General features: G+C 73.1%; 91 protein-coding genes and 3 pseudogenes (1 of these 94 running past the window's edge). 45 read left to right on the forward strand and 49 right to left on the reverse strand.

Going from position 1 to position 107,745, the window contains the following annotated elements; genetic code table 11:
- On the reverse strand, positions 1-569 hold the beginning of the coding sequence (locus ACIQVL_RS38510; protein ID WP_403477679.1) for an MFS transporter. The gene continues 760 nt to the left of window position 1, outside the view; the window shows 569 of its 1,329 coding nt (coding positions 1-569); it begins with the start codon at positions 567-569; its stop codon lies off the left edge, out of view.
- Positions 570-723: 154 nt separating this feature from the next.
- Positions 724-1,731: a hypothetical protein gene (locus ACIQVL_RS38515; RefSeq protein ID WP_403477680.1), complete on the reverse strand. Its 1,008-nt coding sequence runs from the start codon at positions 1,729-1,731 to the stop codon at positions 724-726.
- Between the two features lie 133 nt (positions 1,732-1,864).
- Between ACIQVL_RS38515 and ACIQVL_RS38520 the strand changes: the two genes are divergently transcribed.
- Positions 1,865-2,302 carry a DUF4442 domain-containing protein gene (locus ACIQVL_RS38520; protein ID WP_089105668.1) on the forward strand — a complete coding sequence of 146 codons (438 nt, stop codon included), beginning with the start codon at positions 1,865-1,867 and terminating at the stop codon, positions 2,300-2,302.
- 93 nt (positions 2,303-2,395) lie between these two features.
- Here the strand turns inward: ACIQVL_RS38520 and galU are convergent, their stop codons facing one another.
- Positions 2,396-3,346 (reverse strand): UTP--glucose-1-phosphate uridylyltransferase GalU, encoded by a 951-nt coding sequence (gene galU / locus ACIQVL_RS38525; RefSeq protein ID WP_403431472.1) that lies wholly within the window; start codon positions 3,344-3,346, stop codon positions 2,396-2,398.
- A gap of 415 nt (positions 3,347-3,761) precedes the next feature.
- Here galU and ACIQVL_RS38530 point away from each other — a divergent pair, with 415 nt between their 5' ends.
- On the forward strand, positions 3,762-5,645 hold the full coding sequence (locus ACIQVL_RS38530; RefSeq protein ID WP_403477681.1) for an RICIN domain-containing protein: 1,884 nt from the start codon (positions 3,762-3,764) through the stop codon (positions 5,643-5,645).
- 188 nt (positions 5,646-5,833) lie between these two features.
- On the forward strand, positions 5,834-6,478 hold the full coding sequence (locus ACIQVL_RS38535; RefSeq protein ID WP_403477682.1) for a DUF1707 domain-containing protein: 645 nt from the start codon (positions 5,834-5,836) through the stop codon (positions 6,476-6,478).
- Here the strand turns inward: ACIQVL_RS38535 and ACIQVL_RS38540 are convergent.
- From ACIQVL_RS38540 to ACIQVL_RS38560, 5 genes are all read right to left on the reverse strand, one after another.
- Complete coding sequence (locus tag ACIQVL_RS38540; RefSeq protein WP_403431477.1) at positions 6,473-7,414, reverse strand: hypothetical protein; 942 nt, start codon at positions 7,412-7,414, stop codon at positions 6,473-6,475. The genes ACIQVL_RS38535 and ACIQVL_RS38540 overlap by 6 nt on opposite strands.
- 153 nt (positions 7,415-7,567) lie before the next feature.
- Positions 7,568-8,356 (reverse strand): enoyl-CoA hydratase/isomerase family protein, encoded by a 789-nt coding sequence (locus ACIQVL_RS38545; RefSeq protein WP_403477683.1) that lies wholly within the window; start codon positions 8,354-8,356, stop codon positions 7,568-7,570.
- A 33-nt stretch (positions 8,357-8,389) separates the two neighbouring features.
- Complete coding sequence (locus tag ACIQVL_RS38550) at positions 8,390-9,283, reverse strand: alpha/beta hydrolase (protein WP_403431482.1); 894 nt, start codon at positions 9,281-9,283, stop codon at positions 8,390-8,392.
- Positions 9,284-9,343: 60 nt separating this feature from the next.
- On the reverse strand, positions 9,344-10,528 hold the full coding sequence (locus tag ACIQVL_RS38555; RefSeq protein ID WP_403431485.1) for an alpha/beta fold hydrolase: 1,185 nt from the start codon (positions 10,526-10,528) through the stop codon (positions 9,344-9,346).
- An 11-nt stretch (positions 10,529-10,539) separates the two neighbouring features.
- Complete coding sequence (locus ACIQVL_RS38560) at positions 10,540-11,265, reverse strand: flavin reductase family protein (RefSeq protein ID WP_403431487.1); 726 nt, start codon at positions 11,263-11,265, stop codon at positions 10,540-10,542.
- Positions 11,266-11,582: 317 nt separating this feature from the next.
- Here ACIQVL_RS38560 and ACIQVL_RS38565 point away from each other — a divergent pair, with 317 nt between their 5' ends.
- The 9 genes from ACIQVL_RS38565 to ACIQVL_RS38605 all read left to right on the forward strand — a co-directional run bounded on the left by ACIQVL_RS38565 (position 11,583) and on the right by ACIQVL_RS38605 (position 31,313).
- A complete protein-coding gene (locus ACIQVL_RS38565; protein ID WP_403431490.1) occupies positions 11,583-12,431 on the forward strand; it encodes an MBL fold metallo-hydrolase in 849 nt (282 codons plus the stop codon).
- A gap of 59 nt (positions 12,432-12,490) precedes the next feature.
- On the forward strand, positions 12,491-13,096 hold the full coding sequence (locus ACIQVL_RS38570) for a CGNR zinc finger domain-containing protein (RefSeq protein ID WP_403477684.1): 606 nt from the start codon (positions 12,491-12,493) through the stop codon (positions 13,094-13,096).
- 400 nt (positions 13,097-13,496) lie between these two features.
- On the forward strand, positions 13,497-15,977 hold the full coding sequence (locus tag ACIQVL_RS38575; protein WP_403477685.1) for a beta-glucosidase: 2,481 nt from the start codon (positions 13,497-13,499) through the stop codon (positions 15,975-15,977).
- Between the two features lie 528 nt (positions 15,978-16,505).
- Complete coding sequence (locus ACIQVL_RS38580; RefSeq protein WP_403477686.1) at positions 16,506-23,375, forward strand: SDR family NAD(P)-dependent oxidoreductase; 6,870 nt, start codon at positions 16,506-16,508, stop codon at positions 23,373-23,375.
- 1 nt (position 23,376) lies between these two features.
- A complete protein-coding gene (locus ACIQVL_RS38585; RefSeq protein ID WP_403477687.1) occupies positions 23,377-27,954 on the forward strand; it encodes a beta-ketoacyl synthase N-terminal-like domain-containing protein in 4,578 nt (1,525 codons plus the stop codon).
- On the forward strand, positions 27,951-28,268 hold the full coding sequence (locus ACIQVL_RS38590) for an acyl carrier protein (RefSeq protein WP_093505746.1): 318 nt from the start codon (positions 27,951-27,953) through the stop codon (positions 28,266-28,268). Before ACIQVL_RS38585 ends, ACIQVL_RS38590 begins: the two co-directional genes overlap by 4 nt.
- A gap of 3 nt (positions 28,269-28,271) precedes the next feature.
- Entirely contained in the window at positions 28,272-29,087 is an 816-nt protein-coding gene (locus tag ACIQVL_RS38595) for an alpha/beta fold hydrolase (RefSeq protein ID WP_403431500.1), read from the forward strand.
- The gene (locus ACIQVL_RS38600) at positions 29,084-30,274 is read left to right on the forward strand and encodes a glycosyltransferase (RefSeq protein ID WP_403477688.1); all 1,191 of its coding nucleotides are present in this window, start codon (positions 29,084-29,086) and stop codon (positions 30,272-30,274) included. Before ACIQVL_RS38595 ends, ACIQVL_RS38600 begins: the two co-directional genes overlap by 4 nt.
- Entirely contained in the window at positions 30,258-31,313 is a 1,056-nt protein-coding gene (locus tag ACIQVL_RS38605) for a class I SAM-dependent methyltransferase (RefSeq protein ID WP_403431505.1), read from the forward strand. The genes ACIQVL_RS38600 and ACIQVL_RS38605 overlap by 17 nt, the downstream gene beginning before the upstream one ends.
- Before the next feature lie 10 nt (positions 31,314-31,323).
- Here the strand turns inward: ACIQVL_RS38605 and ACIQVL_RS38610 are convergent, their stop codons facing one another.
- Positions 31,324-32,316, reverse strand: coding sequence for a YbhN family protein (locus ACIQVL_RS38610; RefSeq protein ID WP_403431507.1), 993 nt, complete (start codon positions 32,314-32,316; stop codon positions 31,324-31,326).
- A 199-nt stretch (positions 32,317-32,515) separates the two neighbouring features.
- Here ACIQVL_RS38610 and ACIQVL_RS38615 point away from each other — a divergent pair, with 199 nt between their 5' ends.
- Positions 32,516-33,160, forward strand: coding sequence for a DedA family protein (locus ACIQVL_RS38615; RefSeq protein WP_403431510.1), 645 nt, complete (start codon positions 32,516-32,518; stop codon positions 33,158-33,160).
- Between the two features lie 64 nt (positions 33,161-33,224).
- Here ACIQVL_RS38615 and ACIQVL_RS38620 read toward each other — a convergent pair whose 3' ends face one another.
- Entirely contained in the window at positions 33,225-33,752 is a 528-nt protein-coding gene (locus ACIQVL_RS38620; protein ID WP_403431512.1) for a gamma carbonic anhydrase family protein, read from the reverse strand.
- A 109-nt stretch (positions 33,753-33,861) separates the two neighbouring features.
- Between ACIQVL_RS38620 and ACIQVL_RS38625 the strand changes: the two genes are divergently transcribed.
- Complete coding sequence (locus ACIQVL_RS38625) at positions 33,862-34,626, forward strand: acyltransferase (protein ID WP_403431514.1); 765 nt, start codon at positions 33,862-33,864, stop codon at positions 34,624-34,626.
- 30 nt (positions 34,627-34,656) lie between these two features.
- On the opposite strand, the gene ACIQVL_RS38630 is transcribed toward ACIQVL_RS38625, so the two are convergent.
- Entirely contained in the window at positions 34,657-35,514 is an 858-nt protein-coding gene (locus ACIQVL_RS38630) for an EamA family transporter (RefSeq protein ID WP_403477689.1), read from the reverse strand.
- Between the two features lie 127 nt (positions 35,515-35,641).
- On the opposite strand from ACIQVL_RS38630, the gene ACIQVL_RS38635 reads away from it, so the two are divergent.
- Positions 35,642-36,214, forward strand: coding sequence for a cupin domain-containing protein (locus tag ACIQVL_RS38635; RefSeq protein ID WP_391378108.1), 573 nt, complete (start codon positions 35,642-35,644; stop codon positions 36,212-36,214).
- Between the two features lie 31 nt (positions 36,215-36,245).
- A complete protein-coding gene (locus tag ACIQVL_RS38640) occupies positions 36,246-36,800 on the forward strand; it encodes a YbaK/EbsC family protein (RefSeq protein WP_403431520.1) in 555 nt (184 codons plus the stop codon).
- Between the two features lie 24 nt (positions 36,801-36,824).
- Here ACIQVL_RS38640 and ACIQVL_RS38645 read toward each other — a convergent pair whose 3' ends face one another.
- The gene (locus tag ACIQVL_RS38645; RefSeq protein WP_403431523.1) at positions 36,825-37,964 is read right to left on the reverse strand and encodes a cation diffusion facilitator family transporter; all 1,140 of its coding nucleotides are present in this window, start codon (positions 37,962-37,964) and stop codon (positions 36,825-36,827) included.
- A 63-nt stretch (positions 37,965-38,027) separates the two neighbouring features.
- Here ACIQVL_RS38645 and ACIQVL_RS38650 point away from each other — a divergent pair, with 63 nt between their 5' ends.
- Positions 38,028-38,441, forward strand: coding sequence for an ArsR/SmtB family transcription factor (locus tag ACIQVL_RS38650; RefSeq protein WP_403477690.1), 414 nt, complete (start codon positions 38,028-38,030; stop codon positions 38,439-38,441).
- Here ACIQVL_RS38650 and ACIQVL_RS38655 read toward each other — a convergent pair.
- Positions 38,422-38,832, reverse strand: coding sequence for a MarR family transcriptional regulator (locus ACIQVL_RS38655; RefSeq protein ID WP_403431525.1), 411 nt, complete (start codon positions 38,830-38,832; stop codon positions 38,422-38,424). The genes ACIQVL_RS38650 and ACIQVL_RS38655 overlap by 20 nt on opposite strands.
- A gap of 72 nt (positions 38,833-38,904) precedes the next feature.
- Between ACIQVL_RS38655 and ACIQVL_RS38660 the strand changes: the two genes are divergently transcribed.
- Complete coding sequence (locus tag ACIQVL_RS38660) at positions 38,905-40,287, forward strand: DHA2 family efflux MFS transporter permease subunit (RefSeq protein ID WP_403477691.1); 1,383 nt, start codon at positions 38,905-38,907, stop codon at positions 40,285-40,287.
- A 3-nt stretch (positions 40,288-40,290) separates the two neighbouring features.
- Here the strand turns inward: ACIQVL_RS38660 and ACIQVL_RS38665 are convergent, their stop codons facing one another.
- From ACIQVL_RS38665 to ACIQVL_RS38675, 3 genes are all read right to left on the reverse strand, one after another.
- Positions 40,291-41,514 carry a 4-hydroxybenzoate 3-monooxygenase gene (locus ACIQVL_RS38665; RefSeq protein WP_403477692.1) on the reverse strand — a complete coding sequence of 408 codons (1,224 nt, stop codon included), beginning with the start codon at positions 41,512-41,514 and terminating at the stop codon, positions 40,291-40,293.
- A 75-nt stretch (positions 41,515-41,589) separates the two neighbouring features.
- Positions 41,590-43,227 carry an APC family permease gene (locus ACIQVL_RS38670; RefSeq protein WP_403431530.1) on the reverse strand — a complete coding sequence of 546 codons (1,638 nt, stop codon included), beginning with the start codon at positions 43,225-43,227 and terminating at the stop codon, positions 41,590-41,592.
- A 230-nt stretch (positions 43,228-43,457) separates the two neighbouring features.
- Positions 43,458-43,871, reverse strand: coding sequence for a CoA-binding protein (locus ACIQVL_RS38675; RefSeq protein ID WP_403431531.1), 414 nt, complete (start codon positions 43,869-43,871; stop codon positions 43,458-43,460).
- A gap of 205 nt (positions 43,872-44,076) precedes the next feature.
- Between ACIQVL_RS38675 and ACIQVL_RS38680 the strand changes: the two genes are divergently transcribed.
- On the forward strand, positions 44,077-44,814 hold the full coding sequence (locus ACIQVL_RS38680; protein ID WP_403431534.1) for a hypothetical protein: 738 nt from the start codon (positions 44,077-44,079) through the stop codon (positions 44,812-44,814).
- Complete coding sequence (locus ACIQVL_RS38685) at positions 44,811-45,353, forward strand: SixA phosphatase family protein (RefSeq protein ID WP_403477693.1); 543 nt, start codon at positions 44,811-44,813, stop codon at positions 45,351-45,353. The genes ACIQVL_RS38680 and ACIQVL_RS38685 overlap by 4 nt, the downstream gene beginning before the upstream one ends.
- A gap of 79 nt (positions 45,354-45,432) precedes the next feature.
- Here ACIQVL_RS38685 and ACIQVL_RS38690 read toward each other — a convergent pair whose 3' ends face one another.
- Both ACIQVL_RS38690 and ACIQVL_RS38695 read right to left on the reverse strand, forming a co-directional pair.
- Entirely contained in the window at positions 45,433-46,287 is an 855-nt protein-coding gene (locus tag ACIQVL_RS38690; protein ID WP_403477694.1) for an alpha/beta fold hydrolase, read from the reverse strand.
- Between the two features lie 80 nt (positions 46,288-46,367).
- Positions 46,368-47,084 carry an alpha/beta fold hydrolase gene (locus ACIQVL_RS38695; RefSeq protein ID WP_403477695.1) on the reverse strand — a complete coding sequence of 239 codons (717 nt, stop codon included), beginning with the start codon at positions 47,082-47,084 and terminating at the stop codon, positions 46,368-46,370.
- Between the two features lie 276 nt (positions 47,085-47,360).
- Between ACIQVL_RS38695 and ACIQVL_RS38700 the strand changes: the two genes are divergently transcribed.
- The 6 genes from ACIQVL_RS38700 to ACIQVL_RS38725 all read left to right on the forward strand — a co-directional run bounded on the left by ACIQVL_RS38700 (position 47,361) and on the right by ACIQVL_RS38725 (position 52,292).
- A complete protein-coding gene (locus tag ACIQVL_RS38700; protein WP_403477696.1) occupies positions 47,361-47,987 on the forward strand; it encodes a CGNR zinc finger domain-containing protein in 627 nt (208 codons plus the stop codon).
- A 125-nt stretch (positions 47,988-48,112) separates the two neighbouring features.
- Positions 48,113-48,739 (forward strand): YigZ family protein, encoded by a 627-nt coding sequence (locus ACIQVL_RS38705; protein WP_403431548.1) that lies wholly within the window; start codon positions 48,113-48,115, stop codon positions 48,737-48,739.
- A 121-nt stretch (positions 48,740-48,860) separates the two neighbouring features.
- Entirely contained in the window at positions 48,861-50,048 is a 1,188-nt protein-coding gene (locus ACIQVL_RS38710) for a cytochrome P450 (RefSeq protein WP_403477697.1), read from the forward strand.
- A gap of 134 nt (positions 50,049-50,182) precedes the next feature.
- Complete coding sequence (locus ACIQVL_RS38715) at positions 50,183-50,635, forward strand: hypothetical protein (protein WP_403477698.1); 453 nt, start codon at positions 50,183-50,185, stop codon at positions 50,633-50,635.
- Positions 50,632-51,066, forward strand: a complete 435-nt coding sequence (locus ACIQVL_RS38720) for a hypothetical protein (RefSeq protein WP_403477699.1) — start codon at positions 50,632-50,634, stop codon at positions 51,064-51,066. The genes ACIQVL_RS38715 and ACIQVL_RS38720 overlap by 4 nt, the downstream gene beginning before the upstream one ends.
- The gene (locus tag ACIQVL_RS38725) at positions 51,063-52,292 is read left to right on the forward strand and encodes a cytochrome P450 (protein ID WP_403431558.1); all 1,230 of its coding nucleotides are present in this window, start codon (positions 51,063-51,065) and stop codon (positions 52,290-52,292) included. The genes ACIQVL_RS38720 and ACIQVL_RS38725 overlap by 4 nt, the downstream gene beginning before the upstream one ends.
- A gap of 54 nt (positions 52,293-52,346) precedes the next feature.
- Here ACIQVL_RS38725 and ACIQVL_RS38730 read toward each other — a convergent pair whose 3' ends face one another.
- Together ACIQVL_RS38730 and ACIQVL_RS38735 are read right to left on the reverse strand one after the other, a co-directional pair.
- Positions 52,347-54,203 (reverse strand): glycosyl hydrolase family 28-related protein, encoded by a 1,857-nt coding sequence (locus ACIQVL_RS38730; protein WP_403477700.1) that lies wholly within the window; start codon positions 54,201-54,203, stop codon positions 52,347-52,349.
- Positions 54,204-54,307: 104 nt separating this feature from the next.
- Positions 54,308-54,469 carry a hypothetical protein gene (locus ACIQVL_RS38735; protein ID WP_403431563.1) on the reverse strand — a complete coding sequence of 54 codons (162 nt, stop codon included), beginning with the start codon at positions 54,467-54,469 and terminating at the stop codon, positions 54,308-54,310.
- 359 nt (positions 54,470-54,828) lie between these two features.
- Between ACIQVL_RS38735 and ACIQVL_RS38740 the strand changes: the two genes are divergently transcribed.
- From ACIQVL_RS38740 to ACIQVL_RS38775, 8 genes and pseudogenes are all read left to right on the forward strand, one after another.
- Entirely contained in the window at positions 54,829-55,947 is a 1,119-nt protein-coding gene (locus ACIQVL_RS38740; RefSeq protein WP_403477701.1) for a Gfo/Idh/MocA family protein, read from the forward strand.
- Entirely contained in the window at positions 55,944-56,870 is a 927-nt protein-coding gene (locus tag ACIQVL_RS38745; RefSeq protein WP_403477702.1) for a PmoA family protein, read from the forward strand. Before ACIQVL_RS38740 ends, ACIQVL_RS38745 begins: the two co-directional genes overlap by 4 nt.
- Positions 56,864-57,625, forward strand: a complete 762-nt coding sequence (locus tag ACIQVL_RS38750; RefSeq protein ID WP_403431570.1) for a cupin — start codon at positions 56,864-56,866, stop codon at positions 57,623-57,625. The genes ACIQVL_RS38745 and ACIQVL_RS38750 overlap by 7 nt, the downstream gene beginning before the upstream one ends.
- Before the next feature lie 66 nt (positions 57,626-57,691).
- Positions 57,692-58,975: an ABC transporter substrate-binding protein gene (locus tag ACIQVL_RS38755; RefSeq protein WP_403477703.1), complete on the forward strand. Its 1,284-nt coding sequence runs from the start codon at positions 57,692-57,694 to the stop codon at positions 58,973-58,975.
- Positions 58,972-59,364, forward strand: a pseudogene (locus tag ACIQVL_RS38760) (carbohydrate ABC transporter permease); the annotation flags it as partial. The gene ACIQVL_RS38755 and the pseudogene ACIQVL_RS38760, both read left to right, overlap by 4 nt.
- A gap of 13 nt (positions 59,365-59,377) precedes the next feature.
- Complete coding sequence (locus ACIQVL_RS38765; RefSeq protein ID WP_403477733.1) at positions 59,378-59,734, forward strand: hypothetical protein; 357 nt, start codon at positions 59,378-59,380, stop codon at positions 59,732-59,734.
- 160 nt (positions 59,735-59,894) lie between these two features.
- Positions 59,895-61,058: an exonuclease SbcCD subunit D gene (locus ACIQVL_RS38770; RefSeq protein WP_403431583.1), complete on the forward strand. Its 1,164-nt coding sequence runs from the start codon at positions 59,895-59,897 to the stop codon at positions 61,056-61,058.
- Positions 61,059-61,098: 40 nt separating this feature from the next.
- The gene (locus ACIQVL_RS38775; RefSeq protein ID WP_403477704.1) at positions 61,099-64,089 is read left to right on the forward strand and encodes an AAA family ATPase; all 2,991 of its coding nucleotides are present in this window, start codon (positions 61,099-61,101) and stop codon (positions 64,087-64,089) included.
- Between the two features lie 173 nt (positions 64,090-64,262).
- Here ACIQVL_RS38775 and ACIQVL_RS38780 read toward each other — a convergent pair whose 3' ends face one another.
- On the reverse strand, positions 64,263-64,709 hold the full coding sequence (locus ACIQVL_RS38780; RefSeq protein WP_403431589.1) for an Lrp/AsnC family transcriptional regulator: 447 nt from the start codon (positions 64,707-64,709) through the stop codon (positions 64,263-64,265).
- Between the two features lie 136 nt (positions 64,710-64,845).
- Between ACIQVL_RS38780 and ACIQVL_RS38785 the strand changes: the two genes are divergently transcribed.
- Positions 64,846-65,319 (forward strand): rhodanese-like domain-containing protein, encoded by a 474-nt coding sequence (locus ACIQVL_RS38785; RefSeq protein WP_403431591.1) that lies wholly within the window; start codon positions 64,846-64,848, stop codon positions 65,317-65,319.
- Positions 65,320-65,366: 47 nt separating this feature from the next.
- A complete protein-coding gene (locus ACIQVL_RS38790) occupies positions 65,367-65,882 on the forward strand; it encodes an immunity 21 family protein (protein WP_403477705.1) in 516 nt (171 codons plus the stop codon).
- Positions 65,883-65,889: 7 nt separating this feature from the next.
- Here ACIQVL_RS38790 and ACIQVL_RS38795 read toward each other — a convergent pair whose 3' ends face one another.
- The 6 genes from ACIQVL_RS38795 to ACIQVL_RS38820 all read right to left on the reverse strand — a co-directional run bounded on the left by ACIQVL_RS38795 (position 65,890) and on the right by ACIQVL_RS38820 (position 72,229).
- On the reverse strand, positions 65,890-67,119 hold the full coding sequence (locus ACIQVL_RS38795; RefSeq protein ID WP_403431596.1) for a cytochrome P450: 1,230 nt from the start codon (positions 67,117-67,119) through the stop codon (positions 65,890-65,892).
- Positions 67,120-67,153: 34 nt separating this feature from the next.
- Positions 67,154-68,548, reverse strand: a complete 1,395-nt coding sequence (locus ACIQVL_RS38800) for an NAD(P)/FAD-dependent oxidoreductase (protein ID WP_403477706.1) — start codon at positions 68,546-68,548, stop codon at positions 67,154-67,156.
- Complete coding sequence (locus ACIQVL_RS38805; protein ID WP_351499285.1) at positions 68,535-68,762, reverse strand: ferredoxin; 228 nt, start codon at positions 68,760-68,762, stop codon at positions 68,535-68,537. The genes ACIQVL_RS38800 and ACIQVL_RS38805 overlap by 14 nt, the downstream gene beginning before the upstream one ends.
- 147 nt (positions 68,763-68,909) lie before the next feature.
- The gene (locus ACIQVL_RS38810) at positions 68,910-69,581 is read right to left on the reverse strand and encodes a hypothetical protein (RefSeq protein WP_403431601.1); all 672 of its coding nucleotides are present in this window, start codon (positions 69,579-69,581) and stop codon (positions 68,910-68,912) included.
- Between the two features lie 434 nt (positions 69,582-70,015).
- Positions 70,016-71,704 (reverse strand): DUF885 domain-containing protein, encoded by a 1,689-nt coding sequence (locus tag ACIQVL_RS38815; RefSeq protein WP_403477707.1) that lies wholly within the window; start codon positions 71,702-71,704, stop codon positions 70,016-70,018.
- 51 nt (positions 71,705-71,755) lie between these two features.
- Positions 71,756-72,229 carry an Lrp/AsnC family transcriptional regulator gene (locus tag ACIQVL_RS38820; protein ID WP_403477708.1) on the reverse strand — a complete coding sequence of 158 codons (474 nt, stop codon included), beginning with the start codon at positions 72,227-72,229 and terminating at the stop codon, positions 71,756-71,758.
- Between the two features lie 59 nt (positions 72,230-72,288).
- Between ACIQVL_RS38820 and ACIQVL_RS38825 the strand changes: the two genes are divergently transcribed.
- Complete coding sequence (locus ACIQVL_RS38825; protein WP_403431609.1) at positions 72,289-73,464, forward strand: trans-sulfuration enzyme family protein; 1,176 nt, start codon at positions 72,289-72,291, stop codon at positions 73,462-73,464.
- 73 nt (positions 73,465-73,537) lie between these two features.
- Here the strand turns inward: ACIQVL_RS38825 and ACIQVL_RS38830 are convergent, their stop codons facing one another.
- The 5 genes from ACIQVL_RS38830 to ACIQVL_RS38850 form a co-directional block, all read right to left on the reverse strand.
- Positions 73,538-74,944 (reverse strand): GNAT family N-acetyltransferase, encoded by a 1,407-nt coding sequence (locus ACIQVL_RS38830; protein WP_403431610.1) that lies wholly within the window; start codon positions 74,942-74,944, stop codon positions 73,538-73,540.
- Positions 74,945-75,124: 180 nt separating this feature from the next.
- Entirely contained in the window at positions 75,125-77,806 is a 2,682-nt protein-coding gene (locus ACIQVL_RS38835; RefSeq protein WP_403477709.1) for a DUF6493 family protein, read from the reverse strand.
- Positions 77,806-79,284 (reverse strand): SWIM zinc finger family protein, encoded by a 1,479-nt coding sequence (locus ACIQVL_RS38840; RefSeq protein WP_403477710.1) that lies wholly within the window; start codon positions 79,282-79,284, stop codon positions 77,806-77,808. The genes ACIQVL_RS38835 and ACIQVL_RS38840 overlap by 1 nt, the downstream gene beginning before the upstream one ends.
- 152 nt (positions 79,285-79,436) lie before the next feature.
- Positions 79,437-81,017 (reverse strand): alkaline phosphatase D family protein, encoded by a 1,581-nt coding sequence (locus ACIQVL_RS38845; protein WP_403477711.1) that lies wholly within the window; start codon positions 81,015-81,017, stop codon positions 79,437-79,439.
- A 559-nt stretch (positions 81,018-81,576) separates the two neighbouring features.
- Positions 81,577-82,407, reverse strand: a complete 831-nt coding sequence (locus ACIQVL_RS38850; RefSeq protein ID WP_403477712.1) for an alpha/beta fold hydrolase — start codon at positions 82,405-82,407, stop codon at positions 81,577-81,579.
- Positions 82,408-82,899: 492 nt separating this feature from the next.
- Here ACIQVL_RS38850 and ACIQVL_RS38855 point away from each other — a divergent pair, with 492 nt between their 5' ends.
- Positions 82,900-83,661 (forward strand): GntR family transcriptional regulator, encoded by a 762-nt coding sequence (locus tag ACIQVL_RS38855; RefSeq protein WP_403431620.1) that lies wholly within the window; start codon positions 82,900-82,902, stop codon positions 83,659-83,661.
- Between the two features lie 95 nt (positions 83,662-83,756).
- Here ACIQVL_RS38855 and ACIQVL_RS38860 read toward each other — a convergent pair whose 3' ends face one another.
- Together ACIQVL_RS38860 and ACIQVL_RS38865 are read right to left on the reverse strand one after the other, a co-directional pair.
- Positions 83,757-84,914 carry an ROK family transcriptional regulator gene (locus tag ACIQVL_RS38860; RefSeq protein WP_403477713.1) on the reverse strand — a complete coding sequence of 386 codons (1,158 nt, stop codon included), beginning with the start codon at positions 84,912-84,914 and terminating at the stop codon, positions 83,757-83,759.
- Between the two features lie 109 nt (positions 84,915-85,023).
- Positions 85,024-85,113: pseudogene (locus tag ACIQVL_RS38865) on the reverse strand (DNA-binding response regulator); the annotation flags it as partial.
- A gap of 124 nt (positions 85,114-85,237) precedes the next feature.
- On the opposite strand from ACIQVL_RS38865, the gene ACIQVL_RS38870 reads away from it, so the two are divergent.
- Entirely contained in the window at positions 85,238-85,753 is a 516-nt protein-coding gene (locus ACIQVL_RS38870; RefSeq protein ID WP_403477714.1) for a hypothetical protein, read from the forward strand.
- Here the strand turns inward: ACIQVL_RS38870 and mug are convergent.
- The 10 genes from mug to ACIQVL_RS38920 all read right to left on the reverse strand — a co-directional run bounded on the left by mug (position 85,683) and on the right by ACIQVL_RS38920 (position 96,279).
- On the reverse strand, positions 85,683-86,120 hold the full coding sequence (mug, locus tag ACIQVL_RS38875) for a G/U mismatch-specific DNA glycosylase (protein WP_403477730.1): 438 nt from the start codon (positions 86,118-86,120) through the stop codon (positions 85,683-85,685). The genes ACIQVL_RS38870 and mug overlap by 71 nt on opposite strands.
- 116 nt (positions 86,121-86,236) lie before the next feature.
- Positions 86,237-87,682, reverse strand: a complete 1,446-nt coding sequence (gene purB / locus ACIQVL_RS38880; RefSeq protein ID WP_403477715.1) for an adenylosuccinate lyase — start codon at positions 87,680-87,682, stop codon at positions 86,237-86,239.
- A 73-nt stretch (positions 87,683-87,755) separates the two neighbouring features.
- Positions 87,756-88,100, reverse strand: a complete 345-nt coding sequence (locus tag ACIQVL_RS38885) for a DUF4326 domain-containing protein (RefSeq protein WP_403432426.1) — start codon at positions 88,098-88,100, stop codon at positions 87,756-87,758.
- A gap of 10 nt (positions 88,101-88,110) precedes the next feature.
- Positions 88,111-88,893 (reverse strand): SGNH/GDSL hydrolase family protein, encoded by a 783-nt coding sequence (locus tag ACIQVL_RS38890; protein WP_403477716.1) that lies wholly within the window; start codon positions 88,891-88,893, stop codon positions 88,111-88,113.
- A gap of 124 nt (positions 88,894-89,017) precedes the next feature.
- Positions 89,018-90,031, reverse strand: coding sequence for a hemolysin family protein (locus ACIQVL_RS38895; RefSeq protein WP_403477717.1), 1,014 nt, complete (start codon positions 90,029-90,031; stop codon positions 89,018-89,020).
- On the reverse strand, positions 90,028-91,365 hold the full coding sequence (locus ACIQVL_RS38900) for a hemolysin family protein (RefSeq protein ID WP_403477718.1): 1,338 nt from the start codon (positions 91,363-91,365) through the stop codon (positions 90,028-90,030). Before ACIQVL_RS38900 ends, ACIQVL_RS38895 begins: the two co-directional genes overlap by 4 nt.
- Before the next feature lie 154 nt (positions 91,366-91,519).
- Complete coding sequence (locus ACIQVL_RS38905) at positions 91,520-91,954, reverse strand: GNAT family N-acetyltransferase (protein WP_403477719.1); 435 nt, start codon at positions 91,952-91,954, stop codon at positions 91,520-91,522.
- 44 nt (positions 91,955-91,998) lie between these two features.
- On the reverse strand, positions 91,999-92,862 hold the full coding sequence (locus tag ACIQVL_RS38910; protein WP_403477720.1) for an LLM class F420-dependent oxidoreductase: 864 nt from the start codon (positions 92,860-92,862) through the stop codon (positions 91,999-92,001).
- Positions 92,863-92,891: 29 nt separating this feature from the next.
- Positions 92,892-95,459, reverse strand: coding sequence for an ABC transporter permease (locus ACIQVL_RS38915; protein WP_403477721.1), 2,568 nt, complete (start codon positions 95,457-95,459; stop codon positions 92,892-92,894).
- A 4-nt stretch (positions 95,460-95,463) separates the two neighbouring features.
- Entirely contained in the window at positions 95,464-96,279 is an 816-nt protein-coding gene (locus ACIQVL_RS38920) for an ABC transporter ATP-binding protein (protein ID WP_403477722.1), read from the reverse strand.
- 152 nt (positions 96,280-96,431) lie between these two features.
- On the opposite strand from ACIQVL_RS38920, the gene ACIQVL_RS38925 reads away from it, so the two are divergent.
- Complete coding sequence (locus tag ACIQVL_RS38925) at positions 96,432-96,683, forward strand: toxin-antitoxin system HicB family antitoxin (RefSeq protein ID WP_403432445.1); 252 nt, start codon at positions 96,432-96,434, stop codon at positions 96,681-96,683.
- A 4-nt stretch (positions 96,684-96,687) separates the two neighbouring features.
- Positions 96,688-97,062: a fic family toxin-antitoxin system, toxin component gene (locus ACIQVL_RS38930; RefSeq protein WP_403432447.1), complete on the forward strand. Its 375-nt coding sequence runs from the start codon at positions 96,688-96,690 to the stop codon at positions 97,060-97,062.
- 21 nt (positions 97,063-97,083) lie between these two features.
- Here the strand turns inward: ACIQVL_RS38930 and ACIQVL_RS38935 are convergent, their stop codons facing one another.
- Together ACIQVL_RS38935 and ACIQVL_RS38940 are read right to left on the reverse strand one after the other, a co-directional pair.
- Entirely contained in the window at positions 97,084-97,767 is a 684-nt protein-coding gene (locus ACIQVL_RS38935) for a class I SAM-dependent methyltransferase (protein ID WP_403477723.1), read from the reverse strand.
- 79 nt (positions 97,768-97,846) lie between these two features.
- Positions 97,847-98,533: a triacylglycerol lipase gene (locus ACIQVL_RS38940; protein ID WP_362585591.1), complete on the reverse strand. Its 687-nt coding sequence runs from the start codon at positions 98,531-98,533 to the stop codon at positions 97,847-97,849.
- 116 nt (positions 98,534-98,649) lie between these two features.
- Here ACIQVL_RS38940 and ACIQVL_RS38945 point away from each other — a divergent pair, with 116 nt between their 5' ends.
- On the forward strand, positions 98,650-100,827 hold the full coding sequence (locus ACIQVL_RS38945; protein WP_403477724.1) for a LuxR C-terminal-related transcriptional regulator: 2,178 nt from the start codon (positions 98,650-98,652) through the stop codon (positions 100,825-100,827).
- A 146-nt stretch (positions 100,828-100,973) separates the two neighbouring features.
- Here ACIQVL_RS38945 and bioD read toward each other — a convergent pair whose 3' ends face one another.
- From bioD to bioB, 3 genes are read right to left on the reverse strand one after another with little or no spacing between them, the layout of a single operon-like run.
- On the reverse strand, positions 100,974-101,690 hold the full coding sequence (gene bioD / locus ACIQVL_RS38950) for a dethiobiotin synthase (RefSeq protein WP_403477731.1): 717 nt from the start codon (positions 101,688-101,690) through the stop codon (positions 100,974-100,976).
- Between the two features lie 2 nt (positions 101,691-101,692).
- Positions 101,693-102,979, reverse strand: coding sequence for an adenosylmethionine--8-amino-7-oxononanoate transaminase (locus ACIQVL_RS38955; RefSeq protein WP_403477725.1), 1,287 nt, complete (start codon positions 102,977-102,979; stop codon positions 101,693-101,695).
- Complete coding sequence (gene bioB, locus ACIQVL_RS38960) at positions 102,972-104,183, reverse strand: biotin synthase BioB (protein WP_403432456.1); 1,212 nt, start codon at positions 104,181-104,183, stop codon at positions 102,972-102,974. The genes ACIQVL_RS38955 and bioB overlap by 8 nt, the downstream gene beginning before the upstream one ends.
- Before the next feature lie 674 nt (positions 104,184-104,857).
- Here bioB and ACIQVL_RS38965 point away from each other — a divergent pair.
- From ACIQVL_RS38965 to ACIQVL_RS38975, 3 genes and pseudogenes are all read left to right on the forward strand, one after another.
- Entirely contained in the window at positions 104,858-105,814 is a 957-nt protein-coding gene (locus ACIQVL_RS38965) for a HEAT repeat domain-containing protein (RefSeq protein WP_403477726.1), read from the forward strand.
- Positions 105,815-105,935: 121 nt separating this feature from the next.
- Positions 105,936-107,414: an NF041680 family putative transposase gene (locus ACIQVL_RS38970; protein WP_403477732.1), complete on the forward strand. Its 1,479-nt coding sequence runs from the start codon at positions 105,936-105,938 to the stop codon at positions 107,412-107,414.
- 57 nt (positions 107,415-107,471) lie between these two features.
- Positions 107,472-107,561 (forward strand): annotated as a pseudogene (locus ACIQVL_RS38975) (IS5/IS1182 family transposase); the annotation flags it as partial.
- Positions 107,562-107,745: the final 184 nt, after the last annotated feature.

A 107,745-nucleotide genomic window follows, 5' to 3' on the forward strand; every position in this document is an offset into this window, starting at 1 on the left:
AGGACCCAGCCGGGGCCCACCGCCGCCACCAGCACGCCGCCCAGGGCCGCGCCCCCGAGGGCGGCGCTCTGCATCGCCATCCGGAACACGGCGAACGCGCGGCCCGCCTGTTCGCCGCTCACCGAGGAGAGCAGCATGCCCTCCGCCGCCGGGCTGAAGAACGCCTGGCCGGTGCCGCCCAGCGCGGTGAGCAGCATCATCTGCCACAGGCGGGGGTCGCCGGTGAGCACGAGGACGGCGAAGACGCCCTGGGAGAGGAAGTTGAGGGCGTTCGCCGCGACCATCACGCGGTGGCGGGGGAACCGGTCCGCCACGGCACCGCCGACGAGCAGGAAGAGCACCAGCGGGAAGGTACGGGCGGCGGCCACCAGTCCGACGTCCCCGGCGTCGCCGCCCGCGTCCAGCACCGCGAACGCGGCGGCGATCAGTGAGCCGTTGGCGCCCAGGCTCGTCACGATCGTCGCCGCGGTCAGCAGGCTGTAGTTGCGGCCCGCCCACGCGGGTCTGCGCAGGCGGGAAGCGGTGCCGGGGGCACCCGGGGGGCCGGGGGAGTCGGAGGGTGAGGTCACCGCCCGACTATCCCCGCCGGGAGCCCGCCTTGCCAATCCGATTCCCGGGCGTCCGCCGGTTCCCGGGCGTCCGCCGGTTCGTGGGCGTCCGCCGGTTCGTGGGCGTTCGCTCGCCCCCGTATCCGGCCGCCCCGCATCCGGCCCCCGGCCGCGGTCAGCTCCCGGTCGGGGTGCCGTGCAGCCGGACCGTGCTGAGGATCTTCATGATCGTCGCCGTCGGGACCTCGCCGTCGACTCCCTGGGCGCCGTAGAAGTCCCACGACACCAGGTCGCCGGCCGAGTTCTCGAAGCCGAAGGTGATCGCCCTGCCGTCGCTCGCGCACTTGCCCTTCTGCGGGCTGTTCGTCGAACGCGCCCAGGCGTAGGCGCCCTTGAGGCCCGACGCGGTGGTGTAGGCGGTGGCCTTCTTGTCGTAGGTGATGCTCTTCTTGTCCGGGTACGTGTAGCCGCCGTACACCCACCAGGGGACCTCCGTGACGGCCGCGTCCCCCGGGGTCTTCGCGCCGCTCTCACCCTTGGTGCCCACCGCCGCCAGGGACGTGTCCTCGGTCCTGCCGTCCTTGTCGTCGTCGCTGGTGCACCACTTCGACTTGTACTGGGCGGGCGCCGACATCGTGATGATCGGCTTGCCGTCCTTGTCCTCGAAGCCGACGGACGTCCCCGGGGTGAGGACCTCCCAGTCGGCCGGTACGTCGAAGGCCGTGCCCCACTTGGGGTTCACGACGGTCTTCCAGCCCGCGACCGTCGGCTTCTCGGTCTCGTCGCCGCCGCGCGGGTCGTCGTCCGCGGGCGTGGAGGCGGAGGCCGAGGCCGTGACGGTGGGCGAATGGCTCGCCCGCTGGTTCCCGCCGGTGTCCGCCTTGTTGTCCTTCTTGCCGCCGAGGACCAGGAAGCCGGTCACCCCGGCCGCCACCACGACGGCCGCCGCAGCGATGATCGCGACCAGCTTCGTGCGGTCGCCGCCGCCCCCGCCCTGCGGTGGCCGCGGAGCGCCGGCGGGGCCGGGCGGGCTCCACTGCGGCTGCTGCCCGTACCCGCCCTGCGGCGGATACTGCTGGTAGCCGGGCTGCTGATACGGATTCGGCTGCTGGTAACCCGGTTGCTGATACGGGTTGCTCTGCGGGTACTGCTCGCCCCCTGGCGGCTGCTGTTCTGGCCACATGGCTCGTAACCCTAGTGCTGCCCGGCCCGGTCCAGGGCGGGGGTCGTGGCCCTGCCATGACGACGGTCACGGGGACCGCTCTGGTCAGACCCTGCTACTCGCTAGTAACATGTTCGTCATGAGCACTGACCAGATGTCGATCGGCGAGATGCTCGCCGCCACGGTTCCGATGGTGCGGACCCTCAACCTGGAGTACCTGGAGACCACTCCGGAGCGGGCCGTGCTGTCCCTGCCGGACCAGGGCGACTTCCACAACCACATCGGCGGCCCGCACGCGGGCGCGATGTTCACCCTCGCCGAGTCCGCGAGCGGCGCGATCGTGCTGGCCGCCTTCGGCGACCAGCTCTCCCGGGCCGTGCCGCTCGCCGTCAGTGCCGAGATCGCCTACAAGAAGGTCGCGCTCGGCCCGGTCAAGGCCACCGCGACCCTGGGCCGCCCGATCGCGGACGTCGTCGCCGAACTCGACGAGGGCAAGCGCCCAGAGTTCCCGGTCGCCGTCGCCATCACGCGCGAGGACGGCGCGGTCACCGGTGAGATGACCGTCGTCTGGACGCTGCGTCCCAACGGCTGACCGGCCGGCCCGGCGCCGCTGCCGGACGTCGCTGTCGTATACCGGACGGGGTGCGGGTCGCCGGACCCGCGCCCCGTCCGGCGTCGGGGCCGCTCAGGCGGCGCGGCTCTCCTCGCGCCCGGCCCCCGTCTCCGCCAGGCCCGCCACGAACTCCTTGAGCCAGGCCGTGAACTCCGGTCCCAGGTCCGGGCGTTCGCAGGCGAGCCGGACCACCGTGCGCAGGTAGTCGGCCTTGTCGCCGGTGTCGTAGCGCAGTCCGTCGAAGACCACCCCGTGGACCGTGCCGGCCGCCGCCAGGTCCTGCAGCGCGTCCGTCAGCTGGATCTCGCCGCCGCGGCCGGGTGCGGTCCGTTCCAGGACGTCGAACACCTCGGGGTCGAGGACGTAGCGGCCGATGACCGCATAGTTGCTGGGCGCGCTCTCCCGGGACGGCTTCTCCACCAGGCCGGTCACCCGGACCACGCCGTCCTCGCCGGTCGGCTCGACGGCGGCGCAGCCGTACAGGTGCACCTGTGACGGGTCGACCTCCATCAGCGCGACGACACTGCCCTGGCGGCGGTCGCGGACGTCCAGCATCCGGCTGAGCAGGGTCTCGCGGGCGTCGATCAGGTCGTCGCCGAGGAGCACCGCGAAGGGCTGGTCGCCCACGTGGTGCCTGGCGCACAGCACCGCGTGGCCGAGGCCGAGCGGGTCGCCCTGGCGGATGTGGTGGATGTCGGCGAGCCGCGCGGGATCGCGTACGGCGTCCAGGCGCACGGTGTCGCCCTTGGCGGCCAGCGCCTGCTCCAGCTCGAAGGCGTTGTCGAAGTGGTCCTCGATGGCCCGCTTGTGCCGGCCGGTGACCATGAGGATGTCGTCGAGCCCGGCGTTCGCGGCCTCCTCGACGACGTACTGGATGGCCGGCTTGTCGACGACCGGCAGCATCTCCTTCGGTGTCGCCTTGGTGGCGGGCAGGAACCGGGTCCCGAGCCCGGCGGCCGGGACGACGGCCTTGCGGACCGGCCGGGGGGACGAGAGCGCGGGGGAGGAGTGGGGGGCGATCATGCGGCACATGCTGGCCCACCGTGATGAGAGAGAGCCGGGAGAAACGTGGGAGGCGGCTGTGGAACCCGGCGTTCCGCCCCGGGGGACCCCGGTCGTCCGGGAGTTGAAGATTTCGTGTGCCATCGGGTCCCGGGCGCACACAAGTTGAACCTGTGCGGCCGCCGAATGCGGGCCAGATGTGGATACCGACGGTAACTTATCTGAATTCCCGGTTCTTTGAACTTCGGTCACCTCAACTTCTTGTTTCCTGTGAGACCTGTGTGCAAAGGTGAGCCACCCCGCGGGAGGGGTCCACAGAACGGTACGGCCGACAGGCCGCCCGTTATGGATCCCAAAAGGTACGCACCAATCAGCACTGCATTCCGTCAGGGCGCCATTTCGCATGCCGTCCTGCGGCTCGGAAGGAAATGGTTCAGTGCAATCGCCCTACCCCCCACGCCCGCCTTACTCGCCTCGCCCTGGTTCGACCCCGGCGGAGTCCGACCGCAACCTCATCGCCCAGCTCACCGGCGCCCCCGCGGCCCGGCACCATGCCGTCGCCCTGCTGCTGGCCCGGCACTGGCGTGCCACCTGCGACTACGCCGTCGTCTGCCTCGCCGCCGCCACCCCCACCGCCCAGCTCGTCGCCAGCGCCGCCTTCGAGCGGGTCCTCGGCCGGCTGGCCGGTGGCGCGGTGGGCGGCGCCCTGCGTCCGCAGCTCCTCGTGGCGGTCCGGGAGACCGTCCGTGCGTGGGCCGCCGACGAGGCCGTAGCGGTGGTCGCACCGGAACTGCGCAAGACCACCGGCGGCCGCGGACTCGGCGCCGCAAGACCTGGCACCCCGGAAAGACGGCAACTCGCCGAACGGGCTTTCCAGGCTCTTCCGGGGGCCTCGCAATGCCTCCTCTGGCACACCGAGGTCGAAGCCGAACCCATAAACATACCGGCTGGTCTGCTGGGTGTCGACACCGCTACCGCGACGGCCGCCCTCGGCCAGGCCCGCGAACAATTCAGGACCGGATTGGTGCGCGCCCACCGGGAACTCGCGCCCTCCAAGGAATGCCGCTTCTACAACCGGCTCCTCGATGTCCCCATACGCCGGGGCGGCGCTCTGCTCCCCGATGTGCAACGGCATCTCACCGAGTGCCGGTACTGCCGGCACGCCGCCGAACAACTCAGCCATTTCGACGGCGGCCTCGAGGTGCTGCTCGCCGAGACCGTGCTCGGCTGGGGCGCCCGCCGCTATCTCGACTCGCGGTCCGGACCCGGCGTCGTCGAGGCCTGGCCGGCCGGAGCCGGAGCCGGGGTCGAAGCCGAAGCCGCGGGCCCGGCCGCGGTGCCCGGCGGACGGCACCGCACCGCGGCCGAGAGCGGACGGCGCAAGGCCCTGCTGGCCGGTGCCGGCCTGGTCTCCCTGGCCCTGCTCGCCACCGTGCTGGTGGCCAAGGGCTGGTCCGACGACAACGGTGTCCCCCGCCCCGGCACCACCACCTGGGGAGCCCCCGGCGTCGGCACCACCGGATCCGGCACCGCCGTGACCCCGCCGTCCGCGGGCTCCCCGTCCCCGGCCTCGGTGGGCGAGCCCGTCGAGATCGCCCACGGCAGGCTGCGCAGCCTCGACGCCGGGCGCTGCGTCGACGTGCGCGGGGGCCAGGTGCGCACCGGGGCGGAACTGCTGCTCGGCCCGTGTTCGGACGCCGGGTCCCAGCAGTGGTCCTACCAGGACGACGGCATGCTGCGCAGCGCGCTCGACCCCACCCTCTGCCTCGCCGCCGACCCCGGGGCGCGCAGCATCGTGGTCTCCGGCTGCCTGGTGCACGCGGGGGAGGTGTCGTACGACCTGACGGTGCGCGGCGAACTCCTGCTCCGCTGGGACAAGGACCTCGCGCTGGCCGCGGACGGCACGCGGGTGGTCGTGGCCGGGCGGAACGGATCGGTGCGCCAGCGTTGGGAGTTGGAGTCCGGGAGCGGCGGTACGGCGGTGACGCCCGAGGCGCCGCGTGCCACGCCCCCCGCGCCGCCGGGGCCCCGGAAGGCCGGGCCGACGGGGATCCCCACGCCGCCGCCGGTTCCGCAGGAGCAGTCCGGTGAACCGGGGCAACCGTACGGCACGCGGGTCGCGCAGGCCGGGGACCGGCAGCCGCCCGTCGCCGTCACGCCGACCGGGCCGCGGGAGCCCGTCGGCTCGCGATCGTCCTCGGTCGGCGACGCGGTCGGCGACGTCCTGGACTCCGTGCCTGCGACCGTGACGGACGTGCTGGACTCTGTTCCGGACTCCGTTCCTGACGTCGTGAGCGGAGTCGGCGGCCTGCTCGGCTGATACCGGCCGGGCACGGCGTCCGGGCTGGTCGCGGCGGTGAGCGGTTCGTGGCGGATGCGCGCCCTGAGCCGCTCCGGCTCCGCCCGGCGCGGCCGGGCCGGGACCGGTGTCGCGATATGGCGTTAGTCTGCTGTCCGCGCCGTTGCCCGCGTCGCGCGGACACCTTTCGACAGGACCAGGACGGAACCATGCCGGGAGAGATCTCGCCCACCGGGAACCAGTCCGGCCCCGGCGTGCCGCCCGGTCTGCGGGCCTCGCACGCCGACCGGGACCGGGTGGTGGACGTGCTGCGTATCGCGGCCGGGGACGGCCTGCTGACCGCGGACGAGTTGGACGCGCGTCTGGAAGCCGCCCTGTCGGCGCGGACTCTCAGCGAACTGGCCACGCTCACCGCCGACTTGCCGCCCGTCTCGGCCGCGGTCGGGGCGCTCGGGGCGGAGGTCAAGGACCTGGTGCGGATCGAACAGGTCCACAGCGGCGCGGTCGAGCGCGCCGGGCGCTGGGTGGTACCGCGAAGGCTGGAACTCGCCGTGACGTACTGCGAGGTGACGCTCGACTTCACGGATGCCGTGATCACGCACGACACCCTGCGGATCGACGTGGCCATGACGGGGAAGACGCTGACGCTGGTCACGAGGCCGGGCGTCGTGGTCGACACCGACGGCCTGCAACTGGTGCACACCAAGGCCAAGTACCGTCAGCCGCCTGCGAGTCCGGGAACGCCGGTCACTCTCCGCGTGGAACTGGTCGGCCAGAAGGCCCACGGCCGTGTGGTGGTGCGGCCCGCGCGACGGACCTTCGCGCAGTGGCTGCTGCGCAGGTCCGGGTCATGACCTCGTTTCTCCGGCCGGGCTCTGCTTGGCGGTGCGGAAGGCCAGCAGGACGGCGGAAGCCGCGGCCCACAGGACGAGTGTCGCCAGTGGGGCGAGGACGTGGGAGCCGCGGAAGTAGCTGAGGTCGGCGATGGCGCGGACGGCGGCGCCGGGGGGCAGCGCCTCCGACAGGGCGCGGGCCCCGCCGGGCATCAGGTTGGTGCCGATGGTGGCGCCGCTGGTGGAGTTGCCGACGGTCAGCAGCAACAGGGTGGCGAGGGGGATACCGAGCGGGCCGACGTAGGTGGCCAGCATCTTCGTGGTGAAGGCCGCGGCGGCGGCCAGCAGGGCCAGGACGAAGGCGAGGGGAAGATACGGGGCGGGGACGGCTCCGAGAACGGGGCCGGCGATGGCGGCCGCGACCAGTCCGGACGCCGCCGCGAACGCGGCCATCAGGGCGAAGCGGTGCCGCAGCCGGAGCAGGCCGCTCAGCCCGACGACGTTCTGGGCGAGGGCGAAGCCGGAGAGGGTCACCCCGAAGGAGACGTAGAACCCGGCCAGCCCCCGGGCGTCGTACCGGGCGAGCGGCACGAGGTCGGAGACGCCGAGGTGCCGGTCGGCGCCGTGCGCGTAGGCCGTGGCGAGTTTGGTGACCGCGGTGGTCGTCGACAGGCCGTTCGCGCTCGCGACGTCGAGTTCGAGGCCCTTGCCGTGCGGGCCGGTGCCGAGCGCGGCCACGACGTCACGGTGGCGCAGCGCGTCGCGTGCCTCGGCGGCCGAGTGGGCGCGGCGTACGTCGAGTGAGTCGCCCAGGGCCTGCTGGACCTTGTCCGCCAGCTTCGGACCCGTGACCGCCACGGGGATCCGGTGCGGCTGGGGATCGCGCATGAGGCCGATGTAGCAGCTGACGAACGCCGAGACGATGACGAGGCCGATCAGGAAAGGCTGCAGCCACACCCGGACGGAACGGCGACGCCTGTGCTGGGCGGGGTGGGGCGGGTGGGACTGAGGCGGGTGGGACCTGGGACGCACTCGGGGTTTCTCCCTGACATGTGGTGGATCGACGGCAGCGGGACCGTGTGTGGCGGCCGGGACGGGGGACCGGGACGGTCAGTGGCCCTGGAAGTCGACGGCGGGCCGGGGCTGCTTCGCCTTGAAGGCCCGGACGGCGGAGGCGAGGCCCTTGGTGACGTCGTCGGTTTCGAACAGCGGCATGGCGATGTCGAACATCGCCTCGTCCGCGGCGGCGACCCCGCCGACGGCCCAGGCGCGCAGCAGGGCCTTGTGCGCGGCGTAGGCGCGGGTGGGTCCCTTGGCCGCCCGGCGGGCGAAGGCGGTCGCCTCGGCCGACAGGGCGTCGTCGGCGACGACCCGGTTGACGACACCGGCGTCGGCCATGACCCTGGCGGGCACCTGCTCGGAGGTGATCGCCCATTCCGCCGCGCGTGCCCGGCCCGCGCGCTCGGCGACGCGGTAGATGCCGCCGAGCAGGGTGACGATGCCCAGGGTCTGCTCGGGGTGGCCGAAGCGCGCGGTCTCGCCGGCGAAGATCACGTCGGCGCGCAGGGCGAGTTCGAGACCGCCGCCGAAGCACAGCCCCTGGACGGCGGCGATCACCGGCATCGGGAGCCGTTCGAGCTGGTTGAAGACCTGCATGTAGCGCTCGAAGAGGGCCCGTAGTTCACGTACGTCCGCATCCGGCCAGTCGACGATGTCGCCGCCGAAGCTGAAGTCCGGGCCCTCGGCACGCAGCAGGACCGCGCGGGCGTCGCTGTGGCCGATCGCCTCCAGCGCTTCGGCGAGTTCGGTGGCCAGCTGCGGGTCGATGCGGTTCTGCGGCGGATTGGTCAGGACCAGGGTGGCGAGGCCGTCGTCGATGGCGCAGGTCAGGTGGGGCATGGTTCGTCCTTTGCGTCTAGTCGTAGGTGTCAGTCAGGAGAGGTGCCGGCGGAACCAGCCGAGCGCGGCGGCGCTCGACCGGTCGAACCCGGTGGTGTAGGGGTCGAAGTGGCCGCCCGGGATGAGCCGCAGTTCCTTGGGCTCCAGCGCCTGCTCGAAGGCCGCGAGCCCGGTGTCGGTGAGGGTCACGGTGTCGTGCTCGGCGACCACCATCAGCAGAGGTGTGGGGGAGACCCGGCTGATCCAGGCCCCCGGCTCGTACATGCGGGCCAGCCGGTTGGAGCGGACCGTGACCTCGTTGCGCCACACGCCCTCGGGCTTCGGCTGGAGGTAGAAGTCGACGGCGTCCCGGGTCCGGTAGGACGCGGGAACCGCGGGGTCGTCGCTCACGACGGCCTGCCTGCGGGGGGCCTCGCCGCGCGCCTGGGCGCGCTCGTCCTCGTCGAAGGCCGCCTCCAGCCCCGCGACCGCCTCCGGTGCGACGCGGCGCCGGCCCTGCTCGAAGCCGCTGATGGTCGGGACCTGCGCGACCACCGCGCGCAGCCGGCGGTCGGTGGCGCCCAGCACGATCGCGTGGCCGCCGGCGTAGCTGGTGCCCCACAGGCCGATCCGGTCGGCGGCGACCTCGGTCCGGCTCTCCAGGTAGGAGACGGCGCGGCGCCAGTCGGCGATCTGCCGCCAGGGGTCGATGTCCTGCCGGGGAAGGCCGTCGCTGGCGCCGAAGCCGCGGTGGTCGTGCAGCAGGACGACGAACCCCGCCTCGGCGAAGGCCCGTGCGAAGGGTTCCAGGCCGTGGTCCCTGACCCCGGCGTAGCCGTGGGCCATGGTGATCGCCGGGTGCGTGCCGGGGCCGTCCGGCAGGAAGAGCCAGCCGCGCAGCGTGACCCCGCCGTCGGCCTGGAACGCGACGTCCTCGCGTTGGGTCATCGGACAACCTCCTTGGTCGACCAGGGCCGATCCCTGGCCGGAGTGATGGAAAGCGGGCGCTCAGCCCTGGTGGAAGTACTCGGCGTCGAGCAGACCCGCGAGCCTGCGCCCCAGCTCGGCGGAGAACCGGTGGACGGCGCCGAGTGGCCGGTGGTGGATGGCGGCCCGGACGATCCGACCGGCCGTGTCCTTCGTCAGGACCGTCACGCCGTCGATCGGCATGCCGCCGAACGCGGTGGCCCGCCACTCCAGGTAGGAGCGTTCTCCGCTCTCGGTCTCCTGGGTGAAGACGAGGGAGTCGTAGATCGCGCTCGCCGCGGCCATCACGTTCTTGACCAGGTCCCGGCCCTCGACGGGGCGGGTGAGCGTGCTCGCCTCCAGCGTCACGTCTGCTGCGAACGCCTCGCTGAACGCGTCGGCGGACTTCTCCGCGAAGGCACCGGTCCAGCCCGCCGCCTGCACGGCGGGCAGCACGCCGGCCAGGAAGCGGTCGAGGCGGCCCGCGACGTCGCCCGGCTGCTCCAGGTGGGCCCAGTGCCCGGCCCGGCCGATCACGGCCGTCTCGGGCGCGGCGAACCGCGGCGTGACCCCCTGGGCGACCAGCTCGGCGGTGGCGAAACCGTCGTCCGCGCCGCGCACGACGAGCACCGGGCCCGGGTACCGGCTGGGCCGCGCGCCCGCTGGGTGACCGTCGTTCCAGCAGTCGGCGGTGTCCCGCACGGTCTCCGAGCGGATCCGGGTACCGCTCACCACCAGCCGGTCGAGGTCCGCCTCCGCCAGCGCGGTCGACAGCCGCGTCCGAACCGCGCGCTGCGCGTCGCCGTCCCCGCCGAGGGACCGGAAGGAGTCCATCACCTCGTCGGGCTGCCGGGTGCCGGCCAGCGGGACCGGGGTGACCAGGACCAGGCCGAGGGCTCGGTCGGGCCGCTCCGCGGCCACCAGCTCGGCCACGGCCGATCCCATGCTCTGGCCGACGATCACGAAGGGCTTGCCCAGCGCGTCGGCCACCGCACCGACCTCGCGGGCGAACCGGTCGTAGGTGAAGGGCCCGGTCGCCTGCGTGCGGTCCCCGCTCCCGGCCAGGTCGAGGGTGACGCATTCGACGCCAGGGGTGGTGAGTTCGCCGATCAGTCCGTCCCAGACGTACTGGTCGTCCAGGAAGCCGTGGACGAAGACCAGGGCGAGGTTCCCGTCACCCTGTCGCCGGAACCGTACGTCGCTCGTTCCGATCCGGTCTGTTCGCATGGTCGCCGCGCTCACTTTCCGGGGGCGGTCGTGGCTCCGGAGGGAGACCACTCCTTGGTGTCGATCGGGGACCAGCCGGTGGGCCGCCCGTCCAGGCGCTGCATCCGCCGGCCGTGCCTCGCCGCCAGCAGTTCCTTGTCCAGCGGGGTGGTGAAGACGTTCTCGACCAGCGTGTACTCGGCGGCCAGGCGTCCCACGGCCGGCAGGGCGGAGGTGTCGATCCGGCCCCGGTCCAGGTAGAGGTCGTCGCGGATGTGGAAGCGCACGACGCGGCCCCACACCACGTGGTCGACCTTGTCGTCCCCGACGGGGATGATCCGGTCGACGACGCACTCGAAGGAGATCGGCGCATCCTCGACCCGGGGGGCGCGGACCACCTCGGACGGCAACTTGCCCAGGCCGAGTACCTCGAACTCGTCCACGTCCGCCTCGAACCCGAACGCCGAACCGTGCATGGCGTCCGCCTGCGGCAGCGTCACCAGGTTGGTGACGAACTCGCCGGTGTCGCGGATGTTGATGAAGGTGTCCTTCATTGTGACGCCGTCCGCCTGCGGCTGCAGCGTGATCGAGACCATGGGCGGCTTCCTGCCCACAGCGGTGAAGAAGGAGATGGGCGCGAGGTTGGCCACACCCTCGGTCGACACCGTGCTGACCCACGCGACCGGCCGCGGAATGATGCTCCCGATCAGCAGTTTGTACGCGTGGGCGGCGTCGAGTTCCGCAGCGTCAATGATCATCTTCTGGCCTCCGTCGGATTGCGGCGCGACCGCGCCGGAGAGAAGCGACTCGTGGGGCGGTGTCGAACACCCGCCAACCGACATAACGCTCACAAGACAGAAGTGTATGCCTTTTGCATGTGTCGTCTTGATGTGATGCCGGCCTCGGCCGTTGTCGCAGTCACTGTCGTTGTCGCTGTCGCATCCGGACGAGCGTCTAAGGATGGGTGCCCGCTATGGATGGCATAGGCGTACATATTTTGACTATGTCGATTTCCCGGGTTAGTTTCAGTTGGAGAAGTACGACGTCGCCGCCCCTGAGCCTGAAGGAAGCGATCATGCCCGGACCACGACTGAGCTGGAGTGTCCACGTAGCGCCGTCGATCCCCACCGAGATCGCCGATCTGCCGCCCGACGTCCCCCGGCGCATGTGGTCGCCCATCACGGCCACGCTGATCACGGGTGAGCGCGACGCGGTGCTGGTCGACGCGCTGATGACCGCCGGGCAGGCGGACCGGCTGGCCGACTGGGTCGCCGCGAGCGGCAAGAACCTCACCACGGTCTTCGTGACCCACGGGCACGGAGACCACTGGTTCGGAGTGGGCACCCTTCTCGAACGCTTCCCGGGGGCGCGCGCGGTGGCGACACCGGCGGTGGTGGAGCGGATGAAGGAGCAGATGGCGCCGGAGTTCGTCGCGTCGTTCTGGGACAAGCGCTTCCCGGGGCAGATCCCGGACCGGCTCGTGGCCGCGGAGCCGCTGGCCGGCGACCGGCTGCAGCTGGAGGGCCATGACCTCGTCGTGGTGGGTCTCGGACACACGGACACCGACGACACCACCTGTCTGTACGTGCCGTCGATCGGCCTGGTCGTGGCAGGTGACGCCGTCTACAACGACGTGCACCTCTACCTAGCCGAATCACCGGCCGAGGGCCGCCGGGCCTGGCTGCACGCGCTCGACACCATCGCCGCGCTGGAGCCGGAGGCGGTGGTCGCGGGTCACAAGAACCCCGACCGTCCCGACGGCCCGGGGGCGATCGCCGAGACCCGGGGCTACATCCTCGACTTCGAGGCGGTGGCAGAGCGCACCACGAGCACGCTCGACCTCTACCGCGGCATGCTGGAACGGCATCCAGGCCGGGTCAACCGAGGTGCGCTGTGGGGCTCGGCGAGGTCCGCCAAGGGATGAGCAGCCGCCCGAGTATGTAAATGTTTCCATAGCTGCCGTTCACCGAAAGAGATCCGCCGATGTCCTGGACCGCCACCGCCCGATACGGCCTGGAGCCCGCCCCGGGCGGGCTGGCCTTCGTGCAGGACCTGCTGAACACGCTCTCCGCCGGCAAGCCGCGCAGGCCCGACCTGCTCCAGACCGCCGAGGACGCCCGTGCCTGGCTCGACCAGGCGTTGCGGAGCTGGAACGGCGTCACCCACCGGACCGCACCCGGCATGGAACTGACGGCCGAGGACGTGGAAGGCCTCCGCGGCTTCCGCCATGACCTGGCCCAGAGCCTGCACGGCCGGCACGGAGCCCCGGCGACCGAGCCCGGCCCGGCGGCTACGGTGCTGACCCTGCCCACGGCGCTGCGGCTCGACGAGCACGGGGTCGTCCACGCCGAGCCCCGCGGCACCGGCTGGCGGCAGGTGGCCTCTCTCGCCCTGACCGAGGTCTACCAGGCACAGTGCACCGACTCGCTGCGCCGCCTGAAGTCCTGCCGCAACACCCGCTGTATGACCGCCTTCTACGACCGCTCCCGCAACAACAGCGGCGTCTGGCACGACGTCCACGTCTGCGGCAACGCGGCCAACCTGCGCAACTACCGGGCGCGCAAGCGGGCGGACGCGGACCAGGCCTGACGGCAGGCTGCGACCGGCCCGGTGGACAGCCGATCCGTCTGGGCGGCCGACCGACCCGCCGTCCCGGTCGTGGTCCCGGTTCCAGTCGCGGTCCAGTCCCGGTCCGGGTCCCAGTCGCGGTCCCCGTCCCGGTCCCGGTCCTACTCCCCGTCCCGGACCCGGACCCGGTCGGTCAGCGCCCCGTCTTCGGTTCTTGTCGGCGCCGGACCCTTTTCTTGTTCAGATCATTGACACGAGTCACCACCGGATTCTACGTTTCCGACGCGCCGGTGGTACGGCTGACGGCTCGTCAAGGTCCTGTGGCGGTTGATGCGTTCACAGGCCGAACGCGCTCCGGGCTCGCCGTCGGCGTGTTCGCGGTCCACACCGTCGTGCCCGCACACCGAAGGAGTGACGGCTCATGTCCGAAACCTTCTCCCGACGATCCGCCCTGCGCCTCACGGCCGGTGCCGTGGCCGTCGCCGCCGCGGCCACCGGCGGACTCGTTCCGCTCACGCCCGCCGCGGCGGCGGACAGACCCGCGGCCGGGGCCGGCCCCCGCGTCGAGGGGCTGCTCGCCAGACTCACGCTCGACGAGAAGATCTCCCTGCTGCACGGGGCCGACGACCCCGACTCGCTCGGCCAGGCCGGCTACGTGCCCGGCGTCCCCCGCCTGGGCATCCCGCCCCTCAGGCTCGCCGACGGCCCGGCCGGTGTCCGTATCACCGAACACGCCACCGCGCTGCCCGCGCCCGTGCTGCTCGCCTCCGCCTTCGATCCCGAACTGGCCCGCCGCTACGGCCGGGTGATCGGCCATGAGGGCCGCGCCCTCGGCCAGGACGTGTTGCTCTCCCCGATGGTCAACCTCATCCGCACGCCCTACGCGGGCCGCAACTTCGAGACGTTCAGCGAGGACCCGCTGCTCGCCTCCGACCTGGTCGCCGCCGAGATCCGCGGCATCCAGGGCGAGGGGCTGATCGCGACCGTCAAGCACTTCGCCCTCAACAACCAGGAGCAGGACCGCAGCACGGTCGACGTGCACGCCGGCGAACAGACCATGCACGAACTCGAACTGCGCGGCTTCGAGGCGGCGGTGGACGCCGGCGCCGGCGCGGTCATGGGTTCCTACAACCGGGTCAACGGCACCTTCGCCTGCGAGAACAAGACCCTGCTCACCGACATCCTCCGCGATCAGTGGGGCTTCGCGGGCTGGGTGATGACCGACTGGTTCGCCGCCCACAGCACCGTCGCCGCGATCACCGCCGGACTCGACATGGAGATGCCCGACGGCACGTACTTCGGGACGGCCCTCAAGTCGGCGGTGCAGAACGGCAGCGTGCCCGAGCGCTACGTCGACCGGGCGGTACGGCGGATCCTCGCGGTGATGGACCGCTTCGGCCTCCTCGACGGCAGCGCCCCGCCCCGCCCCGGCCGTGACGCAGCGGCGGGCGCGGCCGTGGCCCTGGAGGTCGCCAAGGCCGGCGCCACCCTGCTGCGCAACGAGCACGGCACCCTGCCTCTGGACGGCGGTAGTGTCGCGGTGATCGGCCCCACCGGATCGCTGCCCTTCGTCAGCGGCGGCGGCAGCGCCCATGTCGTCCCCGACCACGCCGACAGCCCCCTCGACGTCATCAGGGCCCGGACCCGCGGCCGGGTCACCCACGCCCTAGGCGAGGACCTGTTCGGCAAGGCCCTGCCGGCCGACGCCCTCAGCCCCGGCTTCACCAGCGAGGGACAGCAGGTGGGCGCCGGGACGTCATGGGCGTACGACGGCACGCTCACCGTCGCCGAGGACGACGAGTGGACCTTCGTGCTCCACTTCTCCTCCGCGGCCACCGCCCGCCCCAAGGTCCTTCTCGACGGCGAGGAGCTCTTCCCGCTCGCCGCCGGATACGGCGAGTACTTCTCCGGCGGCCTGGTCGCCGCGGCCCCCGACGGCCTGGGCGTGCGCCGCAGGACACTCCGACTCGGCCGCGGCGCCCACACGTTGAAGATAGCCGCGGACGGCGGTGACTCGGGTCTGCTGTTCCGGCTGCGCCGCATCACCGGCGCGACCCGCGCCCAGGACGTCGCCGAGGCGGTCGGCGCGGCCCGGGCGGCTCGCCATGTCGTGCTCTTCGCCTACGAGGACGCCACCGAGGGACTCGACCGCACCACCGTCGCCCTGCCCGGCAACCAGGAACAGCTGATCCGCGCGGTGACGGCGGCCAACCCGCGCACCACCGTCGTCCTCAACACCTCGTCGTGCACGTCGATGCCGTGGCTGGCGGGGGCCGGAGCCGTGCTCCAGATGTACTACCCCGGCCAGGAGGGCGCGGCCGCCACCACCGCCGTCCTCTTCGGCGACACCGACCCGGGCGGGCGTCTCACCCAGTCCTTCCCGGCCGACGACGACCACCACCCGGTCGCCGGCGACCCGCGCCGCTACCCCGGCGTCGACGGCGTGGAGGAGTACTCGGAGGGCATCCACGCCGGCTACCGCTGGTACGACGCCCAGGGTGTGCGGCCCCTGTTCCCCTTCGGGCACGGGCTGTCGTACACCTCTTTCGCCTACTCCGATCCGCAGACCCGGTGGACGCGCGGCGGACTGGAGGTCACCTTCACCGTGCGCAACACCGGGCGCCGCGCCGGGATCGCGGTGCCGCAGGTGTACGTCGGGCCCTCCCCGGACCTCCGACTCGACCAGGCGGTAAGGGTGCTGGGCGGCTACCGGCGCCTGGAGCTGCGGGCCGGGGAGCGGCGGCGGGTGACCGTGCGGGTCGCCGGGCGCACCCTGTCGTCATGGGATGCCCGGCACCATCGCTGGACGCTCGGCACCGGGCGGCGGACCGTCTGGGTCGGCGCCTCGGCGGCCGACCTGAGGCTGCGCACCGGCGTGCGGGTCGGCGGCGGCCACCGCTGAATTCCTGTCAATGAACGGCCGGAGAGCAAAGGCTTTCCGGCCGTTTACTTCAAGGGTTTACAAGAATTTTCCCCGGCGTGTGTTTCATTTGAAGCGATGTGGTTGACGACAGATTTTTGTCAGGATTGGGTGAGGGGTTGCGCGGCGGCGTTCGCTGCGGGTTTCCGGTGTGCCACGATCGAGCCAGCGGGCCGAAGTCATCCCGAATTTACAGAGCTCGGCGCGGTCGCACGGCGCGTTGCGCCGTGGTGAGTGCCGGGTGAATGGCCGGTGTGCTTTGACGGGCTTGTGGCGGTGTGCCGTCAGTGATCCGGGCCCCGGGCGGTCGCCGATCCGCAGTGGATTGCTCGGATTTTCGGCTCTTGCGGTGAATTCCTCCCGCTGGCCGAATCAATGCTACCGGACGTGACGGGCCCCCTCCGTTATTGACCCGCGAGTAATGAACTCGCTAGTTTCCGGTGGCCTCACCACGAGCTTTCCGCCGCACACATCCCCCACCGTGCTGTCCTCCCGATTATTCGGAGCGTCATGACGTCCCCTGTGCGTGCCGTCGACCTGATCATGTGCATCACCCCTTTCGGAGAACCCGATGCCCGGCTCGCCACGGCGGTCTGTGCCGCCGGCGGACTCGGCGTCCTCGACCTGGGCCGCGGCGACCGAAGAGCCCGGGAGGCGCTGGCCCTCCTGAGACGGGCGGCACCGGGACCGTACGGCGTGCGGGTCGCCGCCGGCTGTGGCCTGGCCCCGGGCGAACTCGCCCCGGGTGAACCCGGCCCGGCGCCCGACACCGTGGTCCGGGCCGCCGACGCACCCTGGAGCATCGCCGAACTCGCCCCGCACACACGCGTGCTGGCCGAGGTGACCGACCTGACGGAAGCGCGTGCGGCGGTCGCGGCCGGAGCGCACGGGCTGATCGCCCGGGGCGCCGAGAGCGGCGGCCGGGTCGGCGGGCTGAGCACCTTCGTCCTCCTGCAACAGCTGCTCGCCGCAGCCGAGTTGGACGTGCCGGTGTGGGCCGCCGGCGGCATCGGGCCGCGCACGGCGGCGGCCGCGGTGGCCGGCGGCGCGGCCGGGGTGGTCCTCGACAGCCAACTGGCCCTCCTCGCCGAGTCCCGCCTCCCCGAGGCGACGGCGGCCGCACTGCGCTCCCTGGACGGCTCCGAGACGGCCGTGGTGGCCGGTCACCGGGTCCTGCACCGCCGCGGCCCGGACGCCCTGCGCCCGCCCGCCGACGACCCGGGCGCGGTCGCCGCGCTGCTCGGCGCCGAGGACCTGCGCACGCAGCTGCTCCCGGTGGGCCAGGACGGCTTCCTCGCCGCACGGTTCGCCGAGCGCTGGGGCGATGTACGCCGCACCGTAAGGGAGTTGACGGCGGCGATCGGCGTGGACACCGCCGCGGCCGGGGCGCTGCGTCCCGGCACCTCCGCCATGAGCCGTGCCCTCGGTACCCGGCTGCCCGTCGCGCAGGGCCCGATGACCCGGGTGAGCGACCGGGCCGCCTTCGCCGCCGCCGTCGGCGACGACGGGGCGCTGCCCTTCCTGGCGCTCGCCCTCGCCGACGGGGCCCGCACCCGCGAGATGCTGACCGAGGCGAAGGCCGCACTCGACGGACGGCCCTGGGGTGTCGGCGTCCTGGGCTTCGCACCCGAGGAACTCCGGAACGCCCAGCTCGAAGCGGTACGGGAACTGCGGCCCAGCCACGCCATCGTCGCGGGCGGCCGGCCCGCCCAGGCGGAGGCGCTGGAGCGGGCCGGGATCAGCACCTTCCTGCACGTCCCCTCGCCGGGGCTGCTACGGCAGTTCCTGGAGGCCGGGGCGCGGAAGTTCGTGTTCGAGGGCTCCGAGTGCGGCGGCCACGTCGGACCGCGCGCGAGCTTCCCGCTCTGGGAGGCCCAGCTCGCCGTCCTGGAGGAGTTCCCCGACGCCGACGGCCTGGAGGTCTTCTTCGCGGGCGGCATCCACGACGAACGCTCGGCGGCGATGGTCGCCGCGCTCGCCGCGCCGCTCACCGCCCGGGGCGCGGCCGTCGGCCTGCTCATGGGCACCGCCTACCTCTTCACCGAGGAGGCCGTGGACCGGGGCGCGATCCAGCCGCTGTTCCAGCGCCAGGTCATGGCGGCCGCCTCGACCGCCCTCCTGGAGACCGCGCCCGGCCACGCCACCCGCTGTGTGCCCAGTCCCTTCACCTTCAACTACCGCGAACGCGAGTCGGAGTTGCGGGACAGCGGGGTGTCCGACCGGCAGGTGTGGGAGGAGCTGGAGCGGCTCAACGTCGGCCGGCTGCGCATCGCAAGCAAGGGCGTCGACCGCCCGGCCGGCGGCGAGCTGACGCCCGTGGACGAAGAACGCCAGTTCTCCGACGGGATGTTCATGGCCGGCGAGGTCGCCGTGCTGCGCTCGGCGACCACCACCGTGTCCGCCCTGCACCACGCCGTGACCGACGGAGCCGCCGACTTCCTGGCCCGGCGGACGGCGGCGGTGGCGGGCCCGGACCGGGCTCCCGCCCCCGCCCCGCTCGACATCGCGATCGTCGGCATGGCCTGCATGTTCCCCGAGGCCCCCGACCTCGCCACCTTCTGGGCGAACGTGGTCGCAGGACACGACGCGGTGACCGAGGTACCGGTGGACCGCTGGGACCCGGCCGTGCACCACGCCGACGGCTCGACCACCTCGAAATGGGGCGGATTCCTGCCGCCCATCCCCTTCGACCCGCTGGGCTACGGCATCCCGCCGGCCTCCCTCGGCCACATCGAACCCGTCCAGCTGCTCGCCCTGGAAGCCGCCCGGCGTGCCCTGGACGACGCCGGATACGGCGCCCGGGGACGGGAGTTCGACCGGTCGCGCACCTCCGTCGTCTTCGGCGCCGAGGCCGGCAGCGACCTCTCCAACGCGGCCACCCTGCGCGCCGTACTGCCCTCCTACTACGGCAAGGTCCCCGACGGCCTCGACGACCAGCTGCCCCGGCTCACCGAGGACTCCTTCCCGGGCATGCTCTCCAACGTCATCTCGGGACGGATCGCCAACCGCCTCGACCTGGGCGGTGCCAACTACACCGTGGACGCGGCCTGCGCCTCCTCGCTGGCCGCCGTCGACGTCGCCTGCAAGGAACTCACCGCAGGCACCAGCGACGTCGTCCTCTGCGGCGGCGCCGACCTGCACAACGGCATCAACGACTACGTCCTCTTCTCCTCGGTGCACGCCCTGTCCCCGACCGGCCGCTCCCGCGCCTTCGACGGCTCCGCCGACGGCATCGCACTCGGTGAGGGCGTGGCCTGCGTCGTCCTGAAACGACTGGCCGACGCCGAGCGCGACGGCGACCGGATCTACGGCGTGGTCAAGGGGCTCGGTTCGTCCAGCGACGGCCGCTCCCTGGGCCTGACCGCGCCCCGCCCCGAGGGCCAGCGGGCCGCGCTGCTCCGCGCCTACCGCAACGCCGGGATCTCCCCGGCGCAGGTCGGCCTGGTGGAGGCGCACGGCACCGGGACCGTCGTCGGCGACCGCACCGAACTCACCATCCTCAGCGAGGTGTTCGCACAGGCGGGCGCGGCCAACGGCGGTTGCGGCCTCGGGTCGGTCAAGTCCCAGATCGGGCACACCAAGTGCGCCGCCGGGCTCGCCGGGCTGATCAAGACCACCCTCGCCCTGCACACCGGTGTCAAGCCGCCCACCCTGCACCTCGACCGCCCCAACCCGGCCTGGAAGGAGGCGGACAGCCCGTTCGCCTTCCACACCGAGGCCCGGCCGTGGGCGACTCCGCCCGCCGAACGGGTCGCCGGGGTCAGCGCGTTCGGGTTCGGCGGCACCAACTTCCACGTGGTGCTGGGCGCGTACGACAGCGCGGTGGCGCCCGAACAGGGGCTGGACGCATGGCCCGCCGAGCTGTTCGTGTTCCGGGGGCGCGACGACAAGGCCGCCCACCGGGGCGTCGAGGAGATCCTGCGCACCGCGTCGACCGGCTCCTGGCGGCTGCGCGACCTGGCGCTCGCCGCGGCCCGCCGCGCGGACGCCTCCCACGAGCCGGTACGGGCCGCGGTGGTCGCTACCGACGTCGCCGGGCTGGCCGCACAGCTGCGCCGGGTCCTCGCGGGGGAGCACGACCCGGGCGCCGGGATCCACCTGACCGACGGGCTCCGGGACGGGGACGCCAAGGTCGCTTTCCTCTTCCCCGGCCAGGGCAGCCAGCGTCCCGGCATGCTCGCCGACGTCCTCATCGCCTTCCCCGAGCTGCAGCACTACCTGCAACTCGGCCGCGCCCATGCCGACACCCTCTACCCGCCGGCCGCCTTCGACGAGGACACCCGCGAGCGCCGCCGGGCCGCCCTCACCGACACCCGGGCCGCCCAACCCGCCCTCGGTATCGCCGGCCTCGCCGCCCACGCCTTCCTGACGGCGGCCGGCGTCCGCCCCGACATGGCCGCCGGACACAGCTACGGCGAACTCGTCGCCCTCAGCGCGGCCGGCGCCCTCACCCCCGAGACCCTGCTGCGGCTGAGCACCGAACGCGCGGCCGCGATCCTGGCAGCCGCGGGCGACGAACCCGGCACCATGGCCGCGGTGTCCGGCGCGGCGGACGACGTCGAGCGCGCGCTGCGGACCGCCGACGCCCCGGCCTCCGTGGTCGTCGCCAACCACAACTCGCCCCGGCAGAGCGTCATCTCCGGCCCGACCGACGAAGTCGCCGCGGCTGTACGGCTGTTGCGCGAGGCCGGTCTCGGGGCCAAGCGGATCCCGGTGGCCTGCGCCTTCCACAGCCCGGTCGTGGCTGGTGCGGGCGACCGGTTCGCGGCGGTCCTCGCGGACACGGCCGTACGACCGCCCGAGTTCCCGGTGTGGTCCAACCGCACCGCGGCCCCCTACCGGCCCGACGCCGACGCGGTACGTGCCGAACTCGCCGCCCAGATCGGCTCACCCGTCGCCTTCGCCGCCCAGATCGAGGCGATGTACGAGGTGGGGGCCCGCGTCTTCGTGGAGGCCGGGCCCGGGACCGTGCTCACCCGGCTCGTCGGGCAGATCCTCGGCGACCGCCCGCACACCACGGTCGCCTGCGAGCCCCGGGCGGGCAGCGGACTGCGCGGCTGGCTCGACGCGCTCGCCCAGCTGGCCGTGGCCGGCGCACACGTACGCACCGCCCGGCTGCTGCACGGCCGGGACGCCGTGGACGCGGTCCGGACCCCGGCCCCGAAACGGCCCGGCTGGACGGTCGACGGACAGCTCGTGCGCACCGCCGCCGGAGACCTCCTGCCCAATGCCCTCGCACCGGCCCGACGAGTCGTGGAGACGACGACTGTGACGACGAACCAGCCGCACGGCGCCCCCGCCGACCGCGACGCGCTGATCTCCGAGTTCCTGCGCACCAGCCGGGAGATGGTCGCCGCCCAGCGTGACGTGCTCCTCACCTACTTCGGGGCGACCCAGGTGCAGGTGCCGGCCGCACCGGTGCTCCAGCAGCTCCCGTCGGCCGAAGTGGCCGTACCGCAACCACAGTTGACGGAGTCCGCGCCCGCGCCCACCCCGTCGCCCGAGCCCGCGGCGACGGCCGACGTCGAGCGGGTCGTCCTGGAGATCATCAGCGAGCGCACCGGCTACCCCGTGGACATGATCGAGCCCGACCTCGATCTGGAAGCCGACCTGAGCATCGACTCGATCAAGCGGGCCGAGATCGCGGGGGAGCTGGCGAAGCGACTCGGTGTCGCGGGCGGCGCGGAGACCCTGGACGACGCCGAGCTGGAGGAGCTGGCCAAGGCGCGTACGGCCGCGGCCGTCACCGGGTGGCTGCGGGCACGGGTCGGCACCGGTGCGGAGGGGACGGCGACGGACCCGGCCGCCACGGACCCCACGGTCGCCGCGCCCGAACCACCGGCTGCTGCCGGGCCCGAGCCGGGGGTGCCGGCGTCGCCGAGCCACCCCGCCGCGGCCGACGAGGTTCCGGCGGGCGAGGCGCCGAAGCGGTTCGAGATGCGGCCCGTGGCCCTGGCCGAGCCGGATGCCGTGGCCGACCCGGCCGCCGTGCTGTCCGGCAGGCGGTTCCTCGTCCTCGGGGACGGCGGCGCGCAGGTCGCGGCCCGGCTCGCCGGGCACGGCGCCGAGGCCGTGACCGTGCACGCGGACCACCTGCTCGGGGAGGCCGACGGAGCCGTGGACGGCGTGCTGTACCTGGGCGCGCTGCCCGGCACCGACACCCCCGTGCTGCCCGACGCCTACCCGGTACTGCGGGCGGCCCTGGCCCGGAGCCCGCGCTGGCTGCTGGCCGCCCGCCCCGCCGACGGCCCCGACGCGGCACGCTCGGCCGGGCTGCACGGGCTGTTCCGCACCGTGGCCCGGGAGTACCCGGACACCGTCGCCCGGGTCGTGACCCTCGTCGACACCGCACCGGAGGCGGTCGCCGACGCCCTGCTCACCGAAGTACTCGCACCGGAGCCCGCTCCCGTCGTACTGCGCACGGCCACCGGCCGGCAGAGCCTCGAACTGGTCGAGGCGGCGCCCGGCACGCTCGGCAGCACCGGGGCCGGACCGGCCGGGGCGGGGGCCGCCGAGGCCGCCGCCCTCGGCCTCGACCGGGACTCGGTGGTGCTGCTGGTCGGCGGCGCCCGGGGCATCACCGCGAAGTTCGCGGCCACCCTCGCCGACGCCTGCCGCTGCCGGATCGAACTGCTCGGCCGGACCCCCGCGCCGAACGGTCCCGAGGCCCCGGACACCGCCGCCGCCCGCACCCCCGCCGAACTCCGCGCCGCGCTCGCCGCCCGCGGCGGCCTGAAGCCCGCCGAGATCAACCGCGAGGCCGAACTGATCCTGGCCCAGCGGGAGATCACCGCCACCCTGGACGAACTCGGCGCGCTCGGCAGCGAGGCCCGCTACCGCGCCGTCGACTTCCGCGACCGCGACGCCGCACTCCAGGCCGTCAAGGAGATCCACGCCGACCACGGCCGCCTCGACGGGGTCGTCTTCGCGGCCGGGGTGATCGAGGACCGCCTGATCGCCGAGAAGACCCCGGAGTCCTTCCAGCGGGTCTACGGCACCAAGACGACCGGCGCGGCCACCCTGCTCGCCGCCCTCGAGGAACTGCCCAGCGGCCCCGGTTTCGCCGTCCTGTTCGGCAGCATCTCGGCCGTCCTCGGCAACCGCGGCCAGGCCGACTACGCCGCCGCCAACGACGCCCTGGAGAGCCTCGGCGCCGGCTGGGCGGAACGCACCGGGAACCGCGCGCTGACCGTGCACTGGGGGCCCTGGGCGCCCGTCGGCGGCCACACCGGCATGGTCAGCCCGGAGCTGGGCCGCGAGTACGCGCGCCGCGGCATCGGGCTGATCGACCCCGACGAGGGCACCGCCGCCCTGCTGCGGGAGCTCGCCTGGGGCGCGGAGTCCGTACGGGCCGTCGTCTACACCGCCTCGGGCTGGTGACATGACCGACGACCGCCGGACACCGGTCGCGATCGTGGGCATGGCGGTGCTGCTCCCCGGCGCCGCCGGCCTCGACGCCTACTGGACCAACCTGCGCGACGGCGTGGACGCGATCGGCGAGGTCCCCGAAGGACGCTGGGACGCGGACTACTACCGGCCCGGCTCGGCGGCCGGGCCCGCCGTCCCCGACGAGGTCTACTGCCGGCGCGGCGGCTTCGTGGACGGGCTGGCCGAGGTGGAGGTCACCCGGTACGGGATCATGCCGAACTCCGTCCACGGCACCGAACCCGACCAGCTGATCGCCCTGGACGTGGCCGCCGCGGCCATCGCCGACGCGGGCGGCACGGACCGGCTGCCCGACCGGCACCGGATCGGAGTGGTGCTGGGCCGGGGCGGCTATCTCACCCCCGGCCTCGTCCGGCTCGACCAGCGGGTCCGCACGGCCGGACAACTCGTCCGCACCCTCGGCGAGTTGGTGCCCGACCTCACCCCCGGCCAACTGGCGCGGGTGCGCGAGGCGTTCACCGACCGGCTCGGCCCCGCCAGCCCCGAGTCCGCGATCGGCCTGGTGCCCAACCTCGCCGCCTCCCGGATCGCCAACCGCCTCGACCTGCGCGGCCCCGCCTACACCGTGGACGCGGCCTGCGCCTCCTCCCTGGTCGCCGTCGACCAGGCCGTCACCGAACTCACCGCCGGGCGCTGCGACGTGATGCTCGCCGGGGGAGTGCACCACTGCCACGACATCACCCTGTGGAGTGTCTTCTCCCAGCTGCGCGCACTCTCCCCGAGCCAGCGCATCCGCCCCTTCCACCGCGACGCCGACGGCATCCTCATCGGCGAGGGCACCGGGGTCGTCGTCCTCAAGCGCCTCGCCGACGCCGAGCTCGACGGCGACCGCGTCTACGCCGTGATCCGCGGCACCGGCGTGGCCAGCGACGGCCGTACCGCCGGACTGGTCAACCCCGACCCCGGCGGCCAGACCCACGCCGTACGCCAGGCCTGGCGGGCCGCCGGGCTCGACCCCGCCGCACCGCACTCGGTCGGCCTTCTGGAGGCGCACGGCACCGCCACCCCGGCCGGTGACGCGGCCGAACTGACCACACTGGCGGAGGTGTTCGGGCCGTGCGCCGAAGGCGAGCGGGCCGTGCTGGGCTCGGTGAAGTCGATGATCGGCCACACCATGCCGGCCGCCGGAGTCGCCGGGCTGGTCAAGGCCGCCCTCGCCCTCCACCACGCCACCCTGCTGCCCACCCTGCACTGCGACGACCCGCACCCCGCCCTCGCCGCCACCCGCTTCCGCACGCTGGACCGGGCCCGGCCCTGGGAGACCGCCCCCGGACAGCCGGTCCGCAGAGCCGCGGTGAACGCCTTCGGGTTCGGCGGGATCAACGCGCACGTGGTGCTGGAGGAGGCCCCCGGCCGCCGCGCGACCACTGCCGGCCACCGCGGCGCAGCGGCGCCCGCACCCCGCCTCGCCGCAGGCATCGACGTCACCGAACCCGAGCGCGTCCTCCTGCTCGCCGCCGACACCCCCGAGCAACTGGCCGCGCTCCTCACCGCCGACGACTCCGCCGTGCTCGCCGCCGGTCTGGCCCCCGAGGGGACCCACCCGGAGGCCGGCCCGGTCCGCCTGGGCATCGTCGATCCCACCGCCAGACGGCTCGCCCTCGCCCGGCGCGCGGTCGGCAAGGGCCGTGCCTGGCAGGGCCGCAACGACGTCTGGTTCCGGCCCGCCCCGCTGTTGCGCACCGGCAAGCTGGCCTTCGTCTTCCCGGGCCTGGAAGGCGAGTTCACTCCCCGCGTCGACGACATCGCCGCGCATTTCGGCCTCCCCACCGTCACCGCCCCCGCCACGCACGCCGTGCGGGTCGGGGACGTAGGCCGTCATGGGTTCGGTGTCGTCGGCGTGGGGCGGCTGCTGGACTCGGCGCTGCGCCGGATGGGCGTGGTGCCGGACGTGGTCGCCGGGCACAGCGTCGGCGAGTGGACGGCGATGGTGGCCGCCGGGCTCTACTCGGGGGACCAGGTCGACGCGTTCATGGCCGGATTCGACCCCGACGCGGTCACTGTCCCCGGCCTCGCCTTCGCCGCCGTCGGTGCCCCCGCCGACCGGGTGCTCGCCGCACTCCACGCGGACCGGACGGACGCCGGGATCGTCCTCTCCCACGACAACGCGCCGAACCAGTCGATGGTCTGCGGCCCGGACCGGGCCGTGGCGGACTTCGTCCGCGCCTTCCGCGCCGACGGCGTGCTGTGCCAGGTGCTGCCGTTCCGGTCCGGCTTCCACACCCCGATGCTGGCGCCGTACCTGACCCCCATCAGGGAGGCCGCCGAGCGCTTCCGGCTGCACCGGCCGACCGTCCCGGTCTGGTCCGGCACCACCGCGGCCCCCTTCCCGGCGGCCGAGGCGGAGGTGCGCGAACTCTTCGTCCGGCACCTGCTGGAGCCGGTCCGGTTCCGGCAGCTGGTCGGGGCCCTGTACACCGCCGGGCACCGGGTCTTCGTCCAGACCGGCCCAGGGCAGCTGGCCTCCCTGATCGCCGACACCCTCGGCGACCGCGACCACCTCGCCGTCGCCGCCAACTCCCCGCACCGCTCCGGCCTGGCCCAACTCCGGCGCGTGGCGACCGCGTTGTGGACCGCGGGTGCCGCCGTCGCACCGGCGGTGCCCGGGAAGGGCAGCACGCCCGCACCGGCATCGCGGCGGCCGCCCGTCCGGCTCGACCTGGGCGGCGCGCTGGTCTCCCTGGACGGCCCGGAACTGGCCGAGCTGCGCACGGCCCTGGGCGGCAGGCGGGCGCCCGCCGGGCCCTCCCCGCTGGACGGTCTCGCCGTCCGAGTCCCGGCCGCCGCCGAACTCGACGCGCTGCTGCGGGAGACGGCGGACACGGCGGCGGCCGTCCTCACCGCGATCAGCGCCTCGCCGGCCACCACGGTCCCGCGCACCACGGCACCCCGTTCCACGCCACGCGTCCCCGCCCCCGCCACTCGGCCCCCCGCCACACCGACCCCCACCCCCCGCACCAGCACCGTCAAGGTGTCCCCCGAGGCGATGCCGTACCTCCTCGACCACTGCTTCTTCCCGCAACGCCCCGGCTGGCCGGACACCGAGGACCGCTGGCCGGTGGTCCCGGCCACCACGATCGTGCAGCACATGATGGACGCGGCCGAGGACGCCACCGGACTGCGGGCGGTCGCCGTGCACGGAGCCCGCTTCGACCGCTGGCTCACCGCCACACCCGCCGTCGACGTCCCGGTCACCGTCACCCCGGAGGGGCCCGGCCGTGTCGCGGTGACCTTCGGCCCCACCGCCCGCGCGGTCGTCGAAGTGGCCCCGGGCCACGCCCCGCCGCCCACCGGACCGGCCGAACCCCCGGCCCTCGAACGCACCCCCGAGCACACCGCCGCCGAACTGTACGCCGAGCGCTGGATGTTCCACGGCCCGGCCTTCCAGGGCGTCACCGAGCTCACCGCGATCGGCGACCGGCACGTCCGCGGCGTGATCACCACGCCCACCGCCCCGGGCGCCCTGCTGGACAACGTCGGTCAGATCCTCGGCTACTGGATCATGTCCACCCGCACCGAGCGGAGCGTCGTCTTCCCGGTGCAGATGCGGGAGATGCGCTTCCACGGCCCGCACCCCGCCCCCGGCACCGAGGTCGGCTGCCTGGTGCGGATCACCGCGCTCACCGACACCGTCCTGGAGGCGGACGTGGAACTCACCGTCGGCGACCGGGTCTGGGCCCGGATCGGCGGCTGGCAGGACCGCCGCTTCGACAACGACCCGCACACCCGGCCCGTCGAGCGCTTCCCGGACCGCAACACCCTCTCCGAGGCCCGGCCGGGCGGCTGGACCCTGCTCCACGAACGCTGGCCGGACCTCGCCTCCCGCGAGCTGATCATGCGCAACTCCCTGGGCGGAGCGGAGCGTTCGCAGTACGCCGAGCACCCGCCGCGCGGCCGCAGGCAGTGGCTGCTGGGCCGCATCGCCGCCAAGGACGCGGTACGCCAGTGGCTCTGGCAGCACGGCGAGGGCCCGGTCTTCCCGGCCGAACTCCGCATCCGCAACGACGAGTTGGGCCGCCCGTACGTGGTCGGCGTGCACGGCCGCACGCTGCCCGCGCTGGACGTCTCGCTCGCCCACCGGGCCGAGGCGGCGGTGGCGATCGTACGCCCGCACACCCCCGGACCCGGTCCGGGCATCGACCTCGAAGAAGTCACCGATCGGGACCCGGCGGCCATGGAGGTCGCGCTCGGCGCGGACGAACTCCGGCTGCTGCACGCACTTTCCGCCGCCGACGCCGACGGTTCGCCGTCGCTGTGGTTCACCCGCTTCTGGGCCGCCAAGGAGGCCGTCGCCAAGGCCGAGGGCACCGGATTCGACGGCAGACCACGGGACTTCACCGTCCTGGAGGCGGCCCCCGACGGCAGCCGGCTGCTGGTCTCGGGCCGGCTGGAACGCGCCTACCCGGTGCACTGCGCGCCGGTCCGCAATCCCCCCGCACTGCCGGACCGCGACTACGTCGTGGCCTGGACCACCGGACCGGCAGCCGCAGACCCCGAGGAGGACCCGCGATGAATCCCACCGAGCCCGAGATCCGCGCCGACGAGGAGGCGGTGCTCGCCGACCTCGCGGGGATGCTCCGCACCCTCCTGGAGGAGTACGGCGACGACGACGCCGAGATCGGCATGAGCACCACCTTCAACCGCGACCTGGAGCTGGAGAGCATCGACCTGGTCACCCTCGCCGGGCTCCTGGAGGAGCGGTACGGCAAGCGGGTCAACTTCGCCGAGTTCCTCGCCGGGATGGAGTTCGACGAGATCATCGAACTGACCGTCGGCCGGCTCGTCGAGTACGTGGTGTGGAGCCTGAAGGCCACGGAGGCGGGCTGAGCCATGGCGATCGTCGACACCGGAGACGTCCGGCTGCACGTACAGAGAATGGGTCCCGGGGAGGACCGTACCCCGGTCGCCACCGTGGTCCTCGTCCACGGGCTGCTCACCGACAGCCTGGCCAGCTACTACTTCACCGTGGCCCCCGCCTTCGCCGTCTCCGGCCTGGACGTGGTCATGTACGACCTGCGCGGCCACGGCCGCAGCGGCCGCCCGTCCGGCGGCTACACCCTCGACCACAACATCGACGACCTGGAGGCCCTGCTCGACCACCTGTCGATCAGCGGCCCGGTCCACCTCGTCGGCAACTCCTACGGCGGCACCATCGCCTTCGGCTACGCGGCCCGCCACCCCGAGCGCGCGGCCAGCCTGACCCTCATCGAGTCCGAACCGGCGACCGCCGCCTGGGCCGCCAAACTCGGCGGCATCCTGCACCGGGTCGTCACCGAACTCGCCCACAACGAGCCGGACGCGATCGCCTGGATCACCGCCAACCGCAGCCACAACACCGCCCGCCTGGCCAGGGGCGCGGCCCGGCTCGCCCGCGAGACCAGCCTCGGCCGGGACATCCCCGCCAGCCGGGTCCTGACGGAGGACCAGATCCGCGCCGTACGCTGCCCGGTCCTCGGGGTGTACGGCGGCGACTCCGACCTGGTCGAGGTGGTCCCGCTGAAGGAGGCGCTGCTCGCGGACTACCGGTCGGTGGTGCTGCCCGGACACGAGCACTCCGTGCTGGTCGAGGCGGCCGGCACGGTCGGCGGACACATCCTGGAGCTGATCCACTCGGTCAGCGGCGGCGTACGGGCCGGGGTCCGGTGAGCGCCTTCCTGTTCGCCGTACCGCCCCTGGTCGGTCACATCAACCCGGCCGTCGGCGTCGCGGCCGAACTCGCCGCGCGCGGGCACCGGGTGGCCTGGGTCTGCGCGGACCCCGGGCTGGTGCAGCGGCTGGCGGGACCGCAGGCCCGGGTCTGCCCGTGCGCGGGGACCGCGGAGGGGGAGCGGCCCGCCGACCTGCGGGGCGCGGAGGCGCTGAAGTTCCTCTGGGAGTGGTTCCTGGTACCGCTGGCGGACGCGATGGCGCCCGGCGTGCGTGCGGCCGTCGACGCGTTCCGCCCCGATGTGGTGGTCGCCGACCAGCAGGCCTTCGCCGGGGCCCTGGTGGCCGAGCGGCTCGGGCTGCCGTGGGCGACGTCCGCGACCACCTCGGCCGAGTTCGGGGGCGCCTACGACGGCATCCCCAAGGTCGCGGAGTGGCTCCGGGACCGGCTCGCGGAGCTGCGCGGCCGGATCGGCGACCCGGCGGGCACCGCCGACCCGCGCTTCTCGCCGCATCTCACCCTCGCCTTCACCACGCCCGAACTGGCGGGCCCCACCGACCGGCCGGCGGTCCGCTACGTGGGCCCGTCGATCTCCGAGCGGCCGGTCGCCGACGGCTTCCCCTGGGACTGGCTCGACCCGAGCCGGGAGCGGGTCCTGGTCTCCCTCGGCACCGCCAACGCGGACGTGGGCGGGCGGTTCCTGGCCGAGTGCGTGGCCGCGGTGCGCGATCGGGCCGACCGGGTCCAGGCGCTGGTCGCAGACCCCGGCGGCACCCTGCCCCCCGCGGCCGACGACAAGGACATCCTGATCCTGCCCTCGCTGCCCCAGCTCCCGCTCCTGGAGCGGGTCGACGCGGTCGTCTGCCACGCCGGGCACAACACCGTGTGCGAGGCCCTGTGGCACGGCGTCCCGCTGGTCGTCGCGCCCATCCGCGACGACCAGCCGGTGATCGCCGGGCAGGTCGTCGACGCCGGCGCGGGCCTGCGGGTCCGGTTCGGCCGGGTCACCGCCCCGCGCCTCGGCGAGGCCCTCGACACCGTCCTGTACGAGCCCGGCCCGCGCACCGCGGCGGCCCGCATCCGCACCGCGTTCCGCGCGGCGGGCGGAGCACCGGCCGCCGCGACCCACCTGGAACGCCTCGCCGCCGACCCGCACGCAAGGAGACCCGATGAGCAAGCAGAGTGACATCGAGGCGCTGCGCTCCGCCTACCAGCGGGACCTCGCCGAGGGCACCGACCGCTTCTTCGAACCCCGGCGCACCACCTGCCCCTGGTGCGCCTCCGACCGGCTGACCACCCGGCTGCGCACCACCGACCTGCTCCAGCACAAGCCCGGCGCCTTCGTCCTCGACCGCTGCACGGAGTGCGGCCACACCTTCCAGAACCCGCGCCTGAACGAGACGGGCCTGGAGTTCTACTACCGCGACTTCTACGACGGCCTCGGCGAGCAGAAGATGAGCGGCACCTTCGGCGGCCGCACCACGATGTACCAGGGCCGCGCCCGGTCCATGGTCCCGCACGACCCGACCCCGAAGAACTGGCTCGACGTCGGCACCGGCCACGGCCACTTCTGCGAGGCAGCCCGCGAGGTGCTGCCCGGCACCGCCTTCGACGGCCTCGACTTCACCGACGGCGTCGAACTCGCCGCCCGCGAGGGCCGCGTGGAGCACGCCTACCGCGGCGCCTTCCCCGACCTGGCCCCCGAACTCACCGCCCGCTACGACGTGGTGAGCATGTTCCACTACCTGGAGCACAGCACCGACCCCGACCGCGAACTGCGCGCCGCCCACGAGGCGGTACGCCCCGGCGGCCACCTCCTCATCGAGGTCCCCGACCCCGAGAGCCGCTACGCCCGCCTGCTCGGCCGCTGGTGGCTGCCCTGGCTCCAGCCGCAGCACCTGCACTTCGTCCCGGTCGCCAACCTGCGCGCCCGCCTCACCGACCTGGGCTTCACGGTCGTCGCCGAGGAGCACGCCGAGGCGCACGACCCCGTCGACCTGCTGGCCGCCGTCTGGCTCGCCCTGGACCACACCGCCCCGCCCGAGGACGCCCCCTGGCTGCCCACCCCGCCCGGCGCGCTGCAGAAGACGCTCCGCGCGGCCCTGCTCATCGCGGGCATCCCGGCCCTGATCGCCGGCACCCTCCTGGACCGCTTCGCCGTACGGCCGCTCTCCCGCCGCCTCCGCGTCTCCAACGCCTACCGCATCGTGGCCCGCCGCGACTGACGCCCCCGCCTCACAGCACCTTCGCGCGGATCATCGCCGACAGCACCAGGGCGCCCGGCAGCAGCGGAATCCAGTCCGTCAGGACGCGGTAGCCGATCACGGTCGCGGTGGCCACCGCCACCGGGGAGCCGAACGCGACCAGCGTGATCACCAGCGCCGCGTCCACCGCGACCCCGCCGGGCACCGGTACGGCACCTCCCGCCGTGCCCGCCGCCAGGTACGCGAAGATCACGGTGCCCCAGGACAGCCCGAGCCCGAGCGCCTCCCCGGTGCAGGCCAGCACGCACCCCTGCACCAGCGGCATCGCGGTGGCCCCGCCCCACAGGGCCAGCACCCGGGCCGGCCGCGCGTGCACCGTCCGGGCGTCGGTGAACGCGGTCCGCACCATGCCGGTGATCGGGCGCCGCAGCGGTCGTACGACGGCCGTCGCCACGCCCATCAGGGTGAGCACCGCGGCGACCGGGATCAGCACCACCCCGTCCGGCACCAGTTCACCGAGCCGCCGCCACGCGGACGAGGACAGCAGGAACCCGATCAGCACGACCGTCTTCGCACCCGACTTCGCCACCGAGTACAGCGCGATCGAGGCGGTGGCCCGCTCCAGGGGGACGCCCCGGGTGCGCAGGAAACGCACGGTGACGGCGTGTGCGCCGAGACCGGCGGGCAGTGCGTGGTTGGCGGCACCGGCGGCGAACTGCGAGGCCAGCAGCAGCCCCGGCGGCAGCCGGTCGGGCACCGCGCCCTGCCGCATGCAGGCGGCCACCACCCAGGTCAGGCAGGTGAAACCGCCCGCGGCCAGCAGCCACGCCGGTTCGGCGCGGGCGAGCCGGGTGACGCCCTCGTACAGCAGGGACTGGTTGGTCAGCCCCCAGATCGCCGCGATGAGCAGCGGGGACAGGCACAGGGCGAGCCGGAGCGGCCGGCCCGCCATCGAGGAGGGCGCCGGCAGCGGACGCACGGGCGCGTCGGGGCAGGGCGGGGACAGTGACGACAGTGAGGACACGGGGACGTTGTCCTTCCACGGCGGGCCTGCGGTGGGGAGCCGCAGGCGAGCAGACGCCGGGGAGCCTTCCCGTCCCGTATGACACCCGGATGTCCGAAAACCGAAGGCAGGAGGGCGGGCCGGTGCCGCGGGCGCGGTGGGACCCGGCCGACCCGGTAGCCTTCCTGGGGAAGGAGCACGCGACAGGGAGGATCCGGCGGTGCACGTCCAGGAATGGCTCGACTCGGTGCCTGCGGTCGCCGTCTACGCAGTGGTGGCGCTGGTCATCGGGCTGGAGAGCCTGGGCATCCCGCTGCCGGGCGAGATCGTCCTGGTCTCCGCCGCGCTGCTCTCCTCCCAGCACTCGGGCATCAACCCGTTCGTCCTGGGCGCCTGCGCCACCGCGGGCGCGGTGATCGGCGACTCCATCGGCTACGCGATCGGCCGCAAGGGCGGCCGTCCGCTGCTGGCCTGGCTGGGCAGGAAGTTCCCGAGACACTTCAGCGAGGGCCATGTCGCCACCGCCGAGCGCTCCTTCGAGAAGTGGGGCATGTGGGCGGTCTTCTTCGGCCGCTTCATCGCCCTCCTCCGCATCTTCGCGGGCCCGCTGGCCGGTGTCCTCCACATGCCGTACTGGAAGTTCCTGACCGCCAACCTCCTCGGCGGCATCTGCTGGGCGGGCGGTACGACGGCGGTCGTCTACTACGTCGGCCTCGTCGCGGAGGACTGGCTGAAGCGGTTCTCGTACTTCGGCCTGGCAGCGGCAGTCCTCTTCGGCCTGGCGTCGATGCTGATCGTCCGCCGCAAGGCGAAGAAGCTCCAGGTGACAGAGAAGGAAGCCGAACCTGTGGGCGCCGGGGAGTAAACCCACCTGAGGGGCGCGGGGAACTGCGCGATCAGCCCCCACCGCGCCGCACCCGCCCCACGACCTACTCATGCACCCCGCGATGCGCCACAGCCAACTCCGCATAAAAGGTCCCGTTCAGAGCCACCCCCTCCCGCTCCTCCTGGCTGAGCTCGCGCCGCACCTTCGCCGGCACCCCCGCCACCAGTGACCCCGGCGGCACCACCATCCCCTGCGGCACCAACGCCTGCGCCGCCACCAACGACCCGGCCCCGATCACGGCCCCGTTCAGCACGGTCGCCCCCATGCCGATCAGGCAGTCGTCCTCCACTGTCGCCCCGTGCACCACCGCGTTGTGCCCGATGGACACCCGCTCCCCGACGCTCACCGGAAACCCGGGGTCCGCGTGCAAGGTCACGTTGTCCTGGACGTTCGCCTGCGCCCCCACGGTGATCTTCTCGACGTCCCCCCGCACCACCGCCCCGTACCAGACACTCGCTCCGGCCCCCAGCGTCACGTCCCCGATCACCGAGGCGGTCGGCGCCACGAACACGTCGGCCCCGACCTTCGGCTCGCGCCCCCCGATCCCCACGATCAGCGCCCGCTGCGTCATCACCGTCTCCCGTCGTCGTCGATTCCCCGGCAACCTACGCCACCGCCTGGGGCGAAGATCACAGCAGCCCACCCTCTTCAAGTCGCAGCCCGCTGAGTAGCGTGACTGCGTGCCGAAGCCCAAGAACACGTTCTCGTCCTGGCGCCGCCACCTCGCCCAACGCGCAGTGCACGCGGCCTGGGCCTGGGCGCAGCGCACGGGATCCGTCACCGCCGAGCACCCCGGCCGCTTCCGGTTCGGCGCCCTCGGCGAGGCCACCCGGCTCGCCTTCCCGCTCGGCACGGTCTTCGGCGAGCCGTGGATCCACCTCGGCTCGCACTGCATCGTCGGCGAACAGGTCACCCTCACCGCGGGCCTGATGCCCGACCTCGACCTCGGCCCGGACCCGATCCTGCGCATCGGCGACGGCGTGGTCCTCGGCCGCGGCAGTCACGTCATCGCGGACACCACGGTCACCATCGGCAGCGACTGCTACTTCGGCCCGTACGTCTACGTCACCTCCACCAACCACTCCTACGACGACCCGCACGAGCCCATCGGCCGGCAGTGGCCGCGCATGGAGCCCGTGGAGATCGGTCCGGGCTGCTGGATCGGCACGGGCGCGGTGATCCTGCCGGGCGCGCGTATCGGCCGGAACGTGGTGGTGGCCGCCGGTGCGGTGGTGCGGGGCGCGGTGCCCGACCACGCCGTGGTGGCCGGTGCTCCCGCCCGGGTGGTACGCCGCTGGACGCCCGAGACCGGCTGGCAGCCGCCGCTGCGCACACCCCCGCCGGTGCCGATCCCGGCGGGCACCACGCCGGATCAGCTGCGTGCGCTGGCGGAGCTGACCGAGGAGGACGTGGCGCGGCTCGCCGAACTGGAGCCCGAGAGCTGAGCGGCGCCCGGCCGGACCGTCGGCCGCCGTTCAGCCGGTGGCCAGCAGCAGGGTCCCCACCAGCGCCAGCCCGGCGCCCGCGGCCTGGATCGCGCGCAGCCGTTCGCTGAGGAAGCCGCGGGCGGCGAGCGCGGTGACCACCGGGTAGAGCGAGGCGAGCACCGCGGCGACGGTGACCGGGCCGTGCTGGGCGGCCACCGAGTACGTGCCGTTGGCCGCGACGTCGGCGAGCCCGACGAAGCCCAGCGCCGGGAGCGCGGACCAGACGAAGCCGCCCTCCGGCAGTGCGGGCGTGCCCCGCCGCACGGACAGCCACAGGGCGGCGCCGCCCGTCGCGACGCTGGTCAGCCGCTGCACGAAGAGGGCCAGGAAGAGACCGGTGGCCGTGGTGGACGCCTCCGTGATCAGCGCGAACACCGTGCCGAAGCCGCCGGCGGCGACCAGGGTGAGCAGGATCGCCCGGCGCTGCACGGCCGCGCCGCGCAACTGCGGGCCGCCGGCCAGCACGACCCCGGTGACGGCGACCCCGATGCCCGCCACCTGGAGCAGCCCCGGCCGCTCGCCGAGGAACAGCCCGACCCCGACCGGGACGGCGACGCTCAGCGTGGCCAGCGGGGAGACCACCCCCATCGGACCGAGGGCGAGGGCCTTGTAGAAGGAGAGCAGCGCGACCGGCCCGGCCAGGCCGGCCGCGACCGCGAACCAGAGCCGGGGCCCGGCCTCGCTCCAGCCGCCCGTGGCGACCACGACCGCACCCAGTACGACCGCTGCCAGGCCCTGCGACACGACGACCACCGTGAGCGCCGGCGCGCGTCGCGTGAGCAGCCCGCCGCCGAAGTCGGCCAGCCCCCACAGGAGACTGGTGGTCAGGGCGAAGAATGCTGTCACGGCCCGCCTCGCAGTACAGTTCGGTGAACGATCAGGTACACCCCATCGTAGTTCAGTAAGATGAACTTCGTCATTCAAAATATTGGACCACCATGCATTCCGCAATGCTTTCCACCATGGACGGAACGTGTCGGACCTCGACCTGCTGACCCAGTCCCTGGCCCGCAACGTCAAGCACTGGCGCGCGGTGCGCGGCTTCACCCTGGACGTGCTCGCGACCAGGGCCGGGGTCAGCCGCGGCATGCTGATCCAGATCGAGCAGGCCCGCACCAACCCGAGCATCGGCACGGTCGTCAAGATCGGTGACGCGCTCGGCATCAGCATCACCACGCTGCTCGACTACGAACAGGGCCCGAAGGTCCAGATCATCCCCGCCGACAAGGCGGTACGGCTGTGGCACACCGACGCCGGCAGCTACAACCGGCTCCTCGCCGGCACCGAGGCGCCCGGCCCGCTGGAGATGTGGGACTGGCATCTGATGCCGGGCGAGAGCAGCCCGTCGGAACCCCACCCCACCGGCACGGTGGAGATCGTCCACGTCACGGCCGGCGAACTCACCCTCACCGTCGACGGCACCGAGTACCGCGTACCGACCGGCGCCAGCGCCTCCTTCGAGGCCAACACGGCCCACGTGTACGGCAACACCGGGGACGTGCCGATGGAGATGGTCATGACGGTCTCCGTGCCGCCCGTGCCCTGAGCCCGGCGGGCCGGGCTGTTAGCGTGCGGACATGCGCGCACCCATCGGCGACTTCGACACCGCCGTCCCCGCCCCCGACTGCCTCGACGAGCTGACCGCGCCGGTCGCCGACGCCCTGCGCGCGTGGACCGGCGCCGTGCCCGCCGACCGGATCGTCTACGTCGAGACCGACCCGCAGTGGGCGGACACCGCGGTCTTCGTCGAGCACTACGGGCACGACCTGCTGGACAAGTCGGCCAACTGCGTGGTGGTGGCGGGCAAACGCGGCGGCGAGACCACCCTGGCCGCCTGTCTGGTGCTGTCCACCACCAAGGTGGACGTCAACGGCGTGGTGCGCCGCCGACTCGGTGCCCGCAAGGCCTCGTTCGCCTCGGCGGACACCGCGACCGGGGCGACCGGCATGGAGTACGGCGGCATCACCCCGATCGGACTCCCGCGCGACTGGCCGCTGCTGGTGGACCCGGCCGTGGTGGACCTGCCCTACGTCCTGGTCGGCAGCGGCCGACGGCGCGGCAAACTCCTGGTCCCCGGCAAGGCGTTCACCGAACTGCCGGGCGCGGAGGTGCTGGCGGAGCTGGGCGTCTAGGGGACGGCGGGTGCGCGCGGCCGGCTAGGAGAGCGGGTGCGCGTGGTGGGCCAGCGCCAGGTGCGGGTCCGCCTGGCCCGGCGCCGGTGCCGGATCCGCGTGCACCAGGGCCGCCGTCAGCCTCGGCACGGCGTGCAGCAGCGCGTGTTCCGCCGCGACGGCGATCGCGTGCGCCTGCCGTACCGTCGCCTCGCCGTCGACCACGACCGCCACCTCGGCGCGCAGCCGGTGCCCGATCCACCGCAGCCGCAGCTCACCCACCGCCCGCACGCCCGGCACCTCGCGCAGCGCCCGCTCGGCCCGGTCCGTCAACTCCGGGTCCACCGCGTCCATCACCCGCCGGAACACCTCGCGCGCCGCGTCCCGCAGCACCAGCGCGATCGCCGCGGTGATCGCCAACCCCACCAGCGGATCGGCGAGTTGCCAGCCCAGGGCGGCGCCGCCGGCCCCCAGCAGCACGGCCAGCGAGGTGAACCCGTCGGTCCGCGCGTGCAGCCCGTCGGCCACCAGCGCGGCCGACCCGATCTCCCGGCCCACCCGGATCCGGTACCGGGCCACCCACTCGTTCCCGGCGAACCCGACGAGCGCGGCCACCGCGACGGCCGCCAGGTGCGTGACCGGACGCGGATCCAGCAGCCGCTCGACGGCCGTCCACGCGGCGAAGAGGGCCGACGCGGTGATCGTCAGCACGATCGCGATCCCCGCGAGGTCCTCGGCCCGCCCGTAGCCGTAGGTGAACCGGCGGTTCGCGGCGCGGCGCCCGAGCACGAAGGCGATGCCCAGCGGTACGGCGGTCAGCGCGTCCGCCGCGTTGTGCACCGTGTCCCCGAGCAGGGCGACGGAGCCGGACAGGACCACCACGACGGCCTGCACGAGCGCCGTCGCGCCGAGCACGGCCAGCGAGACCCAGAGCGCGCGCATGCCGCGCGCCGAGGACTCCAGCGCGGGATCGAGCTTGTCGGCCGTCTCGTGGGAGTGCGGCGTCAGAAGGTGGGTGAGGCGGTGGCGGAGGCCGCCGGCGGGGGAGTGGGAGTGCCCGTGCCGGTGGTCGTGCTCACGGCCGTGGTCATGAGCGTGGGCGGGCTCGCCGTGCCGGTCGTGGGCGTGCTCGTGGGGGTGACGGTCGTCCGCGTGTGCGTGCTCGTGATGGTGCCGGTCGCTCATGCGGCTCCCCTCTCCGGTGCGCGGGACGTGGACACGGGAGGCCCACGACTCCATTATGTGCGTATGAGCGCACGCTTGCACCTGTCACCTGCGCAGCATGCGCATCCGCGCACCCCGGGCGAGGAACAGTTCGCGCTCGCCGCCGAACTCCTCGCCCTGCTCGGCGACCGCACACGGCTCACCTTGCTGCACGCCCTGACGGCCGGCGAGGCCGACGTCACCACGCTCACCGAGGCGTGCGGCGCCGCCCGGCCCGCCGTCAGCCAGCATCTGGCCCGGCTGCGGCTCGCGGGTCTGGTGGGCACGCGCAAGGAGGGGCGGCGGGTGGTGTACTCGCTGCGCCACGGTCATCTGCGGACGCTGGTCGAGGAGGCACTGAAGGTGGCGGACCATCGGCTGACCGAGACCGAGACCGAGACCGAGACCGAGACCGAGACCGAGACCGAGACGGCTGCCGCTACCGCAGAAGACGGTTGAGCTTGTCCAGTAGTGCGAGTACCGCCTCCGGATCGCTGGTCGCGGCCGCCAGCGCCGGGCCGAGGGGTGCTTCCTGCACCGCCTTCATGCGGGCGGAAGGCTCGGCGGCCGGGCTCAGCAGCGTACGCCGGCCGTCGCGCGGGTCGGGTTCCGCCAGGACCGCCCCTGCGCTGCGCAGTCGGGCCGCGCAGTTGGAGACCTGACTCTGGGCCAGGCCGGTGCGCCCCGCGATCTCGGTGACCGTGGTCCGGGGGTGGTCCCGCAGGTCGGCGGCGACGATCAGTACCGTGCCGACGCTGGTGGGGTGTTCGCCGATGCCGTCCGTGGGGACGGCGGACTCGGCGAGCTTCTGGAGGCGGTGGCCCAGCAGGTAGAGGTCGGTGACGTTCACGCCGCCACATTACATCCGCTGGAGATGCATCTCATCTTGATGCATCTCCATCTGATGGATATGGTTCTGCGTATGCTGAAGACGACGAAGCTCCGCGGCAACCCCTGGGCTGTGCTGGTCACTCTGTCCCTCGGGTTCTTCATGACCCTGCTCGACATGACGATCGTCAACGTCGCCCTACCGGACGTGATGAGCGATCTGCACACCGGTCTCGACCAGGTGATGTGGACCGTCAGCGGCTACACGCTCGTGCTCGCCGCCCTGCTGGTGACGGCCGCCCGACTCGGTGACATGCGGGGGCAGCGGACGCTGTTCGCGGCCGGGGTCGCGGTGTTCACGGCGGCCAGCGCGGTGTGCGGGCTGGCCGACGGGGTCGAGGTCCTCGTCGCCGCCCGGCTGGTGCAGGGGCTGGGGGCGGCGCTGCTCACCCCGCAGACCATGGCGCTGGTCATGGCCGTGTTCCCGGCCGGACGGCGCGGCACCGCGCTCGGCGTATGGGGCTCGGTCGCCGGGGTGGCCACGCTGTCCGGGCCGACGCTGGGCGGGCTGCTGGTCAGCGCGGTCGGCTGGCGCTGGGTCTTCTTCGTCAACGTACCGATCGGCCTGCTGGTCCTCGCCCTCACCTTCCTCCTCGTCCCCGACCTGCGCACCGGCCGCGCCCACCGGGTCGACCTGCCCGGCGTCCTGCTCTCCACCACGGCGCTGACCTGCGTGACCTTCGCCCTGATGGAAGGCGACCGGTACGCCTGGAACGCCGGGATCCGCGCGCTCGGTGCCGCCGGGCTCGCCCTCGCCGCCCTGTTCCTGCGCCAGCAGGCGCGCCGTCAGGAGACCGAACCGCTGGTGCCCTTCCGGCTCTTCGCCGACCGCGGCTTCACCGTGATGACCGCGCTGGTCGGCGCGATCGGTGCCGCCCTGATCACCGCCGTGCTGCCGCTCGGCCTCTACTTCCAGCAGCAGCTCGGCTTCAGCGCGCTGCACGCCGGGCTCGCCCTGGCGCCCTCCCCGCTGGTCTCCCTCCTCGTCTCCCCGTTCGCCGGACGCCTCAGCGACCGGATCGGCGGGCGCCGGGTGCTGCTCGCCGGACTGGGGTCCTTCTGCGCGGGGCTGCTTGCGGTGATCCTGCTCGCACAGGGCTCGGCCACCGCAGCGGTCTTCACCGTGCCGCTGATGTTCATGGGGCTCGGCACCGGCTGCATGATCGCCCCGCTCTCCACCGAGGCGATGCGGCACGTGCCCGCGCCGTTGGCGGGAGCGGCCTCCGGAGTCAACAACACGGTCCGGCAGCTGGGTTCGGTCCTGGGCTCGGCCGCCGCCACCGCCCTGATGACCGCGGGGGCCACGCCCCTGGCCGGCATCCACCTGGCCATGGCCCTCGCGGTCGTCCTGCTCGCCCTCGCCGGTACGGCGCTGTGCACGGTCCGCACCGGGAACCCGGCGGCCGTTCCCGCGTAGTGCTCAGAACGCGGCGGCCGCACCGAGGTACTGCTCCGCGAAGGCGGTGGCCGCCGCGCGCGAGGTGAACAGCCTGCGCAGCCTGGCCAGGCTGGTGCCCGCGAGGAACGGGTCGCCGGAGGCGGTGCCGTGGTAGATGCCGGACAGGAACTGGGAGAACTCCTGGTAGTCCCAGACCCGGCGCAGGCAGGCGTGGGAGTAGCCCTCCAGGCCGGTGTCGTCGCCCTTGGTGACGTGCGCGGCGAGCGCGTCGCCCAGCAGGAAGGCGTCGTGCAGGGCGAGGTTCATGCCCTTGGCGGCGATCGGCGCGGTCAGGTGCCCGGCGTCACCGGCCAGGAAGAGGCGGCCGAACACCAGCGGTTCGACCACGTAGTCGTGCATGTCCAGCAGGCGTTTCTCGATCAGCCGCCCCTCGTTGAGCGGTGGCGCCCCGGCGGCGTCGAGCCGCTCGCGCAGCTCGTCCCAGACCCGGTCGTGCGACCAGCTCTCCGGGTCGTCGCCCGGCGGGCACTGCAGGTAGTAGCGGGTGACCTCGGGGCTGCGCGCCATGTGCCCGGCGAAACCGTTCGGATGGACGCCGAACAGCACGCAGTCCGAGGACGGCGGCGCCTCGGCGAGCAGCGCCAGCCACGCTATGCCGTAGTCCTGCCGGGCGACCCGCACCCGCCCCTGCGGTATCGCGTCCCGGGTCACCCCGCGCGCCCCGTCGCAGCCCGCGACGAACTCGCAGCGCAGGACGTGCCGTTCACCGGTCGCGGGGTCGAGGTACGACACGGCGGGCCGGTCCGTCTCCAGGTCGTGCAGTGCGACGTCCCGCACCCCGAACCTGATGTCGCCGCCGCGCACGTCGGCGTACTCCCGCACCAGGTCCGTCACGAGCAACGGCTGCGGATAGACGTAGTGGTGATGATCCGTCAGTTCGCTGTAGTCGAACCGGAACCGGTCGCCGCCGAACCGGAACTCGCACTCGCTGTGCACCTGCGCACCGGCGGCCAGGCCGTCGCCCAGGCCGCGTTGCCGGAGCCCGCGCACCGCCCACTCCTCGATGACCCCGGCCCGTGGCCGGGTCTCGATGAACTGTCTGCTCTCGTTCTCCAGGACCACGCAGTCGACGCCGGCGGCCCGCAGGATGTTCCCGACGGTCAGCCCGGCGGGCCCGGCGCCCACGACGACGACCGTACGACGTTCCTCGGAGGGGGAGTTGCGGTGGGGGGAGGGGTGAGTCACCCCCGCATTATGACGGTGTCCCGTCAGCCACGGCAGTGCCGCCGCGGCTGACGGGACGCGGGTGAGGAGGCGGGGTCAGTGCGCCGGGGCGTCCGTGACCACGACCTCGTCGATGCTGCGCTCGATGTCCTCGGCCGTGGAGGCGGTCGCCTTGGCCCAGTAGTAGATGCCGATCGAGAAGGCGGCGATGACCAGGATGTCCCACCACAGCGCGATGTTGTTCTGGCCGCCGAAGCTGCCCTGCCAGGAGATCAGGCCCATGCCGATCAGATAGGCGGGCAGCCACTGCGCGGCCCGGAAGTCCAGCCGGGGCGCGTCCGGCAGGTTCCTGCTGTGGGCGTAGAAGGCATAGCCGCCGAGCAGCAGGTAGCCGAGGATGATCGCGAGGCCGAGCCGCCACAGGATGTCCCAGCCGGACCAGTAGATGATCAGGTTGGCGACCACGAACGACAGCGGGGAGACCAGCTTGCCGAAGGGCAGCCGGTACGGGCGCTCGTGCCGCGGCAGCTTGTCGGTGAAGACGCCGTACGCCAGCGGGGCACCGGCGTACATCAGCACGCTCGCCGAGGTGATGAAGCCCACCAGCTGCTGCCAGCTCGGGAACGGCAGGAAGCAGATCACGCCGGTCACGAAGGACATGACGAGACCGAACCACGGCACGCCGCGGGAGTCGGTCCGGGTGAAGATCTTCGGCGCGTAGCCGTTCTTCGCCAGACCGAAGGAGACGCGGGAGGTGGCGGTGGTGTAGATCAGGCCGGTGCCACCGGGGGAGATGATCGCGTCCAGGTAGAGGACCCAGGCCAGCCAGCCGAGGCCCACCAGGGTGGCGAGACCGGCCCACGGGCCGCTGATGCCCTCGTACGCCAGGTGCCCCCAGCCACGTGCGAAGGTGCTGTGCGGCAGCGCGGCGATGAACACGACCTGGAGCAGGACGTAGATGACGGCGCCGATCGCGACCGAGCCGAGCGTGGCACGCGGCAGGTCCTTCTTCGGGTTGCGGCTCTCGCCGGCCAGCTGGATGGCCTGCTCGAAGCCGAGCAGTGCGAAGATGATGCCGCTGGTGCTGATCGCGGTCAGCACGCCCTTGGCGCCGAAGGGCGCGAAGCCCTCCGAGTGGAAGTTGGCCGGGTGGAAGTTGCCGATCGCGATGATGAAGATCGCGGCCAGCGGCACGGCGATCTTCCACCAGGTCGCGGCGCTGTTGGTGTGCGCGAGCACCCGGACGCCGAAGAAGTTGACGCCGACGAACAGGGCCATGAGCACGATGGCCACCAGCAGGCCGCTCGTGGTCAGGGTGCCGTCGGCGTGCTCCAGGTGCTGGGCCCACTTCCAGTGACCGGCGTAACCGATCATGGCCTCGACCTCGATCGGGGCCACGGTCGCCGCCTGGAGCCAGGAGAACCAGCCGAAGGACATGCCGGCCAGGCCGCCGAACGCGTAGTGCGGGTAGCGGGCCGTACCGCCCGCCACCGGGAACATGCCGCCGAGCTCGGCGTGCACCAGTGCCAGCAGCACGATCGCGATCGCGCCGATCACCCACGAGATGATCGCCGCGGGGCCGGCCACGCCGACCGCCTTCTCGGCGCCGTACAGCCATCCGGAGCCGATGATCGAGCCCACAGAGGCCCACATCAGGCCGATCAGGCCGACGTCCCGCCTCAGACCGCCCGAAGGTGTGATGTCCTCCGTCGCGGCTTTCTCGACACTCACCATGTCAAGTGGCCTCTCAGTTTCTGAACGCAGATTTAACGAGCAAGAGGGCACAAGTTAAGGGTGCACGTCGCAATCGGAGAAGAGTGTTGCCAAAGATTTGACCCTCGATCTTTCCTGTCTTGGCCAAAGCTTTTGCACAGGTCAGTGAGGGTCACAGAATGTCCGTATTCAGTTCTGTTAAGTGAGAAGAAGGTAAGACAGGCCAAGCTCAGATTTTCCTCAAATCCGGCTCAGTTCTGGCCCAGGAGGGGTATTTCGATGGCCGGGCAGCGGTCCATGACCATGTCCAGACCCGCGGCCCGCACCCGCTCGTACGCCGCCTCGTCGACCACCCCGAGCTGGAACCAGACCGCCTTCGCGCCCTTCGTCAGCGCCTCGTCCGCGACGGCACCGGCCAGCTCGCTGTTGACGAAGACGTCGACGACGTCGACCTCGAAGGGGATCTCCGCGAGGGACGCGTAGCCCCGCTCGCCGTGGACCGTCTCCGCCTTGGGGTGGACCGGCACGATCCGCTTGCCGAACCGCTGCAGCACCTGCGCCACCCCGTACGCCGCCCGTCCCCGATTGGACGACAGGCCGACCACCGCCCAGGTGTCACCCGTCCCGGTCAGAATCCTGCGGATCGTCGCTTCGTCGCCGTACACCGTCGGCCTCCTCTGCTCGGGGAACATTCGCCGTGGGCAACAGTGGCCGCCGGACCCTGATTCCCCAACCCCGGCCGGGTCCGCGCAGTACCGTCGGGGCAGCCCGCGCGGCAGGGGGTGTCGCATGTCCCGCATGTCCCGCCACGGTGACCTGAATCGTCGCAAGGTGCCTGCGTGCGGCCCGCCGCACGCCTACGCTCAGCCCGTGCTGCGCATCCTCGACGCCAAGTCCGGTCAGACCGTCCCCGCCGTCTCCGCCCGCCGTGCCCTGACCCGGGTGGAGGTACACGCCTCCGGGTACGACCTGACGGCGCTGCGGGTCCTGCTCACCACCGACCTCCTGCTGCGCGCACTGGAACTCGGCGGCACCCCGGTCCTGCCGCTGCTCACCGCCGACCACCACCAGGCCGAGCTGCACGCCGCCGCCACCACCCTCGGCATCCGCCCCTTCGAGGACGGCCGCGACCTCGCCGGGGGACTGGGCGAGGCACAGGTCGTCCACGTGACGGCCGCGGACGGCACCCTGCCCGCCACCGGGGCCGGCGTGACCGTCGCCGTCGCCCCCGCCGGCGGCCCCGACGCCGGTGTCCTCGGCACGCTCGACGACCCCGCCGCGCTGCGGCTCGCCCTCCTCGACGCCCCCCGGGGCACGGCCGTCCACCTCGGCGCCGGCGCCCTCGACGCGGCCGGACGCCGGCTCGGCAGGCTGCGCCGGTCGGTGGCGCACTGGGCGCGCAGCCCCTCGCGGCCGGTGCCCGAGAAGGTACGGGGACGGCTGCGGGACGCCTGGGAGGACGACCTCGACGTGCCCGGGGTGCTCGGCGTGCTGCGCTGGATGGAGAACCAGCCCGAGATCCCGGACGGCGCCCGCTTCGAGACCTGCGCCTACGCCGACCGGCTGCTCGCCCTCGACCTCACCCGCGACCTCGGACGGACGGCGTGATCACCCGGGCGGGTGCGGGCCCGCTGCGCCGCCTGGTCGTGCTGCGGCACGCCAAGTCCGCCTGGCCCGAGGGCGTCCCGGACCGGCTGCGCCCGCTCGCGGACCGCGGCCGCCGCGACGCCCCCGCCGCCGGGCGAGCTCTCGCCGAGTCCGACTGCCTGCCCGACCTCGCGGTGTGCTCCACCGCGGTACGCGCCCGGCAGACCTGGGAGCTGGCCGCCGGCCAGTGGGGCACACCGCCACCGGTCCGCTACGACGGGCGGGTGTACGCGGCCGACGTACCCGACCTGCTGGCGGTCGTGCACGAGGTGCCGGCCGAGGTGGAGACGCTGCTGCTGGTCGGCCACAACCCCGGCCTGGAGGAACTCGTCCTCGACCTCGCGGGCGACGGCCTCGACGACACCCTGGAGCAGGTCCGCAAGAAGTTCCCGACGTCCGCCATCGCCGTCCTGGCCTGGCACGGCACGACGTGGGCGGCCCTCGCCCCGGGGACGGCCCTGCTGACGGAGGTGACGGTGGCCCGGGGGAAGGGGGAGTGACAGCCGCCTGTCGCTGTGCGGGGTTCCGGCGCGGGGGGCGGAGTCCGTGTCCGGGGAGTCACTCGCCAGGGCCGCCCGGTCAGTTCGAGAGGAATCCGCGCATGGCGTCGGCGATCTCACCGGCGTGTGTCTCCAGCGCGAAGTGGCCGGTGTCCAGCAGCCGGACGTCGGCGCCGGGGATGTCGCGTCGGAACGCTTCCGCTCCGGCCGGCAGGAAGAACGGGTCGTTGCGGCCCCAGACGGCCAGCAGGGGCGGCCGGTGGCTTCGGAAGTACTCCTGGAACGCGGGGTAGAGGTCGACGTTGCTCGCGTAGTCGAGGAAGAGGTCCAGCTGGATCTCGTGCGCGCCCGGACGGGCCAGGTAGTGGTTGTCGAGCGTGTGGCCGTCGGGTGAGACCGAGGACGGGTCGGCGACTCCGTGGGTGTACTGCCACACCGTGGTCTCGGGCTGGACCATGGTCCGCAGAGCGTCGCGATGGGCCTGCGTGGGTTCCTTCCAGTACGCGCGGATGGGGTTCCAGCCGTCGCTGAGTCCCTCCTCGTAGGCGTTTCCGTTCTGCGTGACGATGGCGGTGACGCGTTCCGGCTGCCGTAGGGCCAGCCGGAACCCGGTCGGGGCGCCGTAGTCGAACACGTAGAGCGCGTACCGCTCGAAGCCCACCGCGTCGGTGAAGCCCTCGATGACGTCGGCGAGGGCTTCGAAGGTGTAGGCGAAGCTGTCACGGTCCGGCATGTCGGACTGTCCGAAGCCGGGCAGGTCGGGTGCGATCACGTGGAATCGGTCGGCCAGGTGCGGGATCAGGTCCCGGAACATGTGACCGGCGCTGGGGAAGCCGTGCAGCAGGAGCAGCTTCGGGGCGTCCGAGGGTCCTGATTCCCGGTAGAAGACCTTCAGACCGTGCACGTCGGCGGTGCGGTACTTCGTGGGAGCCATGGTGTGTCTCTCCTGCGGGTCGGTTCGGGGCGGGCAGCCGCCTGGTGGTCGTCACCTCGCACCCGCCCCCGGATTGCCGGTCAGCTCGTGCGGGCCGGGTGTGCGGTCGTCACCACGTCACGCACGGCGTCGAGGACGATGTCCACGACATCCTGGGGCGCGGTGACCTGCGGTGTGTGGTCGACGGGGCGGATGCGGACGTGGGCGCCCATCCGTTCGGCCGTGAAGCGCTGCGTCTCCGGGGCGATCATGCGGTCGTCCTCGGCGACCAGGAACCAGCTCGGGCGGTCCCTCCACAGCGGCCGCCCGATCGGGGCCCCGATGCCGGGGGTGCCGATCGGGCGCTGCGCGGCGGCCAGGACCGCCTGGTCCTCGGCCGAGGCGTGCTGCGCGAAGGCGTCGGTGAAGTCCCTGTCGGACAGCCAGACCATCCCGTGCGGGTCGGGCGCGAGCTCCGGTGTCAGCGGGTGCGGCCGCCCGCGGTGGAAGACGTCGCCTGCGGACTCTCCCTCGTCGGGCGCGAGTGCCGCCACGTAGACCAGGGCGGCGGCCTTCGGGTGGCGGGTCGCCGTGATGACCGTGCCCGCATAGGCGTGACCGACCAGGACGACCGGGCCGTCGAGCCGCTCCAGGACGCGGTCGAGCGCCGTGACGTCGTCGGTCAGGGAGGTCAGGGGCAGGGGCGCTGCGACGACCCGGATGCCGTCGGCCTTCAGCGGGCCGATCACCTTCCTCCAGCTCGATCCGTCGGCCCAGGCGCCGTGCACCAGCACGACGTCGATGTGGTTCGTGGACATGTTCCGTTCCTTTGCTCTCGCTGTCCCGGTGTTCGCTGCCGCCCCCGGACGATCCGCTGCGCCGGGCTTCGCCGACGGTGGGCGGAGCTCTCCTGCCGGCCGCGGGCCGGTCGCCCGGGAGATGTCCGGCTCCCGCGCCGTCTAACTTCTACGATGAGGCTATACGCGTTAGAAAGCTAACGGCAACTCATCAACTTCATGCGTTAGGTAAAGGGTGTCTTCTGCATGACATGCACCGAGGACGGAGGATGAGCTCTAATGGATAAAATGGGCTCCATGACGACACCGCCCAGGCTTGAGGACATGCAGCGCGCCGGCTTTCCGATGGGAGGCGAACCCTCGGTCGCGCTGGACCTCGCGGACACCCTGATGCTCGCCGTCCAACCGCAGGTCGACCTGATCGGCACGCCGGCGGCCGTCGCGACCTGGTGGAGGTTGCAGGCGCCTCGGCTGCCCGAGGGGCCCGTCCCCGGCCCGGAGGCCACCCGGGCGCTGCGGGCCGCGATCCGCGACGTGTTCGATGCCCACCTGGCCGGCCGGCCGCCTCAGGGCACCTCCGTCGAGGACATCAACGCGGCCGCCGCGGCCGTGCCCACGAGTCCGCGCATCGTCAGGGGGGAGTCCGGTATCACCGCACAGACCCGCTGGCACACCGAGCAGGGCGGCAATGCGGCCCTCGCCGCCGTGGCCCGCGGGACCATCGAGCTGCTGGCCTCGCCCGAGCTGCTGGCCGCTGTGCGCCGGTGCGCGAACCCGTCCTGCTCGATGCTGTTTCTCGCCGCCACCAAGCGGCGGACGTGGTGCGCGGCCAACGTGTGCGGCAACCGGGTGAGGGCCGCCCGCCACTACGAGCGCACGCGCGGGCAGCACCCGCGAGAGGACCTGCCCCTGGGTACCGGGTGATCCGGGCGTCGGTGGCGTGCGGCCGGCCGGTCCGTCCGTGTCGCCGCGGGTGCGCCGGCCACCGGCGCCCGGCCACGGGCAGGCACCCCGGCGAGCGGCCCCCGGCGTCCGCATAGGCTGGGCGGATGCAGGACGAGTACCGCACAGTCGCCCGCGCGGGCACCCACGAGACCGAGATCAACCGCTCCCGCTTCCTGTGCGCCCTCGCCCCGGCGGCCACCGAGCAGGAGGCCCAGGACTTCGTCGCGGCGGTCCGCAGGGAGCACGCCGACGCCACCCACAACTGCTGGGCCTACGTCATCGGCGCCGACGCCGCGACCCAGCGGGCGAGCGACGACGGCGAACCGGGCGGTACCGCGGGCGTCCCCATGCTCCAGATGCTGCTGCGCCGCGACATGCGGTACGTCGTCGCCGTCGTCACCCGCTACTACGGCGGCGTCAAGCTCGGCGCCGGCGGCCTCATCCGCGCCTACGGCGGTGCGGTCGGCGAGGCCCTCGACACCCTCGGCACCCGCACCCGGCGCCGCTTCCGGCTGGCCACGGTGACCGTCGACCACCTGCGCGCCGGCAAGGTCCAGAACGACCTGCGCGCCACCGGCCGCGAGGTCCGCGACGTCCGCTACGGCGAGGCCGTCACCATCGAGATCGGCCTGCCGGACGCCGACGTGGACACCTTCCGCGCCTGGCTCGCCGACGCGACGGCGGGCACGGCCACCCTCGAACTGGGCGGGGAGGCGTACGGGGACGCGTGACGGCCGGGGACACCTGTTCGGGGACCTGACCGGCGGCCGGGCGCCCCGCCCACAATGACTCGCGTATGTGCGAAGGCGCTCGGGCCGGGTGAGCCCTTGCCACCACGAGTGAGGCCACGCGATGGCATTGCAGGTCGCCGAAGGGGACGAGACCCCCGACGGCAATCCCCACGACACCCCCTACGGCGTGGCACGGCCGTTCGTCGACGTCGGCGCCCCCTCGTTCCGTTTCGACGACCACCGATTGCGCACGGCCCGCACGCAGGGCCTGCTCCCGGACAGCATCTACGGCCCCGTGGTCTGCGACCACGCCACGGTCGGGCGGCTGCTGCGGAAGCCGACCCTGGTGCACGACCCCTGGCGGCAGCTCCGCTGCTCCGGGGTCACGGACCACGCGATCGGCTCCTGGTTCGCCTCACTGCTCATCTTCTCCCGGGCCGACGACCACGACGCGCTGCGGCAGCGCATGCGTCCCCTCCTGCGCGGCCCGGCCTTCGACCCGTCGTTCGCCGCCGCCGAGGCCCTCGCCGCGACCGCCGGCGTCGACGGCGCGTGCGAGTTCGTGGCCGACGTCGCCGACGCGATCGTGGACGCGCAGGCGGCGCGCCTGCTCGACGTCGACCGAGGGACGTACCGCGAGATCGCGCAACCGGTACGGGATCTGGCGCTCATCCACCGGCTGATGCCGCTTCAGACGCTCGCGCGGGCGCGGGCGGCGGTCGAGCACGTGCAGGACTTCCTCGGCCGGCTGGCCCGCCGGGAGGGCGTCACGGCGGCCGAGCGCCCGGACTGGACGCGCTCCAGGATGTCGCTCCTCATCGGTTTCGAGCCGTACCGCCTGACACTCGGTCAGCTGGTCGCGGTGCTGGCGGACCACCCGCGGACCTGGTCGGCGGCGGCCGAGGACGAGACGACCGCCCGGTCCGCCGTGCGGGAGCTGCTGCGGTGGATGCCGACGGCGCCGATCCAGATCCGGTTCACCGAACAGCCGTTGACACTGGCCGACCGCACCCTGGAACCCGGCCGTCCGGTGCTGCTGTGCGCGGTGCAGGCCAACCGCGACGGGGAACCCGACGGCGACGCCTACCAGCCGCTGCGGATGCCCACCCGGCCGCACCTCAGCTTCGGCGCCGGACTTCACTACTGCATAGGCGCCACGGTCTCCGAACACCAGCTGAGCGCCGTGCTGCGCGCGCTGGCGACACGGTTCGGCGCGCCGGAACCGGCGGGCGAGGTCCGGTGGGGCCCACCGTCCGGAGTACAGGGCCCGGTCGAGGTCCCGGTCCGGCTGACCCGGCGCCCGACGTGACGTACGACCACGTGTCGCACACACCGCACCCCACGGAGAGACGGGCCATGCCGATCGCGTTGGTGTCCCACTGCCTTCTCAACCAGAACGCGAAAGTCAGTGACGGAGCGATCTGTCCCGGGGTGGTCTCGCCCGTGATCGACCTGCTTCGGCGGCGGAACCACCGCATCGTGCAGATGCCCTGCCCGGAATTCACCTTCGCGGGTCCGGACCGCTGGTGGCAGTCGAAGGAGCAGTACGACACCCCCACCTACCGCGAGCACTGCCGCGAGCTCGCGCGGGCGGTCGTGGACGAGATCAGCGGGGACCCGTCGGCCGCCGGTACCGAGGTCGTCGTGATCGGAATCGACGGCAGTCCCTCCAGCGGGGTCGGCCTGGTCACGAGCGCCCCCCGATGGCGCGGCGAGCCGGGTCGGTCCGACGCGTGGACGGTGGTCCCGGGGCGCGGCGTGTGGATCGAGGAGCTGGAGGCCGAGTTCCGCGCCCGCGGACTGCGGCCGCCGCGTCTGGTGGGCGTCGGAATGGACCTGCCCGGCGCGACACCGGATTCGCTGCGGCTCGACCTGGAGAGCGGGTTGGCGGGATGAGCGCGTCGCCCGGGATCGCGCACGGCGCCGCAGCGGACCGTCGCGGCGGCCGGGTCGCGGTGGTGGCGGCGGGCCTGGTCGGCACACCGGACGTGCTGGACGTACTCGCCGACGCCGGCTACGGGGTGATCTCGCTTCCCGCCACGTCCCACCGCACACTTGTGCGGTGCGTGGTCATCGACGCGCACCAGTACGCCGCACGCGGCTACACCGTGCGGAAGGTGGGCGTACGCGGGGCCACCGACGACGGCCTGTGCCGCGCCGAGTGGCACTCGCTCGCGAGCGCGCTCCGGCTCCCCGGCCTCACCGTTCCCGAGTTCCTGGTGAGCGTCCGTCCCGGGCCCGAGGCGCTGGCGGACCTGAGGACGTTTCTGAACTCCCGGCATGTACCCGAGAACGATGCGAACGCAGCTGACAGGAGTGCGCCATGACCGACAGCCCGCCCGCCGTCCCGATCGAGGACCCGCGGTTCTACGTCGACGATCCGTGGCCGGTCTTCGCCCGGATGCAGGAGAACGCGCCCTTCCACTACTACGAACCTCTCGACACCTTCGTGGTGACCCGGCACGCCGACATCCGGGCCGTCGCCGGCCTGCCGGAGATCTTCGTCAGCTCCAAGGGCCTGTTCCTCAACGACGTCAAGTACCAGGCGCAGGCCGGCGACGAGCTGGTCACCGACAGCTTCTTCCCCAAGGGCGGCGAGCAGGTCGGCACCACGGACCTGCCGCGCCACACGGAGCTGCGCCGCGTGATGGCACCGGCGTTCTCGGCGGAGGCGATGCGGCGGGTGCGGGAACCGCTGAGCCGGGACGTCCGGGAACTCGTGGCCGGGATCGCCCCGGACACGGTGGTCGACTGGGTGTCCTGTGCCAACCGGGTGCCGATCGTGGCGGCGATCCGGATGATCGGGCTGCCCCACACCGAGTTCGAGCGCGTCCGGTTCTGGAGCGACGAACTGGAGAAACTCGCCGGCGACCTGACCTTCGAGGAACTCGGGGCCGCGGCCGCCGAGTTCCAGAGCCTGCAGCGGTTCGTCGTGGAGAACCTGGAGGCAAAGCGCCGCGATCCCGGCGACGGTGACCTCCTCACGGTCCTCCTGGCGGCGGAACTCGACGGCAGGGGCGTCTCCGAGGCCAACGTCGTCATGTTCGCCATGACCATGCTCGCGGCGGGCAACGACACGACCCGGTCCCTGCTCTCCGGACTGGTCCGGCAGCTGGCCCTCCACCCCGACCAGTGGGACCTGCTCCGCCGCGACCGCTCGCTGATCCCCTCGGCCGTCGAGGAGACACTGCGCTACGTCACCCCGGCCCGGGCGATGCTGCGCACCGCGACGGAGGACGTCGAGCTCGACGGCCGGCCGATCCGCGCCGGACAGCACGTCTACCTGATGTACATGGCGGCCAACCGGGACGAGTCCGTGTTCCCCGACGCCCACCGCTACGACATCACCCGGAGCGAGAGCTCCAGGCACCTGGCGTTCGGCGCCGGGATCCACCACTGCATGGGCGCCCGCCTCGTCCGCGCCCAGGCGCCGATCGTGCTCGACGCACTGCTCGACCGGTTCGCCGGCGTGGAGCTCGCCGGCGAGCCGACACCGGTCATGAACCACATCCGCAACGGCTGGACAAGCATGCCCGTGGTGTTCCGCGGCTGAGTGGCTGAGCGGCCGACGGGGACAACTGCCGTCGGCCGCCGAGGAGGTCCCCGATCAGTCCGCGACCACGGAGGTGTTCAGCCCCTTGTCGAAGTGGTTGTGCGCGATGCGGATGCCCGAACTGCCGTGGAAGACGAACAGCGGTGAGGTGTACGGCGGCCGGTCCGGGCCGGCCAGGCGCCGGACCGTGTTGCCGGTGAAGGCGAAGCCGCCGACGCTCTTGGCGTCGACGACGGTGACGTCACCGATGTCGAACGTGTTCCGTTCGACCTTGATGTGGTGGTGCACCGGGTGCGCCGGGTCGACGACCTGGTTGGTCGGCTCCACGAAGATGACCGGGCCGGCGGGCCGGGTGAAGGTGTTCCCGCGGATCGTGAGGTCGGCGACGGGACCCGACTCGTACCACTGGTAGGCGTCGGCGGACACGTAGATGCTGGCCATGGACATCCCGTCGAACCGGTTGCCGGTGATGAGGACCGGTTTGCGGGTGGTGACCAGGACGCCGCGGGTCGGGACGTTGCGGAACACGCTGTGGGCGATGACGACCGACGGGGTGGCCGTGATGTTCTCGACGACCGTGCCGTTGATCTCGGTCCCGTCGGGGACCGGCCGGTCGAGGGTGACGGTCATCGTGGTGAGGGACTTGTCGTGGTCCGTGCCGCTCGGCCCGTCGACCGCGGTGACCACCGCGTGCGCGTCCGTCAGCGGCGTCATCGTGCGCTTGTCGGTGAACTCGACCTCGTCACCCGGGGCGAACTGCGGGAAGCCGGCGGTCTGCGGGTGTTCGTAGGCGAGGGTGACGGTGGCCGGGCCGGGTTTCCCGACGACCTCCAGATAGGTGCCGTGGATGTTGATCGGGTCGTCCTGCGGGCCGTCGAAGACACTTCTCGTGATCGAGACCTTCCCCTTGACGCCGGACATCTGCACGAAGTCGGCGAAGGAGGCCGTGGAGCGGCCGGATGCCGGGTCGGGCGCGAAGTTCACCCTGTCGATCGAGATGTTCTCGCTGAACTGCCCGACCACGCCGAAGGACTGCAGGTAGTACGCGTTCATCGAGCGCAGGGTCACGTTCTTCGACTGCCAGATGAACGCGCCCGGTTCCGTCCGCTCGATGTTGCGCATCTGGTAGACGAGTCCGGCGTCCGCCGGCCGGGCCGCGGTGGTGTAGTCGATCCGAATCCGCCGGTGGCCGAGGTCGGTGACCGAGGAGACGTCGTTGAACAGCGGGTTGTCCCCGCGCCAGGTCCGCTGCGCCGCGGGGTCGTGGATCTGGGTGTACTGGAGTCCGTCGGCACCGGACCAGTAGGGCTGCCCGGTGGCCGGGCTGGTCTCGCCGAGCCAGGTGACGTGCGTGCCGTTCACCCGGTAGGGGCTGCCGGCGGGTATCGACAGGACGCGGTAGGCGTGCCCGTCGGTGACACCGGTGGCGGTGACCGTCGCGTCGACGACCTCGGGGGCCGCGTAGTCGAAGGAGAAGTTCGTGAAGGTCACGTCCGTGGAGCGGATCGACGCGAACGCCGTCTGCAGTCCGTGGTAGACCAGTTCGGCCCCGCCGCCGTCGACGGTGACGTCGTGCATGTCCTCGACGAGCAGCCCGATCTTCTTGTCCCGGTAACGCTGGTCGGCGCCCACGGTGTTGGACACGTAGAGCTCACGCGTCTCGGCCCGTTCGGGATAGAGCTGGTAGGTGCCTTTCGAGAACACGATCCTGACCGGCCGGTCGAGGCTCTTGGCGTGCCGCAGCGCCGCGGTGACGGCCGGCGTCGAGTCCGTCCGGCCCGTGGGGTCGGCTCCGTAGTCGTCCACGTCGACCACCACCGGCCCCGCTTTCGGCACCGCGACGGCGGGCGGACCGGCGGCACCTCCGAGCAGCGCCGCGAGTGCCACTCCAAGAAACACGAACCGAGCCATGGACAGGTCCCTCCGGGTAATCCGCGCGTGTGCAGTGGTGTGTCAATCCGTGCTGTGCCGTCACGTAGGAACCGAGGACGGCGGCGCCTTCGCAACGGCGCCCGTCATCCGCACCACTCCGTCCGCGAGGGCGCGGTGCCGGCGCGGACGACGAGTTCGGGGCCGAAGAGGAGCTCGCCGACGGGGACGTCGCGGCCGGCCCCGGGGGCGACCGCCTCCCGCGTCACCCGGGCCCGGCCCGCGACCTCGGTGATACCGACCTTCATACGGCTCCCTCCGTCGCCCGCGGGGCCGGCCGCCGATCGTGCGCGGTCGTGCGTGCCGGATCGCGGCTCGGCTGGAAGCTAACAAGTGCCGTGTACGACTTACAAGATGGCATTGAAAACTTTCAGTCGGACAGATCAGATCAAGTGGCATGTGGATTGCATGATTTCCAAGCTTCCTGCGCATGCCGATTGAACAGGCCTCCCGGCCCCTGCTACCTTGCGGCCGCCCGGCCGCCCGCCCGCTTCTCTCGGCCATCGCTGCACGGGGGGTTGTCCTGACATTCCCCGGGATCTAGGGTCCCTCCGAGAGCAAGCGCTTTCTCCGCGTCTTGGTCCCCGGCACTCCCATGGAGGACCGCATGCCCCCACACCCGACCCGCCGCCGTGTCGCCGTGATCGGCACCGGCTCGATCGTCAGCGGCAGCCATCTGCCCGCCCTCACCGCACACGCCGACCGCGCCGAACTGGTCGCCGCGGTCGACGTCGACCAGGCCCGCCTCGACGCCTTCCGGGAACTCGCCGGCGGCGACGTCGTCGGCTACACCTCCGTCGACGAGATGCTCGACGCCGTACGCCCCGACCTCGTCCTCGTCGGCACACCCCCCTCCCTGCACCGCGAGCAGACGGTGGCCGCCCTGAAGGCGGGCGCCTGGGTGCTCTGCGAGAAGCCGCTGTGCCTGTCCCTCGCCGAGTACGACGAGATCGCCGCCGCCGAGGAGGCCTCCGGCGGCTACGCCTCCGTGGTCTTCCAGCACCGCTACGGCTCCGGCGCCGTGCACGCCCGCCGGCTGATCGCCGGCGGCGAGCTGGGCGCCCCGCTGGTCGCGCACTGCCAGACCACCTGGCACCGGGACGCCGCCTACTACGTCGTGCCGTGGCGTGGCACCTGGGCGAGCGAGGGCGGCGGCCCGACCATGGGCCACGGCATCCACCAGTACGACCTGCTGCTGCACCTGCTCGGCCCGTGGACGGAGATCCGGGCCATGGCGGCCCGCCTGGTCCACGACACCGAGAGCGAGGACGTGTCCACCGCCCTCGTCCGCTTCGCGAACGGCGCACTCGCCACCGTCGTCAACAGCGTGCTCTCCCCGCAGGAGGTGAGCCGCATCCGCGTCGACTGCGCGGACGCCACCGTCGAACTCACCCACCTGTACGGGCACCGCAACGAGGACTGGGTCTACGCCCCGGCCCCGCACGTCCCCGCCGCCCGCGCCGACGCCTGGCGCACCCCGGAGGCGGACGTGCCCAGCTCGCACACCGCGCAGCTCGGCGCCCTCCTCGACGCCTACGACGCGGGCCTACGGCCGCCGGGCAGCGGGCCCGACGCCCGCGCCACCCTCGAGTTCGCCGCCGCGCTCTACAAGTCGGCGTTCACGGGCCGCCCCGTGCACGCGGGCGAGATCGGCCCCGGCGACCCCTACTACGCAGCCATGCACGGCGACCACCCCCACTGGGCCCCCACCGAGGAGCGCGCATGAGCATCCGCGTCAGCCACGTCCACGGCGAGCACATCGCGGTCGCGGCACCGGACGGCACCGAGATCCTGCGGTACGTCTACCGCCCCGACCCCGCGGCGTACGAGGCGCGCAAGCCGTACGCCCACCCGGTGCGCACCCTCGCGGGCCGCACCGTCACCGGCTACCGGCCGAGCGACCACCGCTGGCACAAGGGCCTGCAGATGACGGCCAGCCACCTGTCCGGGCAGAACTTCTGGGGCGGCAACACCTATGTCCACGGGCAGGGTTACCAGGTGCTGCCCGACCGGGTCGGCTCGATGCGGCACGACGGCTTCACCGAGTTCGCCGTCGCGGACGACCGGCTCTCCTTCACCGAGGAGCTGACCTGGGTGGAGAACGGCGGCGCGGAGTGGGCGCGGGAGGTGCGCGGGCTCACCGTCCACTCCGTCGACCAGGCGGCCGGCGCCTGGGCGCTCGACTGGACCATCCACCTCACCAACGTCCGCGACGAACCGCTGACCTTCGGTTCCCCCACCACCGAAGGCCGCGAGATGGCCGGATACACCGGACTCCAGTGGCGCGGCCCCCGTGACTTCACCGGCGGCACCGCGTTCGGCCCGGACTCCGTCTCCGGCGCCGAGAAGCTGATGGGCACCCAGGGTCCGTGGCTCGCCTGCACCACCGAGCACGACGAGGTGGACGGCCACTCCACGATCGTCTTCGCCCACGCACCGGAGAACCTCGACGCGCGGACGGCGATCCACGAGTCGCACTGGTTCGTGCGCGCGGAACCGATCCCCACGGCCGCGTTCTCCTGGGCGTTCTTCGAGGAGTTCGACCTGCCGCCGGGGGAGTCCTTCGCCTACCGGTACCGGATCGTCTTCGCCGACGGTGCCTGGGACGCCGACCGGGTCGCCGCACACCTGGCGGGCCTGCCGTGGTGAGCGGACCGGAGCCGGCGCTCCCGCACCCGCTGCCCGGCGCCGTCGGCCTGTCCCACCTCAGCGCCTACGAGTGGGAGGCCGCCGACGGGGTCTGCGGCGGCAGCCCGCACCTCCACCTGGTGTGCACGGAGGCGTACGTCGTCACCGGCGGCCGGGGCGCCGTGCAGACGCTCGGCCCGCACGGCTACCGGGACATCCCGCTGGAACCCGGGTCCGTGGCCTGGTTCACCCCGGGCACCGTGCACCGCATGGTGCAGGGCGGCGGTCTGCGCATCACCGTGCTGATGCAGAACAGCGGACTGCCGGAGGCCGGGGACGCCGTCTTCACCTTCCCGGCCGAGGTGCTCGCCGATCCCGAACGGTACGCGGCCGCCGCGGTGTTGCCACCGGGCACCGGAGCCGAGGCGGAGCGGGCCGCCCGCAGGCGCCGGGACCTCGCCGTCGAGGGCTACCTCGCGCTGCGGGAGACACTGGTCGCCGGGGACGCCGGCCCGTATGCGGAGTTCCAGCGGGCCGCCGCCCGGCTGGTGCGCGACCGGGTGCCGCGCTGGCGCGAGCTGTGGCGGGCCGGCGCGCTCGCCACCGCCGAGCGCACGGGCGCCCAGCTGGACGCGCTGCAGGCCGGCGAGGCGTCGTACCTCGGCGAGGCGGCCGCGTACGACACCGCGCCCACCCGGCTCGGGGGGTTCGGGATGTGCGGCCGCCGCGACGAGTACGAGCTGCCGGGGACGACGCTCCCGTACGGCGGCGAATAACCGACGCCCAGGGGGGATCGAGGGGGGCCGTCAGGAAGTCCGAGGAAGGGATGAGGTGACCTCGGCATGCCCGGACACAAGGCAACGGGATTCTGCGCTTCGGCCCTCGCACTGGCGCTCTGCGCGGTGCTGGCCGGCTGCGCAGGAACCGGGGAATCGGCAGGCGGCGGCAAGGTGGTGCTGCGCTACACGTGGTGGGGGAACCCCGACCGCGCGGCACGCACCGACCAGGCCCTCGCACTCTTCGAGAAACGACACCCGGGCATCCGGGTGCAGACGTCGTTCTCCGACTACAACGCCTACAAACAGAAGCTCGCCGTCCAGGCCACGGGCGGCGACGCACCCGACGTGATGCAGCTCGACTACCGGCAGATCGACCAGTACGCCTCCGGTGGCGTCCTGCTCGACCTGGCCCGGCAGAAGGCCGTGCTGCACACCTCGGAGATCGACTCGGGCCTGCTCGCCACCGGCCGCGTGGACAACACCCAGTACGCGATTCCGCAGGGCCGCGGCACCGAGACCGTCGTGTACGACGTCAAGGCCTGGAAGGACTCCGGGGTCCCGCTCCCGAAGCAGGGCTGGACCTGGGACGACTGGGCCGACGACATGCGCGCCCTGGCGAAGGCGACCGGCAGGCCCGGCGGCACCGACCCGGGCTGGAGCGAGGACGTCTTCGAGGTCTGGCTGCGCGGTCAGGGCAAGTCCCTGTACACGACGGACCGCCGACTCGGCTTCACCGCCGACGACCTGGCCGGGTACTGGACCTTCACCAAGGGACTGCAACGGGAGGGCGCCGTCTCCCCGGCCGAGCAGAACACCCAGCTGGACGGCTCGGTCGAGAACACCCCGCTCGGCCGCGGGAAGGCGGTCGCCGACACCAACTGGGACGCGCCGACCAGCGGTTACCTCGCGCTCGTCCCGACCGGCATCGCCCTCGCGCCGATGCCGTCCGGCGCGGACGGCACCCCCGGCCAGTACTACAAGCCCTCGATGTTCCTCGGAATCGGCGCCCACACGGCCCACGCCGAGGCAGCGGCCGAACTCGTCGACTTCCTGATCAACGACGAGGACGCCGCCAGGATCCTCGGCGCCACCCGGGGCATCCCGGTCAACGAGACCATCCGCAGGCGGACCGCCCCGCTGCTCAAGGACTTCGACAGGACCATCGCGGACTACCAGGCGTCCGTCGAAGGCACGCTCAACGACCCGCCGCAGGCCCCGCCGCCCGGCGACAACGCCCTCCAGACCACCTTCCAACGCGACTACGACCAGGTCTCCTTCGACCGGATGTCGCCCGGGAAGGCGGCGCAGGACTACATCACCGAGGCGAAGGCGGAGCTGAGGTCATGACCACCACCGCGATCCCGACGCAGGCGAAGCCGGCCACCGGCACGGCTGCCGGGCGCCGTCCCCGGCGCGAACGCCAGGGCGCCGCCTGGGTGTTCCTCTCCCCGTGGCTGCTCGGCGCGAGCGTCCTCACGCTCCTGCCGATGGCCGTCTCCCTCTACCTGTCGTTCACCGACTACAACCTCTTCGACCCGCCGCACTGGGTCGGCCTGCGCAACTACACCCAGATGTTCACGGAGGACCCCCGCTACTGGCGTTCGGTCCTCACCACCCTCACGTACGTCGTGATATCCGTCCCTCTGCAACTGGCGCTCGCGCTCGGCGTCGCCCTCGCCCTGAAGCCCGTCAAGCGCGGCAAGGGCTTCTACCGGTCGGCGTTCTACGCGCCTGCGCCCCGCCGACCTGGTGGCGGGCCTCGTTGCCCTCGCCGGCGCGCTGCTGTGCGCCGCGGACCTGGCGCTGGCCAGGGCCGGGCTGCCGGGAGCGGTGCCGTTCGCGGCGGTGGCCGCGGCGATCGGCGCGGGCGCCCTGGTCGTGGGCCTCAGGGCCTGCGCCCGTCCCGAGTCCCGCACCGACTGGCGGGCCGCCGTGCGCGCCGCCGCCCTGGACGCCGTACGGGACCCGGGCGGCAGCGCCCTGGTCCTCCTCGCGGTGGTGGCGGCGGCCCTGTGCGCCTGGATGCTGGTACCGCTCGCCTTCCTCGCCCCGGGCCCGCTGGCCCTGGCGCTCACGGCCGTCGGGCTACGGCGGGCGGGGCGCTGACTGCCTGCCGGTGCCGCCCGGCGATCAGGGAATGTGAGGTCTGTGGTGGATCAGGGGGTGATATGCGTTAGCGTGGCTGGCGTTGCCGGGGAGTCCCCGTGCTGGTTCATACGGGTCATACAGGTGTAATAGGGGTAAGGGTGCGGTTCGGGGTGGTTGCGTGAGAATCCTGCACACTTCCGACTGGCATCTGGGCCGGGCGTTCCACCGCGTCAACATGCTGGGCGCCCAGTCGGAGTTCATCGGCCACCTCGTGGCGACCGTGCGTGAGCACGCCGTCGACGCCGTGGTGGTGGCGGGCGACGTCTACGACCGCGCGGTGCCGCCGCTCGCCGCGGTCGAGCTCTTCGACGACGCCCTGCACCGGCTCGCCGGCCTCGGCGTGCCCACGGTGATGATCTCCGGCAACCACGACTCCGCCCGCCGCCTCGGCGTCGGCGCCGGCCTCATCGACCGGGCCGGCATCCACCTGCGCACCGAGCCGTCGGCCTGCGGCACCCCGGTGCTGCTCGCCGACGCCTCCGGGGACGTCGCGTTCTACGGCCTGCCGTATCTCGAACCCGCCCTGGTGAAGGACGAGTTCGCGGTCGAGCGGGCCGGGCACGAGGCGGTGCTGGCCGCCGCCATGGACCGGGTCCGCGCCGACCTGGCGGCCCGCCCGACCGGCACCCGCTCCGTCGTCCTCGCGCATGCCTTCGTCACCGGCGGCGAGTCCAGCGACAGCGAACGGGACATCACGGTCGGCGGCGTCGCCGCCGTCCCGGCCGGTGTCTTCGACGGCGTCGACTACGTGGCCCTCGGCCACCTGCACGGCTGCCAGACCCTCACCGGCCGCGTCCGCTACTCAGGCTCCCCGCTGGCGTACTCCTTCTCCGAGGCCGGCCACCGCAAGAGCATGTGGCTCGTCGACCTCGCCGCCGACGGCACGGTCACCGCCGAGCGCCTCGACTGCCCGGTGCCACGCCCGCTGGCCCGCATCCGCGGCACCCTGGACGACCTCCTCGCCGACTCCGCCCTCGCCGCCCACGAGGACGCCTGGGTCGAGGCCACCCTCACCGACCCGGTCCGCCCCGCCGACCCCATGGCCCGCCTCGCCGACCGCTTCCCGCACACCCTCAGCCTGGTCTTCGACCCCGACCGCGCCCCGGACGACCCCGACGTCTCCTACGCCCGCCGCCTGGCCGGCCGCACCGACCGGCAGATCGCCGAGGACTTCGTCGCCCACGTGCGCGGCGCCGGCCCCGACGAACGCGAACTGGCCGTCCTGGGCGAGGCGTTCGACGCCGTGCGCGCGGACGGCACGGTACGCGAGGTGGCCCGGTGACAGCACACCCGCACCCGAGCCCCCGCACGGAGGCGGCCGCATGAGGCTTCACCGGCTCGACATCACCGCGTTCGGACCCTTCGGCGGCTCCCAGAGCGTCGACTTCGACGCGCTCTCCGCCGCCGGGCTCTTCCTCCTGCACGGCCCGACCGGCGCCGGAAAGACCTCCGTCCTGGACGCCGTCTGCTACGCCCTCTACGGCACCGTCCCCGGCGCCCGGCAGACCGGCCAGGGCCTCACCCTGCGCAGCGACCACGCCGACCCCGCCACCCGCACCGAGATCCGCCTCGAACTCACCGTCGCCGGACGCCGTTTGGAGATCACCCGGCAGCCGCCCTGGGAGCGTCCCAAGAAGCGTGGTGCGGGCACCACTGTGGACAAGGCCCAGACCTGGCTGCGCGAGTACGACGCGACCGCCCGCGTCTGGAAGGACCTCAGCCGCTCCCACCAGGAGATCGGCGAGGAGATCACCCAGCTGCTCGGCATGAGCCGGGAACAGTTCTGCCAGGTCGTGCTGCTGCCCCAGGGCGACTTCGCCCGCTTCCTGCGTGCCGACGCCGGTGCGCGCGGCCAGCTGCTCGGCCGGCTCTTCGACACCCAGCGCTTCGCCGACGTCGAGAAGCGCCTCGCCGAGCGCCGGAGGACGACCGAGGCCCGGGTCCGGGACGGCGACTCCGCGCTGCTCGCCGACGCGCACCGCATGCAGCAGGAAGCCGGCGACGCGATGGAGCTGCCGGAGCTGGCCCCGGGCGAGCCAGGGCTGGCCTCCGCCGTCCTCGCCGCCGCGGCAGTGGCCCGCAGCACCGCGCGAGAGCGCCTCACCGTCGCCCACTGCCGGCTCGGCGCCGCGGAGTCCGCCCAGTTCGCCGCCGACCGCGCGCTGGTCGAGGCACGCGAACTGGCCGGGCTGCAGGCCCGGTTCGAAGAGGCCCGGCAGCGTGCCGTACGGCTGGAGGAGCGGGCCGGCGACCACCAGGCGGCGCAGGCGCGGATGGAGCGGGCCCGCAAGGCGGAGGCGGTGGCGCCCGCGCTGGAGCTGCGGGGGGCTGCCGAGGAGGAGCACCGCAGAGCGATCGGCGCCGAGGTGCGCGCGCGGGCGCTGCTGCCGGAGACCCTCGCGGAAGCCGGTGCGGCCGGGCTCGCCGGCGCCGCCCGCCGGGCCGCCGGGGAGCTGGGCGGGCTGGAGTCCGCGCGCCGGGCCGAGCGGCGGCTCGCCGAGGTCGCCGACGAACGGGGCCGGCTCGACCGGCAGGAGCGGGACGACGAGGACACGCTGCGCGAGGCCGCGGGCTGGCTGGCCGGCTGGGACGCCAGGCGCGCGGAGCTCCAGTCCCGTGTCGACGCCGCCCAGGAGGCCGCGACCCGCGCCGAGCAGCTCGCCGTACAGCGCGACCCCGCCCGGCGGCGCCTGGCGGCGGCGCGGCTCCGGGACGAGCTGGGCCGGGACACCGACGAGGCCCAGCGCGCCGCACTCGCCTCCGCGCAGGGTGCTGTCGACGCGCGGACGCACTGGCTGGACCTCAAGGAGCAGCGGCTGAACGGCATCGCAGCCGAGCTGGCCGCGGAGCTGACCGAGGGAGAGCCGTGCGCGGTCTGCGGGGCCACCGAACACCCGGCGCCGGCCGAGAAGTTCGCGGGCCACGTCGACCGCGAGGCCGAGGAACGCGCGCTCGCCGCCCTGCAGCACGCCGACGACCGGCGTGCCCGCGACGAGCGGCGGCTCGGCACCGCGCGCGAGGCCCTGGCCGCCGCCACCGCCGAGGCGGGCGACATCCCGACCGGGCAACTTGCGTCCCAGGCGGACGAGTTGGAGCAGCAGTACGCCCAGGCCCGGCGGGTGGGCTCCGGCCTGCACGCGGCGCACGAGGAACTGCGGCTGGCCGAGCAGGAGCGCGAGCGCCGGCTCGCCGGGCGGCAGCAGGCCGAGGTCCGGGCCGCCGCACGGCTCACCCGCCGCGAGGGTCTCGATGCGGAACTCGCCGCCCTCGAAGAGGAGTTGACCCAGGCCCGGGGGAGCGCCGCCAGCGTCTCCGCACGCGCCGCACAGCTGGAGCGGCAGGTGCAGCTGCTCACCGACGCCGCCGACACCGCGCGCGCCGCCGAGGACACCGCCCGGCACCTGAAGGACACCGACGCCCGGCTCGCCGACGCCGCCTACCGCGCCGGTTTCGACACCCCGCAGGCCGCGGCGGCCGCCGTCCTCGACGACACCGCCCACCGCGAACTCCAACGGCGCCTGGACCAGTGGCAGTCCGAGGAGGCCGCAGTGCGTGCCGTCCTCGCGGAGGCCGACACCGCGGCCGCCGCCCGGCGGCCGCCCGCCGACCTCGACACGGCGGAGCGCACCGCCGCCCTGGCCGCCCGGCGGCTGCGCGAGGCCGCCTCCGCCCGCGACCGGGCCGCCCGCAGCTGCTCCGAACTCGACGGGCTCTCCGCCCGCGCCACCGAGGGGGTACGCCGACTCGCCCCGCTGCGCGAGGAGTACGACCGGGTCGCCCGCCTGGCCGGCCTCACCGCCGGCACCTCCGCCGACAACGAACGCAGGATGCGCCTGGAGTCGTACGTCCTCGCCGCCCGCCTGGAACAGGTCGCCGCCGCCGCGACCGTACGCCTGCAGCGCATGTCGTCCGGCCGCTACACCCTGGTCCACTCCGACGACCGCACCGGACGCGGCCGCAGCGGCCTCGGACTGCACGTCGTCGACGCCTGGACCGGACGCGAACGCGACACCGCCACCCTCTCCGGAGGCGAGACCTTCTTCGCCTCCCTCGCGCTCGCCCTCGGCCTCGCGGACGTCGTCACCGACGAGGCGGGCGGCGTCCGCCTCGACACCCTCTTCATCGACGAGGGCTTCGGCAGCCTCGACGACCAGACCCTGGACGAGGTCCTCGACGTCCTCGACTCCCTCCGCGAACGCGACCGCAGCGTCGGCATCGTCAGCCACGTCGCCGACCTGCGCCGCCGCATCCACGCCCAACTGGAGGTCTCGAAGGGGAGAACGGGCTCGACCCTTCGACAGCGCGGCGTCTGAGAAGCGCCCGCTGGTCGCGCGGTTCGTCAACCGCGGGCCGGTGGGGGCTGGTCGCGCAGTTCCCCGCGCCCCTTGCGGGGCCCGGAAGAAGGGCCCGGCGAAGCGCCCCAAGGGGGCGCGGGGAACTGCGCGACCAGCCACGACGGCGCCGCGGTCGGCAGACTGGGGAGCACTCAGCCCCCCACAGCCCGCCGCGGAAGCGGCGAGGAGTAGACGACGCTCGTCGTCACCGAGCCCAGCGTGCCGATCCGGCCGGAGACCTCCTCCAGGTGCCGCATCGAACGGGCGGTGACCTTGAGGACGAAGCAGTCGTCGCCCGTGACGTGGTGCGCCTCCAGGATCTCGGGGGTGGCGGCGACCAGGTCGTGGAAGGGCTTGTAGTTGCCGTTCGGGTAGCGCAGCCGGACGAAGGCGAGGATCGGCAGGCCGAGCCGCTCCGGGTCGACCACCGCCGCGTACCCCTGGATCACGCCCGCCTCCTCCAGCCGGCGCACCCGCTCGGTCACCGCGCTCGGGGACATCGCGACGGCCCGCGCCAGCTCGGCGAAGCTGGCCCGGCCCTCCCGCTGGAGGACGTCGAGGATGCGCAGGTCGGTGGCGTCCGGGGAAAACTCGGTCATGGGGGATGGATAACAGGGAATCCCCGGCCGGACAAGAGCGGGGCCGGGGATCACACCTTCAGGGTGCCCCGTCGCCCTCGTAGATTCGTGGCCACGGAGATCCGCCGCACCGACGGCGGCCGGCGAAAGGCCTCACATGACCGTCACCACCGACAACCCCGTCCTGCGCGTCGCCCCCGCCGCGCCGGCCGCGGCCGCCGCCCACTTCCGGGCGAGCCTCGCCCTCCACGCCGACGTCTCCGACGTGGCCGCCGCCCTCGCCGCCGGCGGTGACCCCGGCTTCGCCGTCCTGGACTCCCGTTCCACCGAGTCCTGGGACCAAGGGCACATCCCGGGCGCGGTCCACCTGCCGACCGCGCTCATCCCCGGGCAGGCGCCCCGGCTCCTCGACCGGGCCGTGCCCGTGGTGACGTACTGCTGGGGTCCCGGCTGCAACGGCGCCACTCGGGCCGCCCTCGCCCTGGCCGAACTCGGCTACCGGGTCAAGGAGATGCTCGGTGGATTCGAGTACTGGGTGCGTGAGGGCTTCGAGTTCGAGACCTGGCAGGGCCGCGAGCGCCGCGCCCCGGACCCGCTGACCGCACCGGTCGCGGGCGACTGCGGTTGCTGATTCCCGGCGGCGAACCTGTGCCGTCGCTGTCCGTGTAGGTTCACCCCATGACTCGATATGCGGATCCAGGCGCGGTGGAGTGGGTGGAGTCGGGCGGCGGCCCGCTGGTGGCGGTCCCGGAGACGGTCCTGCCGTTCTGGGCCGGTGCCGACAGCGAGGAACTGGCCACCGACTACGACCGGGCCTGCGAGGTCGACGGCTACGTCGGACTGCTCCCGGTCGGGGACAGCACCGCCCTGGTGCTCGGCGACGAACCCGCCTCGACGTCCTTCCTGCCGGACCACGGCACCTTCGTACGGTGGTCTGCCGCCAACTCGGAGGAGGAACTCCTGGCACAGGTGCCCGCCGCCCTCGACGGTGCCGCGTGGGAGAACGAGATCCGCTGGCAGGTCCCCGGTCCCGTCGTCCTGTTCGACTCCGCCTGGCCCGGCGGCGAGGCCGAGGGCGGGGACCATCTGCGGGTCCCGCTGGAGCCCGGCACCTACGCGGTGCGCGCCGCCTACACCAGGCCCGGCCCGGAAACCTGGCCGGGTCTGGTGCAGTTGCGCCGCCTCCCCGCCTGACGAACCATCACTTGATGCCGTCGACGGCGATGTCGAGGTGCCGCGGGCCGCGCAGCACCGCGTTCGGCCGGTAGGGCGGCGGGTCCTCGACGAGGCGCGGGTTGTCGAGCCGGCGGGCCAGCTGGGCCAGCGCGATCTGCGCTTCCAGGCGGGCCAGCGGGGCGCCGAAGCAGCTGTGGATGCCGCTGCCGAAGCCGAGGTGCTGGATGTCCTGGCGGTCCGGGTCGAACCGGTCGGGGTCCGTGAAACGGTGCGGGTCCCGGTTGCCCGCGGCAAGCACCAGCCAGATCCGCGACCCCTTGGGGATGGTCACCCCGTGCACCTCCAGGTCGGCGATGCAGGTGCGCTGCGGCAGCAACTGCACCGGCGGTTCGTAGCGCAGCAGTTCCTCCACGATCCGCACCGACAGCCCCGGGTCGTCGCGCAGCCGCTCCAGGTACTGCGGGTGGCGCAGCAGCGTCAGCATGCCGTTGGTGATGAGGTTGACCGTCGTCTCGTGGCCGGCGATCAGCAGCAGCACCGAGGTGCTGAGCACCTCCATCGTCGTCATGGCGCCGTCCGGGCCGTGACTGTGCACCAGGTCGGACAGCATGTCCTCGCGCGGCTCCCTGGCGCGCTGCTCCACCAGCCCGTTCAGGTACATGCCGAGCTGCAGCCGGGCCTCCTGCGCGGTCTTCGCGGAGTCGTCGGCCGTGCGGCTGTCGGGGTCGAGACCGGCCACGATCGGGTCGACCCAGGCCCGGAACCGCGGCTCGTCCTCCCGCGGCACGCCGAGCAGCCGGCAGATGACGGTGACCGGGAACGGGTAGGCGACCTGGTCGACCAGGTCGATCTCCCGGGCGTCCCCGAGGCCGTCGATCAGCTCGGTGACGATCTCCTCCAGCCGGCCCTGCATGCCGTCGATCCGGTGCGGCTGGTGCGGCGGCCCGAAGGAGCTGTTGGCGATCCGGCGCAACCGGTCGTGCTCCGGCGGGTCGAGCCGGATGAAGCTCGGTGGCAACCCCGTCGCCTCCGGGCCGGACAGCTCGTCGTCGCTGCCCACGATCACGTTGGACGCGTCGGAGCTGATCCGCGGATCGTGGAGCAGGGCTTCGATGTCGTGGTAGGTGCTGATGACGTAGGGGCCGTCCTCCTCCTCGTGCAGCACCGGGGTCTTGCGGAGCTCCTCGTACAGCGGGTACGGGTTGGCGCGGTTCGCGAAGTCGGTGATCCGGTGCAACATCGAGGTCTGCGTCATGACAGTTCCTTGGAGCGTCGGGGCCGGGCCGCGGTCAGTGGCGGGCGGGGTGGAAGACCAGCTGCGTGTCGGTCGGCGAGTAGCCGCTGAGGGTCACCATGGGGCCGTGCGTGGGCAGGGCCGGGTCCGGGAAGTCGGCGTCCACCGGTGCCCGTCCCTCGGGGCGGCGGTCCACGGTCGGGAACTCCACCGGGAACGGCCCGGCCTTCTCGATCTGCCGCTGGTAGAACTCCAGCCACCGCGTGTTGTCGAAGCTCACCGCGGCGATCGTCCGGCCCTTGTAGCCGTACACCCCGACGAACCGGCGCTCGGCCAGCGAACCCTGGGTGATCATGATCTGCTCGCCCATCGGCGGCACCCCGACCGACTTGATGTTCACCCCGAACTGCGACGACCAGAACGCCGGCACCCACAGATGCGGCCGCCGCTCGGCGCTCGGGCTGATCATGTTGTGCGCGGCGATCTCGGCCTGGGCGACCGCGTTGCCCCAGTGTTCGAGCGACAGGAACTGGTAGCCGAACAGCGCGTGCGGGGACCGGGCGACGTCACCGGCGACGAAGACGTCGTCGGTGACGATGCCGCGGAAGTCGAAGGCACGGCAGCCCGCGTCGCACGCGATGCCCCGGGGGCCCGCGCCGAGACCGGAACCGGCCAGCCAGTCGGTGTTGCGGGTCGCGCCGAGCGACACGATCACCAGGTCCGCCTCGACGATCGACTCGTCGGACAGGTGGACCGCCCGCACCCGCCCGGCCGGGTCGCCCTCCAGCGCGGTGACCTGGACGCCGGTGCGCAGGTCCACCCCGTTCTCGCGGTGCATCTCGGCCGCCACCGCGCCGATCACCCCGCCGAGGGCGCCCACCAGCGGCGCGCCCGCGCGTTCCGCGACGGTGACCGCGATGCCCTGCTCCCGGCAGGCCGAGGCGATCTCCGACCCGGTGAACCCGGCGCCGATCACGAACACCCGGCGCGGCCCGGCCTTCAGCCGCCGCAGCAGCGCCGCCGCGTCGTCCCGGGTGCGCAGCGTGAACACGCCCTCCAGACGGGCCTCGTCCTCCTTGGGCCAGGGCCGGGCCCGCACCCCGGTCGCGATCAGCAGGCGGTCGTACTCGACCTCGTCGCCGTCGGCCAGCCGGACCCGCTTGGCCTCCACGTCGAGGCCCGTCGCCGCCACGCCCAGCCGCCACTTGGCGTCGATCTCCCGGCGGTGCGGCAGCGCCGTGTGGTTCGGGACCGCCCTGCCGAGCAGCACCGCCTTGGACAGCGGCGGCCGGTCGTAGGGCTCGTACGGCTCGTCGCCGATCATGGTGAGTTCACCGGTGAACCCCTCGGCACGCAGCGTCTCGGCACCGCGCAGCCCGGCCAGCGAGGCCCCCACGACCACGATCCGGCCCTCGCGCCGCAGCCAGTCGAGATAGTCAGTGGGCGGCATCGGAGGCCCCTCCCGCGAATCCGTCCAGGCCGTCGGCGGTGATCGCCTGCACCGGGCAGGCGGCGACGGCGCGCGCCACCCGCTCGCGGTGCTCCTGCTCGGCCTGCGGGTTGTAGACGAGGGATTCCTCGCCGTGCATGGCGAAGACGTCCGGAGCGAGGAACGCGCACTGCGCGTATCCCTGACATCTGTTGAGGTCGACGACAAGGCGCATCATGGCTCCGCCCTTCCGGTGGCCAGGTCCGGTGCGTACCGCGGTCCGCCGTTCTGGTGCCGGACGGCGGAGAACTCCCCGCACGCCAGCATGGGAGCCCGCTCCCGCCGTCGCCCGCCGGGGCCCGCCGATCGGGTGAGCGAGCCGTCAGACCGCCGGGGCCGCGGCGGAGCGGCGGAAGCTCGCCACGACGATGTACACGCTGAGCAGCAGCGACCACGCCGGGAACACCAGCTCGGCCCAGGGCACCGCGGACGACACGAACAGCAGGACGACGGTGGTGAGGAAGCCGACCAGCGTGAGCCAACGCGGCAGGATGCGCAGGCGGTGCCCGATCACCGAGGCGGAGCACGTGAAGACGGCGGCCATCCGCATCGCGTACCCGGTCATCAGCGTGTACGCGAGGTGCTGGCCGAAGTCCCAGGTGGGCCGGGACGGGGAGGTGCCCGCGGGATGAGCGGTGTAGAGCACGGACGAGGCCACCGCGGCGGCGGCGAACATCATGGCCGTGAAGACCAGGCCGCTGCCGAGGAACACGGTGGCCATGAACCGGTCCTCGGCGTCGCCGACGTGCGAGCGGACGGCGCCGACGAACCACAGGAAGAAGATGCCGGCGAACGGCACCAGCAGGAGGGCCGTGTGGACGGCGTTGCGCTTGGCGGGATCCGGCTGCTGGACGGTGACCGTGTCGGCGCCCTGCGGAATGGCCAGCCGGATCAGCACCATGGCGGCCGCGAGCAGCAGCGCGAAGACGATCCCGGCCGCTCCCGCGGCGCGTGGGGTCTGCAACGGCTCCCTCGGGTGCGTGGAGGTCTGCATCCGCGGCTCGCTTCCTGTTTCCGGTGACCCCCCGGCACCAGCAAGCCCGCCGGCTCCGGCCGCCGCCACCGGAAGACCCCCGAACGGCAGACCCCCGAACGGCAGACCCCCGAACGGCAGACCCCCGAACGGCAGCCCGCGCCGGCCCGGCCGCGGCCGCCGTCGGCCGCCCACTGCCGGTGGGCGCCTACTGCCGTCGGCCGCCCACTGCCGTCGGCCGCCCACTGCCGGTGGGCGCCTACTGCCGGTGGGCGCCTACTGCCGGTGGGCGCCTACTGCCGGTGGGCGCCTACTGCCGTCGGCCGCCCACTGCCGTCGGGCGCCCACCGGCAGTGGCCGCGCCCACCGGCTGTGGGCGCCCACCGGCAGTGGGCCCCCACCGGCAGTGGGCGCCCGTCCGCTGCCGTCGCCCGGTCAGGCGCGGGCCCGTGCCGTCACAGCTGCGACAGCTCGTCCACCAGGTCGTCCAGGCCCAGCGAGCCCTGCGAGAGGGCCGCCATGTGCCAGGACTTCAGGTCGAAGCCGGCGCCCTGCCGCTCCCGGGCCTGCTCCCGGCCCAGCAGCCAGGCCCGCTCGCCCAGCTTGTAGCCGATGGCCTGCCCCGGCATGGACAGGTAGCGGGTCAGCTCGCTCTCCACGAAGTCCGCGGGCCGGCTGCTGTGCGCGCCGAAGAACTCCTGCGCCAGCGCGGGCGTCCAGCGCTCCCCGGGGTGGAAGGGGGAGTCGTCCGGGATCGTCAGCTCCAGGTGCATGCCGATGTCGATGATGACCCGCGCGGCCCGCATCATCTGCGCGTCCAGGTAGCCGAGGCGGCGCTCCGGGTCGGTGAGGAAGCCCAGCTCGTCCATCAGCCGCTCCGCGTACAGCGCCCAGCCCTCGGCGTTGGCGCTGACCATGCCCACGCTGGCCTGGTAGCGGGAGAGGTCCTCGGCGACGTGCTTCCACTGCGCCAGCTGGAGGTGGTGGCCGGGCACGCCCTCGTGGTACCAGGTCGACACCAGGTCGTAGACCGGGAACCGGGTCTGGCCCATGGTCGGCAGCCAGGTGATGCCCGGGCGGGTGAAGTCGTCCGACGGCGGTGTGTAGTACGGCGCCGCCGCGCTGCCGGGCGGAGCGATCCGGGACTCCACCCGGCGCACCCGCTCGGCCAGGTCGAAGTGGGTGCCGTCCAGCTTCTCGATGGCCTCGTCCATCACCGACTGCAGCCAGCCGCGCACCTCGTCGACGCCCTCGATGTGGGTGCCCTGCTCGTCCAGGTGCGCCAGCGCCACCCACGGCGTGGCCGCGCCGGGCAGGACCTTCTCGGCCTCGGCCTTCATCTCGCCGAGCAGCCGGTGGTACTCGGACCAGCCGTACGCGTACGCCTCGTCCAGATCGAGGTCGGTGCCGTTGAAGTAGCGCACCCAGCGGGCGTACCGTTCCCGGCCCACCACGTCCGGTGCGCCCTCGACCGCCGGCGCGTACACGTCCCGCATCCAGTCGCGCAGCGCCAGCACGGCCCCGGTGGCGGCGCGGGCCGCGTCGTCCAGCTCGGTGCGCAGCGCCTCCGGCCCGGACGCCGCGAACTGCTCGAACCAGCCCTTGCCGTCGCCCGTGTCGGCCCACTCCCCGAGCTGCCCGACGAAGGTCGCGGTGGCGCGCGGACCGCCGTACAGCTTCCGGTCCAGGCCGAGTTCGAGGGACTGCCGGTAGCCCTCCAGCGCGGCCGGCACCGCACGCAGCCGCTCGGCGACCGCCGACCAGTCCTCCTCGGTGGCGGTGGGCGTCACCGTGAACACCTGGCGCACCGCGTGCGCGGCCGAGCTCAGGTTGCTGACCGAACGCAGGCTCTCGTCGGCCTCGTGCACGGCGAGCGAGGCGCTGAGCCGCTCGCGCAGCAGGCGCGCGCAGCGACGCTCGATGTCACTGTCGGCACCGGGCTGCCGTTCGGCCTCGTCGAGCTTGGCGAGCGTGTCGCGCTGGAGCAGGGCGAGCGCCTCCGCGCCGGCCGGCGAGTTGTCGGGCAGCCGGCCCGAACTGTCCTTGTCGCCGAGGAAGGTACCGGTGATCGGGTCGAGGGCGATGAGTTCGTCGACGAAGGCGTCGGCGACCTGACGGGGCAGCGGGTTGCTGGTCTGTGACATGCGGTCCATCCTCGTACGACGGACCGCCGCCCGTCACGGGGATTGGACCGACTACACCGGCGGAAGCAGCGGCCCGCACTCCCATTTCTGGAAGATCAGCCGGGTCTCGACCCGGGCCACTTCCCGGTGTGCCGTGAACTCGTCCAGGACCAGCCGCTGCAGGTCCGTCATGTCCGCCACGGCCACATGCACCAGATAGTCGTCGGGACCGGTCAGATGGAACACCGTCCGCGACTCCGGCAGCGCCCGGATCCGCTCCACGAACGGTCCCACCAACTCCCGCCGGTGCGGCCTGACCTGCACCGACAGCAGCGCTTCCAGACCGCGCCCGAGCTTGGCCGGATCGAGTTCGAGGCGGTGCCCGAGGATCACCCCGGAGCGGCGCAGCCGGGTCACCCGGTCCAGACAGGTCGACGGCGCCACGCCCACCTGGGCGGCGAGATCGCGGTAGGTGGTCCGGGCGTCGTTCTGCAGCAGCCGCAGCAGATGCAGATCGACCGGATCCAGTACGACAGAATCGGCCATGGCCCGAACGTAACACGGGGTTCACCGCAGACACCCCGTCGGTTGTTCACCCTGCCGTCATGGACACAGCGAGCACCTACGACGCCCCGGCGCCCCACCGCCCCGTCTCCCGCGCACCCCGCGCCCTGGCCACCGAGGCCGTGCACGCCGGCCGCGACGACCTCGCCCGCCAGGGCCTGCACGCCCCGCCGATCGACCTGTCCACCACCTACCCGTCGTACGACAGCCGGGCCGAGGCGGCCCGCATCGACGCCTTCGCCGCCGACGGCGCGGACCCGGCGGGACCGCCGGTCTACGGACGCCTCGGCAACCCGACGGTGGCCCGCTTCGAGACCGCCCTGGCCCGCCTGGAGGGCACCGGGGCCGCGGTCGCCTTCGCCAGCGGCATGGCCGCCCTCACCGCCGTCCTCCTCGCCCGCGCGGCCGCCGGCCTGCGCCATGTCGTCGCCGTACGGCCCCTGTACGGCTGTAGCGACCACCTGCTCACCGCCGGACTCCTCGGCACCGAGGTCACCTGGACCGACCCGGCCGGGATCGCCGACGCGCTGCGCCCCGACACCGGGCTCGTGGTGGTCGAGTCCCCGGCCAACCCGACCCTCGCCGAACTCGACCTGCGGGCCGTCGCCCACGCCTGCGGCACGGTGCCGCTGCTTGCCGACAACACCTTCGCCACCCCCGTGCTGCAACGCCCCGCCGAACTCGGCGCCCGGCTGGTGCTGCACAGCGCCACCAAGTACCTCGGCGGCCACGGCGACGTACTCGGCGGAGTGGTCGCCTGTGACGAGGAGTTCGCCGGGCAGCTACGGAAGATACGGTTCGCCACCGGCGGCGTCCTGCACCCGCTCGCCGGCTACCTGCTGCTGCGCGGCCTCGCCACCCTCCCGGTCCGGGTCCGCGCCGCCTCCGCCACCGCCGCCGAACTGGCCCACCGCCTCACCGCCGACCCGCGCGTCGCCCGCGTCCACTACCCGCGGCTGGGCGGCGCGATGATCGCCTTCGAGGTCTACGACGACCCGCACGAGGTCATCTCCCGGGTACGCCTGATCACCCCCGCCGTCAGCCTCGGCAGCGTCGACACCCTCATCCAGCACCCGGCCTCCATCAGCCACCGCGTCGTCGACGAGGGCGACCGCCGCGACGCCGGCGTGAGCGACAGACTGCTGCGCCTGTCCGTGGGCCTGGAGGACGCGGACGACCTGTGGGCGGACCTGGACCGGGCACTGGGGTCGCTGTAGCGCCCCGCAAGGGGCGCGGGGAACTGCGTGACCAGCCCCCCACGCGCCCGCACCCGCCGAACGACCCTGAGCTCTACGGCGCTTCGGCGTTGTTCCCCGACTCACCCGCACCGGAAAGCCACCCCGCGGCCGTCACGGCACTCTGCGTCTCCGCCGCAAGCCGCGCCGTGATCACCAGCGTCCCCTCCTCGATCTGATAGTCCAACGGCAACCCCAGCGCCCGCATCGCCGCCACCATCCCCGTGTTGGACGCCTGCGTCACCGCGTACACGCTCTCGCAGCCCGCCTCGACGGCCATCCTCACCAGCCGCCCCAGCAGTTCGCCGCCGATACCGCGCCGCTGCCAGTCGTCCTCGACGAGCAGCGCCACCTCCGTCTCGTCCCCGTCCCAGAGCAGATGACCGAGGCCGACGATCCGGCCCGACGCGGTCTGTACGGCCAGCGTCCGGCCGAAGCGGGGGCTGAGCAGGTGGTTCAGGTACCGGTCCGCGTCCCCGACCGGACCGTGGTAGCGGAGCGCAAGGGTCCGGTTCGAGCAGCGCTCGTGCATCGCCCGCGCCGCCTCCAGGTCGCCGGTGTCGGCCCGGCGTACCGTGATCTCGCTGCCCGCGGGCAGCGAGATCACGTCCTGGCCGCGCGGGATGCGCGGCCCGAGCCGGGCGTCCAGCTCCACCAGCGCCCGCGCCCGCGCGAACTCGGTCGGCGTGAACGGGAGATACGGCCGTTCCACGGTGATCACTCCCCCCTCCGGCGCACGCAGCCGCATCACGGTGTCCTCCAGCGCCCCTTCGACGGGAACCGCCTCGGGGCTCCGGGCCCCGCCGACCGGGTGGGCGGGGAGCGAGCGGATCGTGCACCTCCCCAACAACTGCCGGAGGGCCAGCGGAAGTTCCGCCGCGTCCAGGGCGGTTCGGGTGGCCAGGCCCAGGACCCGGGTCGGCGCGTCCACCAGATCGTGGGCGTCGGCCCGCTCGATCCAGGTGTCCGTGCCGCCGGCCAGCGCGACCGCCCGGGTGATCTCGCCGGCGCTCAGTTCACCCGCGGCCCGCAGCAGGAACTCGTCCACTGTGCCGTCGCCCAGCGGATGCGTCTGCAGGCTCAGGATGTCCACCCGGTGCCCGGCGAGTGCGCCGCACAGCGCCGCCAGCGAACCGGGCTCGTCCCGCACCGTCGTCCGCAGCCGCCACAGCGTGCTCGCCCGGTCGCCGGTTCCCGAGGCGTTCGCGCCGGGGCCGGCCTGCCGCGTCTCGGGAACGGCAGGCCGGGCGCCGGTATCGCTGTCCGTCACCGGCGGTGCGTGGCCTGGGCGCCTCGCCCACCAGACGTGGAAGCCCGCCGTCGCCGCCAGCACCAGCGCCGAGATCACCAGCAGTGCCGGACCGTCGGGGCGGTGCCCGACCAGGTTCGCCACCGCGTCGGCCACCGCGACCGCAGTGAACAGGGCGGCGAGCTCGACGACGTCCCGTCGCCAGTGGTGCACGGGGCGTCCGTTCCTCGTGCGTGTCACATCAGACATGTCTCGATTCATGCAGCCACTGTGAAGCAACGGTGTTGCGTGATCACGAACGCTCTGTGACCGATGGGTAAAGCATGCTTACGTTGTTTTTGTGGTCGTTTTTACCGTTGGCGAAGTCTGTGAAATGACCGGTTCCTGCCCTTGTCAGGCGGCCGCCGCCACGGCCAGCGCGTCCCGCAGCCGCCGGGCCTGGACCACCAGCCGGGACGAGCCGCGCCGGGCCGCCGCCCCGGCGAGATGCGGCAGCTCACCCCTGGCCCCGGACCGTTCGGCGCAGTCGGCGGCGACCGAGAGCAGCTCCCCGAGCCCACGGGGCGCGACCGCCGCGCCCGAGGAGTCTGAGGTCCCCCCGGTCGCGAGGTCCGCGAGCAGCACGGGCAGGGTGTGCCGGAGCATCTCCCATATCGTCGCGTTCGCCCCCGTGGCCACCGCCGTCCGGGCCGATTCGGCCAGCCGCAGCGGCTTCACCGCACCGCGCCGGACCAACTGGCCGAGGTCGGCACCGAGCCGCTCCGTGTCGAGCTGTCCGCGTGCGGCGAGCACCAGCAGCGCGTCCACCGCGGCCAGCCGGTCCTCCGGATGCCGGGCGCCCAGCCCGTACGCCACGCACAGGTGGGTGCTCCGGCCGGCCGCGCCGCCGGACTCGGCGAGCAGCGGGAGGGCGGCGGCCATGCCCCGCTGGCCGTCCAGGGCGGCCTCGGAGAAGTCGTGCACCAGCCGTACCGCGACGAGTTCGCGGAGCTCGGGGAGCGTGGCCAGCCAGTGCCGGTGGTTCTCCTGGCCCCAGTGGTAGCAGTACCGGACCGCGTCGGACGCCGTGAACGCACGGCCCAGCCGCCGGAACGCCTCGGGGAATTCCGTCCCGAGTTCCCGGACCTCGTCGGACTCGACCAGGATGCGCGGGCCCGACATCCGGTGGCCGGAGGCGGGCAGGGTGGCCTCGCCTGCGGACAGCCAGCGTGCGAGCCGCTCGCCCTCCGGCGTGCCGAGTCCGCTCGCGCGTCCGGCGGCGGCCAGGGCCGCCGTACGGTCCTCGCGTCGAACCCGCAACAGCGCCTGGGCGAAGTCGGCCTCTCCCGCCCGGGAACCGAGGCGACGGTAGGTGTCGAGCCGGTCGACGAGCTCCGCCGGCTCCAGGAGCCCGGTGCTCCACGACGGTGTCGCCAGGAGGAGCGGCTGCGGGTCCGTGCGTATCCGGTGGGCCAGCTCACGCAGCCGGACGTCGAGGACGCGGGAGAACCCGTGGCGTGCGCAGTCGTGGTCGGCCGGGCCGCCCCGCAGCCCGGCGAGCAGAGTGGCCGTGCCCACGGACCCGTACAGCGTGGCGAGGACCAGTTCGAGGCCGCCCTCGGCGGTGACGAGGCCGCGCCAGGCAGGACCGAAGTGCTCCTCGGAATGCTGCCGGCGGTACGACTCGGGCTCCCACCACCAGCGGGTGGCCGCCACCGGTTCGAGCGCCTCTCGCAGCGCGTCCTGGTCGTGGTGGGCGTGCCGGGCCAGGCCGTCCAGCGCCCGCTCGAACGCGGCCACGTCCGGGTCCCCGCCGGCCGCCAGCAGCACCGACACCTCCTCGGCCAGTTCCACGGCGGAATCCGGTGCGGTCGCGAGCCGGAACGGCTCCGGGGCCGGAGGCAGCATCTCCTCGTACGCCGCGGGCTCCGCCGCGGGCGCGATGCCCGGGACCGCGGCGGCCCGCACCCGCAGGGCCGGGCTCAACTGCTCCGCTGCGGCCGCGATACCGGACCGGGACGCGGCGTCGCCGTCGAGCCGCTTCGCATGCCGCTCCACCAGCTTCAGCGCCCGCTCCTGCACCTGGGTGTCCTCGTGCCCGAACGCCTGGGCCACCGCCGGCAGCAGCTCCGCGGCCGAGGACGGGGCGCGGGCGAGCACCTTGCCGAGCAGCACCAACTGGGCGCGCACCAGCTTCTTCTCGGCGCGGAACAGCAGCCCTTCGGAGGCCTCGGCCAGCTGCCTCGCGCTGAGGTCGCCGTCCAGCGCCAGCGCGGCGAGGACCGACTGGGCGTGGGCCGCGACCGGAGAGGCGGCGTCCCGGGCCAGGGCCGTCCAGTCGGCGACCCGCTCGCGCTCCTCGTCCCGGGTGAGGGCGAGCCTGCTCAGCAGCGGCAGGAAGACCCGGTGGTCGGTCGGGCCGCCGCCGCGCAGCAGCCGGGCCACACAGGCGTCGACCACGGACTTGCGCTCCAGTACGCCTGCGCCGGTCAGCTCCGCGAGAGCGCTCTGCCAGGAACCGGGACCGTCACCGAACAGCCAGCGGACCTCGCCGAGATCGGAGAGCTCGAACAGGCCGTTCACCAGCGGCGCCAGGTCGGGCTCGGCGCGCAGCCGGTCGGCGAGCGGGACGCGCCCCCAGCCGTGGCCGATGTGCCGGACCCAGCCGACCACGGAGGCGTCCGACACCGGTACCCCGCTCCCCGAGCGCCGCGCCAGCCCGGCGATCAGCAAGAACGGCACGTCCGCGGAGACCGGCCGCGCGGCCAGCCGCCGGGCCACGTCGGCCTGCCAGCCGGTGTCCCGGTCGACCAGTGCCTTCAGCAGCATGTCCGGCGGTGCCTGGCGCCAGCGCATGTCGGCGCCCGTGATCCAGGTCGCGGCCGCCGCGGCCCCCGAATGGCACATGGCCCCGGCCACCTGGAGCGCCGGATAACTGCGCTGGGCCCGGCTCTCCCACGGCGCGGCCCGCAGCTCCTTGCGCAGGGCCTGCAACTCGGGCAGAAGTGCCCGTCGTTCGGCATCCGTCAACTTCTTCACCAGGAGGGCCGCCTCCCCGACGCGCCCCGCCCGTACCGCCTCCAGCACCGCACTCATCACGCACCCCCGCCGATCTCCGCCACGCCCTGTGCCATGTCCTGAGCCAAGCTCTGCTTCTCGTCCTGCTTGCCGTCCTGCTTCTCGTCCTGCCTCTTGTCCCGCTCCACCGCGGCCCCCCGCCGCACCATCCGCACCGCCAGCGCGTGCTTGCACGGACCCCGCCCGCCCCGGTACTTCGCCCACCACAGACAACTGCAGCTCAGCACCCCCGCCGTGTCCCGCACCCGGTGCAGATGATCGTCCTCGGCCGTCACCGTGGCCGTCTCGCCGTCCAGGGCCACCGCGCCCGCGGCCACCAGGGCCCGCGCCGACCGCAGCCGGGGGTTGTGCCGCTCCACGCGCCCCGCGTCGTAGGGCAGTTCGCGGTGAAAGTAGGCGGCCTCCGCCGTGTCGTAGCCGACGCGTCCCGAGGTACCGAGGCGGACCAGGGCCGCGCGGACCCGCTCCGGGGACAGCCCGGCGGAGGCGGCCAGGTCGGCGACGTCGACACGGGGCTCCCAGGCCAGCAGGACCGCGATCAGCTCCGCGTCCTCGGCGGCCTCGTCGGCGGCCAGTGCGTCCAGCACGCCGCCTTCGCCCGAGAACCCCCGGGCCGGATCCGGCGACAGGGTGAGCGTGAGGCGCATGCCCGGCAGTACCACCTCCCAGGCGGCGGCTGTGCCGGAGGCGGCCAGGGCGCTCTGCGGGCCGTAGACGCGCAGGGCCGTCGCATGCCGCAGCACCCGCTGCAGCGCGGCCAGCCGCTCCGGTCCCGGCAGGCACACCGCGCCCGGTACCGGCCGGGTCGTCGGCCGCAGCCCCCGGCCCACCGGCACCACCCAGCCGGGACCGGCCGAACCCCGGCGTGCGGTGCCGCCGCGGGGGAGCGAGCGCAGGAACCGCACGGCCTCGTCCGCCGGCAGCTCGGCCCGCAGGTCGAACCCGGCGGCTATGACCTGCGCCTCCGCGAACCCGCGCAGCCAGCGGTCCGGAAGCGGGACCTTCTTCTCCACCACCGGGCCGTCCAGGGTGGTGACCGCCAGCTCCTCCGGCCCGACCCGCAGATGGAGCGGATCGTCCGAGCCGAGCCGGGAGAGCGCCTCCCGCAGCGGGTTGTTGACGTCGACGTTCGTCGTGCCGTGGCCCACCTCACCGCCGTCCAGGCCCGGGCCGAGGACGTCCAGCCGGGCGTAGACCCCGCCGCAGCCGGAGAAGGACTCGAAGCGCAGCCGGTCGCCGTTGCCCGTCACCACCGGGTCCAGCGAGGCGCGCAACTGCGGCTGGTAGTACCGCGCCGCCGCCACGTCGGCCACCGCGAGCAGCCCGGCCGCGGCCACCTGAGGGGAGGTCAGGAAGCCCGCGAAGAACCGCGGATGGTCCTCGACCCCGGTGGGTGTCGCACCCCGGGAGGTCTCCAGCCCGAGATGGCGGCCGTCGGCGCCGGAGCGCAGCACGGAGGGTTGGCGATAGGCCACGGCCTGTGAAGATCGCGTCATGGAAAAACCGTAGAGGCGACCACTGACAATCGGATCCGACCTGCGAAAACACCCGCGAAGGAGCTGTGCGGCCAGGTGGGTTCGGAGCAGGCGGCAGGGCCGCGCACCGGGGGATGACGCCGGTCCGCGGCCCTGGGAAAAGCGTACGGGAGTTACTGGCCGACCCGGCCCGGCTGCAGGGTCTGGGTGAACAGCACGGTGCCGTCGTACTCGCGCAGACGCACCGTCAGCTCGCCGCTGTCACCGTCGATGTCGACCTCGCCGAAGAACTGGTAGCCCTCGGCGGGTGACACGTTCGAGGCGGTCGGCGCCTTGACGAACACCCGGTCGGGGCCGAACGTGCCGTCCAACGCGCTGGCCGGGAAGGCGCCGGCGTTCAGCGGGCCGGAGACGAACTCCCAGAACGGTGCGAAGTCCTTGAACGCGGCCCGCGACGGGTCGTAGTGCTGGGCCGAGGTGTGGTGGACGTCGGCCGTCAGCCACACCGTGCCGGTGATCCTGCGGTGCTTGATGTACCGCAGCAGCTCGGCGATCTGCAGCTCACGGCCGAGCGGCGCGCCCGGGTCGCCCTGGGCGACGGCCTCGAAGTTCGCCTTGCCCTCGACCGGGTCGGGCACGACAAGACCGATCGGCATGTCCGCGGCGATCACCTTCCACACCGCCCGCGACCGGGACAGCTCGCGCTTGAGCCACGCCAGCTGCTCGGCGCCGAGGATGCCCTGCGGGTCGGTGGTCTGGTCGTCGGGCGAGTTCGCGTTGCGGTAGGTCCGCATGTCCAGCACGAACACGTCCAGGAGCGGGCCGTGGTGGTGGACGCGGTAGATCCGGCCGTCCGGGCGGCCGCTGATCGTGGAGATCGGGAAGTACTCGGAGAACGCCCGCCGGGAGCGCACCGCCATGTCGTCCAGCCTGGTGCCTGCGGGGTAGGCGGTGCCGGTGCCGATGACCTCGCCCGGGTACCAGTTGTTGCGGACCTCGTGATCGTCCCACTGGATGACGTTCGGCACCTGGGCGTTGAACCGGCGCAGCGCCTGGTCCAGCAGGTTGTAGCGGAAGTTGCCGCGGAAGTCGTCCAGCGTGACCGCGACGTGCGACTTCGCCTCGGAGGTGACGTTGCGGTACAGGCTGCCGTCGGGCAGCGCCTGGGTCGCCGTGATCACGCCGTCGGCGTAGATGTTGTCGCCGCTGCACAGGAAGAAGTCCGGGTCCAGCTTGGCCATGGCGTCGAAGATGCGGTAGCCGCCGATGGACTCGTTGATGCCCCAGCCCTGCCCGGCGAGGTCGCCGGACCACAGGAACTTCACGCCCTGGCGGCGGCGCGTGGACGCGGTGCGGAAGGTGCCGGTGACCGGCTCGCCGGTGCGGCGCGGGTCGTCGGGGTCGGCGAGCCGCACCCGGTAGTGGATCTGCTCGCCGGAGGGCAGCCCGTGCAGCCGCGTGGTGCCGGTGAAGTCGCTGTCCGCGCCGAGCAGCGGGCCGTGCCAGCTGCGGGCGTTGCGGAACGACTCGGTGGCCGAGGTCTCCACGACCATCCGGGCCGGCCGGTCCGAACGGACCCACACCAGGCCGGAGTCGGCGGTCACGTCGCCCGCCTGGACGCCCCAGTCCGCCCGGGGACGCCCGGACAGTGCGAACGCCGGCGCGGAACCGAGCGCCGTGGGCAGGGTCAGGGCAGCCGACGCGGCGAGCGAGCCGCGCAGCACACTGCGGCGGCCAGGGAGCGAAAGGGACATGGAAGGGCCTCCAGAACGGGATCCGGCCAGGTGTGCACAGCCACAACTACTGGGGCGCCGCAGCGCACACGCAAACCGCGAGTGAACAACTGACCGGCCCCACAAGCGCTGTCCCTCCGGGGGCGGCCGTTTCGCGGTCGCTCCGGTCCGGCCGTGTCATGGTCCTTCCGTTCCGGCCGTCGCGTCGCCGAATCGCGTCCGGCCGGGTCGCCGTCACCCGCCCGTCGCCTCCGCCGTCACACGCACCCCGTCCCGGATCCGTGCCGCCGGCAGCTGCGTGTACCCCCGGCACCGGCCGAACACCGGACTCGGCGCCCCGCGCGCGTGCGCACGCACGACGCCGTCCGGGTCGGAGACCCAGACCGTCCTCGGCGCCCCGCGCGCGTGCGCACGCACTCAGCGGACGCACCGCGCCCCCGGCCGCCGCCGCCCAGCGCACGAAACGGCAGCCCGTCCACCGAGCGGGCCCGGTGCCAGACCCTCGGCGGCCAGGGGCAGCGGGACGGTGCGCAGGCGCCGCCCGCCCGCTGCGGACCCGGTGTCGGCGCCAGGCTGTCGGTCAGCGGCTGCCGTCGAGGATGACGCGGGCGACCAGCGCCGGGTCGTCGTTCATCGGGCAGTGTCCGCAGCCCGGCAGCCGGACCAGCCGGGCCTTGGGGATGATCTGCTTGGCCCGGACCCCCTGGCGGCGCACCAGCAGCATGTCCCGGGTGCCCCAGCCCACGGTGACCGGGATGCCGGGGACGTCGTCGGTGAACTGGACGGCGGCACCCGCCCGCAGGGTCTCGGCGAATCCGCTGGCATGCGCGAGGGCCAGCGTCTCGGCGACCACGGCCTCGGGTGAACGGCGCGCCGGGCGGGCGTAGATGGTGCTCGTCAGGGCGGCCCGTCCGGCGGCCGACCGGGCCAGCCGTTCGACCAGCGGGAGCGGCAGCCGCTCCGCGATCCGCCGCATGGCGATGAGCACACCGAAGGCGTAGCGCCGCTCGGCCTGTGACCAGAACCCGGCGGGGGAGAGGGCGGTGACGGACCGTACGAGCTTCTCGCGGCCCAGCTCCAGCGCCAGCAGCCCGCCGAGCGAGTTGCCCGCCACGTGCGGCCGGTCCAGCTCAAGGGTCTCGAACAGGGCACCGAGCACACCGTTCGTGGTCGGCAGGTCGTAGGCGAGGCCGTCCGGCAGGGCCGGGGAGGCGCCGAAGCCGGGCAGGTCCACGGCGATCACGTCCCGCTCGGTCGCGAGGATGTCCACCACGGGGTCCCAGGCCTGCCGGTGATGCCCTATGCCGTGGATGAGGACCAGCGGTTCGCCGCGGCCCACGCGCGCGTACGAGACGGTCACATCCTGCCGGCCGTGCGCGGCCGGGGCTTTGAACGAGACGGTGGCGGACATGGGGGCTCCTCGTCTGGCGACTTCGGCGGACGCCGTAGACAGCTTGTCAGCAATTTGCTACTCGCGGGTAGTCCCCGGTGGGGTGTGTCGTCCGCCGGCACGCCCCGTCCATGCACCGGCCACCTCCGTACCCCGGCCGCCGGGCTCCGCATCATTCTGGGCCGAGGGTGTGGGACGCGCCGCGATTCCGCCCTGACATGCGAGAACGTGTCGGACGCGAGACGGGTTTCGCCCGCTGCGCCGACCGCCGGTCACCCTGCTCCGGGCGCTTGCCGCCGCGCGACGGGAGCTTTGCCGCCATGTCACGAAAACGCACCCGCGCGAACGTGTCGTGAACGCTCTGTGGCACCGCTTTCTATGCGTTGGCCAAGGGATCGAGGATTGGTCTTGACCAAGGGTCTGCGCCGCCCTATGGTCGCAGATAAGTAAAACAACCTTTAATAAACAAGGGCGCTAAAACGCCGCCGGACCACGGCGATTGCGGAGGACAGGGTGGGGACCACGCAGCTGGAATCGGTGCCGGAACCGAAGTACTGGCATCTCAAGACCGTGCTCAGTGAGGCACTGGACTCGGAGTTCTCGGTCGGCGAGATCCTGCCCAACGAGCGCGACCTCGCCGCCCGCTTCGGCGTGGCCCGCGCCACCCTCCGCCAGGCCCTCGAACAGCTCGAACTGGAGGGCCGGCTGCAGCGCCGCCGCGGTGTCGGCACGACGGTCGCGCCCCCGCGCATGGGCGTGGCGGTCGGCACCGATCAGCACGCCTGGCCGGGCGCCCCCGGGGACGCCTGGCACTCCGCCGACTGCACCCTCGCGGTGCCGTCCGCCGTCGTCGCGACCGCCCTGGAGACCGGCCCGGAGGAGCCCGTGCACATCGTGCGCCGCTCCCGCGTCTCGCACGGCCAGCCCGTCGCCGCCGAGCTGCTCTACATCCCGGCGGCCTCGGTCCCGGAGCTGACGGCGATCGACGCCCCGTCCGGAGCGCCCCGCGCGCGTGCGGTCCTGCGTGAGCTGCAGCGCCTGGAGCTGGAGGGCCAGGACCGCGCCGTGGAGCTCGGCTCGGCCCGCGCGGACGACGCCAAGGAGCTCGACCGGCTTCCCGGCGCCCCGGTGCTGGTCGTCACCACCCGCTTCCTCGCGGCCGGCCGTACCGCCGCGCTCTCCGTCGCCACCTACCGCGCCGACACCTGCCGGCTGACCTTCGGTGACACCGGCGGCGTGGAGATCCACCACGGCCCCGAGCGGCAGGCCTCCTAGCCACCGCGCCGAACGACCAGCTCGCGCCCCGGAGCACCTCCGGGGCGCGACGCGTTTCCCGACCCAGCCGCACCGCCACTCCGCCGCACAGCGGCTCAGCGGCGCGCGGTGACCGTCCCGTCCACCGCGAACAGCTGTTCCTCCACATGGTCGAGGGCGAGCCGCAGCGCGCCGGTCGCCACCGCCGCCTCACCGAGCAGGGAGAGCGCCACCCGGGGCGGCCGCAGACAGTACCGGGCCAGCTCCCGGCGCAGCGGCTCCAGGACGCCGTCCAGCCCGGCCGCCCAGCCGCCGATCACCACCAGCTCCGGGTCCAGCGCCAGCACCAGCGCGGCCACGTCGTGGACCAGCCGCTGGATGAACCGGTCGACGGCCGCCCGCGCCCGCGCATCCCCCTTGCGGGCCAGCGCGAAGACCTCGGCGACCGCCTGCTCGTCCAGCGGGTGCAGCGGCTCGTCGGTGGTCGACAGCAGCGTCTCCGGGGTCACCTCCCGGCCCAGCAGATGCAGTGCGCCGATCTCCCCGGCCGCCCCGCCGTACCCCCGGTGCAGCCGCCCGCCGATCAGCGATCCGGCCCCCGGACTCAGTCCGGCCATCACCATCACCACGTCGTCGGAATCGGTGGCGGCGCCCTTCCAGTGCTCGGCCACGGCCGCCGCGTTGGCGTCGTTCTCCACCAGGACCGGGCACTTGAAGGACCGGCTCAGCCGCTCGCCGAGCGGCAGCCCCGTCCACTCGGGCAGCGCGGTGCCCAGCCGCACCAGGCCGTCCGCCTCGACGATGCCGGGGGTGCCGACCCCGACGGCCCGCAGCGAACTGCGCGCCACCCCGGCCCGGCGCAGCAACTCGGCGACGGCGGTGCGCAGCCGCTCCAGCCGCTCGTCCGCGTCCGCCGTCTCACCGACCTCCTTGGCCTGCGCCCCCAGGACCCGCCCGTCCAGGTCGGACAGGAGGGCGGCGACGCGGTGCGGGCCTATCTCCAGGCCCAGCAGGTGTCCGGCCTCGGCCCGGAACCGGAACCGCCGCGCCGGCCGCCCCTGCTTCCGGGTGGCGCCCTCCTCGGCCGCCGTCTCGACGACCAGCCCGGCCTCGATGAGCCCCTCCACGACCCCCTCGACGGTCGGCCGGGACAGCCCCGTCACCCGGGTGATCTCGGTGAGCGTCGCACAGTCGGTGGCCCGCAGCGCGTGCAGCACCACCGCGGAATTGATCCTTCGCAGCAGAGACGGATCACCGCCGGTCAACCCCGCCAACGTCCGTCCTCCCAGCTAACCCTGCACGTTGGCCGGATCGTACTTCGACGCCGACGACCGCGGCGAGTGCCGGACGCCTCCGATCTGCCGGAGATCCGTGACGAGCGAGGGTGCCGACGGCCGGCCGCCCGGCGATCTCGGCGTTGGTCAGCCCCCGCGTCATGAGCCGCAGCACCTCGGCCGCCCGCCCGGTCGGCCGCACCCGCTTCAGCAGGCCCCGCCCGTCGCCGTGGCCGTACCGTTCCCGACCCCGGGCCGAGTCCGCGCAGGCGGGACGCCTGACGACGGGCCGGGTGTCAGTGGCGCCGGCTTTACTGGATCACATGGACATCGCGAAGTGCCTCGCCCTGATCGACGAGTTGTGCGCGCGGGAGTTCCCGGCGGAACACGGTCGAACCGATGCCGGTACGGGCGGACCGGGATACCTGACAGCCACGCTGGAGACCAGCGGCGACTTCTACGAGGACGAGGAAGGCGAGCGGGAGGAGACGGAGGCGCGGTTCGAGGCATACCGGGACGCGCTGGGGGATCGGCTCGGCGAGCGGTGGGGGCCCGTTCAGGAGGTCGGCCTGCACGGCGTTTTGGACCGTGCCATGGACGGCGAAGACGTCGACGAACCGTGGGCGCACCTCTGCGACCATGTGCCGGACGTGCAGCTCTGGAAGGCGGACACCGGGCGCTGGGTCGGCCTCGGCGTCTCCCAGTGGGACCGAGAGCTGCCCTTCCAGCTGCTGGCCTTCGTCACTGCCGTGGACCCGCCCCGACCGGCTAGCCCCCGGCCGCGACCCGCAGCCGCTCGAACTCCTCCGCCATCGTCGCCGCCGTCCAGTGCGCGTTGAGCCCGCTGGGATTCGGCAGCACCCACACGCGCGTGTCCCCGATCGTCCGTTGCTGCGGCCCCACCTGGGCCCCGCGGTCGGCGAAGGCGGCACGGTAGGCCGTGACGCCCACGACCGCCAGCCAGCTGGGCCGGACCCGGGTCACCTTGGCCGTCAGCAGGCGCCCGCCCTCGGCGTACTCCGCGGCCGTCAGCTCGTCGGCGCGCGCGGTCGCCCGTGCCACCACGTTCGTGATGCCGAGCCCGTACGACAGCAACTCGCCCTGTTCCGCGGGCTTCAGCAGCCGCGGGGTGAAGCCGGACAGGTGCAGGACCGGCCAGAAGCGGTTGCCGGGGCGGGCGAAGTGGTGGCCGGTGGCCGCCGTCATCAGGCCGGGGTTGATGCCGCAGAACAGGACGTGGAGGCCGTCCGCGAGCACGTCCGGGACGAGACGGTCGCGGGCGGCCTCCAGTTCCGCCGCGGTGAAGCGAGAGGAACGGCCGGTCAGAGGATCGCTCCGGGGGTGTAACCGGCGGCCTCGGGGTGCTGCTTGACGATCTCCTCGATCCGGCCGGCGACGACACCGACCTGGGCGGCGGCCGCGCCCGTGAAGGACAGCTTGTCGGCCATCAGCGCCGCCAGCTGCTCGCGGTCCAGCGGCAGCCGCTCGTCGGCGGCGAGCTTGTCGAGCAGGTCGTTGCGCTCGGCGCCCTGTTCGCGCATCGCGAGGGCGGTGGCGACGGCGTTCTCCTTGATCGCCTCGTGGGCGACCTCACGGCCGACGCCCGCGCGCACCGCGCCCATCAGCACCTTGGTGGTGGCCAGGAAGGGGAGGTAGCGGTCCAGTTCCCGGGCGATGACGGCCGGGAAGGCGCCGAACTCGTCGAGGACCGTCAGGAAGGTCTCCAGGAGGCCGTCGAGTGCGAAGAAGGCGTCCGGCAGGGCCACCCGGCGCACCACCGAGCAGGACACGTCGCCCTCGTTCCACTGGTCGCCGGTCAGCTCGCCGGTCATCGAGGCGTAACCGCGGAGGATCACCATGAGGCCGTTGACGCGCTCGCAGGAGCGCGTGTTCATCTTGTGCGGCATCGCCGAGGAGCCGACCTGGCCCGGCTTGAAGCCCTCGGTGACCAGCTCGTGCCCGGCCATCAGCCGGATCGTCTTGGCCAGCGAGGAGGGGGCGGCGGCCAGCTGTACGAGGGCGGTCACCACCTCGTAGTCCAGCGAGCGCGGGTACACCTGGCCGACCGAGGTGAACGCCTGCGAGAAGCCGAGGTGCCGCGCGATCCGGTCCTCCAGCTCGGCCAGTTTCGCCGCGTCCCCGCCCAGCAGGTCCAGCATGTCCTGCGCGGTGCCCACCGGGCCCTTGATGCCGCGCAGCGGGTAGCGGGCGAGGAGTTCCTCGACGCGGCCGTACGCCACCAGCAGCTCGTCGGCGGCGGTCGCGAAACGCTTGCCGAGGGTGGTGGCCTGCGCGGCCACGTTGTGCGAGCGGCCGGCCATGACGAGCTCGGCGTACTCGCCGGCCAGCCTGCCCAGGCGGGCCAGGACGGCTGTCGTACGGTCCCGCATCAGCTCCAGCGAGAGCCGGATCTGGAGCTGCTCCACGTTCTCGGTCAGGTCCCGGGAGGTCATGCCCTTGTGCACGTGCTCGTGGCCGGCGAGGGCGTTGAACTCCTCGATCCGCGCCTTCACGTCGTGCCGGGTGACCTTCTCGCGCTCGGCGATCGAGGCCAGGTCCACGGTGTCGAGCACACGCTCGTAGTCGGCGATCGCCGCGTCCGGCACCTCGATCCCGAGGTCCTTCTGGGCCCGCAGCACGGCGAGCCAGAGCTGCCGCTCCAGCTTCACCTTCTGCTCGGGCGACCAGAGCGTGGCGAGCTCGGCGGAGGCGTAGCGTCCGGCGAGGACGTTCGGAATGCGGGGCTTGGCGGGCGCGGCTGAAGTCACGTGTACGGATTCTACTGGCGATTCCTGCAGGCCAGCCCCGCGGGCCCGCTCGTGTGAACGTACGAGAGCCGCGTCACCGCTCCGGAACGTCGGCCAGTTCCGCCAGCACGTCCGCGTGACAGAGTCCCGGCGCGCACCAGCAGGCCAGGGTCCGCCCGCGCAGGCCGGCCGTCAGCTCCAGCAGCTCGGGCCGCTCCAGCAGGTAGGCCCGGTACATCGCCATGACCTCGGTGCGGGTGCCGTCCCGCTTCTTCTTCGGGGTGTCGTAGGCGAAGGGGTTGGACAGCGGATGGCGGGGCAGGTCCCAGCCGCCCATGGTCCAGCGGCGGCCGACGTAGACGACGTCCGCGGGGGCGTGTTCCAGCCGGGGGCCGAACTCGTGGATCCGGCCCCTGACGTTGATCACCCGGGTGGGCACGGGAGCCGCCCTACGCCTCGTACGGCAGCAGCTCCGGGCGCTTCGGCGCGCGGCCGTCGCCCGAGGAGCGGCCGGTGAGGCGGCGGCCTATCCAGGGCAGCAGGTGCTGCCGGGTGAAGCGGGCGTCCTCGACGCGGCGCGCGACCCAGCCGGGCGGCACCGTGGCCGGGATCGGCGTGCGCCACTCGGTGTCCTCGGGGGCGTGGCCGAGGGTCTGCCAGACCGCCTCGGCGACCCGGCGGTGCCCCTCGGCCGTGAGGTGCAGCCGGTCCATGTCCCACATCCGGGGGTCGGACAGCGAGGGTGCTCCGTACAGGTCGACGACCAGGGCACCGTGCCGCCCGGCCAGCTCGTCGACGATGCCGAACAGCTCCTCCATGCGCGGCCGGAACCGCTCCAGGACCGGGCCCTGGCGGCCGGGGCTGCGCATCAGCACCAGCTGCTCGCAGGCCGGCGCCAACCGCTCCACCGCCTCGGTGAGCAGGTCGCGGACCCGGACCATGTCGCACTTGGGGCGCAGCGTGTCGTTGAGGCCGCCGACCAGCGTGATCACGTCGGGCCGCATCGCGACCGCGACGTCGACCTGCTCCTCGACGATCTGCCCGATCAGCTTGCCGCGCACCGCGAGGTTGGCGTAGCGGAAGCCGGGGGTGCGGGCGGCCATCCGGGCGGCGAGGACGTCCGCCCAGCCCCGGTAGGAGCCGTCGGGCTGCAGGTCCGACATGCCCTCGGTGAAGGAGTCGCCGATCGCGACCAGGCTGGAGTGTGCGGGAAGCACCGGGTTCTTCTGCATGGCGACAGAGATGGTATCCCGAGGCGCATACCCGCCGGTCGGTCACTCCCTCCAGCCGTCACTCCCTCCGGCGGTCACTCCTTCCTGCGGTCACCCCCGGCGGCGCCCCCTCCGCCGGTGCGGCCTACGCGTGCTGCCCGAACAGCTCCCGCAGCACGTCCTCCATGGTCACCAGCCCCGCCAGCCGCCCGTCGTCGCCGAGCACGCCCGCCAGATGGGTACGGCTGCCGCGCATCGCGGTGAGCACGTCGTCCAGCGGGGTGTCCTCCCGCCCCCGCGCGATCGGCCGCATGTCCCGCAGCCGGAACGCCTCGTCCCGGGGCGAGGCGTCCAGCGCGTCCTTGACGTGCAGGTAGCCGACGATCCGCCGCCCCTCGTCCACCACCGGGAAGCGGGAGAAACCCGACTCGGCCGACAGCCGTTCCAGTTCCTCCGGGGTGACGCCCACGCGCGCGTAGACGACGCGTTCCAGCGGTACCACCACGTCCCGCACCGGCCGGCGGCCCAGCTCCAGGGCGTCGTGCAGCCGCTCCTGCGCCCGGTCGTCGATCAGGCCCGCCTCACTGGCGTCCTTGACGATCTCGGCGAGCTGGGTGTCCGTGAAGGTGGCCGAGACCTCGTTCCTGGTCTCCACCCGGAGCAGTTTGAGCAGGCCGTTCGCGAAGGCGTTGATGGTGAAGATCACCGGGCGCAGCGCCCGGGACAGGGCGACCAGGGGAGGGCCGAGGAGCAGGGCGCTGCGCACCGGCTCGGCCAGCGCCACGTTCTTCGGCACCATCTCGCCGAGCAGCATGTGCAGGTAGGTCGCCAGGGACAGCGCGATCACGAAGGACACGACGTGGCCCGCGCTCGTGGGCACGCCGACCGCGTGGAACACCGGCTCCAGGAGATGCGCGATCGCGGGCTCCGCGACCACACCGAGCACCAGTGTGCACAGCGTGATGCCCAGCTGGGCGGCGGCCAGCAGCGCGGACACGTGCTCCAGGCCCCACAGCACGCTCCTGGCCCGCCGGTCGCCCGCCTCCGCGTGCGGCTCGATCTGGGAGCGGCGCACGGAGATCAGCGCGAACTCGGCACCGACGAAGAAGGCGTTCACCACCAGCGTCGCGAATCCGATCAGCAACTGTACGGCGGTCACCGCTGCCCCTCCTGCTCCGTCGTCCCGTCGGCGAGCGGCGCGTGCAGCAGCACCCGGGCCGCCCGCCGCCCCGACGCGTCCACCACGTCGAGCCGCCAGCCGGCGACCTCGACACCGTCCCCGGTCTCCGGTATCCGGCCCAGCTCGGCCGCGACCAGCCCGGCCAGCGTCTCGTACGGTCCCTCGGGCGGCCTGAGGCCGACGCGGGCGAGCTGGTCCATGCGGGCCGCGCCGTCCGCCGAGTAGAGCGTGCGGCCGGCCGCGTCGGCGCCGGCGGGGGCGAGGTCGGGCGTCTCGTGCGGGTCGTGCTCGTCGCGGACCTCGCCGACGACCTCCTCGACGATGTCCTCCAGGGTGGCGACCCCGGCCGTACCGCCGTACTCGTCGATCACGACGGCCATGGTGCGCCGGCCGCCGAGGCGGTCCAGGAGGCGGTCGACGGTGAGGGACTCGGGGACCAGCAGGGGTTCGCGCATCATCTGGGCGACCCGGACCCGGGGCCGCTCCTCGGCCGGCATGGCCAGGACGTCCTTGATGTGGGCGGTGCCGACGACCGAGTCCAGGCTGTCCCGGTAGACCGGGAAACGGGACAGGCCGGTCGCGCGGGTCGCGTTCGCCACGTCCTCGCAGGTCGCCCGGATCTCCAGGGCGACGACCTGGACGCGCGGGGTCATCACGTTCTCGGCCGTGAGATCGGCCAGGTTGAGGGTGCGCACGAACAGCTCCGCGGTGTCCGCCTCCAGCGCGCCCTGCTTGGCGGAGTGCCGGGCCAGCGCGGCCAGCTCCTGCGGCCCGCGCGCGGACGCCAGCTCCTCGGCGGGCTCGATGCCCAGGCGTCGTACCAGCCGGTTCGCCGTGTTGTTCAGATGTGTGATGAACGGCCGGAAGGCCGCGCTGAACCAGCGCTGGGCGTTGCCCACCCGCTTGGCCACGGCAAGCGGCGCGGAGATCGCCCAGTTCTTCGGCACCAGTTCGCCGACGACCATCAGGAACACCGTGGACAGCGCGGTACCGATCACCAGCGCCAGCGAACTCGCCGCCGACGCCCCGATCCCCACCGCCTCCAGCGGGCCGGCCAGCAGCTTGGCGATCGAGGGCTCGGAGAGCATGCCGACGACCAGGTTGGTGACCGTGATGCCGAGCTGCGCCCCCGACAGCTGGAACGTCAGGTTCCGTACGGCCTTGAGGGCGCCGGCCGCGCCGCGCTCGCCGCGCTGCACGGCACGCTCCAGCTCGCCACGCTCGACCGTGGTCAGCGAGAACTCGGCCGCGACGAAGGCGCCGCAGGCGAGCGACAGCAGGATCGCCACCAGCAGGAGGAGCACTTCGGTCATCGGGTCACCTCCGTCCCATGGTCGGACAGGGCGGTCGGGACCGCGCGGCGTTGCCGGGGGACAGGACTGGGAGGTTCGCCCATGGCCGGACGCTCACACACCTTTCATCGAGGAACAGCGACTCCCCCAATGGTAAAGGATCGGCAAAGTGACGTCAGTGGCCGTCGTCCGTCAGCGGCTTCACCCACCGCCGCCACTGCTCCTGGGGCTGGTACCCGGCGGCTCGCCAGGCGTGTTGCGCGGTTTCGTTGCGGACCAGCACCATCGCGTCCGCGCGCCGACCGCCCAGCCGTACGAAGCGCTCGTCGGCGGCCGCCAGCAGGGCCGAGCCGATGCCCCGGCGGCGCCGCCCGGGATGCACCGCCAGCCGGTACAGGTGGCAGCGCCAGCCGTCGAAGCCGGCGATCACCGTGCCCACGACTTCACCGTCCAGCTCGGCGAGGAGCAGGGCCTCGGGGTCGGTGGCGAGGAGACGGTCCACGCCACCGCGGTCGTCGCTGATGCTGGTGCCCTCGGCCGCCGTCCTCCAGAAGGCGAGCACGGCGTCGAGGTCTCCGGACGTCGCAGCCCGTATGCGCAGGTCGGTCATACGGTGATCACATCACGGCCGTCCCCGCCCGTCGGCGATTTCCACTATGCGGACTGCTCGGCCAGCTCCGCCGCCACCGGAGCGAACGCCTCCATGTACGGCTCCAGGACGGTCAGATACGAGATCCCGTACCGGTCGCGCAGCTCTCGCACCCGCCCGGCGACCTCCTCCAGCGTGCCGACGAGGACGGTGGGCAGGGCGAGGGCCTGCTCAAGGGTCAGCTCGGGGCGCCGCTCCAGCAGCGGGCCGAGCGCGGACGCCGGGTCGTCGGTGACCGCCACGATCTGGATGAGCAGGTTCCGTTCGGCGGGTTCGGCCCGTGAGGCAGCCAACTCCCCGTAACGGCGGACCCGTTCGTCCAGTTCCCCGGCCGTGACCGGGTCCAGACGGCCCTCCGTGTTTCCCGGCACCAGGCGGGCTCCGGTGAAGGCCGCGATGTCCGCGTGCTCCGCGGTCAGCCGCAGCATCCGGTCGCCGTTGCCGCCGATCAGCAGCGGCACCCCGGCGGCGTCCGACTTCAGCAACTCCTCGACCGCGCGCCGCAGATGGTCCACCCGCTCGCGCGGCGAGCCGAACGGCAGCCCGGCCCGGTCGTGCTCCGCCTGGACATAGCCGGTACCGAGCCCGAGTTCGAGACGCCCGCCGGTCAGTGCGGCGGTCGTCGCCACCTCACGGGCCAGCAGCACGGGGTTCCAGAAGCCCGCGTTGAGCACGAACGTGCCGAGCCGCGGCCGGCCGGTCGCCTCGGCCGCCGCGACCAGCGCCGGGAAGGGCGCCGGCATGCCGAGGTGGTCGGGGACGAGGATGACGTCGTAGCCGAGTTCCTCGGCCCGTCTGCACTTCGCCCGCCAGTCGCCGGCCGACGCGGGCGTGAGCAGGTTGACCCCGAAGCGGAACGGACGCGGCATGAACCCTCCTCGGTGGTGGACGGCGTGAGTCATTCGTGCGCGATGGCGGCCAGCACGTTCATCCGCGACGCGCGCAACGCCGGCAGCAGCGCGGCCACGATGCCCACCACCGCCGACCCGATCACCACCGCGACGATCGTGCCCCACGGCACGGCGAGGGCCTTCATGCCCTGGAGGGCCAGCACCTGCTGGGTGCACACGCCCCACACCAGGCCCAGCGCGAGCCCCAGCACCGCGCCGAACACCGCGATCACGACCGACTCCAGCCGGATCATCCGGCGCAACTGCCGCCGCGCCAGCCCGATCGCGCGCAGCAGGCCGATCTCCCGGGTGCGCTCCACGACCGACAGCGCCAGCGTGTTGACCACTCCGAGCACCGCGATCACGATCGCGAGCCCGAGCAGCGCGTACACCAGGTAGAGCAGTACGGCGATCTGGTCGTGCACCAGCTTCTTGTAGTCGGCCTGGTCGCGCACCTGCACCTGCGGGTACGGCGCCAGCGTCTGCTCCAGCCGCGAGCGCAGCTGGTCGGCGCCGGTGCCAGGGGCCCGGTTGACGTACAGCGACGAGTCCTGGCCGCCGGGGACGTACTTCTCCACGGTGGCGATGCCGAAGAACAGCCCGCCCTGCGTGCCGAAGCCGCTGCCGCTGTCCTGGTCGGTGAGGGCGCCCACCTTCATCTCGGCCCGTTTGCCGCCCTGGAACTCGACCGGGAGCACGCTGCCGAGCCGCACCTTGTGGTCCTCGGCGAAGGTGACGTCCATGCCGAGGCTGCCGGGGGCCAGCGCCGCCGCGGTGTCGCCGCTCTTGTAGGCGACATGGGCGACCTCGTCCACCTGGGCGTCGTACCCGGCGGCGGTCGTGGTGACCCGCTTGCCGTCCGGCAGCCGTACCGCGACGGCTGCGAACCGCTGCCGTACGACGAGCCCCACGCCCTCGGTGCCGCGCACCTTGTCGGTGATCTCCCGGGTGAACGGCAGGAAGTTGCTGTTCTGGACGACGAAGTCGGCGCCCAGTGTCTTGTCGATCTGCTGGTCGAAGGACTTGGACATCGAAGCGCTGGCCACCGACATCCCGCCGACCAGGGCGAGCCCCACCATGAGCGCGGCGGCCGTGGCGCCGGTACGGCGCGGGTTGCGCAGGGCGTTGCGCTGGCTCATCCGGCCGACCGGGCCGAACAGGGCGGGGAAGGCCCCGCCGAGGACCCGGATCACCGGCCGGACCAGCAGCGGGCCCGCGATGACCGTCGCGACCAGGGTCAGGACGACCCCGAGGCCGAGCAGCGAGGCGGCGGAGGCGGTCTTGGTCGCCGTGGCGCAACCGGTCAGGGCCGCGGCCCCGAGCACCCCGACGATCCCGCCCACGACCGCCCGGGTCCTGAGCGGCTTGCCCACCCCGGCGATCTCGGCGTCCGCGAGCGCCGCCATCGGGGACACCGTGGCCGCGCGCCGGGCGGGCAGGTACGCGGCGACGAAGGTGACACCGACGCCCACGACGTACGCGGCGACCGGCGTGCCCCAGCCGATGACCATCTCGGTGGCCTTGAGGTTCATCCCGAACGCGCTCATCAGCTTGATCAGCCCGAACGCCAGCCCGACCCCGGCGCCCAGGCCCAGCGTCGAACCGGCCAGACCCAGCAGCACCGCCTCGGTGAGCACGGACCGACGTACCTGTCGCCGGTCGGCGCCCAGGGCGCGCAGCAGGCCCAGTTCCCGGGTGCGCTGGGCGATCAGCATGGAGAAGGTGTTGACGATGAGGAAGACGCCCACCAGGGTGGCGATCCCGGCGAATCCCAGCATCACGTACTTGATGACGTCGAGGAAGCCGCCGAGGTCCGCGGCCGACGACTTCGCCTGCTCGTCGGCGGTCTTCAGGTCGTACGTGCCGGTCCCGATCGCCGCGCCGACACGGGCCTTGAGCTGGGCGTCCGTCACCCCCTGCGCGGCGTCCACCGAGATGCTGGTGGCCCGGCCGGGGGAGCCCAGCAGCTCCTTCGCGGCCACCGCCGGGTCCAGGAAGACCAGGGCCGCGCCCGGGTTGGTGGTGGTGAAGGTGGCGATGCCGACGATCTCCACCTGGAAGGTGCCGGGCTGGGCCTGCACGGTCAGCGTGTCGCCGATCCGGACGTGCTTCTTGTCGGCGGTGTCCGCGTCGAGCAGTGCCTGGCCGGCGCCCCGCGGGACGTGTCCCGAGGTGAGCTTCACGGGGCTGCGGTGGGTGAGGTACCAGTCGGTGGCGATGGTCGGGGCGCCGGTGGTCGGGCCGACCGACTTGTTGTGGCTGTCGACCACCACGATGTTCTGCACCGAGACGTCGGCGTGGGTGCCCGCGACCCCGTCGACCTTCGCCACCTGGCCCGCCAGCGCGGCCGGCACGGTCTGGACGGCACCGGTCGGCACCGACGACTTGAGGTCCTGCTTCGGCTCCACCGTCACGTCGGCGGAGGTGGAGGCGAACAGCCGGTCGAAGGTGCGGGTGACGGTGTCGGAGAAGATCAGGCTGCCCGCGACGAACGCCACGGACAGGACGATGGCCAGCGCGGACAGCAGCAGCCGTCCCTTGTGGGCCAGGAAGCTCCGCAGGGTTGCCCTGAGCACCGGGTCAGTCCTCCCCGCGTCCCGTGGACCCGTCGCCCACGTCGGTCCCCGTGGACCCGCGTCCCACGTCGAACCGCTTCATCCGTTCCAGCACGGCCTCCGCCGTCGGCCCTTCCATCCGGTCCACGATCCTGCCGTCCGCGAGGAAGAGCACCAGGTCGGAGTGGGCGGCGGCGCCCGGGTCGTGGGTCACCATGACGACCGTCTGGCCGAGCTGGTCCACCGCGTCCCGCAGGAATCCCAGCACCTCCAGGCCTGCCCGCGAGTCCAGGTTCCCGGTCGGCTCGTCGGCGAAGATCAGCTCCGGGCGGGAGGCCAGCGCCCGCGCGCAGGCCACGCGCTGCTGCTGGCCGCCGGAGAGCTGCGCGGGCCGGTGCTTGAGGCGGTCCCGCAGCCCGAGCGTGTCGACGACCTGGTCCAGCCACTTCTCGTCGGGCTTCTTGCCCGCGATGTCCATGGGCAGGGTGATGTTCTCGGCCGCGTTCAGCGTCGGGATCAGGTTGAACGACTGGAACATGAACCCGATCCGGTCCCGGCGCAGCCGCGTCAGCTCGCGCTCCCTGAGGCCCGTTATCTCGGTGCCGCCGAGCCAGACCTGACCGGCCGACACGGTGTCCAGCCCGGCCAGGCAGTGCATCAACGTGGACTTGCCGGAGCCCGAGGGCCCCATGACCGCGGTGAAGCGGCCGCGTGCGATGTCCACGTCCACCGAGTCCAGGGCGAGCACCGCCGTCTCACCCGCTCCGTACGCCTTGGTCAGCCCGCGCGCACGGGCCGCGACCCCGTCGGCGGCGGGCGCCTCCGCAGCTGCTGTGGACAAGACTGCCTCCCCGTGTCACGCGACCGTCACCCGACCTCTTTGTCCGGGTCTCTGCCCGGGTCGAGCGTAGTGTGACCCGTCCCACAGCCGGTATCACTTTTCGATTCCGATGCGCGCTGGCATTGCTAGCGCATCCGCGCTAGCTTCGAGGTATGGCGAAGACCCAGCTGAACGTGCGCGTGGACGAGGGCACCGCCAGGGCGGCCCGCGAACGCGCTCTCGCGCGCGGTGTGAGCGTCAACCGCTACATAGAGGAACTGGTCATGCAGGACACGGGTGAGGCCGGCCGGACGTTCGTCGAGGCCGCCGCCGATTTCATGAAGCAGTACGAGTCCGTCTTCGCCGAGGAGTTCGGTGAGACGCGCGGTACCGACACGTCTGACAAGACCGAAGGCCGTCACTGATCCCTTGAGCGACCTGACGATCGATCTCGCCTGGCTCCTCATGCTCGCCGAACAGAAGACCCCCGGTGACCCGCAGGTCACCGACTGGGGTGCGCTGATCGCCGCCGTCGCCAGGCACGGGGCCGAGATATTCGACGTCCCCGTCTACGACACCCCGCAGGCCCGCGCCGCGGCCCTGCTCCAGCTGCTGATCCACGTCCCGGCCCTGGAGCGCTCGAACGCCCTGTTCGCGTCCTCGGTCGCCTACGCCTACCTGGTCGCCAGCGGCCTCAAGGTCGTCACCTCGCCCGAGCAGGTCCGCGACCTGGCCCGGCTGGTGAAGAACGGCGAGGCGAGCGTCGCCGACATCGCCGAGGAACTGCGCCGCTGGAGCCTGTGACCGGTCCGGCCGAGACCCGGCTCAGACTTCCGGAGGCTTGCGCGCGACGCCCAGCGCACAGTACGAGGAGGGCAGCCGGGGGCCGTTCTCCGGCAGGAACACCCGGCGGTACGGGCCGAGCTCGAACCCGGCCGCGCGCAGTTCGGCGACCGGCTCCCGGGACAGATGGCAGCCGCCGACCAGCAGCGGCCACACCGTCCGGTCCAGGGCCCGCTGGCTGAACCGCATCGCCCGGCCACCGCCCGCGCCGTGCTCGAAGAACCGCAGCTCACCGCCCGGCCGCAGCACCCGCCGCACCTCCGCGAGCGCCCGCTGCACATCCCGGACGCTGCACAGCACCAGCGAGCACACCGCCGCGTCGAAGGCCTCGCTCTTCACCGGCAGCGCCTCCGCCGTACCCGGCACCACGTCCACCGGGACGTCGGCGCGCACGGCGGCCTCCGCCGCCAACTGCCGCAGGGTGCGCTCCGGTTCGATCGCCACGACCTCCGCGACCGAGACGGGGTAGCGGGCGAAGTTCAGCCCGTTGCCCGCCCCGATCTCGATCACCCGCCCGGACAGCCCGGAGAGCAGCCGCTCCCGGATCGCAGCCATCCCGAGACCGGTCTCGGCGGTGACGCTGCAGCGGGCGTAGAAACGCGCGAAGAGCGGGTGGTGGACGGGATCCCGCACCGGTGTCCCGGCGCCGGCGGACAACAGCCGCATGACGGACCTCCCGACGGAAGCAGGTCTACGGTGATTGTCCCCCGTTGCGGCCCGTCGCACCCCCGCTGCCGCGGACGGCTCAGCCGATGAAGTCGCGCACCTGCTCGTAGACGCCGTAGTCGTTGTTCATGTCGGTGTGCGAGATGCAGCCGACGTCGACGTTGGTCGCCCCGCTCAGCTCCGCCGAGGTGTCCGGGTCGATCGCCGCGTCGCAGTCCGACCAGTACGCCGCGTACGAGACGCTGCCGGGCGTCTCGTCGCCGGAGTTCAGGGCGGTCAGGAAGGAGCTGCCGGTCGTCATCTCCTTGCAGGACGTGTACAGCCACCCGCACAGCGAGGCGACGCTGGTGCCGTGGTTCACCCCGGCGACCGACACGAAGTGGTCCACGTACGAGGTCCCGCCGAGGTTCTTCAGGTAGTAGCGGCTGTTGAGCGCACCCATGGAGTGCACCACCAGGTCGACCTTGGAGGCGCCGGTCTTGGAGAGGACGGACTGGATGTAGGTGGACAGCGTCGAGGCGGTGGTGACGTTCGACTTCGTCCAGTCGTACGAGATCGCGTACAGCTCGGAGGACGAGTAGCCGTCCGCCTCGAAGTCCGCGATCCAGTCGTCCCAGCTGCTGGAGTCGCTGCTCAGACCGTGTACGAACACGATCGGGTCGTGGCTCGCCGCGTGCGCGGTGCCGGCACTCAGGGGGAGGGACAGAAGGAGCGAACCGGCTATCGCCGACAGAGCGGTTGCGATGCGACGCTTGGCGCGTTGCATGATGCCTCCTGAAACGGGTGGGGTTGTTCAGGAGTGTCAGGACGGGTCTACGCGCGGCGCATCGGTGAAGTCGCCAGTCTTTACGAATCAACTAACTCGCCAGTAACGTCTTTCGTGTGGTGATACCGGTGAACCCCCCACACCTTGACCGCACTTCGCCACCGCAGCCGACCGACGCGGGGCCATGCCCGGCTCCGGCGCTCCCCGAGGGAGTCCGCGTCCGGGTGACACGAGTCGTATACGAGGACCAGCGCGCCGTGGCCGAACTCGTGCCGCGTCTCACCGAACGGCAGGCGGCCGGCACCGACCCGCTGCCGGTCGAACCGGCCGAACTGGCACCGGGGTTGCTCCACGCCCTGCGCCGGGAGATCCGCGCCCTGCCCGACGAGACCCGGCTGCTGTTGCTGCTCGCCGCCGCCGACCAGTACCCGGTCGCCACCCACGCCTTCCTGCGCGCGGTCACCGCCGGCCGGCTCGACACCCGCCCGCTGGAGACCGCCGAGGCGGCCGGGGTCGCCCACGCCAGCGCCGGCGGGGTGTTCTTCCGGGACCCCTGGACCCGGATCGCCGCCTACGAGACCGGCTCACCGGCCGACCGGCGCGCGGCCCATCTGCTGCTCGCCCGGGTCCTCGGCGGCAAGGCCGAGACGGCCCGCCGCTCCTGGCACCGGGGCGCCGCCGCCCTCGGCCCCAGCGCCCGGCTCGCGGCGGAACTGCGCACCGCCGCCGACCGGGCCCGCTCCGAAGGGCGACCCGCCCTGGCCCGCGCCCTCGCCGAACGCGCCGCCGACCTCTGCCCCGACCCGGCCGAGGAGGGTCGGCTGCTCGCCCTGGCCGCCGCCGACGCCTGGCGCTCCGGAGAGCCCGACCGGGCGAGACGGCTCGCCGCCCGCACGGACAACTCCGCCCTCAACGGCGTCCTCGCCCTCAGGACAGGCCACGCCGCCGAGGCCTTCGACGCCCTGCTCACCGCCGCCGTCAGGCAGGAACGTTCCGCCGATGCCGTGGAACTCCTCGCCCTCGCCACCGAGGCCGCCGTCTACACCGGTGACCTGAGACGCTGCCGCGAGGCCCATGTCCTCGCCCAGTGGCTTGACCTCCCGCCGTCCGGCATCCTCGCCGCCCTCGCCTGCGCCGTCGAGGGCCGCTACGCCGACGCCCGCGTCCTCCTCAAGGGCACCGCGGGCCGCTGCGGGCCCGGCGGCGACCCCGGTCTGCTGATCCACTCCGGCATCGCCGCGCTGCTGCTCGGCGACCACACCCGGGCCGTCACCGCCACCCTGCGGGCCGCCGCCTCCGCCCGGTCGCGCGGCATCCCCGGGACGGTCGCCCAGGCCATGGAGTTCCGCGCCTACGCCGACTTCTGGACCGGCCGCCCCCGGGCCGCCGAGGCAGCCGCCCAGGAGGCCCTGCGCCAGGCGTACGCCACCGGACAGGACAACGGGGCCTGCCATCTGCAGGCCGCACTCGCCATGTTCGCCGCCGTCACCGGCGACGAGGAGGCCTGCCGGGCGCGCGCGGCGGCGGCCCGCTCGCACGCCCTGGCGCATGGACTGGGCCTGCCCGCCGCCCTCGCCCAGTGGGCACTCGCCTTCCTCGACCTGGCGGGCGGCCGTTTCCCGGCGGCCGCCGCCCGGCTGCGCGCGCTCGCCGGGTTCGGCCCCGGACACGGCCACCGGGCCATCCGGCACCTGGCCACCCCGCACTACGTAGAGGCGGCCGTCCGCACCGGGGACACCCGGGTCGCCCGCGCCGCGCACGCCGACTACGACCGCTGGGCGACCGCCGTCCGCAGCCCCGACGACCTCGCGCTCAGCGCCCGCTGCCGGGCCCTGCTCGCCCCCGGTGCCGAGGCGGTCCAGCACTACCGCTCCGCACTGGACCTGCACGCCCGGGGCACCCGGGACTTCGAACGCGCCCGCACCGAGCTGCTGTTCGGCGGTGCGCTGCGCCGGCTCCGGCAGCGCACCGAGGCCCGCGACCGGCTGCACAGCGCCCTGGAGGCCTTCGAGTCCTTCGGCGCCCCGCACTGCGCCGCCCAGGTCCGCGCCGAACTCCGGGCCCTCGGCACGGCGTTGACACCTGTCACCGATGCGCCCGACCCGGCCTCCGTGCTCACCGCCCAGCAGCTGATGGTCGCCCGGATGGCCGCCGAGGGCGCCACCAACCGCGAGATCGCCGACCGCCTCAACCTGAGCCCGCGCACCATCGACCACCATCTGCGGGGGGTCTTCAGCCGGTTGGGGATCCGGTCCCGGATCGAACTGGTACGACTGCTCGGCGAGTCGCCCTAGGGAGCGGCTGCGTGGTCGGGTGCGGCGCCGTCGTGGCTGGTCGCGCAGTTCCCCGCGCCCCTAAAAGATAGGGGGGCGACGCGCCCCCCAAGGGGGCGCGGGGAACTGCGCGACCAGCCCCCACGCAGCCGCACCCGACCGACGGCCTACGGCGCCTCCCGCACCCGGAACGCCTCCGCGTCCCAGGTGCCGTCCAGCCGGGCCGACAGCCAACTCGGCGCCACCGCACGGAAGTCGGCGGGGGCCAGCGCCCCCGCCCCGGCGGGCAGCGCGCCGAGCAGCGGTGCTCCGGCCACCTCCGGCAGGTCGGCGACGTTGCACCGCGACGCCAGATCGGGGGAGTCGGGCCAGCTGCCGATCACCACGCCCAGCAACTCCAGGTCCCGGGACCGAAGTTCACGGGCTGTCAGTTCGGTGGTGTTCAGCGTGCCGAGCCCGGCCGACGCCACCACCAGCACCGGCGCGTTCAGCAGCCGGGCCGCGTCCGCCAGCGTGCCGCCCGCCGCGTCGAACCGGACGAGCAGCCCGCCCGCGCCCTCGACCAGCACCAGCTCGTGCTCGGTGGCCAGCTTGGCGGCGGCCTCGGCCACGTCCTGCGGCCGCACGGGCGGCATCCCCGCCCTGCGGGCCGCCGTGCCCGGCGCCAACGGCTCCGGGAAACGCGCGACTTCGGCCGCCGTCACGGCACCCACGAGCCGGGCGACCTCGTCGGCGTCCCCGCGCTCGTCGGGTCGTACCCCCGTCTGCGCGGCCTTCAGGACGGCCACCGAGCGGCCCGCCGCGACCGCGGCGGCGGCCACCGCGGCCGTGGTGACCGTCTTGCCGACCTCCGTGCCCGTCCCCGTGATCACCAGGATCGGCATGCTCATCCCTCCCGTGCGGCGGCGCACACCGCGCGCGCGATCCGTGCCACGTCCGCGTCACCCGTGACGTACGGCGGCATCGTGTACACGAGGTCGCGGAACGGCCGCAGCCACACGCCCTCGCGCGCCGCGGCGGCCGTGGCGGCCTTCATGTCGACCTCGTGGTCCAGCTGGACCACCCCGATGGCGCCGAGCACCCGGACGTCCCGGACCCCGGCGGACTCCCGGGCCGGCGCCAGGCCCTCCCGCAGCCCCGCCTCGATCCGCTTGACCTCCGCGAGCCAGTCCTGGCCGAGCAGCAGCCCCAGCGAGGCACAGGCGACCGCGGCCGCCAGCGGGTTGCCCATGAACGTCGGCCCGTGCGCCAGCACCGGCACCTCGCCCCGCGAGATCCCCGCAGCCACCTCAGGCGTGCACAGGGTCGCCGCCATCGTCAGGTAACCGCCGGTCAGCGCCTTGCCGACGCACATCACGTCCGGGGTGACGGCCGCGTGGTCCGCCGCGAACAGCGCGCCGGTGCGCCCGAAGCCGGTCGCGATCTCGTCGAACACCAGCAGCACGTCGTGCGCGTCGCACGCCTCGCGCAGCACCCGCAGGTAGGCGGCGGAGTGGAAGCGCATCCCGCCGGCGCCCTGCACCACCGGCTCCACGATCACCGCGGCCAGCTCGTGCGCGTGCCGTTCGATCATCGAACGCAGGTGCTCGGCGTACGACTCGTCGTACTCGGTCGGCGGGGCGTCCGCGAACACCTGGCGGGGCAATACCCCGGACCAGAGCTCGTGCATGCCCCCCTCGGGGTCGCAGACGGACATGGGCTGCCAGGTGTCGCCGTGGTAGCCGCCGCGCCAGGTCAGCAGGCGCTGCTTGGCGGGGCGGCCGAGGGAGCGCCAGTACTGCAGGCACATCTTCACCGCGACCTCGACCGACACCGATCCCGAGTCGGCGAGGAAGACGTGCTCCAGCCCGGCCGGTGTGATGTCGACGAGGAGCTTCGCCAGCCGGACGGCGGGCTCGTGGGTGAGCCCGCCGAACATCACATGGCTCATCCTGCCGAGCTGGTCGTGCGCGGCCTCGTTGAGCACCGGGTGGTTGTAGCCGTGGATCGCCGACCACCACGACGACATCCCGTCGACCAGCTCGCCGGAGCCGTCCGCGAGCCGCAGCCGGACCCCGCTCGCCGACTCCACGACGAGCGGTTCGGCCCGGCCGGGCATCGGGCCGTACGGATGCCAGACGTGCCGGCGGTCGAGCTCCAGCAGCTCGGGGACGCCGAGGCCGGGCTCAGGCATTGGGCGCGAGATCCGTACCGGCACCCCGGCGGCGGACGGCGACCAGGTCGGTGCGCGGTTCGTTGGCGGCGACGGCGACAGCCTCGGGCGCACCGTCGTGGGAGCCGCACACCGACCCGCACCCGGCACCCTCGCCCGCGTGCGACGCGCAGCCCGCGCCCTCCGCCGCGTGCGACCCGCATCCGGCGGCCTGGACCTCGGCCCGGTGCTGCGGCAGCGTCACCTCGTCGGCGCCCTCCACCACGAAACCGGCGTCCGCGATCATCTCCAGGTCGGCCTGGCCCGCCTGGCCCTCGGTGGTCAGGTAGTCGCCGAGGAAGATCGAGTTGGCCAGGTGCAGCGCGAGCGGCTGCATCGTGCGCAGATGGACCTCGCGGCCGCCCGCGATCCGGACCTCCACGTCGGGGCAGACGAACCGCACCATCGCCAGGATGCGCAGGCAGCGCTGCGGGGTGAGGTTCCACTCCTTGGCCAGCGGGGTGCCCTCGACCGGGATCAGGAAGTTCACCGGAACGGAGTCAGGGTCCAGCTCGCGCAGCGAGAAGACGACGTCGACCAGGTCCCCGTCGCTCTCGCCCATGCCGGCGATCAGACCGGAGCAGGCCGACAGGCCCGCAGCGTGCGCCTTGTTGACCGTGTCCACCCGGTCGGCGTACGTGTGGGTGGTCGTGATGTCCCCGTACGTCCCCTCGGACGTGTTGAGGTTGTGGTTGTAGGCGTCCGCGCCCGCCGCGCGCAGCCGCTCCGCCTGGCCGTCGGAGAGCAGGCCGAGGCAGGCGCACACCTCGACGCCCTCGTTCTGCTCCTTGATGGCCTTGATGGTGCCCGCGACCCGGTCCACGTCCCGGTCGGTCGGACCGCGTCCGCTGGCCACCAGGCAGACCCGCTTGGCGCCCCCGGCCAGGCCCGCGGCGGCCGCCTTCGAGGCCTCGTCGGGTTTCAGCCAGCTGTACTTCAGGATCCCGGTGGAGGAGCCCAGCCGCTGCGAGCAGTAGGAGCAGTCCTCGGGGCACAGGCCCGACTTGAGGTTGACCAGGTAGTTGAGTTTCACGCGCCGGCCGAACCAGTGCCGGCGCACCTTGCCGGCCGCGGCCACCACGTCGAGCACGTCGTCGTCGGAGGTCGCCAGTACGGCGAGCGCTTCCTCGCGGGTCGGCAGCTCGCGCCGAAGCCCCTTGTCCACCAGCGTGTTCAGCAGGTCCATGAGAGCCGATCCTGTACTACGAGGCTGCTCCGGGCCAAGGAGAGTTTGCACAACCCTGTCAGTTCGACGTGTGGGGTATGTAACATGACCACCCCAGTCCGTAGGGTCTAATAGAGAGCACGGAAGGCCAGGTCAGAGGCCCCAAATCCGCACCCGGCCGCCGATTCGGTGAGAGTCATGTGAGAGACGCAAGGGCCAGTGGATCAGTATGGAGGGTTCCTACAACACCCCCGAAGAGGCTGTTCCCTCGAGCGCCGTGCGTGACGTGGTGCGGGCTGTCCTGGAAGCTCTCGACATCCCCGCCCTGCGACTGTAGGGGACCGCGAGGTGCGCGACCGGATCTTGAGCGAACGGGCCACGCACGCGGCACTCGCGCTCCGCAGCACGCTGGACGGGGGCCCCTCTAACAAGGACTAACCTTGTCGTTTAACGTCCGGCTTCGAGCAGGCGAGCCTTACGATCACGCATCCGCGCGGCCTGCCTGGGGAAACTCCAGCCTCGCGTTCACACCTACGGTGCAAGGGAAGTGCCTCGACAGCGATGTCGGTCCGCTCGGGCGTGATCTACTTCGATCAGGCTCAGGGGTGGGGTGATGTGATGTGGGCGGGTGGCGGACCGATCCAACGTTCGCGATGTGCCGGGCGTTGACGGACGGGGCAGACCTGTCCTCGTTCGTGGGCGGGGCGTTCGATGTGCGTGCGGTGGTGGCCGCTATGCGGCCCGAGGTCAAGGACGGATTCCTGCTCGGCGAAGTCTCCTGGGAGAGGTTCCCGCAGGGGGATCACGTCAGGGAGGCCATTCACGTGCTCCACACCGGCGGCTCGCCCGTTCGCACCGGAACGGGTGTTGTGAGCGGCATGTGCGCCAACGACATGCGGGCGGCCGCCGTGCTTGCCGTGCCGTTCCTGACCCGGATCGCTGCCGATACCCGCCACCCTTACCGTGCTGACGCGCTCGCTGAAGTCCCCTCCCCGGCTCGCGCCCGCTACTTCGGCGTCGCCTCCCGCGGCGAACTGCTGCTCCACCGCGCCGATCCCAAATACGACGAGCTCTACGACGACTACGGCGTTGAGGTGACCGGCTACCCGGCGGGCTGGTCGGTTGCCGCCGCCCGGGCCGCGATCACCGCCGACGCTGTCCTCCTGAAGCCTCTTCTGCACGACCCCGACCCCGCGATCCGGATCAGCGCCGCCTACGCACTGGCCACCGCCACTGACCTCGACCGCGCGGTCCGTGCCGCCTTTCGCACCCGACTCGACGCCGAGCAGGACCCGATTGTCCGCGCTGCCCTGGTTCTCGCCACCGCCGAAGTCACCCGGACCCACCCCCACCCGCCGACCACGGTATGGATGCGAGAGTGCTGGCGGGACGGAACACAAGCGTCCGAGGCCCGCCTGGCCGCAGCGATCGGCTGGCTCTGCCTCACTGACGAACCCGCCCCTGACGACCTGCGCGCAGCCGTCGACGACCTCGCCACCGACGAGCGTGCCCACGTCATGGACGACCTGCCCTGGATGGCCGCCGCAGGCGGATCCAGCGAGACGGGACTGCGGCGATGCGTCCGAGAGATGCTCCACCCCGAACAGCCTGATCCGACAGAGTGCAACGACCCGTGGTCCCCGCGATCCTGACGGCGGGAGCACGTTCGGCGGACCCGATGATCACTCGTCCGGGTGTTTCCGGGACGAAGATGCGGCCTTCGCATGATCCTGAACTCGACCAAGAGGGACAGGACTTTACGCGAAGGCCGTGATGGTGAGTCTGATGAACCAGAGCGGACAGTGCGAGCCGTTCGCGGAACTGTCCCGCTTCCGGTGGGTCTTCTACGACTGCCTGACCGGGCGACGCGACGCACTGTTCGAGCTCACCGACGCGGTACTGTGCACCGACGGGCCGGTGAAGACCCTGGTGGACCTGGCGCTCGCCCCCGAATACCGTCGCGGCCACGGCGCCCTGTACGGCGCGCTGAACCGGGGCCAGCTGGACGTCGGTCGGCTGCGGACCGAGTTGGCTGGCCTGCCTCTGCCGCGCGCCGCCGACGGCCGCCTGGTGCTCGCGGTGGACGTGTCGCCCTGGCTGAGGCCGGACGCCGCCACCAGTGATGCCCGCTCGTTCTGCCACACTTATGGCCGCGGCGAGAACCGGCACCTCATGATCCCGGGTTGGCCCTACTCCTGGGTCGTCGCCCTGGAATCGGGCCGGACCTCGTGGGTCGCCCCGCTGGACGCCGTCCGGCTGCGGCCGGGCGACGACCTCGCCGCGGTCACTGCCTCGCAGCTGCGGGACCTGGTCGAGCGCCTGATCGCCGCAGGCCAGTGGCACCCGGGCGACCCCGCGGTGTGCATCGTGACCGACGCCGGCTACGACGTGATGCGCTTGTCCTACCTCCTGCGCGACCTGCCCGTCGAGATCCTGGGACGCCTGCGCTCGGACCGGGTGATGCGCCGCCCGGCACCGATCCGCGCGGAGTTCGCCCTGGCCAACCCGGCCGGGGGCCGGCCGCCCAAGCACGGCAGCGAGTTCATCTTCAAGGACGCCAGCATCTGGGGCGCCCCGGACGCGGAGACGAAGGCGGAGACCACCCGCGACGGCACCGCCCATGCCCAGAGCTGGGACCGGCTCCACCCTGAACTCCAGCAGCGCGCCGCCTGGCGGGACCATCCCGGCAAACTCCCCATCATCGAGGGCACCGTCATCCGCCTCCAGGTCGACCGCCTGCCCAGCGGCGGCGACCCCAAGCCCTTGTGGCTGTGGTGGTCCCGACCGACAGTCGGCCCGGCGGAGTCAGACCTGGCCTGGCAGGCTTTCCTGCGAAGGTTCGGCATCGAGCACTTCTTCAGAATGATCAAGCAGACGCTCGGCTGGACCGCGCCGAAACTCCGCGACCCCGAGGCGGCGGACCGCTGGACCTGGATCGTGGTCGCCGCCCACACCCAACTCCGCCTCGCCCGCCCCCTAGCCACGGACCTGCGGCGTCCCTGGGAACGACCGCTGGCACCGAACAAGCTCACCCCCGCTCGGGTCCGCCGAGGGTTCCGGCACCTGCACGCGAAGGCGCCGACGCCGGCCACAGTGCCGAAACCCTCCCAGCCCGGTCCTGGACGCCCACCCGGCTCGAAGAACCGACGGCCGGCGAACCGCTACGACGTGGGCCTGCTCCTGGCCACCGGCGAGCCCTACCGCAGACCAGCCCACCACAAGGTCGGCACCAAGCCACGTCGCACCGGATAAATCGCAAGCTAACACTATGAGGCAGAACGACCCTGCTGGCCGTGTCCGTGGGAGTAGTTGAGCGTTCGGTGGTGTGTGGGGACGTCACCGTGGATTGTGTCGGATGAGCTGTGGGACCGCCTTGAACCGCTGCTGCCGCAGCGTAAGACGCTGTTGTCGTTCCGATCTTGAGGGGTGTGCGTCGAACGGGAGTCTCGATCGGGTGATCGCAGCTGGCCGCGGGCATGAGAACAGGGCCTCTGGCCGGAAAATCAAAGGGCTGGAGGGCGGGCTGATGCCTGCTCCGTGCTCGGGGTGTTGATGGCGGATCCGGCGACGAGGCGTTCGTGGT

Origin of the sequence: Streptomyces sp. NPDC090499, assembly GCF_044769305.1 — a bacterium.
Lineage (GTDB): Bacteria > Actinomycetota > Actinomycetes > Streptomycetales > Streptomycetaceae > Streptomyces.

What these genes read in the sequence shown, in the direction of transcription:
- ACIQVL_RS38935 (WP_403477723.1), bottom strand. Translation starts at nt 97,767, where the DNA reads ATGCGGCTGTTGTCCGCCGGCGCCGGGACACCGGTGCGGGATCCCGTC.
- mug (WP_403477730.1), bottom strand. Translation starts at nt 86,120, where the DNA reads ATGACGGCGGCCACCGGCCACCACTTCGCCCGCCCCGGCAACCGCTTC.
- ACIQVL_RS38840 (WP_403477710.1), bottom strand. Translation starts at nt 79,284, where the DNA reads ATGACGCGATCTTCACAGGCCGTGGCCTATCGCCAACCCTCCGTGCTG.
- ACIQVL_RS38815 (WP_403477707.1), bottom strand. Translation starts at nt 71,704, where the DNA reads ATGTCACAGACCAGCAACCCGCTGCCCCGTCAGGTCGCCGACGCCTTC.
- ACIQVL_RS38925 (WP_403432445.1), top strand. Translation starts at nt 96,432, where the DNA reads ATGGCGAAGACCCAGCTGAACGTGCGCGTGGACGAGGGCACCGCCAGG.
- ACIQVL_RS38870 (WP_403477714.1), top strand. Translation starts at nt 85,238, where the DNA reads ATGGACATCGCGAAGTGCCTCGCCCTGATCGACGAGTTGTGCGCGCGG.
- ACIQVL_RS38645 (WP_403431523.1), bottom strand. Translation starts at nt 37,964, where the DNA reads ATGAGCGACCGGCACCATCACGAGCACGCACACGCGGACGACCGTCAC.
- ACIQVL_RS38900 (WP_403477718.1), bottom strand. Translation starts at nt 91,365, where the DNA reads ATGACCGAAGTGCTCCTCCTGCTGGTGGCGATCCTGCTGTCGCTCGCC.
- ACIQVL_RS38695 (WP_403477695.1), bottom strand. Translation starts at nt 47,084, where the DNA reads ATGTCCACGAACCACATCGACGTCGTGCTGGTGCACGGCGCCTGGGCC.
- ACIQVL_RS38725 (WP_403431558.1), top strand. Translation starts at nt 51,063, where the DNA reads ATGACCGACAGCCCGCCCGCCGTCCCGATCGAGGACCCGCGGTTCTAC.
- ACIQVL_RS38905 (WP_403477719.1), bottom strand. Translation starts at nt 91,954, where the DNA reads ATGACCGACCTGCGCATACGGGCTGCGACGTCCGGAGACCTCGACGCC.
- ACIQVL_RS38955 (WP_403477725.1), bottom strand. Translation starts at nt 102,979, where the DNA reads ATGCCTGAGCCCGGCCTCGGCGTCCCCGAGCTGCTGGAGCTCGACCGC.
- ACIQVL_RS38555 (WP_403431485.1), bottom strand. Translation starts at nt 10,528, where the DNA reads ATGCGAACAGACCGGATCGGAACGAGCGACGTACGGTTCCGGCGACAG.
- ACIQVL_RS38800 (WP_403477706.1), bottom strand. Translation starts at nt 68,548, where the DNA reads ATGCCGCCCACTGACTATCTCGACTGGCTGCGGCGCGAGGGCCGGATC.
- ACIQVL_RS38745 (WP_403477702.1), top strand. Translation starts at nt 55,944, where the DNA reads ATGAGCATCCGCGTCAGCCACGTCCACGGCGAGCACATCGCGGTCGCG.
- ACIQVL_RS38535 (WP_403477682.1), top strand. Translation starts at nt 5,834, where the DNA reads ATGCCGGGAGAGATCTCGCCCACCGGGAACCAGTCCGGCCCCGGCGTG.
- ACIQVL_RS38580 (WP_403477686.1), top strand. Translation starts at nt 16,506, where the DNA reads ATGACGTCCCCTGTGCGTGCCGTCGACCTGATCATGTGCATCACCCCT.
- ACIQVL_RS38700 (WP_403477696.1), top strand. Translation starts at nt 47,361, where the DNA reads ATGACGACACCGCCCAGGCTTGAGGACATGCAGCGCGCCGGCTTTCCG.
- ACIQVL_RS38790 (WP_403477705.1), top strand. Translation starts at nt 65,367, where the DNA reads ATGACTCGATATGCGGATCCAGGCGCGGTGGAGTGGGTGGAGTCGGGC.
- ACIQVL_RS38735 (WP_403431563.1), bottom strand. Translation starts at nt 54,469, where the DNA reads ATGAAGGTCGGTATCACCGAGGTCGCGGGCCGGGCCCGGGTGACGCGG.
- ACIQVL_RS38605 (WP_403431505.1), top strand. Translation starts at nt 30,258, where the DNA reads ATGAGCAAGCAGAGTGACATCGAGGCGCTGCGCTCCGCCTACCAGCGG.
- ACIQVL_RS38620 (WP_403431512.1), bottom strand. Translation starts at nt 33,752, where the DNA reads ATGACGCAGCGGGCGCTGATCGTGGGGATCGGGGGGCGCGAGCCGAAG.
- ACIQVL_RS38775 (WP_403477704.1), top strand. Translation starts at nt 61,099, where the DNA reads ATGAGGCTTCACCGGCTCGACATCACCGCGTTCGGACCCTTCGGCGGC.
- bioB (WP_403432456.1), bottom strand. Translation starts at nt 104,183, where the DNA reads ATGGACCTGCTGAACACGCTGGTGGACAAGGGGCTTCGGCGCGAGCTG.
- ACIQVL_RS38640 (WP_403431520.1), top strand. Translation starts at nt 36,246, where the DNA reads ATGCGCGCACCCATCGGCGACTTCGACACCGCCGTCCCCGCCCCCGAC.
- bioD (WP_403477731.1), bottom strand. Translation starts at nt 101,690, where the DNA reads ATGCCGATCCTGGTGATCACGGGGACGGGCACGGAGGTCGGCAAGACG.
- ACIQVL_RS38845 (WP_403477711.1), bottom strand. Translation starts at nt 81,017, where the DNA reads ATGTCCCTTTCGCTCCCTGGCCGCCGCAGTGTGCTGCGCGGCTCGCTC.
- ACIQVL_RS38710 (WP_403477697.1), top strand. Translation starts at nt 48,861, where the DNA reads ATGGCATTGCAGGTCGCCGAAGGGGACGAGACCCCCGACGGCAATCCC.
- ACIQVL_RS38520 (WP_089105668.1), top strand. Translation starts at nt 1,865, where the DNA reads ATGTCGATCGGCGAGATGCTCGCCGCCACGGTTCCGATGGTGCGGACC.
- ACIQVL_RS38590 (WP_093505746.1), top strand. Translation starts at nt 27,951, where the DNA reads ATGAATCCCACCGAGCCCGAGATCCGCGCCGACGAGGAGGCGGTGCTC.
- ACIQVL_RS38890 (WP_403477716.1), bottom strand. Translation starts at nt 88,893, where the DNA reads ATGCAGAAGAACCCGGTGCTTCCCGCACACTCCAGCCTGGTCGCGATC.
- ACIQVL_RS38550 (WP_403431482.1), bottom strand. Translation starts at nt 9,283, where the DNA reads ATGACCCAACGCGAGGACGTCGCGTTCCAGGCCGACGGCGGGGTCACG.
- ACIQVL_RS38575 (WP_403477685.1), top strand. Translation starts at nt 13,497, where the DNA reads ATGTCCGAAACCTTCTCCCGACGATCCGCCCTGCGCCTCACGGCCGGT.
- ACIQVL_RS38755 (WP_403477703.1), top strand. Translation starts at nt 57,692, where the DNA reads ATGCCCGGACACAAGGCAACGGGATTCTGCGCTTCGGCCCTCGCACTG.
- ACIQVL_RS38805 (WP_351499285.1), bottom strand. Translation starts at nt 68,762, where the DNA reads ATGCGCCTTGTCGTCGACCTCAACAGATGTCAGGGATACGCGCAGTGC.
- ACIQVL_RS38650 (WP_403477690.1), top strand. Translation starts at nt 38,028, where the DNA reads ATGAGCGCACGCTTGCACCTGTCACCTGCGCAGCATGCGCATCCGCGC.
- ACIQVL_RS38910 (WP_403477720.1), bottom strand. Translation starts at nt 92,862, where the DNA reads ATGCCGCGTCCGTTCCGCTTCGGGGTCAACCTGCTCACGCCCGCGTCG.
- ACIQVL_RS38705 (WP_403431548.1), top strand. Translation starts at nt 48,113, where the DNA reads ATGCAGGACGAGTACCGCACAGTCGCCCGCGCGGGCACCCACGAGACC.
- ACIQVL_RS38820 (WP_403477708.1), bottom strand. Translation starts at nt 72,229, where the DNA reads ATGGCCGATTCTGTCGTACTGGATCCGGTCGATCTGCATCTGCTGCGG.
- ACIQVL_RS38810 (WP_403431601.1), bottom strand. Translation starts at nt 69,581, where the DNA reads ATGCAGACCTCCACGCACCCGAGGGAGCCGTTGCAGACCCCACGCGCC.
- ACIQVL_RS38660 (WP_403477691.1), top strand. Translation starts at nt 38,905, where the DNA reads ATGCTGAAGACGACGAAGCTCCGCGGCAACCCCTGGGCTGTGCTGGTC.
- ACIQVL_RS38785 (WP_403431591.1), top strand. Translation starts at nt 64,846, where the DNA reads ATGACCGTCACCACCGACAACCCCGTCCTGCGCGTCGCCCCCGCCGCG.
- ACIQVL_RS38670 (WP_403431530.1), bottom strand. Translation starts at nt 43,227, where the DNA reads ATGGTGAGTGTCGAGAAAGCCGCGACGGAGGACATCACACCTTCGGGC.
- galU (WP_403431472.1), bottom strand. Translation starts at nt 3,346, where the DNA reads ATGATCGCCCCCCACTCCTCCCCCGCGCTCTCGTCCCCCCGGCCGGTC.
- ACIQVL_RS38970 (WP_403477732.1), top strand. Translation starts at nt 105,936, where the DNA reads ATGGTGAGTCTGATGAACCAGAGCGGACAGTGCGAGCCGTTCGCGGAA.
- ACIQVL_RS38780 (WP_403431589.1), bottom strand. Translation starts at nt 64,709, where the DNA reads ATGACCGAGTTTTCCCCGGACGCCACCGACCTGCGCATCCTCGACGTC.
- ACIQVL_RS38720 (WP_403477699.1), top strand. Translation starts at nt 50,632, where the DNA reads ATGAGCGCGTCGCCCGGGATCGCGCACGGCGCCGCAGCGGACCGTCGC.
- ACIQVL_RS38795 (WP_403431596.1), bottom strand. Translation starts at nt 67,119, where the DNA reads ATGACGCAGACCTCGATGTTGCACCGGATCACCGACTTCGCGAACCGC.
- ACIQVL_RS38835 (WP_403477709.1), bottom strand. Translation starts at nt 77,806, where the DNA reads ATGAGTGCGGTGCTGGAGGCGGTACGGGCGGGGCGCGTCGGGGAGGCG.
- ACIQVL_RS38740 (WP_403477701.1), top strand. Translation starts at nt 54,829, where the DNA reads ATGCCCCCACACCCGACCCGCCGCCGTGTCGCCGTGATCGGCACCGGC.
- ACIQVL_RS38570 (WP_403477684.1), top strand. Translation starts at nt 12,491, where the DNA reads ATGTCCTGGACCGCCACCGCCCGATACGGCCTGGAGCCCGCCCCGGGC.
- ACIQVL_RS38940 (WP_362585591.1), bottom strand. Translation starts at nt 98,533, where the DNA reads ATGCAACGCGCCAAGCGTCGCATCGCAACCGCTCTGTCGGCGATAGCC.
- ACIQVL_RS38515 (WP_403477680.1), bottom strand. Translation starts at nt 1,731, where the DNA reads ATGTGGCCAGAACAGCAGCCGCCAGGGGGCGAGCAGTACCCGCAGAGC.
- ACIQVL_RS38560 (WP_403431487.1), bottom strand. Translation starts at nt 11,265, where the DNA reads ATGATCATTGACGCTGCGGAACTCGACGCCGCCCACGCGTACAAACTG.
- ACIQVL_RS38690 (WP_403477694.1), bottom strand. Translation starts at nt 46,287, where the DNA reads ATGGCTCCCACGAAGTACCGCACCGCCGACGTGCACGGTCTGAAGGTC.
- ACIQVL_RS38545 (WP_403477683.1), bottom strand. Translation starts at nt 8,356, where the DNA reads ATGCCCCACCTGACCTGCGCCATCGACGACGGCCTCGCCACCCTGGTC.
- ACIQVL_RS38850 (WP_403477712.1), bottom strand. Translation starts at nt 82,407, where the DNA reads ATGTCCGCCACCGTCTCGTTCAAAGCCCCGGCCGCGCACGGCCGGCAG.
- ACIQVL_RS38595 (WP_403431500.1), top strand. Translation starts at nt 28,272, where the DNA reads ATGGCGATCGTCGACACCGGAGACGTCCGGCTGCACGTACAGAGAATG.
- ACIQVL_RS38565 (WP_403431490.1), top strand. Translation starts at nt 11,583, where the DNA reads ATGCCCGGACCACGACTGAGCTGGAGTGTCCACGTAGCGCCGTCGATC.
- ACIQVL_RS38585 (WP_403477687.1), top strand. Translation starts at nt 23,377, where the DNA reads ATGACCGACGACCGCCGGACACCGGTCGCGATCGTGGGCATGGCGGTG.
- ACIQVL_RS38730 (WP_403477700.1), bottom strand. Translation starts at nt 54,203, where the DNA reads ATGGCTCGGTTCGTGTTTCTTGGAGTGGCACTCGCGGCGCTGCTCGGA.
- ACIQVL_RS38825 (WP_403431609.1), top strand. Translation starts at nt 72,289, where the DNA reads ATGGACACAGCGAGCACCTACGACGCCCCGGCGCCCCACCGCCCCGTC.